The organism is Aeromonas sp. 2692-1 (assembly GCF_013085505.1).
GTDB classification, from domain to species: domain Bacteria; phylum Pseudomonadota; class Gammaproteobacteria; order Enterobacterales; family Aeromonadaceae; genus Aeromonas; species Aeromonas hydrophila.
Genome location: NZ_CP038513.1, coordinates 222,811 through 334,948, shown reverse-complemented (window position 1 = coordinate 334,948; position 112,138 = coordinate 222,811). Strand labels below are relative to the sequence as shown.

The window sequence follows — 112,138 nt, the reverse complement described above, 5'->3', positions numbered from 1 at the left end:
CTTCGATCACCGGGATGCGGTTCACCGCCTTGCCGAGATAGGCGAGGGTGATGGTCACGATGATGCAGGTGAAGCTGAGCCACATGTAGGGCAGGTAGTCGAGGGTCGCCACCCCCAGTACCCCGGCCATGAAGATGCCGTTGTCGCTCCAGGGCACCATGCCGCAGGTGAGGGTGCCGCCGAACTCGGCGTTGCGGGAGAGGTTCTTGCGCGCCAGTCCCAGCCGGTCGTAGTTCTTGGCCATGATCTTGGGGGTCAGGATCAGCGACACATACATGGCCGAGCCGAACACGTTGGCCAGGAAGGCGGTGCCTATGGTGTGGGTAGTCAGGCTGCCGGCACCGTTGATGCGCTTTTCGAAGGCGCTGGCGATCACTTCCAGGATGCCGACCTTCTCCAGCAGACCGCCGAAGCCCAAGCCGAAGATGATGACGGCCACCGAGCCCAGCATGGACTCCATGCCACCGCGGCCCAGGATGTTGTCGATGAAGTCGACGCCGGAGGTGATGGCAAACGGGCTGTAGGCGGAGTGCATCGCCTTGACCGGGTCCATGTCCTGGAACAGGATGGCCCAGACAAGGCCCAGCAGGGCACCGAAGCTGATCACCGGGAAGGCGGGTTTGCGGTTGGCCAACAGGCCCAGCACCAGCACCACCGGGACTATGGCCAGCGGGGTGATGTTGAACTGCTTGTCGAGCGCTTCCATCACCAGGTTGACCTGCTCCAGGCTGACGTTGCCGGAGTACTGCATGCCGACCACGGTGAACAGGGCGGCGGTGATGACATAGGAGAACAGGCTGATGGGCAGCATCCCCTTGATGTGTTCCATCACGTCGACGTTGGACATGGTCGAGGCCAGTACCACGGAGTCGGAGAGCGGGGAGAGCTTGTCACCGAAGTAGACGCCGGAGAGCACGGCTCCCGCCACCAGCGGCGCGGGCACACCGAGGCTGTGGCCGATCCCCATCATGGCGATGCCGGCAGTGGCGGCCGAGCCCCAGGAGGTGCCGGTGGCCAGCGAGGTCAGCGAGCAGATGATCAGGGTCGCCAGCAGGAAGATGGACGGGTGAATCACCTTGAGGCCGAAGTAGATGATGCTGGGGACGATGCCGCCGGCAATCCAGGTGCCGACCAGCGCCCCGACGGAGACCAGGATCAGGATGGCCCCCATCCCCTTGGCGACGCCATCGACGGCGGCTTGTTCCAGGGATTTGTAATCATGGCCGAGCTTGATGCCGAGTCCCATGATGACGAACCAGGCGATGAACAGTGCCAACTGGATTGGCAGGTCGAGCACGCTGGTGAAGGAGAAGGCCAGGGCCAGAAAAATGGCCAGGCAGGCAAACACCTGTGACATGCCCGGCAATCGGATGTGGTTTTGTTGGTTTTGCATAGATACTTCCTAAACTCTTGCTCGCCAAGGTCAGTCCCTCTCGTCCTGTGGATACACGTATCCCGAGGGGCCCACCCAAAAAGAGGCCGCAATCTACCACAAACCTGGGGGGGCAAATCCCAACTGATTTAGCAAAAATGCAGTTTTGATTGAAAAACTTACAAATTAGTTGATCTCATAACCCGTTTTTGAGTGCTCTGTTTGCCCCGATGGGACATTCGACTCCGATAGAAAAGTCCGATTGCATACTTCTAAAATACAAATGATAATTGTTATCAATTGTTGAAGGGGAGTGTGTCATGAGATGGATAGTGAGAGCCATGCTGCTGATCGGGCTGCTGGCGATCCTGATCTGGGGTCAGGACAAGGCGTACGGTATGTGGAGCCTGGGCTTCTTGCTGGCCGCCTGGGTCATGCTGGAACCCAGGCTGAGGCCTGCGCTGATCCTGCTGCCGGTGGCCGGTATGACGGGAGTCGCGGCCCTGATCTGGCAACAGCCCTGGTTATGACGAGGTAGCCGGGGCGCTTTGCACCTTTTCTTGCGCCAGCTTGAGCGACTCGATGACGTTTTTCTCCATCTCGGTACGCTTGGCATCGGTCAGGAAGTAGATCATGTCGACGTCGTGACGAATGTAGTGGGAGGGCAGCTGGTTCAGGGTCAGGCAGCAGAGATCGGCCATCTGGTTGGCGCTCAGCTTCTGGTTGAGCCCCTGTCTCTCAATCTCCTTGAGCACCAGATGCTCGTAGAAGTTGTGAATGTCGGTATCCAGTATCATATGCGTTCCTTGGCATGACGATGGGCGGTGAGTCGTCAAAAGCATAGTCATAACAAGGGCTAAAAACAAAAGGCCCATCACTTTCGTGATGGGCCTTTTGCATAATGAATGGTGCGAAGAGAGGGACTCGAACCCTCACATCCGTGGGACACTAACACCTGAAGCTAGCGCGTCTACCAATTCCGCCACCTTCGCACACTGATTTTCTCCAGCTGGTTTTTAAATGCGGTTGGAGCGCATTTTCTGCGTTTTACATGCCAGAAGCATGGTGCGAAGAGAGGGACTCGAACCCTCACACCCGGGGGGCACTAACACCTGAAGCTAGCGCGTCTACCAATTCCGCCACCTTCGCACATCGGGTTTCCAGTCTGGTTTTACATGCTGTCTGGATAAAGCATGGTGCGAAGAGAGGGACTCGAACCCTCACATCCGTGGGACACTAACACCTGAAGCTAGCGCGTCTACCAATTCCGCCACCTTCGCACATTGTGTTACCAGTTTTGATTTACATGCTGTCTGGAGAAGCATGGTGCGAAGAGAGGGACTCGAACCCTCACACCCGGGGGGCACTAACACCTGAAGCTAGCGCGTCTACCAATTCCGCCACCTTCGCACATTCGGGTTATCAGTCTGGATTGACATGCTGTCTGATAAAGCATGTTGCAGTATGGTGCGAAGAGAGGGACTCGAACCCTCACATCCGTGGGACACTAACACCTGAAGCTAGCGCGTCTACCAATTCCGCCACCTTCGCATCACTGCGGTGGGGGATTCTATAGAGTTTTGAAGGAGCGTCAACAGCCAAAGGGGACTTTTTTCGCTGTTGACGTTCAAAGCAGCATCAAGGGGACAAAACTTCAGCAATCTGCCTCAGTGGCGGGCCAGTGCGTCCTGATACATCTGCTCGTACTGAGTGACCGAATCCGGCCAGTTGAAGCGGGTGTTCATGGCATTGCGCTGCACCAGGGCAAACTGTTCGGGATCCTGCAGGTAGTAGAGCAGGCTGCGGCGCATGGCATCGAGCAAGATGTTGGCGGTCGGATCGTTGAAGCAGAAGCCGGTTGCGTGCTCCGGGTCGGCATCCCAGTCCACCACCGTATCTTTCAGGCCACCGACGGCCCGCACCAGCGGCAGGGTGCCATAGGCCAGGCTGTACATCTGGTTGAGTCCGCACGGTTCGAACAGGGAGGGCATCAGGAAGAAGTCGGCACCCGCTTCCACCAGATGAGCGAGCCGGTCGTCATAGGTGTTGATGAAGGCGAGCCGGTCCGGGAATTGCTGCGCCAGGGTCTGCAACTGGGCTGCGAGGGAGGGATCTCCCGAGCCGACGATCACCACCTGCACCTTGTGATGCAGAAACTTGTCCAGCACCGGCAGCAGCAGGTGAACGCCCTTCTGCTCGGTCAGCCGGCACACCATGCCATAGATGGGCAGATCCGCCACCGGCAGGCCGGTCTCCTGTTGCAGGCTCTGCTTGCAGATGCGCTTGCCGGCCAGGTTGTCGACGTCATAGGTGGCCGGCAGGAAGTCGTCAAACGCCGGATCCCAGTCCTGATAGTCACAGCCGTTGAGGATGCCGCGCAGATCCGCCGCCCGTTGCTGGAAGATGCTGGCCATGCCGTGGGCACCAAGGTGGGTCAGCAATTCGCTGGCATAGTTGGGGCTGACCGCGTTGATCTTGTCGGCATAGAGCACGCCGCACTTGAGCAAGTTGACGTGGCCGTAGTCGTAGCTGATGCGCTGTTCGTAGTCGGCAATCTCGGGCACCGCCCAGAACTGCTGGCGCTCGAATACCCCCTGAAAGGCCGCGTTATGAATGCTGATCACGCTGCGGGTGTGCTGGAAGAAGGGGTTGTGGGCGTGACGGGTTTTCAGCAGCAGTGGCAGCAGGCCGGTGTGCCAGTCATTGCAGTGCACTATGTCGGGTGCAAAGGCGAGCTGTTCACTGGCGTGCAGCGCAGCCGCGGCCAGAAAGGCGAAGCGCTCGCCGTTGTCCGGATAGGCCTGGTTGTTCTCGGCGTAGAGCTGAGGGCGGTCGAAGTACTGCGGGCAGTCGAGCAGGTAGACGCAGACTCCCTCCAGATCCATCTGATAGATGCGATAGCCGATATCCGGCAGGCCCGGGTGGGTTGGCAGCCAGCGCGAGACCAGCAGTTTGGCCTCATCCCGTCGCTTTATCGTCTTGTAGAAGGGCAGCATGATCCTGACATCATGCCCCTTCTGGGCCAGGTACAGCGGCAGGGCTCTGGCCACGTCAGCCAGACCCCCGGTCTTCACAAGCCCCTCAACTTCCGAGGCAACGAACAGGATTTTCAGTGGGTTAATAGCCAACTCTTGCTCCCTTAGGTACCACGACGATACCGCCTTCGGACACGGTAAATCGTTCTCTGTCATGGTCCAGATTTTCACCGATCACGGTGCCGGGCGCAATTTCAACATTCTTGTCGATGATGGCGCGGCGAATGGAGCAGCCCTCGCCGATCTTCACGTCCCCGAGCAGGACCGACTCGCTGATGTGGCTGCAAGGCCCCACGTTGCAGCGAAAACCCAGGATGGAACGCTGGATCTGGCTGCCCTGGATAAAGCAGCCGCCGGAGATCAGCGAGTTGGCAATCTTCACCTTGCAGTCGTCGGTGTCGACAAAGGTGGCGGGCGGCAGCGGCGGGTAGTGGGTATGCAGCGGCCACTTGCGGTTGTAGAGAGAGAAGGGAGCATCGTCGGCCACCAGGTCCATGTGCGCCTGCCAGTAGGAGTCCAGCGTCCCCACATCGCGCCAGTAGACGTTGGGCTTCTCGCCCGGAATGACGTTGGTGCTGTAGTCATAGACATAGACGGGGGCGCGCGGGAACAGGCTGGGGATGATGTCCTTGCCGAAATCGTGGCTGGAGTTCTCCTCGGCGGCATCGCGCTTGAGTTCGCGATAGAGCGCCTCGGTCTCGAAGATGTAGTTGCCCATGGAGACCAGCGCCTGGGTGGGATCGCCGGGGATGTGCTTGGGTCGCTTGGGCTTCTCTTCGAAACCGATCATCCGGCCCTCCTGATCCACCTCGATCACCCCGAAGGCGCTCGCCTCCTCGATAGGCATGCGCAGGGCGGCGACGGTCAGGGCGGCGGCCTTCTGCTTGTGGAAGGTCACCATCTGGCTCACGTCCATCTTGTAGATGTGGTCGGAGCCGAAGATGCAGACGTGCTCGGGATCGGAGATCTCGATGAAGCGCAAGTTCTGATAGATGGCGTCGGCGGTGCCGTCATACCAGCGTTTGCCCATCCGCATCTGGGCCGGAATCGGGTCGATGAAGCGATCCGTGATGCCGACGATGTTCCACCCCTTCTTCATGTGCAGATAGAGGGACTGGGACTTGAACTGGGTCAATACGTAGATGCGCAGGAAGTCGGCGTTGACGAAGTTGTTGAGGACGAAGTCGATCAGTCGGTAGCTGCCGCCGAAGGGAACCGAGGGCTTGCTGCGGGTGGTGGTGAGTGGCTGGAGGCGAGTACCTTCGCCGCCGGCCAGGATCATGGTGAGTATGCCTGCCATCGTATTTCTCTCCCTGAATTCATACTATGAAAAGGTTTTCAGCTTGATGCAAAAAAACACCCCTAAAGGGGTGGTTTGAGGTGTGACAATTACCTTATCAGATCCCGTATGGGGCTCTCTACCTGTTTCCGGTGACTGGTTACACTTATTTACACTTTGCTCAGATAGACCTTGAATTTGGCATCGCTGCTGATCACTTCAGTCCGTTTGAAGTGCGTCTCCAGTATAGGCTGATATCGCAGGAAGGCGTTGGCAACTATCGTCAGCGAGCCCTGGGACTGCAGATGATCCGGTGCCTTGGCCAGGAAGGTCTCGGTGGCCGCGTAGAAGGTCTTGAGACCGGCGTGGAACGGCGGGTTGGAGACGATCCGGTCAAATTTCCCCTGAATGTCGGAATAGACGTCGGATGCCCGCACCTCGCCCTGCAGGCCGTTGATGGCCAGAGTGCGGCGGCTGGACTCCAGCGCCAGCGCGTTGATATCCACCATGGTGACCTTGAGTTCGGGATTGCGCTTGGCCAGCACCGAGCCAATCACCCCGGCGCCGCAACCGAAATCGAGCAGCGAGCCCTGCATGGCCGGTAGGCTGGCCAGCAGCATCTGGCTGCCGAGATCCAGTTCGGATGCACTGAACACGCCGGGCAGCGCCAGCACGGTCAGTTCGGTCTCGCCAGCCTTGCATTGATAGCGACCAAACCAGCTATCCAGCTCGAACGGGGCGACCGGTTTGCTCAGCTCGCCATGATAGAGCGAGCAGCGGCGGGCCGAGTCGCGCTTGACTGGCTTGTCGCCATAGGGGGCCAGCAGCTTGTCGGCCCCATTGATGCCACCGCGGTTTTCACCGGCGAGGAACAGCTCGGCACCGGCTTCCAGCAGCGGGGTCATCATGGCCAGCAGATACTGGGCCTCGGCCTTGGCCTTGGGCATCAGCAGCAGCAGGGCATCGAAACGGGGGGCGCCGCCGAGCTGATGGTCGAATAGGATGGTATCCCCCAGCGCGGCCTGCTGGCTGCGGTAGTAGCAGTAATCCGTGGTAAAGACGGTGAGGGAGTGGGTCAGGGTCGCCAGCTGGCGCGGATAGTCATCCTCCAGCGCGCCGCACACCAGCAGCCGCTTGCCGACAAAGAGGGCTTGGTTTCGTTCCAGCATCTGGCTGACGGCACTGATCGGGCTGCTCATCGGGTCTCTCCACGCAATTTTGGGCGGCCATTATACATAGCCGCTTTCGCCTTGACATTTATGCCGTGTTCCCGAAATATGCCCAGACACCATTTTTTGAGCAGAGATGACGCAATGCGGTTCAACGGGTTGAAACGAAAGCATAAAAAAAGCCTGATATTCGGGCCTGCCGACGTTCGCGCGTAACCTCTCATCCCTGAGCAGATTCAAACCCCGGTTGCGCACATCGTACCGGGGTTTTTTATTGCCACATTCATGAGTCAACGGAGAAGGAAATTCCATGTTCAAAGGTTCAATCGTCGCCCTGATCACCCCCTTTCGACAGGGCAAGCTGGATGAAGAGGCGCTGGCACGTCTGGTGGAGTGGCATATCGAGCAGGGTACCCACGGCATAGTGCCGGTGGGCACCACGGGCGAGAGCCCGACCCTGACCCATGACGAACACTGCCGAGTGGTGGAGCTGGTGGTCAAGCTGGTGGCGGGCCGCATTCCGGTGATCGCCGGGGCCGGCTCCAACAACCCGGTCGAGGCGATCGAGTACACCCGTCATGCCGAGCAGGCGGGGGCCGATGCCACCCTGCACGTGGCCGGTTACTACAACCGCCCCAATCAGGAGGGGCTCTACCACCACTTCAAGGCGGTGCACGACGCCACCAGCAAGCCGATCATCGTCTACAACATCCCGCCGCGCGCCATTGTCGACGTGCAGCCGGCCACCCTGGCCCGACTGGCCGAGCTGCCACGCATTGCCGGGGTGAAAGACGCCACCGGCGATCTGGCCCGCCCCTGGACCGAACGCCAGCTGATCAAGAAGCCGTTTGCCTGGCTGTCCGGTGAAGATGCCACCGCCGTGGCCTACAACATCGGCGGCGGTCAGGGCTGTATCTCGGTGACCGCCAACGTGGCTCCCAAGCTGGTGGCTGAAGTGCAGAACCTCACGCTGGCCGGCCAGTGGCAAGCCGCGCGTGAACTGCAAGACAAGCTGATTCCGCTCCATCAGGCGATGTTTGCCGAGCCGAGCCCCGCCGGTGCCAAGTATGCGGTCTCCCTGCTGGGCTTTTGCAGCGAGGAGTGCCGCCTGCCGGTGATGCCGCTGTCCGAGGCGACGCGCACCCGCATTCGTGACGCGATGCAGGCGTTGAATCTGTTATAAAAAGTGGGCTCTGGATCGCGCTTTTGACTGGCTAGTCAATTAAAGTGCAATGTTTGCCGATATACTCGCTTGGATACAACCAAGGATGGCAGGCATGCAGGAATGGGATCCAGAGCACTTCACCAGTTTTGAACATCTCTGTGAAGTGACGCTGGCGGCAGTCAGGGAAAAAACCGAAGCCGAACAGATCTACTTGTGGCTGCGGGCGCCCGAGTCCCAGCTATACAGCTTTCAGCTCGAACAGGGGCTGGTCTGCCTGACTGCCGACGCCCTTGCTACGCTCCAGCTGCCAATCGTTTTCATCGAACATGCCCTCGACAAGGGACAGCTGGTGGTGGAGCAGCTAGCCCACCCTCACGACATCTGGGAGACGGTTGAACCGCAGACGACACGCCTGCGCGCCTGTTTCCCGCTCAAGCGCCACAAGGGGCTGGAGGCGGTGGTCTATCTGGAGACCCGCCGTCGCCTCGATCGCCTCTCCCGTCGCCAGCAACAGAGCATTCAGCTGCTGATGCACTATCTTGCCGCCGAGCTGGAGAGCCGGTTGCTCGCCAGCCAGATCGATCTGGAGCGGGATCAACGACTGCATACCCAGGCCGACCTCATCCGCAGCCAGGCGCTGCAAGGCTCCTTCCTCAGCATGTTGCAGGCGCTGCATCAGGTGGGGGTTCAGCTCTCCCGCTGCGACAGCGAGCATCAACTGCTGCGCGAGGCCGTGGTGCTGGCCCGCCAGGAGCTGCAATTCGATCGCATCGCCATCTTCCTGGTCGACGCCGAGTTCAAGACCATGCACGGCACCTGGGGTACCAACGAGGCGGGCGAGCTGATCGACGAGCACCACTTCATCAGTCCCATTCCCGATCACCCCACGGTGCAGGAGGCGCTGCGCCGCAAGGATTATGTGCTGGTACTGGAGGATGCGCCGCTCTACTACGAAAAGCAGGAGGTGGGTCGCGGCTGGAACGCCATGGTGTCGCTGTGGGATGGCGCCACTCCGATCGGCTGGATTGCGGCCGACAACCTGCTGTGGCGTCGACCGCTCAAGGCCTATCAGAGTGAGATCTTCAAGCAGTATGCGGCCATGCTCTCCCAGTTGCTGATCCGCCAGCGTACCCAGGAGGCGCTTGAGCGTTTCAATCGTGAACTGGAGCAGCGGGTCAGCGAGCGCACCATGCAGCTGGCGGAGACCAACCGGGCGCTGGAGGAGGCCAACAAGCGCCTGTCGCTGCTGTCGCTGGAGGACCCGCTGACCGGCATCGCCAACCGCCGCCACTGGGATCTCACCATGCAGCGGGAGTGGGAGTGGGCGCGTCGCCATCAGAACCTGCTGGCGGTGCTGATGATCGATGTGGATGAGTTCAAGTCCTACAACGACCACTTCGGTCACGCCAAGGGGGACCAATGTCTGCAACAGGTGGCCGGTCTGCTGCAGGAGGCGGAGCGGCGGCGCACCAACCTGGTGGCACGCTACGGCGGCGAGGAGTTCGTGATCCTGTTGTGCGGTCCGCAACCCGGCGAGGCGGAGCGATTGGCGGAACAGATTCACCAGGGACTCAGCGAATTAAAGATCCCGCATCCGGCCTCCCGAGTTGCTGATTTCATTACGGTTAGCATAGGCTTTAGCTATCTGGTTCCCTCGCTGGATGGAACATGGCAGAGCTTGACCGAACAGGCTGATCAGGCGCTCTATCATGCCAAATCGCAGGGGAGGGCGTGTACGCTAGCCTATCGGTGAGCCCATGTTGTTACGTCGCTATCCCATCTTCAACCGCCGCCTCGCCCTCGTCGCCTATGGCATCGACTATCAGCTTGCCGACCCGTCCGAATGGACGCTGCTGGCGGCCCAGTGCCGGTTGCTGGCACAGGGGCGGCAATACCTGCTGCCCTTCACCCACGAGCAGCTCGATGAATTGCGTCCCCTGCTGTTCGATCAGGACACCATACCGCTGGTCGAGGCCTCGGCCGATCGGCTGCCCGCCTCCTTCCCCGTGCTGGAGCAGTGGCGCGACTACCGGCGCCGGCTGGCGGTGCACGGTGCCCAGCGCGAGCCGCGCTGGTTCAACGCCTCCCGGCTGCTGGTGTTCTGGATGGGCGAAGAGGGGATCCGCCAGCCGACCGAACACAAGCGGATGGCCCTCGACATCGAGACCTGGGGAGACTTCCTGCCGCTCAAGGAGGCGGGAGTCGACTTCTTCGCCGGCGGTTTTCTCGCCCGCCCCGAGCTGGTCAACCAGCGCGCCGCCCAGCCGGACATGAAGCTGGTGCAGGAGATACTGCAACTGATCTGCCGCGAGGAGTTCTCTTTTGCCCGGGTGGCTACCCTGCTGGAGCAGGATGCCTGGTTGCCGGGGCAGTTGCTGAGCTATGTCAACGCCCCCGGTTTCGATCACGCCAGCCCCATCGTCTCGGTCACCCGGGCGCTCTCCTATCTGGGGGAGCAGGAGATCCGCAAGTTCGTGCTCATCTACGGGCTGGCCAGGGTCAGCCAGCACATGCCGGAGGCCTGCACCCGCATGGCCATCGCCCGCGGCCGCTTCTGCGAGCTGATAGCACTCAATGCGCTCGGCAAGGCGGCTGCCAGCTGGGCCTTTCTGGTGGGGTTGGTTCTAGATGGCTCGCTGCTCTCCGAGCAGCTCAAGGCCCACCTGCCCAAGGACGTGAGGCGGGCGCTGGAGTCTCGCGAGGGGCCGCTGTTTCATCTGTTCCAGCTGGTGAAGAGCTATGAGCAGGGGGATTGGCCCTTGCTGGCCCAGCTGGCGCCCACTTATCAGCTGGAGCCCGCCAGGCTGACGCCCATCTATTTTCAGGCACAAATGTGGGGGCAAGCGTTTCTCGCCACCTAGGTCGTGGCGAGCGGGGATGGCTCTGGCTAGAATGGGGCCCCTTTGTTCAGAGACAGACTCCGCACATGACCCTATCCGGATTTCAAGGCCTGGTATTTGACCTCGACGGCACCCTGGTGGACTCCATGCCGCTGCACCTCGCCGCCTGGGCGCACACGGCCCGCGTATTTGGCTTTCACTTCGATGCCGACTGGTTCTATGAGCTGGGCGGCATGCCGAGCAGCAAAATCGCCCTGCTGGTGGCCGAGCAGCAGAAGATCGCCCTGGATCCGCTCATCGTGACCCGCTGCAAGACCGAACACTACGTGGCCAACCTGCACAAGGCGACTGTCTTCCCGGCCATGCTGGAACTGGTTGAGCGCTATCATGGCCGCATCCCGATGGGGATCGGTACCGGCTCGCCCCGCATCAATGCCGATGCCGTGCTGCGCAACACCGGGCTGGATCGCTACTTCCCCGTGGTGGTGACCGCCGACGATGTGGATCTGCACAAACCCCATCCCGATACGTTTCTGCAGGTCGCACGTCGGCTAGGGGTCGAGCCGGCAGGCTGTCTGGTATTCGAGGATACGGGGATCGGCGTGCAGGCCGGTCAGGCTGCGGGGATGCAGACCTGCATGGTCAGGGATGGCAGACCGGTCGACTTGCAGTATTGAAGGAAAGAGAGAGAAAACGGATGGGTCCACTCGGAGGAAGAGTGGAGTCCATTCTCATACGGGACAGACATGATACATGAGAATGGACTCGGTCACCCTTTGACGCAGCAATGGCGTCGAGGTGACTCAGGCAAGTGCATTACTGCTCGCTGCTACCGCCGCCCTGGTTGTCGTCGTAACGACCGGGCGCGCCGTGGGGGCGCGGCGCCATGGAGACGCGGGGTTTGCGGGCACGCTGGATGCTGACCTGCGGCCGGCCGGAGTGCATGGCGATGGTGGAAATCTTGGCCTTGTAGACCAGCTGCTGGTTGCCGTGGGCATCGGTCAACAGCACGCTGTACTGGTCGAAACCGCTGATGGTCCCCTCCAGCTTGATGCCGCTCACCAGGAAGATCGCGACCTGACTGCGATTCTTGCGCAACCAGTTGAGGGCAGAATCTTGCCCGTTCCCGAGGGAGAAGGCTTGCTCAATCGTGGAGTAGCTTGGGGATTCAGTTGTCATAAATTATTGTCCCGCGGAAAAAAAGTGGCGTTTGATTGTGCTAAATGGTCACTTGCTTGTCAAAGTCATTCTCACACCTGACCCGGATGGTGCAACGACAGGGCTGGTCGGCGCGGGCCGCTGCTGTAATAATTGGCGGCTCTGGCCCCGTGGCGGGCCTCATGCTGGGGTTTCATCTTGCATCCGGTTTCACACCAACACCAACACCAACACCAACCCACCTATACCCATGACGCCACCGCGTGCGAAGAGTGCGACCTGCTGGTGCCGGCCACCACGCTGGCCGTGGGGGAGGCGAGCAGCTGCCCGCGTTGCGGTCACACCCTGAGCCGCCATCTGCCGGAGCAGGAGCGCAGGCCCATCGCCTACGGCTTTGCGGCCATCATCATGTTCGTGCTCTCCAACTCCTTTACCTTCATGTCCTTCTCCGCCAAAGGGGTGGGGCAGGAGATGACCTTTCTGCAGTGCATCACCACCCTGGTGGATCAGGGCTATCTGTTCCTCGGGGCTGTGCTGAGCCTGACCCTGATCGGCCTGCCGCTGGTCTATATCGGTTCCATCATGCTGGTGCTGTGGCGGGTCGACAAGGATCTGCACAGCAACGCTTTGCGCTCCCTCGGCCGGCTGCTGTGCCGGATCAAGCCCTGGCTGATGGTGGATGTGTTCCTCATCGGGGTGCTCATCTCGCTGGTCAAGCTGATGGGGATGGCCGACATCAAGATGGGCCTGTCGTTCTGGGCGTTTGTCGGTTACACGGTGCTGCTGATCAAGATGATCTCGTCGCTGGACCGGATGTGGCTGTGGCAACGATTGTTCGGACCGAGCGAGCTGCACGGGCTGACGGTGGAGGATGATGAAACCAGCGCCATGACCTCCGGGCTGGTGGGCTGTCACATCTGCGGCGCTCTGAGCGAGGCCGGGGCCGACAGTTGCAAACGGTGCGGCGATCATCTGCACAGCCGCAAACCGGGTGGGCTGAACCGGACCTGGGCGCTGCTCTTCACCTCGGTGATCCTCTACATCCCGGCCAACCTCTATCCCATCATGGACACCGTTTTCCTCGGGGATGACAGCCCCTCCACCATTCTCGGCGGGGTGGTGCTGCTGTGGGCCATGGGCTCCTATCCCATTGCCGCGGTGATTTTTTTCGCCAGCGTGGTGGTGCCGCTGGTGAAGATCCTGGCACTGCTGTGGCTCTGCTACATGGTACAGCGCGGCCAGGGGGCGTCGCCCCTTGGCAAGCTCAAGCTTTATCGCATGACTGAATTTGTGGGACGCTGGTCGATGATCGACGTCTTCGTGGTGGCCATCCTGGCGGGCCTGATCCGGCTCGACAACCTGATGACCATCTATCCGGGCCCTGCGGCCGTCGCTTTTGCGGGTGTGGTGCTGATCACCATGGTGGCAGCCATGAGCTTCGATTCCCGCCTGATCTGGGATTTACAACAAGGAGAACGCGAACGTGAGTGAGCGTAAGAAAAGGTGGAAACCCGGCTCTGATTTTCTGAGCTCGGCCGCCGCTATCTGGATGGTGCCGCTGCTGGCGTTGTTCATCGGGATCTGGATGCTGTTCCAGCACTGGTATTCACAAGGTCCCAGCTTCACCCTGACGGTGGCGACGGCCGAAGGCATAGTGGCGGGCAAGACGGTGATCCGCTCCCGCGAGGTGGAAGTAGGCCGCATCGAGGCGGTGGAGCTCAGCGAGGACTACAGCCATGCGGTGCTGAAGGCCCGTTTGACCAATGCCGCCGCCGGCATGCTCAAGAAGGACAGCCAGTTCTGGGTGGTCAAGCCCAGGGTCGGTCGGGAGGGGGTCTCTGGCCTCGGCACCCTGCTCTCCGGTGCCTATATCGAACTGGCGCCCGGCAAGAAGGGCAAGGCGCGCGATGAGTACGCCATGCTGGACAAGCCGCCACTGGCCTCGCAGGACGCCAAGGGGCTGCGGTTATCGCTGAGCAGCCGCGACACCCGGGCACTCGGGGTCGGCTCGCCCATCAACTACCAGGGCTTCACCATAGGCCAGGTGGAAGAGGCGAAGTTCCTGCCCGAGAAGAGCGAGATGCAGTATCAGATCTTCATCAACGCCCCCTATGACGTGCTGGTGAGCAGCAACTCCCGCTTCTGGATGACCCCGGGTTTCGAGGTATCCATGAGCAGCGAGGGGATGAAGGTGAAGATGGATTCGCTGGAGAGCCTACTGGACGGCGGCATCACCATGGGGCTGCCGCCCGGCTGGGCACCCGGCGAGCCGGTCAAGCAGATGGATGACTTCACCCTGTTCCAGGATCAGGCCAGCGTACTGGCCGGTAGCCTGGATCAGTTCATCGACTATGTGTTCCTGTTCGAGGACAGCGTCGGCGGCCTGCACCCGGGCGCGGCGGTGGAGTATCGCGGCATCCGGGTCGGTACCGTCATCTCGGCCCCCTATCTCATCGACGAGAAAGGGGTGCAGATGTTCCAGAGCCGGCAGATCCCGGTACTGGCGCGGATCGAGGTGCAGCGCCTCTCCCACCGCTATGCCAATGCGGAGAAGGAGCAGTGGCGGGCGCTGTTCGGCCGGCAGTTCAAGGAGGGGTTGCGGGCGACGCTCAAGACCTCCAGCCTGCTGACCGGGGGCAAGGTGGTGGATCTGAACTTCTATCCGGATGCGCCCAGGTTCCAGCCCACCAAGCTGGCGGGCTATCAGGTGTTCCCGACCGTGCAGGCCGGGCTGGATCAGATTGAGCGCAAGGTGAACCAGATCCTCGACAAGTTCGTCGACATGGACACCGCCAAGACGCTGAATCAGGTCAACCACACCCTGGTGACCCTGGAGCAGACCCTGAAGAACGTCAGCGCGGTGAGCGCCAACCTGGACAAGTTCACCGGCCAGAGTGCGACCCAGCAGTTGCCAGCGTCTCTCAACGACAGCCTGAAGCAGTTGCAGAGCACGCTGCAGGAGTATGACGCCAACTCCCAGACCAATCAGGATCTGCGGCAGTCGGTGCAGTCGCTCAACCAGCTGATGCGCGAGTTGCAGCCGCTGGTGCATTCGCTCAACGAGCAGCCGAGCTCGTTGATTTTCGATCGGGCTCGTCCCCGTGATCCCGAGCCCAAGCGAGGTCAATGATGAAGAAACAGATGATGGCGCTGGCCTTGCTGGGCCTGCTGGCGGGTTGCAGTTCTGCGCCGACGCAGCTGCACTACTACTCCCTCGACGCCGAGGCGCAGCAAGCGGCCGCAGTGGTGGCTCAGCCGCAGCACCAGCTGGTGCTCAAGCCGGTGTCCCTCTCTGGCCAGCTGGATCGGATGAGCCTGGTCTATCAGCTGGAGGGCAAGGAGTTGCACTTCGCCGAGTATCACCGCTGGGCGGGGTCGCTGGATGCCCAGCTCGATCAGCTGACTCTGAACGGCCTCTCCAGTCGCTTGCCGGGTTGGGTGGTGCGGCAGGATGGTGCCCGCAAGGGGCCGGTGCTGACCATTTCGGTGGAGCGCTTCCAGGGCCGCCACGACGGGCGCGCCGTGCTGAGCGGCCGCTGGCGCCTGCTGACCGAAGAGGGCACGGTACTGCGTGACGTCCCCTTCCAGCAGGTGCGGGTGCTGCCGGCCGATGGCTACGGCACTCTGGTGAGCGAGCTGGGGGCTGGCTGGCAGCAGCTGCTCGATCAGATTGCGGCAGAGGTGCGCAAGGGCGCCTGACGCTGTACCTATGCAGCGACCCAAAATGAAACGGGAGGCCTTGGCCTCCCGTTTTTTCATTCGTGGCCGTCAGCCACGCTTGAGGATCACTGCTGAACTTCCGAGATCCCTTCGACCTTGACCTCAACCCGGCGATCCGGGGCCAGGCAGACGATCAGCTCTTTCTTGGACTTGCTGGTGCAGCTGTCGCCGGTGACCGGATTGCCCTTGCCGCGACCTTCCACGTTGACCTTGCCTGCCGGCAGGCCCTTGCCGACCAGATAGTCTGCGACGGTCCGGGCGCGCTGCTCGGAGAGCTTCTGGTTGTAGGCATCGGAGCCGATGCGGTCGGTATAGCCGATCACGGTGGCGACGCCATCCTTGGGTCTGGCCTGCTCAATCTGGCTGTAGAGGTTATCCAGCGCCTGGCCGGCGGCCGGCTTGAGGGTGGCCTTGTTGAAGTCGAACAGCACGTCCGAGCTCAGGGTGAACTGCTTGTCGACCACTACCGGCTCGGGCGCCGGGGCCGGCACCGGCGCGGCCACCACGGGGGCTACTTGGCCGAAGCGATAGACCACGCCGACCGCCAGCAGGCCGTTGTCGAGTTCGGCCCCGGTCTTGTCGAGCGCCTTGTCACCGAGCGGGGTGGTGTACTGGTATTCGAGACGGGCAGCCCAGTCGCGGTTGAAGGCGTATTCGGCGCCCAGGGCACCGACGAAGGCGGCGCCGTTGTCATTGTCCAGCTGCTTGCTGTCGGTCCAGGCGTAGGCGCCACCGAGGCGGGTATAGAGATCCAGGCTCTCGCTGACCGGCAGGCCGATCTTCAGGGTGAGCTGGGCCAGCTGGGCTTTGATCTCGTCCCGGCTGATGTCGGTGGGGACCAGCTTGTCGGTCGCCGTGTACTTGTATTTGCCGAGCCAGTCATAACCGAGCTCGACACCGAGGTTCTGGTTGATTTGATAGCCGAGGAAGGCGCCGGCACCGACGTCATTCTTGTCCTCTTCGCTGATGGCGTAGTTGTCCTTGATGTCCTGGTTGTGATCGACGCCATAGAAGTTGGACCAACCCAGCTTGGCACCGCCATACCAGGTGTTGTCTTGTCCGGCTGCCTGGGCGTTGGCCGCAAGCAAGCCTGAAACCAGCAAGGTAATCAGTGTTTTATTCATGTTGAGCCTCTGCAATTTCATATTGTTGGGGGGAGGTGGATAGGGTCGCCTCTCCTTATGGGTCGGGGCTTATAGCACAGCCACAACAGATTAAGGGTAGTCGCTTTACGCAGGTTCTCAACCAACTGATATAAAACATAATGTGATTACCATTGCCGCAATTTGCCGCGGGGATTTGCGCTCTGGCGAGGGAGCGCAATAGTTAACCGAGGCGGATTTGCTGCGAGGTGGGCATGAACATCAGATGGATAGGGCTGTGCTGGGCATTGTGGCTGGCGCCTGGCTGGGCGGCCGAGACCCTGCAGGTGGTGACCGAGGACTATGCCCCCTACAACTATCTGGAGGAGGCCGACGTCAAAGGGCTCGGTACCGAGGTGGTGGAGGCCATGCTGGAGCAGGCCGGCTTCGAATATACGCTGGACATCTACCCCTGGGCGCGGGCCATCTCGCTGGCGCGCAGCCGCCCCAACGTGCTCATCTACAGCATCAGCCGCTTCCCCGAGCGCGAGGCGCAGTTCCAGTGGATCGGGGCGATAGCGCAGATCAATTTTCACGTCTTCGCCCTGGCCAAGCGGGATGACATCAAGCCGTTCAGCCAGCTGTCGCAGGCACGGGCCTGGTCCATCGGTACGGTGCGCAACGACGCGCTGGAGCAGTACCTGATCGGTCGCAAGTTCTCCAACCTGCAACGCAACAACAACCACGAGGCCAACATGCTCAAACTGCTGATGGGGCGCATCGATCTCTGGCCGGTCTCGCAGGAGACGGCCAACTACTACGCGCGCCAGGCGGGCTATGGACCGGAGGCCCTCAAGATAGTGCACGACATCGAGGATTTTACCGGGGGCGATCTGTACGTGGCGGCGAGTCTGAAGACGCCGCCCGAGGTGATCAAGCGGCTGCAGGAGGCGCTGGCCACCATCAAGCAGAACGGCATCTACGACGGCATCGTCAAGCGCTACCGCTGAGCGGTGGGGCCGCCGGGGCCGCACAACAAAAAGGGCCGACTGTCGTCGGCCCTTTTTCATCAGTGGGCGAGGAACTCGTATTGAGCCTCGATGAAGGCGCCGGCCCGCTCGCTCAGGGCGGCGTGCACGACGGTGGTGGGGTGCACCTGATCCCAGAACATCTTGCCTTCACAGTCGAGGGAGCTGGCGCTGCGCCGCACCATGGGGCTGGCAACGGCCTGGGCCAGCAGCGGGTTGCCGGCGATGGCGAGCCGCTCCTGCGGGTTGAAGGCGGAGAGGCTGCTGTCGCTGGCGACGCTGGCTGCACTGCGGGAGGCAAACGGCTTCCACACATAGCCGCCGCCGTAGCAGGCGTTTTCGGTGTCGCTCAGGCCGAAGTTCTGCGGTTCGCGCAGCATCTCGGCGAACTGCTTGTCGATCTCGAACAGCTTGACGATGCCGGTGGGGGCCAGCTGGCGTGCCAGGTTCAGCAGCAGCTGGTTGTGGTAGGCGGAGACATGGCTGGCCGCCTCGACCACCTTCTGGCTGCGGGCCGAGGGGTTCTGGCCCAGATCCGGCAGGTTGAACAACAGAATCTGCTTGGCGCCGTTCAATACCATGCGGTTGGCCGCATCGCTGATGGCGTCGCGCACCCGCTTGGCATCCTGTTCGGTGTTCCAGCCATAAGCCAGGTAATCGTTGGCACCGACCCAGAGGATCACTAGATCATCGGGCTTGAAGCTGTCCTTTTGCAGGAACTGGGTCACCTCGTAATCCAGGTTGTTGATGACCTGATACTTGGGATTCCAGGAGATCTTGTTGTAGGCCACCGCGGTGGCGCCCCCTTCCGCCTCGTTGGCGATGGTCAGCCCCGGGAACTGCTGGGTCAGCTGCTCCAGCCAGACCGGCCCGTTGGAGAAGCGGCCCTGATAGTAGGGAGGGCTGGAGGGGAGATAACCGCGCATCTTGCTGTACATCTTGCCGGTATCGGAGAGGCTGTCGCCAAACATCACGATCCGGGAGAAGGCGGGGCGACTGTCGGCTGCCTGAACTGTCAGCGCGAAGAGTCCCAATAAACACACAAACCATTTCTTCATCTTGTTGTTCTCATTGGTTGGAAGCAGGTGGTGCCTGCAGGCTGTTCCTCGATAGGCAAAGGTGCTGGGAAGCTGTTTTGCCATCTTGCAGGGTATCTAGCCGAATTTAATTTCGCAGTATGCGGTATGGATTAAATCGATTACGGTCACACCGCTGTCCCCCAGATGGGGAGGCTTCACGTTTGTTTCACGCACCGGCCGGCACACTGCTCCCGTACCCAATGACAGGAGCATGAAATGAACAAGGCAAGCGTAATCGGTCTGTTGACCCTGATGTCCATCTCTTCTTTCGCCATGGCGGCCTATACCGGCCCGCAGGAGCAGAACAAGGTGTCCGTCGCGCAGTTGAAGGATCTGGCCGATGACAGCTGGGCCACCCTGGAAGGGAAGCTGGTCAAGCACCTGGGCGGCGAGAACTACATGTTCCGCGACGCCAGTGGCGAGGTGGAAGTGGAAGTGGATCAGGATGTGTGGCGCGGCACCGAGGTGGGCCCGGACGATCTGATCCGCATCCGTGGCGAGGTGGACCACAGCTGGAACAAGACCGAAGTGGAGGTGGAGAGCCTGGAGAAGGTGGGCGCCGCCCCGCAAAGCAAGGGCGGTTTCATCGCCAAGTAAGGCCTGAATCCCTACGCCAGATGTAACAAGGGCGCCTCCATGGAGGCGCCCTTTTGCTGTTGGTCTGCTTAGCCGGTGCGGGCCAGCGTGCGCTTGAAGCCCTTCTCGGCCTGATTGACCTTGTAGAGATAGCGTCTGGCTTCCGCCTTGGGGTGCTGCTCGGTCAGGATCTGGTACACCGCCTCGGGCGAGAGCTGGTTGATCATGCCGGGCGCCGCCTTGCGGTCGCTGGAGAAGGTGTTGAGCACCCCGCCGGCGCCGCCGTTGTAGGCGGAGATGACGGCGTAGCGGCGCGAGCGCGGATCCTGGATATCCACCAGATAGACAGTCTGCAGCAGGTGCAGGTAGGCGGTCCCGACGTCGATGTTGTAGGCCGGGTTGAACAGGTCCTCCCGGGTCGGCTGGCCGCTCTTGCCCTTGACCCGCACGTAGACGTCCCGCCCGGCGGTGGCCGGGATCACCTGCATCAGGCCGTAGGCGTTGGCATGACTGACCGCATAGGGGTTGAAGCTGCTCTCGGTCTTGATCACCGCGTAGATCAGGCTCTCGGCCACCCCGTACTTGCGGGAGGCTTCCCGGATCAGGCTGGCGTACTTGTAGCCCCGTCGATCCTCGTGGTTGGCCACCATGGGGATGTCGACGAAGAAGATGGTGCGAATGCCGAGGGTGCGCTTCTTCATCGCCGTGTTGAGCAGGTAGTCGGCATAGCGCTCGGCGCGCCAGTCGAAGCGGATCGGCTGGCCCTGGTTGTCCAGCACCTGGCCGTAAAGGAAAGGCTCGCCGCCGGGCAGGATCTCGGCGTCGGAGTAAAGATCCACTTCCGCCGGATCATCCGGGGTAAGCAGGGTCTCGATGATGGCGCGGCGCAGGTGGGAGCGCGGGTCGATGCCGGAGACGGTCTCGACCATGATGTGGCCGCTGGAGAAGTCGATGTGGGCCCGGCTCTTGTACTGATCCGTGTATTTGACGTAGTCAAACTTGCCCGCAAACAGCGCCTCACGCCCCCATATCTCGTTCACGTTGTGGGAGAGTGCGCTGATCATGTGTTCGAAACCGCGGATGTCCTTGCCGTTGACGAGATCGTCATCCTCGTTGCCATTGGGCTTGGGGGAGGATGAGCAGGCAGAGAGAAACAGCAGGGTGCACAGCAGCCAGAAAATTCGGCCCATAGAGTCCTCAAACTGGGCGGCGGGCCGCCCGTCACTTCCGTCGTTGCCGTGAGTCGGCGGGGCCGGCCTGCGCAGGCCGGCCCCGTTCACGGATTATTTGCTGGGCGGGGTATAACCGTCGATGGCCACTTCACCCGCTTCGAACAGGTAGTTCACCATCTCTTTCTCCAGCAGTTGGCGATGCTCGAGGTTCATCATGTTCAACTTCTTCTCGTTGATCAGCATCACCTGCTTCTTCTGCCACTCGGTCCAGGCTTCCTTGCTGATGTTGTCAAAAATGCGCTTGCCGAGTTCACCGGGGTAGAGCTGGAAATCGAGACCCGGGCCCTCTTTTTTCAGGCGCTGGCAAAATACGGTACGGCTCATGTTGACCTCTATGGTTGTAAGTCCGGATAGGCGAGCAGACGGGCCGTGGCGGCCGCCAGACCCACCTCTGCAGGATGGCGTAAGTTATACCAGAGTCGGTTATCCGCTTCCATGAGCAGGGGGGCCGGCGGTGCGTCGGTTTCGACCAGCATGGGCCGGATATCGAGGTGAAAGTGGCTGAAAGTATGGCGAAAACCGGCCAGTTCACGGGGTTCGCTGCCGGTCAGGCCGAGCCGCTGCAACAGCCCCGCCACCTCGGCGTCTGACTCCACCTGGGGGAAGCAGTAGAGCCCGCCCCAGATCCCTTGCGGCGGCCGTTTCTCCAGCAGCAGCTGATCGCCGTGGCGGATGAGCAGCATGATGCCGGTACGAGCCGGGATGCTCTTCTTGGGCTTGCTGTTGGGGTAGGCGGTGGGGTTGCCCTGCGACAGCCCCTGGCAATCCTCCCGCACCGGGCAGCGCTCGCAAGCGGGCTTGCTGCGGGTGCAGACGGTGGCCCCCATGTCCATCATGGCCTGGTTGTAGTGGGCCACCCCGAGCTTGGGGGTGAGGCGGGTGGCCAGCTCCCACAGATCGTTCTCCACCTGCTTCTGGCCGGGCCAGCCGGGCAGGGCCAGCCAGCGGGTGAGTACCCGCTTCACGTTGCCATCCAGAATGGCGTGGGGCTGGCCAAGGGAGAGGGAGAGGACGGCGCCCGCAGTGGAGCGGCCGATCCCCGGCAGCGCCATCACCTCCTCCAGCCGCTCCGGGAAGAGGCCGCCATGGAGGTCGCGGATCTGCTGGGCCGCCTTGTGCAGGTTGCGGGCGCGGGCGTAATAGCCGAGCCCGGTCCAGTGGTGCAGCACCTCGTCGATGGGGGCGTCGGCCAGTGCCAGCACGTCGGGAAAGCGGGCCATAAAGCGCTGGTAGTAGGGAATGACCGTAGCGACCTGGGTCTGCTGCAGCATGATTTCCGAGACCCAGACCCGGTAGGGGGTCTTCTCCTGTTGCCAGGGCAGGGTCTTGCGGCCGTGGAGCTGATACCAGTCCAGGATCCTGGTGGCGAAGGTCGCGTTATCTGAGTTGTTCACATTATGCTCATGTTATTGATTTAAAACTAAATTGACAAACGTGTAGCGGTCTTGGCGCTGACACCAGTGCAACGCCCGGTTGGCGAAGGTGGTGTGGTTCGGATTGCTCACGTTGTTCTCATGTTATTGATTAAAAAGGGGAGCTCTCAGGCTCCCTCTTGAAATGGTGGCCAGCTTCGGGCTGGCAGGGGCGCGCTTCAGCCGCGCCAGTCCTGCAGCGCCTTGAGGCTGACGTTCTGGCCGCCCACCTGCAGGATGATGTAATCCTGGGCGATGGCGAGCAGGGTGACGCCAGGGGCGACCTCGCTGCCTTCCCGGTAGGTGCGCCCGTTCAGGGTCACGGCCCGGTTGGCCGGGTTGGAGGAGAAGACGTGGGCACCGTAGGCCAGCGGCGGCACCTGCTGGCGGAGTGCCTGCGGCAGGGCGCTGAGCGGCGTGGCCTGCAGTTCTTCCGGCACCTGTGGTGGCGCGCTCTGCTGCAACGGGGTGTTGTTGAGTGCATTGAGGATGCGCTCGGCCAGCCCCTGGCTACTGTCGGCGGGCGCTGGTGCGGGCTGGGCATCGGCTTTGGGGATGATCACGGGTTCGGGCGGCGGCGGTGGCAGCGGACGGGTGATCATCGGCTTGGGCTCGACCCGCACAAAGGGCGGCGTCACCACCTCCTTCACCTCCACCGTCTTCTCGATGGGGCGGTTGTTGAGCAGGTGCCAGCCGTAGTTGGCGGCGGCCCCCATCACCAGCGCCAGCGGGGCCAGCAGCCACCAGATCCAGCGCCTGGGTTGTTCCTCTTCCTGGCTGACCGGCAGCCCCATCGCCGGGATGTGCGGGGTGAACTGGGGCTGGTCGGCCCGCCGCAGCGCCTTGAGCAGGGTGGACATCAGGAAGCCTCCTCCGACAGTGTGTTGATAGCCTCGTCATCCTCTGCCGGATCCAGCCTGGCCGGCTTGCTGGCCCGCTGGGCAGGGTCTTCCAGCTTCGGCATGGGTTCACCAGCCATCACGTTGAGGCGCAGCAGGGTGTTGCTGCCGGCGATGCCGTCCGGGTTCAGCCCCTGGGCGCGCTGGAACTGCTGCAGCTTGGTCTTGAGCTCGGCATCGAAGCGGCGGACCTTGCGATCCGGCTGCTGCAGGGCCCGGCTGAGGGCATTGTCGAGCCACTGCACCTGGCTGGGGCCGGCGTTGTTGCCGATCAGGGTGACGCCACCCTTGGGCATGCGCCACAGCAGGGTATAGCTGCCACCCCAGTAATCGCTCAGCCACTGCCTGTCCACCTGCCAGCTCTGGTTGCCGATGAGCAGGTTGGCCTTGTCGGGCCCGAGGTTGACCAGGGTGGCGTAATAGGTGCCGCCGGTCTCGTCGGTCAGGCTGACGAGGGCGGGATACTGCAGTGCCTGCAGCTCGGCCAGGGAGGCCTCGCCCTCCTGGCAGCGCAGGCCGGCGCGCGGCGCGTTGTCGCAGGTCGCCTCTTCCAGCTCGGTCTGGTAGCCCCACACCTTGTAGAGATTCTGCATGGCGCTGTCCGGTTCCAGCGCCTGATTGATGGCGCGGGTCAGCTGCTCCTGCTGCTCCGGGGTATCGTCCACCTTGACCGGCACCTCCACCGTGACCACCGGGCGGGTCGGGAAGAAACCGAAGAACTGCCAGCCCCACCAGCCGGTGGCCACCAGCAAGGCGCCGACCAGCGCCACCATCAAGCCGGACTGCCAGGTGCCCTCGTCACGGATGCCGCTCACCTCGAAGGCCGCCAGGCTGATGTCGCCGTGGACTATCTTGTGGCTGCCGCGGGCGAAAGCGGCGATCAGGGCGCGGTCGCAGATGAGGTTGATGAGGCGCGGGATGCCGCCGGAGAGGCGGTGCAGGGTCTGGATTGCTTTGGGGGTGAAGATGGGTTGCACGCAGCCGGCCACCTGCAGACGAAAGCGGACATAGGCATCCACGTCCTGGCAGGAGAGCGGCAGCAGGTGGTAGCGGGCGGTGATGCGCTGGGCCAGTTGGCGCAGCAGGGGCTGGCGCAGCATCTGCTGCAGCTCGGGCTGGCCGATGAGCACCACCTGCAGCAGCTTCTTCTCGTCGGTCTCCAGGTTGGTGAGCAGGCGCAGCTGTTCCAGCACGCCGGGTAGCAGGTGCTGGGCTTCGTCCACCAGCACTACGCTGCGCTTGCCCGCCGCCAGATTGGCCAGCAGGTGATCGCGAATGAGGTCGAACAGCTGCTTGAGACCGGCATCCTGGCCATAGGCCAGCTGGAACTCGTCGCAGATGGCCGCCAGCAGATCTCGTTCGGTCAGGGATGGATTGAGGATGTAGGCAATCTCGGTCTCGGCCGGCAACTGCTGCAACAGGCAGCGGGAGACGGTGGTCTTGCCGGTGCCCACTTCCCCGGTCAGCAGCACGAAGCCGCCCCCATCCTGCAACCCGTAGTTGAGGTGGGCGAGGGCTTCCCCGTGGCGTTCACTCATGTAGAGGTATTTGGGATTGGGAGAGATGGAGAACGGGTGCTCCGACAGACCGAAGAACTGTGTGTACATAAGGATCCATTCCGTTGTTATGGGCGGCAGGTTAAAGCCTCCCCAGAGGGATGTCAAAGACCCGGATGCCATAAGGGGGGCCAGCGCGCACCCTGATTTGCCGGCGGGAGAAAGGGCGCCGCCGGGTTGGCTGGCGAGGCGGGTGGCGAGGGGCGTTTTGCCTCTCATTGGGCCATCGTCGGCTCGTCCCGCCGACGGGGGATGGGGCAGCCATAGTCTCCACCGGCCAAACCGGTATAATCGGGACAGGTTTATCAAGGGAGACACAGCTTGCAGACTTATCTGGTTGGGGGCGCGGTGCGGGATCGCCTGCTGGGATTGCCGCAGGGCGACAGGGATCACCTGGTGGTCGGGGCGACCGTGGAACAGATGCTGGCGCTGGGCTTTACCCAGGTGGGCCGCGATTTCCCCGTGTTTCTGCACCCCAAGACCCAGCAGGAGTACGCGCTGGCCCGCACCGAGCGCAAGCAGGGGCGGGGTTATACCGGCTTCGTCTGCCACGCCTCGCCGGAGGTGACGCTGGAGCAGGATCTGCTGCGCCGGGATCTCACCGTCAACGCCATCGCCGAGGATGAGGCGGGGCAACTGCACGATCCCTATGGCGGCATCGAGGATCTGAAACAACGGCTGCTGCGCCATGTCTCCCCCGCCTTTGCCGAAGATCCGCTGCGCATTTTGCGGGTGGCCCGCTTCGCCGCCCGCTTCCACGCCCAGGGCTTCGTGGTGGCCCCCGAGACGCTGGCGCTGATGCGCGAGATGACCGAGGCCGGCGAGCTGGCTCACCTGACCCCGGAGCGGGTGTGGAAGGAGCTGGAGAAGGTGCTGCTGGGGCCGACCCCGCAGGTGTTCTTCGAGGTGCTGCGCGAGTGCGGCGCCCTGGCGGCCCTGTTCCCCGAGCTGGATGCCCTGTTCGGGGTGCCTGCCCCCGCCAAGTGGCACCCGGAGATCGATACCGGTATCCACACCATGATGGTGCTGGCACAGGCCTGCCGGCTTTCGCCCGAACTGGCGGTGCGCTTCGCGGCGCTGTGCCACGACTTTGGCAAGGGGCTGACCCCGCCGGAGTTCTGGCCGAGCCACCACGGCCACGGCCAGAAGGGCTTGCCGCTGATCCGCTATTTCTGCGAGCGGTTCCGGGTACCGAACGAGTGCCGCGATCTGGCGCTGCTGGTGAGCGATCTGCACACCCATATCCATATCGCCTTCGAGCTCAAGCCGGCGACCCTGCTCAAGGTGTTCGACAAGGCCGATGCCTGGCGCAGGCCGGAGCGCTTCGCCCAGCTGCTGGACGCCTGCCGGGCCGACTTCCACGGCCGCACCGGCTTCGAGGAGCGGGTCTATGCCGAGCCCGACTATGTGGCGCAAGCGCTGGCGGCGGCCCAGGCCGTGCCGGTGAAGGAGATAGTGGCAGCTGGATTCAAGGGGGAGGCTATTCGCGAGCAGCTGGCCAAGCGGCGGCTCGACGCCATCAGCCGGGTGCGCGACGAGTGGACCTTCCTCGAGGATTGACGAGGCAGGATACGAAGCATGGACAAAAAAGCCCAGGTCACTGACCCGGGCTTTTTCATTGCTGCGCTTGCACGGCAAGCGAGTGGTTATTCACCGGGGCCGAAGCGCCCCTGCACGGGGTCGTAGAAGTAGGCCTGATAGTTGAAGTCGATCCCCTCGATATAGGGGTTCTCCAGCCGGAACAGCCGGCGGGTATGGAGGTGGGCGAAGCTCAGGGAGGGTTTGAAGGTCTTCAGCCAGAGCGCCAGCAGGGAGCCGTCGCGCCAGGCGGCCTTGAGCCCCTGCAGCACCCGTTCGATGGCCTGTTGGTTGCTGTTGTGGGTGAAGAAGACCCTGGGCAGCGGATAGTAGAGCGCCACGTTCTCATCCATCACCAGTCCGGGTACGTCACTGTGATTCAGTTTCTCCTGGGGCAACTCGTTGATCCCGCGGCAGAAGAGTGCGAAACGGCCGCGCGCCACCATCTTGAACAACTGCTCGTAGCCTTCCACCTCCTGCACCTTGAAACCGGCCCGCTGCAGGATCTGCACGTCGAGCCAGCCCTTGCCCTGACCGATGTCGAAGCGCTTGAGTCCCTCCAGGCTGGTCACTCCGGCGACGGCGCTCTGCTGCTCGGGGCTGACGAAGCAGATGCGGTAGCTGACGATGCCGAGGTGGATGGGAAAGCGCACGTAGTCGATGCCGCTCATGTCCCGATCGGAGCGGTAACTGTCCATGGCGAACAGGTTGGGGTAGTCATTGAAGCGCAGGCTGACCCACATCCGGGCCAGGGTCATGGGGGGCGCGGCCTGCATCTTGTAGTCGCCATGGCTGGCGCGGGTCTTCTCCAGCGCCAGGCGCAGCAGCTCGCGATCATAGGTGCTTCTGGGATCGTGCTCGCTCTCCGGACTCATGTAGGTGAACAGGGTCGGGCTGGCCAGCACGGGCAGGGCCAGCAGCAGGGCAAGCAGCGGGGTCCAGTGCATCATGAGCTCCTGTGAAAGGCTGAGACTCCTCTGAGTGTAGTGGCTCTCCCCGGCGGCGAGCGGGGAGCCGCTAGGGTCACTGCTTGCCGCTGGCCGACTCGCCGGGCCCGAAGCGCTGGGTGAGGGGATCGTAAAGGTAGGGCTGGTAATCGAAGTCGAGCCCTTGCAGCAAGGGGTTGTCCAGCCTGAACAGCAGCCGCTGGTCCAGCCTGGCGAAATCCAGCGCCGGCTTGAAGGTCTTGAGCCAGAGCGCCTGCAGGGATCCGTCCTGCCAGGCCAGTTGCAGGCCGGCCCGAACCCGGCGCAGGGCGTGCTGGTTGTCCTTGTGGCTGTAGAAGAGGTGGATGAAGGGGTAGTAGAGCGCCAGATGCTGGTCGACCGTCAATTGCCCCAGATCCCGGTGCGTATCCAGTTCGGTCAGCAGCTCGTTGGCCCCCCGGCAGAACAGATCCACCCGGCCGCGCACCACCAGCTTGAACAGCCGCTCGTAGCCCTCCACCTCCTGCACCTTGAAGCCGGCCCTGCGCAGTATCTCGGCATCCTGCCAGCCGCGGCCCTGGCCATGGCTGAACTGCTGCAACTCGTGCAGGGTGCGCACCCGGGCCACGGCCTGCTGCTGTTTGGGGCTGACGAAGCAGATGCGATAGCCGAGGATGCCGAGATCCACCGGAAAGCGGACATAGTCGAGATCGTGGCTGCCCTCCGGGCGCGGGAAGCTGTCGATGGCCAGCAGGTTGGGGTAGAGGTTGTACTGCAGCACCTGACGCAGCCGGGTTCGGCTCATAGGCGGGGCCGGTCGCAGCTCGTAGTCGCCGAAGCTGTCGCGGGTCTTCTCCAGCGCCAGTTGCAGCAGCTGCTGGCCGTAGAGGGTGCGCAGGTCCCGCTCACTCTCGGGGCTGACGTGGGTCACTATGTCCAGGGCCGGCAGAAGGGGGGAGAAGAACAGGCTGCCGGCCAGCAGCCCGAGGATCATCACTCTGTGGTTCATCATACCGCTCACTGCTGTCACATTGAGTTGAGTGTAGCGGCTGTGGCGCCAAGGCTGGGGGCCTGGGCCCGGGAAACGCGGCTTTTACCGACGCGCAGGTTACCAGAACAGTTGGCCGAGCAGGGGGGCCAGCAGCACGGTCACCATGCCGGCGATCATCATCACCATGCTGGAGACCACCCCCTCTTCATTACCCATCTGATAGGCCTTGGCGGTGCCGGCGCCGTGGGCCGAGGCACCAAACCCGGCGCCCTTGCCAAGGCGGCTGCGAATGGCCAGCAGGGTGAGCACGCTTTCGCCGACCGCCATGCCGATGACGCCGGTCAGCACCACGAACAGGGCGGTGAGATCGGTCTGGCCGCCGATGGCGCGGGTCGCCTCCACCGCAAACGGGGTGGTAATGGAGCGCATCGCCAGACTGCGCTGCAGCATGTCGGAGAGATCGAGCCAGCGGGCCAGCAGCACGGTACTGCCCACAGCCATCACCACCGAGGCGACCACTCCCACCGACAGCGACAACCAGTGGCGGCGAATGAGCTGGCGGTTCTCGTAGACCGGCACCGCGAAGGCGACGGTGGCCGGCCCCAGCAGCCACAGCAGCCAGTGGGATTCGGCCATGTAGTCCTGATAGGGGATGTGGAACAGCATCACCACCGCCACCAGCAGGGTGGGGGCCAGCAGCAGCGGCATCAGGGGCAGGATGCGTTTCTTGCCGTAGAGCCACTTGCTGGCGTAGTAGAACAGCAGGGTGAGGGCGAAGCAGAGCAGGCCGAGCAGGGTATCAGACATGACGACGACTCCGGCGGGCCAGTTTCAACTCGAGGCGATAGACCCGGTCCACCACCAGCGCCGTGGTGCCGAGCACCAGTATGGTGCTGAGCAGCAGCACCACAATGATGCGCCACCCCTCCTGCAGCAGCAGATCCTGATAGTTGACCACCGCCACCACCGCCGGCACGAAGAACAGCAGCATCTCGGCCAGCAACCAGCGGGCGCCGGCGCTGAACCAGTGGGTCTTGACCACGCCGAGCAGGATCAAGGCCAGCAGGGCCAGCATGCCGGTGAGGTTGGCTGGCAGCGGCAGGTGGAAGGTACGTACCGCCAGATCCGCCAGCAACCAGATGGCGGCCAGCAGGGCGATTTGGAAGGGGGTCTGGAACCAGCGAATGCAGAGGGCTTTCATGATCTAGGTCTTTCTGTGAACTTGCTCACAGTATAGAGAGAGGCCAAACCTGCAAAAAATGAATTTAAATTATCAAAATCATGCCAAAGAGGCATGATCAGGTTTTGCCGTCCGCCAGGAGAGAGCCATGGACATCCGCGCCCTGCGTTACTTTGTCGAACTGGTGCGGGAACAGAGCTTCACCCGCGCCTCCGAGAAACTGTTCGTCACCCAGCCCACCATCAGCAAGATGATCCGCAACATGGAGGAGGAGCTGGGTCAGCCGCTGCTGAGCCGCGCGGGGCGCCGCTTCACCCTGACCGACAGCGGTCGGGTGCTGTTCAACCGGGCCCAGACCATCTTGGCCGAGATGCAGCAGCTGGAGGCGGAGCTCGCCGATCTGCAGAGCCTGCAATTCGGCCGGCTGGCGCTCGGCATTCCGCCCATGGTGGGCCACGTCTATGCCGATCTGATCCGCGCCTACCGCAGTCGCTACCCCAAGGTCGAGCTCTCCATCGTCGAGTACGGCGGCCGGCGCATCGAGCAGGCGGTGCTGGAAGGGGAGCTGGATCTCGCCATTACCATGCTGCCGACCAAGGAGGGGGGCGCCCTCAGTGCGCTGGAGCTGGACCAGTACCCGATCCAGGTGGTGCTGCCCGACCTGCCGCGCTGGCGCGATAGCCCTGAAATCCGGCTGGAGGCGCTCTGCGACGAGCCCTTCTTGCTCTACACCCAGGCCTTCACCCTGAGCGAGCGGCTGGAGCAGGCGTGCCGAGTGGCCGGCTTCGAGCCCCAGGTGGCGGCGCGCAGCAGCCAGTGGGACTTTCTCACCGCCATGGTGCGCAGCGGCATGGGGGTCGCCTTTCTGCCCGAGCCCATCTGCCGGCGGCTGGCGCCGGACGGGCTGGTGCTGCGACCGCTGGTGCCCGAGCTGAGCTGGCGGCTCGGGGTGATCTGGCCGAGCGAACGCTATCTCTCCCGCACCGCTGAGGCCTGGCTGGCGCTCTGCCGCGAGCAGGGGCAAACCGGCTCCCAAGGCTGAGCAGACGGGCCCCCTTCAGCGGGTGGCCAGCAGGCTGCCCAGCTGGCGGCAGAGACGGCGCAGGGCCTGGTTGTCGAGGGAGGCAAAGCCGAGCAGCCACCCCTCCTGCGTCGGCGGGCCCAGGTAGAACTGGCCGAGGGGGCGCAGCCCCAGCCCCTGTGCGTTGGCGGTCTCTGTCCAGCGCGCCTCGCCGCCGGGGGGCAGCAGCACGGCGCACTGCAGGCCGGCCCCGCTGTGGATGGGGGTGAGGGCGGGGCAGTGGCTGGCCAGCTCGGCCAGCAGCAGGTCGCGGCGGCTCTGGTAGACCAGCCGGCTCTGGCGCAGGTGGGTGGCGAAGTGACCGGCACGGATGAAGTCGGCGGTGACCGCCTGCAGCAGCTGGTTGCTGTGGCCATCGACCGCGGCCCTGGCCCGACAGAAGGACTCCATCAGTGGCCTGGGCAGCACCAGGTAGGCGAGGCGCAGCGAACCGAACAATACCTTGCTGAAGGTGCCCACGTAGAGCACTCGTCCCTGGCCATCCAGCCCCTGTAGGGCGGGGAGCGGCCGCTGATCGTACTGGTACTCGCCGTCGTAGTCGTCTTCCAGGATCCAGGCGCCGTGCCGCTCGGCCTCGGCCAGCAGCGCCATCCGCCGCGGCAGGCTCATGGGCACGCCGAGCGGATATTGGTGGGCGGGCGTGGTGTAGATGAGCCGCGGCGCCGGGTGTTCCCCTTGTGGGTTGAGCCCCTCTTCATCCACCGGCACCGGGTGCACCCGGGCGCCGGCACTCTCCATGGCGGTGCGGGCCCCGGGGTAGCCGGGATCCTCCACCCAGACGGTATCGCCGGCATCGATCAGCAGCTGGGTCGCCAGCAGGATCCCCTGCTGGGAGCTGGTGAGGATCAGGATCTGGTCCGGCTCGCACACCACGCCGCGCGATTGCACCAGATAGCTGCTGATGGCGCCGCGCAGCGCCTCCAGCCCCTGCGGCTCCCCGTAATTCATCCAGTCGCCGGCGTGCCGGCGCCACTGCTGCTGCATCAACCGGCCCCACAGGGCCTGCGGGAAGAGGCGGGGATCCGGCTGGCTGGAGGCAAAGGAGCGGCCCACCTCGGGCACGTCGTGACAGGCACCGCTGTCGGCCATCTCCTGGCCTCGGCGCGACAGACCGGCTGCCGACTGGGGCGGGCGCGGAGTCGGGGAGACCGCGGCCAGTGCCACGAAGCTGCCGGCCCCCACCTTGCGCACCAGATAGCCCTCCGCCTCCAGCCGGCCATAGGCCAGCTCCACCGTGCTGCGGGAGACCCCCAGATCGGCGGCCAGCATGCGGCTGGCGGGCAGCCGGCTGTGCTGGGGCAGGTGGCCGGCCAGCATGGCCGAGCGCAGGGTGCGGACCAGCTGTTCGTGCAGCGGCAGATCGCTGGCTTGCTGGGTGGCAAACAGGGTGGGCAGGGCAGGCATGGGGATCTCCCGGGCGCTAATTGGTCTGCTCATATTGGCAAAATTGGTCGGCGTGGCAAGGCCATTATGTCGCTACATTGAGGCTCAAGGTTCGGGATTCACAACTATTGGCAATGAAAGGAGTCTGCATGTCGCAATACGGCGCCACCATCAGCTGGCAGCGCGGGGCCAGCGAGCCCTTCGTCGATCAAGGTTACAGCCGGGCCCACTGGTGGGAGTTCGACGGCGGCGTCAGGGTGCCCGCCTCCTCGTCTCCCCACGTGGTGCCGCTGCCCTGGTCAGTGGCCGAGAACGTCGACCCGGAAGAGGCCTTCGTCGCGGCGATCTCCAGCTGCCACATGCTCACCTTCCTCTGGCTGGCCGCCAGGGCGGGCTACCTGGTGGAGAGCTACCGGGACGAGGCGGTGGGCATCATGGAAGCCAATGCCCGTGGTCGTCAGGCCATCACCCGGGTCACCCTGCAGCCGCTGGTGCAGTTCGGCGGTGAACGTCAGCCGGATCTGGCCGCGCTGGAGCAGTTGCACCACCAGGCACACGAGGAGTGTTTCATCGCCAACTCGGTCACCACCGACATCACCACCCGGATCCGGGTTTGAGTACAAGGAACGTCACTATGAGTCATGTATTGAGCAGCGGGTTGGCCAGTGCCGAACAAGCCCGCCTCTTCTTCGAGGCCCAGCTGGCCTTGCGCACCGATCCGGCGGATCTGGCCGCCGATCTGCTGGCCGGCGAAGAGCGGATCGTCGTCATCGACACCCGCTCTGCCGGTCACTATGCCGAGGGACACATCCCCGGCGCCATCAGCTTTCCCCACGCTACCATGACCCCGGCCACCACGGCCGCGCTGGCGCGGGACAAGGTCTATGTCTGCTATTGCGACGGCATCGGCTGCAACGGCTCGACCCGGGGTGCCTACAGGCTGGCGGCGCTCGGTTTTCAGGTCAAGGAGCTGATCGGCGGGCTGCACTGGTGGCGGCAGGACGGCTTTGCCGTCGCCACCGGTAGCGAAGCGGGGGTGCTGCAAACGGGAGGGATTGCCTGTGGCTGCTGATATCCATCTGAACGAGTTCGGCCAGCCGGTCGGTGCGCCGCTGCCCGATTGGCGGGGCGCCGAGTTCCCGCCCCGTCGCCCCCTCAACGGCTGGGGTTGCCGGCTGGAGCCGCTGGATCCTGAGCGTCACGGCCCCGGCCTGTGGCAGGCCTTCAGCGCCGACAGCGGGGCCATGTGGACCTACCTGACCACAGGCCCTTACGCAACAGAGGCTGACATGCTGGTCTGGCTGCGAGAGTGCGCCGCCAAGCAAGATCCCCAGTTCTACACCATCTTCGACGAGGATGGCGAACAGCCGCTCGGGCTGGCGAGCTACCTGCGCATCGACCCCCTGGCCGGCAGCATCGAGGTGGGCTGGCTGCACTTTTCCCCTGCCTTGCAGCGCTCGCGGCTGGCGACGGCGGCCATGGCGCTGATGATGGCCAATGCTTTTGCCCTCGGCTATCGGCGTTACGAATGGAAGTGCAATGCCTTCAACCAGCCCTCCTGGCAGGCGGCGCTGCGCCTTGGTTTCCGCTACGAGGGGACCTTTCGCCAGAGCCGGGTGGACAAGGGGCGCACACGCGATACCGCCTGGTTCTCGGTGATCGACAGTGAGTGGCCAGCGCTGCAGGCTTGCTTTGCGCGCTGGCTGGCGCCTGACAACTTCGATGCGCAGGGGCACCAGCACCTGCGCCTCTCGACCCTCACGGCCGCCATGCGCGGTGCTTGAATAAACAGGGCGGCCATGGCCGCCCTGTTGCTTTTGCCGTCTTGTCTGCTCGCTGCTGATCTCCCTTCTCTTCCTGCACTGCTTCTTGGCTGCGTCTTCACTGCCCGAGTGCGGAGAGGATTGTATTAACATTTTTTTAATGTATCTTGTTTTTGAAATTAAATTCTATTTCGAACGAAAGTTTTTGCTGGCTTTCGTCCATTATCCAGGAGGCAAGATGAGCGTCACCCATACCCAGTTGCCCGCCGATCACAAGGCGGCCATCCGTCAGATGAAACAAGCCCTGCGCGCACAACTCGGCGACGTGGAGGCGGTCTTTGCCGAGGTCAGCCGCCGCATCGAGGCGCGGGTGGCCGAGGTGGAAGCGCTGCGAGCCCGTGGTGAGCCGGTGTGGCCAGAACTGGATTACCAGGCGCTGGCGGCGGGCCAGGTGGGCGAGGCCGAGCGTGCAGCCATACGGCGGCGCGGCTGTCTGGTGATCCGCGGGCACTTTGCTCGCGAACGGGCGCTGGCCTGGGATCGCGACATGCTCGACTACCTGGATCTCAACCGTTTTGATGAGCTGTATCGCGGTCCCGGCGACAGTTTTTTCGGCTCCCTTGCCGCGTCGCGCCCCGAGATTTATCCCATCTACTGGTCACGGGCCCAGATGGAGGCGCGCCAGAGCGACGAGATGGCGACCGTGCAGTCGTTCCTGAACCGCCTGTGGCAGTTCGAGCGGCCGGATGGGACACCCTGGTTCGACCCGGACGTGAGCATTATCTATCCCGATCGCATTCGCCGCCGTCCGCCCGGTACCTGTTCTCGCGGGCTGGGTGCCCATACCGACTCGGGGGCCCTTGAACGCTGGTTGCTGCCGGCCTACCAGCAGGTGTTTGCGTCGATTTTTCGGGGGGAGATAGCCGCCTACGATCCCTGGGATGCGGCCCATCGCACCGAGGTCGAGGAGTACAGTGTGGAGAACACCACCAAGTGCTCGGTATTTCGTACCTTCCAGGGGTGGACGGCGCTCTCCGACATGTTGCCGGGGCAGGGATTGCTGCACGTGGTGCCGATCCCCGAGGCGATGGCCTACGTGCTGCTGCGGCCGCTGCAGCCGGACGTACCGGAGGATGAGTTGTGCGGTGTCGCACCGGGCAAGGTGCTGCCGGTCTCCGAGACCTGGCACCCGCTGTTGCTGCGGGCGATGAGCTCGATCCCGGCGGTGACGGCAGGGGATTCGGTCTGGTGGCACTGCGACCTGATCCACGGCGTGGCAGCGGTGGAGCAGCAGCAGGGGTGGGGCAACGTCATGTATATTCCGGCGGCGCCCCGTTGCGAGAAGAACATGGCCTATGCGCGCCTGGTGCGCCAAGCGCTGGAGCAGGGAACTTCGCCTGGCGACTTCCCCCGCGAAGATTACGAGGCCGACTGGCAGGGGCGCTTCACCCTGGCCGATCTGAACGACCATGGCCGCCGCGCACTGGGCATGCTCCCGTAAACGAGAGTGGCCGGGCGGGCCTGCGCAGTGGCAGGCCCGCTCACGTTTTTATTCCCCGATGGGGGCGGCGATCCACTTCATCAGGCGCAGCATGTCAGCGGGTGCCACCCCCACCGAGAGGCCGCGCTTGCCACCGCTCACCAGGATCTCGTCAAACTGCATGGCCGAGTCGTCGAGCACGGTGGGCAAGAGCTTCTTCTGGGCCAGCGGACTGATGCCACCGACCTTGTAGCCGGTCAGCTTCTCCGCCTCCGCGGGCTTCATCATCTCCACCTTCTTGAGGCCGGTGGCCTTGGCCAGCTGCTTGAGGCTGCACAGGCCGGACGAGGGGACGATGGCCACCACCGCCTGCTTGTCGTGATGGGCGATCAGGGTCTTGAACACCTGGGCTTCCGGCAGGCCGAGCTGGGTCGCGGCATGCTTGCCGAAGTCGTCGTGGGCTTCGCACTCGTAGGGGTAGAGCTTGTGAGGGATCTTGAGCTTCTTCAGCAGGTTGATGGCTGGCGTCATGATGGGTGCCTTGAGTCGAAACAAGGCCAAACAGTCTGCGCCTGTGGGGCGGGTGATGCAAGTTGCTCGCGTCCCCAAGGGGTGGATGAGCGCGCCGAGATAAAAAAAGCCCGGGTCAATGACCCGGGCTTTTCACTGCAGCGCGCCTCAGGAGAAGCAGATCTGCAGCACGTAGAAGATGGCGATGGCCAGGATGGCGCCCGCCGGCAGGGTGATGACCCAGGAGACCACGATGTTGCGCAGCACACCCAGGTTCAGCGCCGCGATGCCGCGCGCCAGACCCACGCCCATGACCGCACCGACCAGGGTCTGGGTGGTGGAGATGGGCAGACCGGTGCCGGAGGCGATCACCACGGTGGCGGCGGTGGCCAGCTGGGCGGCGAAGCCGCGGCTCGGGGTCAGGTGAGTGATGCCGGTACCGACGGTGGCCATCACCTTCTCGCCCATGGTGGCCAGACCGATGACGATGCCGATGCCGCCGAGCGGCAGGATCCACCAGGCGATGTGGGAGTTGCCGCCGATCTCGCCGCCGGCCGCCACGATGGAGGCGACCGCGGAGAGCGGACCTATGGCGTTGGCCACGTCGTTGGAGCCGTGGGCGAAAGCCATGGCACAGGCGGTGATGATCATCAGGATGCCGAACACCTTCTCCACGTTGGCGAAGTGCATCTTGCTGTCATCCTGCGGGTTGTACTGCTGGCCACGAATGTAGAGCCAGCCGGCAAACGCCACCGCGATGGAGATGGCGATGGAGAGCAGGATGCCCTCGCCGTCGGTCAGGTGCAGACCGACGTGGGTCAGTCCCTTCTTGATGGTCACCAGGCAGATCACCAGCGCGGTCAGGAACATGTAGAAGGGCACGTAGCGCTTGGCGTTGTTGAGGGGATCATCGGTGTTGAAGATGAGCTTCTGCACGCTGATGAACATGAAGTAGGCGATGACGCCCGAGATGGCCGGAGTGACTACCCAGGAGCCGACGATGCCGCCGAACTTGCTCCACTGCACCGCTTCCGGGCCAATGCTCACCACGGCGAAACCGACGATGGCACCGATGATGGAGTGGGTGGTGGAGACGGGCCAGCCGAAGTAGGAGGCCAGGATCAACCAGGCGCCCGCAGCCAGCAGGGAGGCTATCATGCCGAGCACCAGCAGATCCGGCGTATCGGCAAAGGCGTTGCTGTCGATGATGCCGTTGCGGATGGTAGCGGTCACTTCGCCGCCTGCCAGATAGGCACCGGCAAACTCGAAGATCATGGCGATGATGATGGCCTGACGGATGGTCAGGGATTTGGTGCCGACCGACGTGCCCATGGCGTTGGCGACGTCATTCGCGCCTATGCCCCAGGCCATCAAAAAGCCGAACAAGGCCGCCACGAGCACCAGGGTGGTGCCGTAATTCGCGATAATGTCCATTCAGTGTTTACCCAGTCAGTCGATTACGAACGAGCCAGCATCAGTTCCAGACGGGCGCCAACGCGCTCGGCCTGATCTGCCAGGTCACCTACCCATTCGAGGATCTTGTAGAGGAACATAACGTCGATCGGATTGTATTTCTGCTCAACGGCTTGCAGCTGTTGGCGCAGCCCGATCTGCATGGTGTCAGTATCGTCCTCGATAAGATCCAGCTGGTGGATCATCTCGGCAACCATTTCAACTTCACGTCCTTTAAAGCCGGTTTCGAGCAGCTCATCGAGTTCTCCGATGGCTTTCTCGGCTTGGGCGGTCGCATCGATACAGCGTTTGAGATAGGCCATGAAATCGGCACGCATCTCGGAGGGGAATTCCATTTTACGGCCAAGCATGCGGCCGGAAATATCCTTGGCACGGTTGGCAATCTTGTCCTGCTGGGTCAGCAGTTCGAGCAGGTCGGTACGGGCAACCGGCAGGAACAGGCCGCGAGGCAGCTTCAGACGAATTTCACGTTTGAGGATGTCCGCTTCTTTTTCCAGCTGGGCAATCTGCTGCCGGATCTTCTCGGCATCTTCCCAACGGTCTTCGGCAACGGCATCAAAGAAGGGAACCAACTGCTGGGAGCACTGGTGAACCTTGACGATATGCTTCTGCAGCGGCTTGATGGGGGACTTGGCAAAAAGCCCCAAAATAGTATTTACTGGCATGGCCAAACCTGTGTCGGTGAAAAAACACTCGATACGATTTTATGAGGGGCGCATGGTAACCGAACTGCGCCATCAATAAAACCGTGAATTAATCCTGATGTATCGCAGGCATTATATCCTCGCGCTTAGCATCACGCCCCCCAAAGTTGCCTGCCAGCCCGGAATGACTATGCAAACTGAGATCGAGATAAAGTTTTTTGTCTCCCGAGATATTCGACAGCCTTTTTTCAACCTTCTGAATTCACTTGAAATTATATCCAACTCCCAAGCTGAGCTCGGCAATATCTATTTTGATACGCCAACTCTGGATTTGCGCCGCCTGGAGATGGGATTGCGGATCCGTCGCAGCGATGATTTCGCCGAACAGACGATTAAATGTCGGGGCCAGGCGGTGGGCGGATTGCATGCCAGACCCGAATACAATGCCCCGGTCGCTGGCGATATGCCTGTACTTGACGCTTTTCCTGACGAGATTTGGCCGAGTCTTTCCACACGGGATGCAATCCAGGGCGCTCTGGTTGCCCAGTTTCGTACCGACTTCCTGCGCCGCCACTGGTTGATCGCCTTCGAGGGGGCCGAGATCGAGCTGGCCTGGGATCAGGGGGAGATCGTCGGCGTGCTCGGCAAGAGCCGCATCGACGAGCTGGAGCTTGAGCTGAAATCCGGCGAGGCGAGCGCCCTGTTTGGCTTGGCAGAGCAGCTGGCCGGGCTTGGCGGCCTGCGGCTCGGGGCTCAGTCCAAGGCCCAGCGTGGTTATCGGCTGGCTGGGCTCGGCAAGCCGCTGGCGCTGCAAGCCTTGCCGGCATTGACCGACCTGAGTGCGGCCGAGCGTATCGCCCTCGGCCTGCAGCACTGGCAGCACCACGAGCAGTACTGGCTGGAACAGATGGACGCCGAGGCGCAGGGGCTGGCGTTGCAGCAGCTGCGCCTGGGCATGGACCTGATTGCCGAAGCGGCCGGCAGGTTGCCGGCAGCGGACTGGCTCGACGACCTGACCCGGCTCGAGCCGCGGCTGGCCTCGGTCGCCGGACAGGCCGACTGGCAGCAGGCGTTGCCGGCACTGTTCCTTCAGGTCGACTATGTGCGCCTGCAACTGGCCATCGCCGCCTGGCTGCACCGGCAAGGGGAATGAGCTGCGCCGCAGCGCTTGCAATGTAAAAAGGTGAGCCTGGCTCACCTTTTTCTTTCGCTGTCGATAGGGCTTGCGGGCTGACAATGGAGGCCTACGCGGCTGATTCAGACCTGGGTGTAGATCAGCCCGGTGCTGCGCACCACGTCTTCCCCCTGGCAGCGCAGTTCCAGTTCGCTGGTGTCGCAGGGCTGGCCGTTGTGCTCGATGCAGAATTCGAAGCGGGTACGGGACTTTACCGGAATGTGCTGCGAGTTGGTGGGGGTGGCCTGCCATTGCCACTGATGCAACACAGCGATGGCGGCGTCGCTGAACTGCGGGTCGCTGCTGTCCAGCACCCGGATCTGTTCGGCCCGTCCCGCCGGGTTGATCACGTATTCTAGCGAGCTGCAACCGGTCTGCCCGGCCAGGATGGCTTCTTTGGGGTAGCGGGACTCCATCCGGGTGAGCGGGCTCCACTGGGCGCTCACTTCCTTGAGATCGCTTAAGGGGAGGGAGGTCAGATGGACGCTGTGGGTCTGCTGGCTGCAGCCGGTCAATGCGCACAGGGCGCCCAGCAAAAGAGTGGCTTTCATGTTCGCTTCCCTTCGTTATTGGTATTGCTGGCGGGCCGGGGCCCGCCGCTCGGCAGGGCCATTAATAAAATATTCAGCCACGAATGAAAACCCTTTACCGGCAACAGGCCAGAAAAAACCGCCTTTCGGCGGCTTTTTCGGTTTTTTCCGACTCAGTAATAGCCCGCATCGTCCGGGTTGGGCCTGGTCTTGAAGCGGCGGTGCAGCCACATGTACTGCTCCGGCGCCTTGCGCACGGCGGCTTCAATCTCTCGGTTGGCACGGGCCGCATCGACCAGGTCGTCGCCGCTCGGATAGTCGGCGAGCGGCGCCCCGATATGCAGGGTGTAACCCTCGCTGGTACGGATGTTGTAGCAGGGCAGGGTGACGGTGTTCTTCACCCGCGCCAGGGTGGCTGTGCCGGTGATGGTGGCGGCCTGCTCCACCGCGAAGTAGGGCACGAACACGCTGGCATGGCTGCCGTAGTCATGATCCGGCGCATACCAGAGCGCATCCCCGTTGCGCAGCGCCTTGATCATCCCCTTCACGTCCATCCGGTCCACCAGGTATTTGTTGGAGGCGCAGCGGCCGTGGTATTGGGCATACTCCAGCACCGGGTTGGTGTTGGGACGGTAGACGCCGACCCCGGGCCGTACCAGGCCGAAGCAGCGGGCGTTGAGCTCCAGCGTGAGGAAATGGCAGGAGAGCAGCAGCATGCCCTGACCCTTCTCCATGGCGGCGATGACGTGCTCTTCCCCTTCCACCTTCATCAGGTTGCGTATCCGCCAATCCGGCCAGAACCAGGCCATGCCGACTTCGAAGATGGCGCAGCCCACGCTCTCGAAATTCTGCTTGAGCAGTTTCTCGCGTTCATCCTTGGTCAGCTCGGGCATCGCCAGTTCCAAATTGCGGCGGGCAATCTTGACGCGGGATTTCAGCAGCTTGCGGGCCAGGCTACCCAACTGGCGTCCCAGCCACATCTGGCTGCGCCAAGGCAGCAGCACCAGCAGCCAGAGCAGGCTGAGGCCGAACCAGCTGGCCCAGTAGCGGGGATGAAACAGGCGGGGTTCGAGGCGGGGAGCATTGTCGTGGGCCATGAAAAGTCTCTTGTTCGCAATCGCCATGCACCGGGCAAGCCCGGTCGAATAAGGGGAGGCGATAAAGGCACGTGGGGATCCTGAACGGATCGTTTTATTCGCAAGCGGGGATTCTAGCCGAAAAGCGGGGTCGGGGGCGAATGGCTATGTGCTGGTCAGAGGGGCTGATGGTGGTTCACTGGCGTGACGGGAATCGTTACTACCGGTTTCTTTAAATGGAAACCGCAGGTTTGCTTTTTCTCCCTCAAATAAAAGAGTGTGATAAAATCGGCGACTGATTTTTCAGGTTTTGAGAGTCGATACAGATGAAGATCACCCTGCCCGAGTTTGAAAAAGCCCGCGTTCTGGTCGTTGGCGATGTCATGTTGGACCGTTATTGGCATGGCCCCACCGGCCGGATCTCGCCCGAGGCACCGGTGCCCGTGGTCAAGGTCGAACACATTGAGGAGCGCCCAGGTGGCGCCGCCAACGTGGCGCTCAACTCCGCCGCGCTGGGCGCCCACGCCGTGCTGCTGGGTCTGACCGGTCAGGATGAGGCCGCCGATGCCCTGGCTGGCCAGATGGCCGGCGTCAAGGTCGCCTGTGACTTCGTTCGTCTGGCCGACTACCCGACCATCACCAAGCTGCGCGTGCTGTCGCGCAACCAGCAGCTGCTGCGTCTGGACTTTGAAGAGGCCTTCCACGATGTGGACTCCACCCTGCTGATGGGCAAGGTTGAGCAGGCACTGCCGCACAGCGACGTGATGATCCTCTCCGACTACGGCAAGGGCGCCCTCAACGATGTGCCCGGCATGATCCAGCGCGCTCGCGCCGCCGGCATCCCGGTGCTGGTCGATCCCAAGGGGACCGATTTCGAGAAGTACCGCGGCGCCACCCTGCTGACCCCCAACATGTCCGAGTTCGAGGCCGTGGTGGGCAAGGTGAAGAGCGAAGAGGAGCTGGTTGCCAAGGGGTTGGAGCTGGTCAAGCGCTTCGAGCTGGAGGCCCTGCTGGTCACCCGTTCCGAGAACGGCATGACCCTGATCCGCGAAGGCCAACCCGAGCTGCACCTGCCGGCCCAGGCCCACGAGGTGTATGACGTGACCGGTGCCGGTGATACCGTCATCTCCACCCTGGCCACCTCGCTGGCCGCCGGCAAGAGCCTGGACGAAGCCTGTGCCCTGGCCAACACCGCCGCCGGCATCGTGGTCGGCAAGCTGGGGACCTCCACCGTCAGCCCGGTGGAGCTGGCCAACGCCCTCTACACCGAGCAGGAGACCGGCTTTGGCGTCATGTCTGAAGCCCAGCTCAAGATTGCCGTGCAGGCCGCCCGTCTGCGTGGCGAGAAGGTGGTGATGACCAACGGCTGCTTCGACATCCTGCATGCTGGTCACGTCTCCTACCTGGCCAATGCCGGCAAGCTGGGGGATCGCCTGATTGTCGCGGTCAACACCGACGAGTCGGTGCGTCGCCTCAAGGGGCCGGGTCGTCCGGTCAATCCGACCGAGCGCCGGATGGCCGTGCTGGCCGCGCTGGGTGCAGTGGACTGGGTGGTGCCCTTCTCCGAGGACACTCCGCAGCGGCTGATCGCCGAGGTGCTGCCGGACCTGCTGGTCAAGGGCGGCGACTACAAGCCGGAAGAGATTGCCGGCTACGCCGAGGTGACCGCCAACGGCGGCGAGGTGCGGGTCCTCAACTTCGAGGATGGCTGCTCCACCAGCGACATCATCAAGACCATCCGCGAACGCGGCTAATACTGCCGGCCCCGTTTATCCGGGGCCATCGCCAGCAAGCGACGACACCCGGATAACAAAAAGGCGACCTGATGGTCGCCTTTTTCATTGCCGATAACGACTATCAGACTTTGGTCTTGGCTTTTGCAGTGGCAGGCATCAGACCCTGGTTTACTTCCACCAGATCCTGCGCTTCCAGCACTCCGGCAGCCTGTTTCAGGCTCAGGATATTGAGGATGTAGTTGTAACGGGCTTCGGAGAGCTTCTGCTTGGCCTCGTACAGCTTGCGGGTGGAGTCCAGCACGTCGACGATGGTACGGGTACCCACTTCGTAACCCGCTTCGGTCGCCTTCAGGGCGCTGTCGGCGGAGATGACGGACTGGCTGTAGGCGCGTACCGAACCGATGCTGGCGTTCACGTTGTTGTAGGAGGAACGCACCGTGCTCTGCACCGAGCGGAAGTTCTTCTCCAGCAGTTCGCTGGCTGCCACGTAGTTGTACTGAGCCTGCTTCACTTTGGAGCTAGTGGCGCCACCGCTGTAGAGCGGCAGCTTGAAGGTCAGGCCGATGTTGGCCTGATTGTCATTGCCGCCCGGCATGCTATCAAGCTTGTAATCGGTATTGCTGGTTTGCAGTCCGGCACCCAGATCCAGAGTCGGCTCATGGCCGGTCTTGGCCAGGTCAATCTGCTCCTTGGCGATGTCCTTGCCGATGCGGGCACTGTGCAGTTGCAGGTTCTTGTCCAGCGCCAGCTCCAGCCACTTGTCGGAGCCGAAGGCGGTCTTCTGCGGGCTGAAGCGATCGGTGTTGAGCACGTCCAGCTGACGGTGATCGATACCGGTCAGCTCGCGCAGGGTCTCGTAGCTGTTGTCCAGTGAGTTCTCGGCGTTGATCTCATCCGCCAGCGCCTGGTCACGAGAGGCCTCGGCTTCGTGGACGTCGGTGATGGCGGTCAGGCCCACTTCGAAACGCTGCTGGGTCTGTTCCAGCTGACGCTCTACCGCAACCTTGTTGGCGCGCACGAACTCCAGGGTGTCCATCGCCTTGAGCACGTTGAAATAGGCCTGGGCAGTACGCAGCATCAGGCTCTGGATCTCGAGGTTGTAGGCGACATCAGACTGGGTAGCCTGCTTCTCGCTGATATCCAGATTGACCCAGTTACTGCGACGATAGAGGGACTGCGACAGCGTCACTTCACCCTTGGCGTTGTTGTTGCTCTGGGTATCGTTCTTGTTTTTCAGATAATTGAGTCCGGCACCCAGATCGATCTGGGGCAGCAGAGGGGCACGGGTTTCGTTGATCTTCTCGAAGGCCTGATCGCGAACGGCTTTGGACTGCAGCAACTGCGGGTCTTTGATCTGGGCTTGCTGGTAGATGTCGAGCAGGTTTTCGGCATGGGCACCGGCACTGACGCCCAGCAACACCATGACGGACAAAAGTGTTCTTTTCATAGATCGATTTAACCTTATGTAGTAACCCAAACTGGTTGCTGGAGAGGGCAAATATTGTCACCGACCAAGCTTGATTGCAGCTTAATCACTCTACTATAAGCAAAATTTTATGATAACTGTCTCTTTTCCAGCGACAGGAACGTCAAGAACGAGGGTGAGTTTTCTCCCCCTCGTGCCTAGCCAAATGTCCTGTGGCTGCTAAAATCCGTCCCTCATCTCCGACGGGAGCGAGTGAATGAATGTTCATTCATGTTCCCGGATTTTATGGCCTAACCGAGCCAAGTCAAGCTGGCGGGAGTCTCGTATGTCGCAGCAAGCCTTGCCCCAAACCCGTCACTACTCTGCCGATGACGTGAAAATTATCGATAAATCAGCAGGATATAACGGGTTCTTCAAAGTGAACGTCTATCGTCTGCAGCACAGGTTATTTGCAGGGGGCTGGAACGAGCCCATCGTCCGCGAGCTGTTCGAGCGCGGCCATGCCGCCGCCCTGTTGCCTTACGACCCGGTGCGCGACCAGATCGTGCTGGTGGAGCAGTTTCGCATCGGCGCCATCGAGACCAGTGCCACCCCCTGGCTGCTGGAGCTGGTGGCCGGCATCATAGACCCGGGCGAAGGCGCTGAAGAAGTGGTGCGGCGCGAAGCGGTGGAAGAGGCGGGCATCGAGGTCGGCCGCTGCGAACACGCCATCAGCTATCTGGTGAGCCCGGGCGGCAGCACCGAGCGTATCGAGGTCTACGTGGGCGAGGTGGATGCCAGCAAGGCCGAGGGGATCCACGGGCTGGCGGAAGAGGGGGAAGACATCCGGGTCCACGTGGTGAGCCGCGAGCAGGCCTATGCCTGGCTCAAAGAGGGGCGCATCGACAACGCCGCCTCCGTCATCGCCCTGCAGTGGCTGGCTCTCAATCACGGCGAGCTGCGTGCCCGCTGGCTGGCGGGGCGCTAAGGTGGCGCTCGTTCATACCCAGGCCAAGCGTTATGTGCCTGATTTGATGTCCTTGCAGCGTACCTGCGAGGTCAACTACATGACTCTGATGAAACTGCTGCCCCCGGGCGGCAGTGTCGGCGCCGAACGCCGCTATCAGGTGGGCAACGGCCTGCAGTTTCAGCTCACGGTGAGCGAGGAGAGTCGCTTCACCAGCCAGGTGATCCTGGCCCAGCACAACCCGGAATTGCCGAGTTATTTGCAGGCCCGGATAGAGATTCGTTTGTATCATGACGTGCGGATGGCGGAAGTGTGTGCGGCGCAACAGATTTCAAGGTTGCAACCACGTTATGATTATCCCAATAAAAATATGCACCAGCGGGATGAAAAGGAGCAGGTAAACCTGTTTCTGGCCGATTGGCTAAAATTTTGTCTCAGACATGGTACCAGCCTGATAAACATCCTCTAGTTGAACTCATAAAAAGAAGCGTGATTTTGGAAACAGAGCTACCCCAGGCGCAGGACGGCAGTGTGCGCCTGTTGCAAATTACCGACACCCACCTCTTCGCGAGTGCCGAGGGGCGGCTATTGGCCGTGCGCACTGCCGAGAGCCTGGCTGCCGTGCTGGAACGGGTGCGGGCCAATGACCATCCGTTCGATCTGATCCTCGCCACCGGGGATCTCTCCCAGGATCACAGTCCGGAGTCCTACCAGCGCTTCGCCTCCATGATGGCACCGCTGGCGCGCCCTATCTACTGGTTGCCCGGCAACCACGACGACGGCCCCCTGATGACCGAATACCTGCACGCGGCCGGCATCAGCGAGGCCAAGCAGCTGGTGGGCGAGCACTGGCAGGTGATCCTGCTGGATACCCAGGTGCGCGGCAAACCCCACGGGGTGCTGGGGGATCACCAGCTGGCGGCGCTGGATCAGGCGCTGCGCCAGCATCCCGAGCGCCATGCCCTGATCGCCCTGCATCATCAGGCGGTGCCGGTGGGCTGCGCCTGGCTCGATCAGCACAACCTCAAGAATGCCGACGACCTGTTTGCCGTGCTGGCCCGCCACCCGCAGCAGAAGACCATTCTGTTCGGCCACGTCCACCAGGAGTTTGACGAGGTGCACCGCGGGGTGCGGCTGATCGCCAGCCCCTCCACCTGCATCCAGTTCAAACCGCTCTCTGATGGCTTCGCGCTGGACGAATCCGGCCCGGGCTGGCGCTACCTCACCCTCTACCCGGATGGCCGCATCGCCAGCCAGGTGTGGCGTCTGCCGGTGGGGCAGTTTGTGCCCGACCCCAATGCCACCGGTTATTGAGGAGTTGAGATGAAGCCCGTTCTCCTCTACCTGCACGGTTTCAACTCCTCGCCCGGTTCTGCCAAGGCGCAGCAGATGGCTGCCTGGGTGGCTGAACACAGACCCGATATCGAGGTGGTGATCCCGGCCCAGCCCAACACGCCGGCGGCGGCCTGGGCGGCCATCGAGCAGACCATTGCCGATCTGCAGAGCCGTTATGGCAACGAATTCAAGCTTGGCGCCGTGGGCAGCTCCCTCGGCGGCTTTATGGCGACCCGGGTCAGCGAGCGCTACGGCTGCCACGCCGCCCTGATCAACCCGGCGGTACGCCCGCACGAGCTGCTCTGCGACTACCTCGGCCCCCAGACCAACCCCTACACGGGGGAGCAGTATCAACTGCTGCCTGAACACATGAATGAGCTGCGGGCGCTGGCGGTGCCGGTGAGCGCCCCCGAGCGACTCTGGGTGCTGCAACAGCAGGAAGACGAGGTGCTCGACTATCGCAAGGCGCTGGACGAATACCGCTTTGCCCGTCTCTCGCTGGAGTGCGGTGGCGATCACGCCTTCGTGGCGTTCGAACGCTACCCCGCCCAGATCGTCCGCTTCCTCGGGCTCTAGCCATGCAGCCGCCGTTGGCCACCTTTCTGGAACAGGTGCTGGCCACGGCGCAGGCTGGGCTCACCTACTCCAAAGATCCCTTCGACATCGGCCGCTTCGAGGCGCTGCGAGCGGCCACGGTGGCGCTCATCGCCAGCCAGAGCGAGCTGGCACCGGAAGCCATCAGCGACTGGATCGCCCTCGACAGCGGTTATCCCACCCCCAAGCTGGATGTGCGGGCCTTCATTCAGAACGATGCGGGCCATATCCTGCTGGTGCAGGAGCGCAGCGACGGCTGCTGGACCCTGCCGGGGGGCTGGTGCGACATCGGTGACTCGCCAGCGGATGCCGTGGTGCGCGAAGTGGTGGAGGAGACCGGCCTGGCGTGTCGGGCCGTGCAGCTGCTGGCGCTGTTCGACAAGCTAAAACACCCTCATCCGCCCCAGCTGCCCCACGCTCACAAGGCGTTCTTCCTGTGCGAGGTGACCGGCGGCCAGCTGCTGGGCGAAACCGATGAAACCAAAGGGGCGGGGTTCTTTCCCATCGACGACTTGCCCCCGCTCTCCCGCCATCGGGTGGTGGAATCCCAGCTGCGTACCCTGTACGACCATCTTTTGCAGGGGCGGCAGGATACCCTGTTCGATTGATTGGCTCGGAACCTGAACCCGTCTGCAAGGAGGCAGCATGATCAAGCGCATCGGCAATACCCCCATTCAGGAGCGACACAAGGCCAGCTGCCACTGCGGCGCCGTGGTGCTGGAGCTGACCCTGCCGGACGGCGTGGTGGATCCGCGCCGCTGCGACTGCTCGTTATGCCGACGCCGGGGCGCCATCGTCGCCTCGGTGCCGCTGTCCGGCATCCGCATCCTGCAAGGGGAGGGGGTGCTGAGCTGCTACCAGTTCAATACCCGCACCGCCAAACACTACTTCTGCAGCATCTGCGGCATCTATACCCACCATCAGCGTCGCTCCAATCCGGCCCAGTATGGTTACAACCTCGCCTGCCTCGAAGGCGTCAATCCGTTCGAGCTGGGCGAGGTGCCGCTGCTCGATGGTATCAATCATCCGGCGGACCGGCTGGTCTGACCGGCAGGGTCTTATCTGCCCCTGTAACACCCTGCGGGGCTGTGATAGTCTTGCCAGACCCGCCGCACGGCGGGTCGTGAGTCCGCATTATCTCGCTTGCCAACAGGAAGCCCGCTTGTGACAACTTCAGCACTGCCGGATCTGATCCTGGGCGCCTCTCTCTACTTTCCGCCCCTGTTCAAGGCGGTTCTGCTCGGCCTGCTGGGCTGGCTGCCGGTGCACCACCTGCTGCGTGACTGGCTCTACGGCGGGGATGTCTGGCATCCCCTGCTGATGGATCTCTCCCTGTTTATCCTCGCCGTCAGCGGCGCCCTATGGATATTGCTACATGGCTAAATCACCCCTTGCGACCCTCAAATACTTCTCCACCCTGCTGGTCTGCGCGCTGGCGCTGGCGGCGGGCTGGTGGCTGTGGAACTACTACATGCAGGGGCCCTGGACCCGGGATGGCAAGGTGCGGGCCGAGCTGGTCAGCATCACCCCCGAGGTGTCGGGCAAGATCATCAAGATAGCGGTGAAGGACAACCAGCTGGTCAAGGCGGGGGAGGAGATCTTTACCCTGGATCCCGAGCCCTACCGGATTGCGCTGGGCAACGCCCAGGCGGCGCTGGCCAAGGCCAAATCGGATCTCGACAAGGCGGAACACGAGGCGAGCCGGCGCAGCGGCCTGTCGCGCAGCGTCATCTCCGCCGAGGCGGTGGACGAGGCCCGGCTCAATGCCCAGGCGATGAAGGCGGCCTACCAGGTGGCCCAGGCCAATCTGGAGCAGGCCAGATGGTCGCTGGCCAAGACCCGGGTGCATGCCGCGAGCGACGGCTACATCACCAACCTGCAGACCCGGGTCGGCAACTATGCCAGCGCCGGCGTGCCGCTGGTGGCGCTGGTGGACATTCACTCCTTCTACGTGCAGGGCTACTTCGAGGAGACCAAGCTCAGGCACATAGCGCCGGGCAAACCGGCCGAGGTGGTGCTCTACAGCGGGGAGCAGCGGCTGCGCGGCGAAGTGGAGAGCATAGGGCGCGCCATCCACGATCAGAGCGTGGAGGGAGCCGACAACCTGCTGCTGGACGTCAAACCCAATGTGCCCTGGGTGCGACTGGCCCAGCGGGTGCCGGTGCGGATCAAGCTGCTGGAGGTACCGCCCGAGCTGACGCTGATTGCAGGCACCACCTGCACCATCACCATAGGGGAGTAAGGTGGCCGCCTCGCTCTGGCGCCAGACCCCCTGGGGCAAGGCCAATGGCGGGCAGTGGCGTTACGCCCTGCGCAACAGCCTGGCGATGTGCCTGTCGCTCTGGCTGGCCTTCGTGCTGGAGCTGGACTCCCCCTACTGGGCGATGACCTCGGCCGCGGTGGTGAGCTTTCCCACCGTGGGCGGGGTCATCAGCAAGAGTCTGGGGCGGGTGGTGGGCAGCTTGATTGGCGCGATGGCGGCGGTGGTGATCACCGGCCTGGGCATCAGCGATCCCTGGCTGTTCAGCTTCCTCATCGCGCTCTGGCTGGCGCTCTGCACCTACATCTCCAACCACCATCAGAACAACGTCTCCTACGCCTTTGCGCTGGCGGGCTACACCGCCGCCATCATCGCCTTCTCCTGCGTCAACGTGACCGACCCGCAGCACATCTTCGACATCGCCCAGGCCCGGGTGAGCGAGGTGATCATCGGCATCCTCTGCGGCGGCCTGCTGATGATGATCCTGCCCAGCACCTCGGATGGCGAGACCCTGTTGCAGTCGCTGCACAAGACCCAGGCCCGCCTGCTGGAGCATGCCCAGCTGCTCTGGCTGGGGGAGGCGAGCCCGGAGGTGCGCACCGCCCACGAGGGGTTGATCGGCCAGATCCTCACCATGAACGTGCTGCGCATCCAGGCGGTCTGGAGCCACCATCGGCTGCGTCGCCACAACCGGCTGCTCAACTTCCTGCTGCACCGCCAGCTGCGGCTCATCAGCCTCATCTCCAGCCAGCGCCGCATGCTGCACAACTGGCCGGCGCAACCGGAGGGGCTGCAGGCGTTGCTGGAGCGGTTGCTGGTCGAGCTGGGCCAGCCCGGCTGTGACAAGTACCGCATCGCCCGGCTGCTGGCCCCCTTGGTGCCGACGGCGGCCAGCGACTACCGGCTGCACACCTTCTGGCGACGGCTGCGCCACTTCTGCTGGAGCTATCTGGAGTGTCAGCGCTGGCTGGAGCGGCTGGCCCGCTACGACGATCAGGAGTGGCCGGCACCGCCGCGCCACTCTTCGCTCACCAGCCACACCGACACGCTGGAGGCGGCCTACAACGGCGGGCGCACCTTCCTCTGCGTGCTGCTCGGCTGCGCCTTCTGGATCCACAGCCAGTGGGATGCGGGCAGCTCGGCGCTGACCCTGCTCTCCATCTGCTGCGTGCTCTACTCGGCCACCCCGGCACCCGCCAAGGGGGCCAACACCATGCTCAAGGCGATCCTGCTGCTGAGCCTCATCTGCTTCGCGGTCAAGTTCGGCCTGATGATCCGCCTCGACGACTTCTGGCTCTTCTGCGCCCTGCTGTTCCCCGTGCTCATCACCATGCAGCTGTTCAAGCAGCAACAGCCCAGGCAGGCGGTGCTGTGGGGCCAGCTCATCGTGCTGCTCGGCTCCTTTCTCGCCATCACCAATCCGCCGAGCTACGACTACCTGCAGTACATCAACGGCAGCCTGGGACAGGCGCTGGGGGTGATGAGCGCCGGACTGGCGTTCCAGCTGCTGCGACCGAGCTCGGATCGGCGCAAGAGCCGCCGCCTCATCCGCTCTCTGCGCCGCCACTTCATGGATCAGCTGGAGCCGGCCCCGCGCCAGAGCGAGAGCCAGTTCGAATCGCTCATCTATCACTGCATCAGCCAGCTCAGCCAGAGTCAGGATCAGACCGCCCGTCTCTGGGTGCTGCGCTGGGGCGTGGTGCTGCTCAACTGCAGCCACATCGTCTGGCAGCTGCGTCAGTGGCGCGGCGAGGATCAACCTCTCTACCTGGTGCGCGACAACTGCATCCGCTCTCTGCAGGGGATCCTCACCGAGCAGGGAGTGCAGCACGCCTCCCTGGATCGCACCCTGGCCGAGCTGCAGCGGATCAGCGCGGCCCTGGCCAACCACAGGGAGCCGACGGCGCGGGAGCTGGCCGGCATGGTGTGGCGGCTGCACAGCTCGCTCTCCCAGTTGCAGCAGGCGCTGCCGGTGGCGGCCGAGGCGCGCTGAACGGGCCGGCGGGGCGACTTACCCCGTCCGGATCAAGCTTTGCCGCCGCCGGGTTTGTCCAATACCCTCCCAACGAGTAAGATTCTCCCCAAACGTCAATTCGCAAGGCCCTCCATGTCTACTCAATACAATGCGGATGCCATTGAGGTCCTCAATGGCCTTGAACCGGTGCGTCGCCGCCCCGGCATGTATACCGACACCACCCGGCCCAATCACCTCGGCCAGGAAGTCATCGACAACAGCGTCGACGAGGCGCTGGCGGGTCATGCCCGTACCCTGGAGGTGACCCTGTATGAAGATCAGTCCCTCGAGGTGATCGACGACGGTCGCGGCATGCCGGTCGACATCCACCCGGAAGAAGGGGTGTGCGGGGTGGAGCTGATCCTCTGCAAGCTGCACGCGGGCGGCAAGTTCTCCAACAAGAACTACCAGTTCTCCGGTGGTCTGCACGGGGTGGGCATCTCGGTGGTGAACGCCCTCTCCGAGCGGGTCGAGGTGACGGTGCGCCGCGACGGCCAGGTCTACGACATCGCCTTCGAGAAGGGCGAGAAGGTGCAGGAGCTGACCATCACCGGCACCTGCGGGCGCCGCAACACCGGCACCCGGGTGCGCTTCTGGCCGGAAGCCCACTACTTCGATTCACCCCGTTTCTCGGTCTCCAAGCTGGAGCACCTGCTCAAGGCCAAGGCGGTGCTCTGCCCGGGCCTCACCATCAAGTTCCTCGACAAGAACACCGGCATCAAGCTGGAGTGGTGCTATGAAGACGGCCTCAAAGATTACCTGGTCGATGCGGTCAAGCAGTTCACCTGCCTGCCGGAGCAGCCCTTTGTCGGCGCCTTCAGCACCGAGCAGTCGGCGGTGGACTGGGCCCTCTGCTGGTTGCCGGAAGGGGGCGAATGCCTCGCCGAATCCTATGTAAACCTCATTCCCACCGCCCAGGGCGGTACCCACGTCAACGGTTTGCGCCAGGGCCTGCTCGACGCCATGCGCGAGTTCTGCGAGTTCCGCAACCTGCTGCCGCGCGGGGTCAAGCTGACCCCGGAAGATATCTGGGATCGCTGCGCCTACATCCTCTCCATCAAGATGCAGGATCCGCAGTTTGCCGGTCAGACCAAGGAGCGACTCTCCTCCCGTCAGAGTTCGGCGTTTGTCTCCGGTGTGGTGAAGGATGCCTTCAGCCTTTACTTGAACAGCAACACCGAGCTCGCGGAACAGCTGGCGGAGCTCTGCATCAGCAGCGCCCAGCGCCGGATGCGCGCCGCCAAGACGGTGGTGCGCAAGAAGATAACCCAGGGCCCGGCGCTGCCTGGCAAGCTCACCGACTGCGGCTGCGCCGACCCCATGCAAGGCGAATTGTTCCTGGTGGAGGGTGACTCCGCGGGCGGCAGTGCCAAGCAGGCGCGGGATCGGGAGTTTCAGGCCATCATGCCGCTGCGCGGCAAGATCCTGAACACCTGGGAGGTGGAGGCCGGTCAGGTGCTCGCCTCGCAAGAAGTGCACGACATCTCGGTGGCCATCGGGCTCGACCCGGACTCGGACGATCTCTCCGGCCTGCGTTACGGCAAGGTGTGCATCCTGGCGGATGCGGACTCAGACGGTCTGCACATCGCCACCCTGCTCTGCGCCCTGTTCGTGAAACACTTCCGCGCGCTGGTCAATCAGGGCCACGTCTATGTGGCCATGCCGCCCCTCTACCGGATCGATATCGGCAAGGAGGTCTACTACGCCCTCGACGAGGACGAGAAGAACGGCGTGCTGCAGCGGGTAGAAGCCGAGAAGAAGAAGGGCAAGGTGATGGTGACCCGATTCAAGGGCCTGGGTGAGATGAACCCGAAACAGCTGCGGGAAACCACCATGGATCCCAACACCCGCCGTCTGGTGCAGCTCACCATGGGGCCAGAGGCCGAGGGGGATGAGACCCTGCAGCTGATGGACATGCTGCTGGCCAAGAAGCGGGCGAGCGATCGCCGTGAATGGTTAGAGGAGAAGGGGAACCTTGCCATCATCTAGATCACTCCCCTGTGCTATGAGGAGTTGCTGGAAGAGAAGGGCAACCTCGCCATCATCTAAGCCGTCGGCCGGCCCTGTCGGGGCCGGCAAGCATTTAGCCGGAGTCGCCCTGTGGCGGCTCCCGAACCGAAAGAGAAAATCACATGAGTGATGCTATCGAGCTCAGTCTGGACGGGGTAGAGCGCCAGCCAATGCGCACCTTCACCGAGCAGGCTTACTTGAACTACTCCATGTACGTCATCATGGATCGGGCCCTGCCGCATATCGGCGACGGCCTCAAGCCCGTGCAGCGGCGCATCATCTACGCCATGAGCGAGCTGGGCCTGTCGGCCCTCTCCAAGCACAAGAAATCCGCCCGTACCGTGGGTGACGTGCTGGGTAAGTACCACCCCCACGGCGACAGCGCCTGTTACGAAGCCATGGTGCTGATGGCCCAGCCCTTCTCCTACCGCTACCCGCTGGTGGACGGTCAGGGCAACTGGGGTGCGCCGGACGATCCCAAATCCTTTGCCGCGATGCGTTATACCGAGGCGCGCCTGTCGCGCTTCTCCGAGCTGCTGCTCTCCGAGCTCGGCCAGGGCACGGTGGAGTGGACGCCGAACTTCGACGGCACCATGAAAGAGCCGGTGGTGCTGCCCGCCCGCCTGCCGCACATCCTGCTCAACGGGGTGACCGGCATCGCGGTGGGCATGGCGACCGATATCCCGCCCCACAACGCGCGGGAAGTAGCCCACGCCTGCGTGGAGCTCTTGGACAACCCCAATGCCGGCCTGGATGCCCTGATGGCCCATGTGCAGGGGCCGGACTACCCGACCAACGCCGAGATCATCACGCCCCGCGACGACATCCGCAAAATCTACGAGACCGGCAAGGGCTCCATCAAGCAGCGAGCGGTGTGGAGTGAAGAGGATGGCGACATCGTCATCACGGCGCTGCCCCATCAGGCCTCAGGCGCCAAGATCATGGAGCAGATTGCCGCCCAGATGGTGGCCAAGAAGCTGCCCATGGTCACCGATCTGCGCGATGAGTCGGACCACGAGAACCCGACCCGTCTGGTCATAGTGCCGCGCTCCAACCGGGTGGATGTGGAGGGGCTGATGGCCCACCTGTTCGCCACCACGGACTTGGAGAAGAACTACCGGGTCAACCTCAACATCCTGGGTCTGGACAACCGGCCTCAGGTGAAAGACCTCAAGACCATCCTTACCGAGTGGCTGAGCTTCCGCCGTGAGACGGTGCGCCGCCGCCTGCAGTATCGCCTCGACAAAGTGTTGGCCCGCCTGCACATCCTCGAAGGCTTGCTGATCGCCTACCTCAACATCGACGAGGTGATCGAGATCATCCGTACCGAGGAGGAGCCGGGCAGGGTGATGATGGAGCGCTTCAACATCAGCGAGACCCAGGCCGAGGCGATCCTCGAGCTGAAACTGCGCCATCTGGCCAAGCTCGAAGAGTTCAAACTGCGCGCCGAACAGAACGAACTGGCGGAAGAGCGCGACAAGCTGGAACTGATCCTGGGTTCCGAGCGCCGTCTCAGCACATTGCTCAAGAAAGAGATCCTGGCGGATGCCGAGAAGTACGGCGACGATCGCCGCACCCCGCTGGTGGAGCGTGCCACCGCCGTGGCCCTGACCGAGAAGGAGCTCACCCCGAGTGAGCCGGTGACCGTGATCCTCTCTGACAAGGGCTGGGTGCGCGCCGCCAAGGGCCACGACGTCGATGTGGAGGGCCTCTCCTACAAGGCGGGGGACAACTACCTCGCCCACGCTCATGGCCGCAGCAACCAGCAGGCGGTGTTCCTCTCCACCCTGGGGAGAACCTACTCGCTGGAGGCCCATACCCTGCCCTCCGCCCGCAGTCAGGGCGAGCCGCTCACCGGCCGCTTCGCTCTGGGCGCTGGCGAAGAGGTGCGTCATCTGGTGATGGGCAACGAAGGCGAGCCGTATCTGATCTGTTCCGACGCCGGTTACGGCTTCGTCTGCAAATACGACGACCTCATTGGCAAGAACAAGAACGGCAAGGCGCTGCTCACAGTGCCGGAAGGGGGCCTGGTGATGGCACCCCAGAAGATTGGCTCGCCGGAGACCGACCTCTGCATGGCCATCTCCAACGAGGGGCGCATGCTGCTGTTCCCGATGAACACCTTGCCGGTGCTCGGCAAGGGCAAGGGCAACAAGCTCATCAGCATCCCTTCGGCACGGGTGAAGGCGCGGGAGGAGTTTGTGGTGATGGCGGCCGTCATCCCGCAGGGCCAGTCCGTCACCCTGTTTGCCGGCAAGCGCAAGCTCACCCTCAAGCCATCCGATCTCGACTACTACCGTGGCGAGCGCGGCCGCCGCGGCGCCAAACTGCCCCGCGGTCTGCAGCGGGTCGATCGTATCGAGATTGAATCCGCCGCCGGCGCCGAGCCGGTAGCCGGGGAAAATCAGGAAGGGTAATTAATAAAGAAGGGCGCGAAAGCGCCCTTATTACTTATTTGTGTAAGATGTAGATATGTTTATAGCGTGTTATAGGGCTTTTTTAATGCTGTCTATGATTGACTTGTATTCAGATATATTATGTGGTGTGTCACCATTATCAAAACTGGAGAGGTAATTCAAGTATCCATATAAACGGGGTAAAGAGCTTTTATCATTATTTAATTTTGCATTATTAAAAGCTGCACGAACTTCTTTTTTAAACTTTCTGCTAGGCCGTAGTCGTTCATTGTTTATGCAAACTCCGGTGACAATTTGTGCATTATTATTGCTTATGATTCTAGTTTTTCTTTCATTTATTTTCAATTCGAACTTTGCTAGCTGTTTAGATATAAGGGGGATGCAGGATTTTAATTGGGTGTAGTCTGTTGAACCAATAGTTAAATCATCAGCATATCTGCTATAAGTCATCCCGTTTTGACCGCAAAAATCTGATATTACTTTGTCAAAGTTATAGAGATAAGAATTGGATATAATCGGACTTGTTGGCGCACCTTGGGGTAGGCATCCATCTAATGTAACAACTCTAGATATGAATGATGATATATCTTCTGAAAAGCCATTTTCAATTAAGCAAGAATGTACATGCTCAGTTTTGATGTTGTCAAAAAAAGAGTCTATATCTAAACAAAGGATGTATCTGCTTCCCAAATGTATTCTGGCATTATCTTTAATCGATAGGTTCTTCCTAAAAGAAAAGCAAAGCTCATGCTGATTTAGTTTATAAAGAAAATAATCGCAGATCCAATATTGAACTGTTTTTATAAAAACTCTAGGTGAATTTATTGTCCTATGACCACGGCCTGACTTTTTTTGAAGGGTGAATGTTCTATAATGGCGTGAGGGAGCCTTAATAAAGCTACTTAGCAACCTAGGGCTAATGCCTATTAGCTCTGAAAATAAGTCTACTGCGCTGAAATCATCATTTATATTTGGGAGTTTGTTTTTGGAATAATAATTTAAATTTAAAAAGGACCCCCCTGCATTAGAACCAATTCTTAATTGCTCTGAGACCCGTGGCCAGAAAACTCTCTGGTTTTGGGGGAGGGGCCCCGAGACCAGAGAGTTTTCTGGCCACGGAGCTACTTTTACAGTAGACCTAAACATAGTGGCTGACGAAACGCTAGCCTTATTCTGTTCAGGGGAGTCCTTGATTTTCAAACTAGCATCTTTGACAGTTTTCAGCAAGAACAATCTATTTTTGTCTCGTAACAACCGTAATTTCTTTCCTAGAAAATCACCACCTTTAATAGTTAATGTATAGATGTTATGTTTCTTAGATACGCATTCAATAAGTTCTAATTTCATGGACCTGTTAATTGCATCGTTGAGATCTTCTTCTGTATATATATCAGGTTCGATATTAGTTACTATTTTTAGAAAGGCGTGAGCTTCTTGTGGTGATGCTGGTTGGATTGTTGCCAGCGCCCACAAATATGTTTTTAAATTTACTAGATTAGCCATTTTTAGTTTCTTCGCTGTGTTTTCCAAAAAATCTTGTGTCTAGTAATGTTTTTAACAATATCTGATATCTTATTGTCATCACATTCACTGAAAATGACTAAGCTACCTTTAAGAATTTCTTTGAAAAAACTAATGGGGCCTGTCTGGAGGAATGGTTGATGTGCAATTACTTCATCTTTACATATTGCAAACATTTCTAATGATTGTCTGTCCAATTGAAACTTAATATGAGATAAGAGAGAGAGTTGAGAGAAGGTAGAATGATCGTCTGCAATAATTATAATTGAATTACATTGCTGTTCTTTAATAATGTTGCATTCATTCAAGTGTGGATATGGTCCTTCAGCAGCCACAAAAAACTTCCCGCCACCGACAATAAACTCTATACCATTCTCGGTTAGTTCATTGGTCAATCTTGTGTATATATCTCTAGATTTTTCAGTTGAGACGTCATCGTTAGGGGCGCAGATAAATGAAATATATTTGTCTGCTGATGTGGCAACAGTAAGGGCTTCGAGAAGTTGCTTTGATACGTCTTTATTTATTAAAGGTGAGTTAGCGTTTAAATTTACATTTGTTATGTTTATAGTATTTCCTACGCCACCTTGTTCAACGTTGATGAGGTCATTTTCTGCGTGTGCCTTAGTTCGGTCAAACATAACTTATTTTTTGCTTTTATTGTTGAGGTTGATGGTGTTAAAGAAGCCTCGCTGTTTGACATTAAATGAGTCGCCATGTATGTGTTTTTTATCGCTCCGTTTCTTTTTTATAAATATGAAAACAAACAAGAAACATAAAAAACCTATGATTAATTGAACGAAATATGTGCCAATCCCAGAAAAAAACCACTCGATCCACTTGTGCTCTAATATCATCATGCTATCTCGAAGTTATATTTCGCCTAATAATTTTATATTTTCACAAAAGATTGTGAAATACAATCTAAAGCGGATTGATAAAGAGACATATCTCACAATATGGGGCTGTAGGTCTGATTAGCGAAGCGTAATCAGACGATCGCGCAAACCAGTTGCCGTCATACTGCAGAAAGTCCAGCTGCTCTCTATGTCCATAACCACCGAGATTGCGGTGCGGACGATTACGTTTCGCTAATCGACCCTACGTGCCCTGCTTGATTCAACGCTCTGCTGCTTGTCGATGGCTTCGATTGGGATGGTTTGTTCCCCCTCATCCCCGACCCTTCTCCCGCAAGGGGAGAAGGGAGCTCTGCTCGTAGCTATATCGGATGACGGTGGCATTAGGGGGCTTAGAGGTGTGCGGCTTGGGTAAAGGCAACCAGAGGGCACCATGGTGGTGCGATATATTCCCTCTCCCCTTGGGAGAGGGTCAGGGTGAGGGGAAGTCGCAGTTGGCAACAACAAGCCAGGGGAATAGCAGCGCCGCAAATTAGTTATCGAAATTCCACTGTATGGGCAGCTCAAGATCGAATATCAGCTGATCTCCGTCGAGACGAAAGGCCACGCTGGTCTGGTGCTGGTCATATTCATCGATCAGCCGGCAGCTCTCGGTGAAGTTGGATTCGTAGCTGAGGCGCGCACTGCCGCCGGTGTTAGCCTCGTCGAGTTCCACCCCCAGCACTCGCAGTGGCTCTTTCTGACTGAGCTTGACCCGACTGTCACCTACATCCACCAGCCGCTCCAGCAGGGGGAAGAAGTCTTGCTTGTGGGCCTCTATCGCCCGGGCGATGGCCTGTTCCAGCTCAGCGTGGTTGGTAAGGGGGCCATTCAGGGTGTAGCGGGTCTGTATCCTTTCCTGGGTCATAAACTGTTCCTCTCGGGGGGGCTTCTCCCGTGGCTGCGACGTGGCGCTCAGGCGGGGATGCGGCCATTGCGCACCAAGGCCCGGCGGATGTTCTTGCACATCTTGCCGAAGCGCTGGATTTCGTCGAAGGAGGGCGGAATGCCGCGATCGATCTGATATTGCCAGTAGCAGAGGTCCGTATCCACCAGCTCCATCAGCTTCTTGGGGCAGCCGATGCAGGTGTTGTCCGGCCCGCATTTGAAGGTATCCGGTTGATAGAGCGGAAATTCCGCCTTCACGGCATCGATGATCTGCTGCATCGCGGTAATGCGGTCCGGCTTTCTGTTCACGGCTCGTTCCCTGGCTCTGGTATGGGGGAGTCATTATATCCTTGCCAAAAATGGGGCCAATGACGCTTACGGGGTAGTCTGGCCTGATGGCCGCCGGGCAGATAGCATAACACCCGGCTTGCCGGGTGTTATGCTAGGTTACTATATCCAAAGTATTCTATGAAATTCTGTACCAGGCTTGTTTTATTAGAAGGGCAGACCACCATTTACCGGAATGCTGGACCATGCATTGTAGCTACCAGATGGAGATAAATTTCTTACGTCTGCTTGTGCAATAACCAATGCCGGTTCAGTTTGGCCATCAAGGGGCGTTGCTGTTATAACTCCTGCTCCCCACATATTTGTACCTGGAGCTATTTGTTTGGAATCTGTGCACCAGTAAACCGTTTGACGAGAAGTTAATGTTGCTTTTGGAGTGACCGTTGAACCAGTCAAAGGTGGGGATGCGATGTCACCAGTACTGTTGTAGTAACTGATGGACACTTCTACTGAGCCTGAAGATATGTTTACAATGCTAACGCAGCTGTACCAAGTTCCAATAGTTTGCCAATTTGTCGGTTTATATGCCTGCCATCCTGAAAACCAAGCTGTATTGGCCTCTGCATTTATTGATGACATTAGAATGAATAAAATAGATAGTTTTTTGAACATTTTGTACTCCCTCCACTATTAGACCGAATAATTTTATCGCTATTCATTCTTCGCAGACTACACCATATCTTATGGACATTAATTGTGTAGTACCTATATAGGGGGGGATGTATATATTTCGGTGTCAGTTTGTTTTTACTATTAGCCCGCTATTTATTACATGATAGTTTTTATGATTTATTGGAGAGCTCCTCATAGATATGAAGAAATCTATGATTCGGTACCTGTTGGCCATCAACAATATATTTTACATGTTTTAGATAGCACAACGCCCGGCAAGCCGGGCGTTGTGGGGAGGAGAGGCAAGTGCCGCCCTGCAAGGGGGCATGGCCCCTTAGAAGTCGTGATAGAGCGGCCAGCCGAGCAGCGGGTGCTTGAGCCCGGCGCGCATCTCCATGTTGTCGAGCTTCTCCGGAGAGGCGTTCTCTTTTTGCAGCAGCTGGTACTGGCGCACAAAGCCGAGGGTGTGCAGCAGGTTGGGCACAAAGCCCGGGCTCAGCTCCTGACGCAGGGCGGCGGCCATGTCGGCGGGCAGCGCGCCCAGCATCAGGGTGAGCTGGGCGGCGAGGTAGTCGGTGTCATACCAGCCCTCGTCGAGTTCAATCTCCCGCGCCAGTTTGCGCTTGAGATCCTGCTTCACCTTGAGGGGGGCGGCGCCACTGCCCTTGCCGCAGAGGATGCGGTAGAGCAGCGCTTCGGCCAGCTTGTCCTCCATGGTGGGGTGGTCGCTCTCGCAGGCGAAGAAGTGCTGGTCGATGAGCGCCATCAGGCGGCTCTTGTTGTGCTCGGTCAGCGCCTTCTCGTACTCCTGCCACCCTTGCCACTCCTCCACATCGGGCGGGCTCGAGATCTTGTCCAGCAGGCGGGCATCCACGTCACCGTAGAGGCTGTTGCCAACCTGCTTGGGGCTGACGGTGATGAGCATCGACCAGCCCTTCTGGAACGGCTTGATGGGGCCTTCCGGCGCCTGCAGCAGCGCCAGCGCCTTGGCCGGATCCCGCGCCGAGAGCTCCTGCAGGCCGAGGCTCACCACGCCGATGACGTCGTGGGCGGCCTGCTCCAGCAGGTGCATCTTGTACTTGTTGTAGTACTTGTCGGCGAATTTGAGGCTCATCAGCACCGCCTTGCCCTTGATGGCGGCCAGCTGTTGCTCGGTCAAACGTTCATTGTCGCGGCCAAAGCGCAGCACCTGGGTCAGAAAGGGACCCTGGTTGGCATCGCGAATGACTAACTGCATGAATGGGCTCCTTAATCCAGAAAGCTGAACATGTCGTCGACGTCGCCGTACTCGTCTTCCTCGACCTTGTTCTTCTCTTTGGCCTGCATCACCAGCTCGGCGGCAAACTTGTTGATGATGCCGTCCCAGCTGGAGTGCTCATTGCGCAGCAGCGCCTTGATGGCTTTCTCCACCTCGGGGGCCAGCTCGCGAATGAGCATCAACAGGCTTCTCGGGTCATCCAGCGCATAGTCGTGGACATCCTCGCTCTGCTGGCGCTCGCTGTAGCGCAGGGACTCTTCGAGATCCTCCTCTTCGGCGTGCAGCACGTCGCGATAGCCTTCGTCCTCTTCATAGCGATCGCCGCGATAGAACTCGATAAAGGGGATGGCGAGGTAGAAGAGACCGGCCGGATCTTCGGCCACGCACTCGAGGATCTCGCGCTGCTTGGCTTCGCTGTCCTGGGTGCGGATCAGGTAGTTGAGGAAGTCGAAGGTGTGCTGTTGCAGCTCGTCGGCGTTGTTCTTGATCGCCTCTTCCCAGTAGAGCGGCTGCTGGCAGACGATGTCGCGGATCCGCTCCGGGGTCATCAGCTCGGAGATGATGGAGGGGAAGGAGATGTCGTGCTGGCCGTTGATCTGGGTCAGGGTAACGATATCAATGTTTTCAATTACTTCTGCCAGCTGGTCGTCAGACATGGTCTTGGCGATCAGCTCGAACTTCTCGCTGGCCTGCTTCGGCTCGATGACGGCCAGCTCTTTGATCTCGATGGCGGTAATTTCTATCAGACTGTTGCTCATGCCTTGCCCCAATTAGAAACGGACTTCGTCGTACATATCCTGATCGCCGTCGTCATCACCATAGCGGTCACTGCCGCCATGGTAGTCGGCGTCGGCATCTTCCCCGTCTTCATCTTCTTCGTCGCGCAGCTCATAGTCGTCATCGCCGCGGTGGCTGCCGCGCGGCAGCGGGTTGTCGAGCAGGAACAGCACGGCGCAGGCTTCCATCAGCTGATCTTCGCTCTGGGCCCGCACCGCCTTGACCAGCGGCAGGACGGCGTTGTTGAAGCCGACGCTCACCTTGAACTCGTCCCAGGAAGGCTGCTCGCCGCTGGCGAGCCACTTGTTCCACTGCGACTTGGCCTTGGGCGGGAACTGCACCCGGCCATAGAGGGCGAGCGGCAGGTATTCGGGCATAAACTCCAGCATGCTCATGTCGGCCAGCAGCAGGGCCTTCATCTGGTCGGTGAACTGCTCGAGCCCCTTGGGGTCGTCCTGATCCCGGTAGGATTCGATGTTTTCACTGGCATCGCTTTGCAGGGCCTTGAGCCGTGCCTGGTCCCATTTATTTTGCATAGTCGCTCTTCTTGCCTGGTGGCTCAGGGGTAGAACTGGTCCCACATCTCCTGCATGGCAGCAGCGGGATCGGTCACGATGACGTTGTTGAAATCCTTGATAAAGGCGGCCCGCTGTTTCGGATCGGACAGCACTTCATAAGCCTGCTTTACCTGGTGCAGCTTGAGGGCTGCCTGTTCTTTCTCTTCTTCGCTCGCCCCGTGCAGCTTGTCGGGGTGGTACTGGTTCGACAGCCGTCGATAGGCTTTTTTGATGTCGTTTTCACTGGCGTTGGACTTGACGCCCAACACCCGGAAGTAGTTGTTCATGACGGATCCTGCCTCACTGGCATCGTGGAATTGACCCTGCGCTGGCCTGGCGGCGGGGCTCTTGGCAAACCAGGCTCGGCAAAAACCCGACATTTTAACGCAAACAGGCCGCCATCGCCATGGATAGGAAGCGAACAGATGGGCGTGCGGGTAGCGTCGTGCGGGACCTCATCAGGGGAGGGTTGGGGCCGTTTGTGACTATTTTGTCAGTTCCATGGCGACCCATGTGTGACAGGGGTTGAAAAAACGCCCGGACTGGCCGGGCGTCGAGGTCAGGGGTCAGCGCAGGCTGGCCCACAGCAGGCGGGCCTTGAGCCCGAGCCATGAGCTCCAGCCGGTGGTGCTGCTCACCAGCTTCCCATCCTTGATGATGAGGAAGGTGGGGGTGACCCCCACCTGCCAGCGAGCAGCCAGCTCCCCCCGCTCATCGTTGTGGGTGGGAAAGGCGAGCCCCTTCTTCGCCATCCCGGCGCGCAACTGGTCATCGCTGCCGGAGCGTAGCGCCACCGTCAGCACGTTTTCACCCTGTTGCCAGAGCTGCTCCACCGTGGGGGTGGTGAAGCGGCAAACGCCACACCAACTGGCCCAGTAGTAGACCAGCAGCGGCTTGCCGCGGCTCTGCTCGGCCAGGCTGGTGGTGGTGCCATCCTGCAGGGTGAAGGGGGCCTCCATGGCCCCCGCCGGCAGGGTGGGGCTGCGCCACAGATCCAGCAGGGTCGAGATGACCAGCGCCATCAGCAGCAGCCAGAGCGCCTCCTTGCCCCAGCGGTGCCAGCGGGGGGCCTTTATGAGTGCATCCTCCGCCATGGTTTAGCTCCGCTTGGCCAGCTCGGCCTTTACCAGCGGCTCCAGCTCGTCATAGGGCACGGCGCCCGGCACCAGCTGGTTGCCGATCAGCGTTGCCGGGGTGCCCTGCACGCCAAGAAGGGGGCCGATGCGCAGTCGGTGTGGTCGCAGATCCATCACTGGCCTCCTCATGCCCGCTTGGCCAGCTCGGCTTTGACCAGCTGCTCCAGCTCGTCATAGGGCACGGCACCCGGTACCAGCTGGTTGCCGATGAGCGTTGCCGGGGTGCCCTGCACGCCAAGAAGAGTGCCGATACGAAGGCTGTTGCGCAGCTCCTCGGTGGCCTTGGCATCGGGCTTGAGGGCCGTGTTGCCGGTGGCCGCCAGCGCCTTGTTGATGTCCGCCTCGGTCAGCATCCCCTGCTTGCTCATCAGCTTGTCGTGCAGGGCGAGGAAGCGGGCCGGCTCCTGCTGCCACAGGGTCAGGCTGTACTGGGCCGCCTTGGCGGAGCTCTGCCCCTTGAACGGCAGCAGCTTGATCACCAGCCCCAGATCGTCGGGATAGGCCTTGAGCAGCTTGGTCAGCTGAGGATCGAACTGCTTGCAGTAGGGGCAGTTGTAGTCGGTGAACAGCACCAGGGTCAGCTTGGGGTGCTTGGCGCCGAGGCGCGGGCTGGTTGTGCTGTTGAACAGCACGTCCTGATTGCCCTTGATGAAGTCGCCGAGCTGGGCCTCCTGGGCGGCGGCGTTCTGCTTCTCCCAGGATTCGGCCGCCTCGTCGAGGATCTTGGGGTTGGCAACCAGGGTCTCGCGAATGAGCTCCTTGATGCGTGCCTCCTGCTCCGGGGTGAAGGGTGCCGCCTGCAGCAAGGGGGCGCAGAAGGTGCCGGCAACGAGGGCGGTGCAGAGGGTCAGGGTGCGCAGTTTCAGGGTACGCAGGGTCATGGGATTCTCCTTAAAAATGGGGGGCATCGGCCTGGACGAGGCCGGCCTGGTGCAACACGTCGAGCAAGTCGGCCTTGTCCAGCAGGGGCGAGAGGCTCTCCCCCTCTGGCAGGCCGGGCCCGTAGATCTGGTTGAAAGGGACGGCGGCAGCGCCGCGCTGGCGCAGGAAGGCGGAGATGGCATCGCTCGGCCGGCTCCAGTCGCCGCGCAGGGCCACCACGTCCGGGGCCGACAGGGCGCTCTGCACCTCGTCACGCAGCAGCACGTTGTACTTGTTGGCCTTGCAGGTGACGCACCAGTCGGCGGTGACGTCGACGAAGACCCGCTTGCGCTGGGCCAGCGCATCGACGATGGCCTGTTCGGAGAGCGGCTGCCAGGCAATGCGATCGACGCTGCCCGACCCCTGCGCCGTGAGGGCGCCACCCAGCAGCAGGGCGCCGCCGATGAGTGCCGAGAGGGAGAGGGCCAGCGTGAAACCGCGCATGCCATAACGCCAGAGGATGCCAATCAGCAGCGCCAGCAGCATGGCGGCCATCAGCCAGCCGGTGGCCGTGCTGCCCAGATGGTTGCCAAGCAGGCTCGCCAGCCAGAGGCTGGAGCCCAGCATCATCAACCCGAGCAGGATGCGCAGTCGCCCCATCCAGCGGCCCGGTTTGGGCAGCCAGAGGGCGAGGCGCGGCAGGGCCGCCACCAGCAGCCAGGGCAGGCTCATGCCAAGGCCGAGCGCCGTGAAAATGAGCCAGAGCTGGCCGAGCGGCGCCGCCAGTGCAAAGGCCACCGCGGTGCCGAGGAAGGGGGCCGAGCAGGGGGTGGCCAACAGGGTGGCGAAACTCCCCTGCAGGAAGTGGCCACCGAGCCCCTTGCCGCCGCTGGTGGCGAGGCGAGTGCTGAGATTGCTGGGCAGACGGATTTCGAACAACCCCAGCAGGTTGGCGCAAAACAGCAGGGTCACCGCCACCATGAAGCCGATGAAACCGGCGCTCTGGAACTGGATCCCCCAGCCGACTGCCCCCTGGGTGGCGCGCAGCAGGCTGCTCATGGCCGCCAGCACCCAGAAGGAGGCAATGATCCCGGCACTGGCGGCGAGGAACTGCTTGCGCACCTGTCGCTGTTCGCTCGCCTGCTGCTGCAGCACGGTACCCAGTTTCAGGGCCAGCACCGGCAGCACGCAAGGCATCAGGTTGAGGATGAGGCCGCCGAGCAGCGCCGCCCCCAGCAGCCAGATGAGAGGCTGACCTGGGGCCGGCAGGGCGAGAGGCTCGGCGATGGTGGCGCGGGTCTGCCAGGCCTCATCGCCGCTGCCGAGCAACAGGCTGAGGGATTGGCCGCGCAAGTCAGGGGCATCCCCCTGCCAGCCATCGCTGACCGGGACCCGGGCGATCAGGGTGTTGCCACTCACCTCGAGCGCGGGCTTGCCGAACTCGGCCCCTTCCAGCGCATCGATGAAGAGCGCTGGCGCCTGCCATCCCTCCGCCCGCTCGGCGCGCAGTTGCAGCTGGTTGTGCTGGTAGCCGAGCTCGACCCGGGTGTCGGCAGGCAGCGTCTGCGGCAGGGTGCTCATGGTTTGGGCCCAGGCGAAGTCAAAACCGGCCGGTGCCTGCCCATCCACCGCCAGGGTGAAGGGGTAGTCGGTCAGGATGCAGACGTTGCTGCAGGTAGAGAGGCGCAAGGTGCCCTTGAGCGGCTGCCCGGCCGGGTAGTCGAGGCTCAGGGGGAAGCGCACTTGTTGCTGATAACCCTGGGTGCTGAGTCCGGCCACCTCGAAGGGGCGCGGCGTGGGCCAGTGCCACTGGAAGTCGCCGACCGGCTGATCCCACAGGATCTGGGGCGCTATGCCCCCTTCACCCGGGCTGCGCCAGTAGGTTTTCCAGCCGGACTCGAGGGCCACCTCGAGCAGGATGCGGGTGTGGTCAGGGGCGCTGCGGTCGGCTTGCAGCCTGACCTTGGCGTGATCGTTCTGGGGGCTGGTGAGCCAGCCCGTATCGCTGGCCAATCCGCTGGATTGCCACAGCAGGGAGCCCAGCAGCAGGCTCGCCTTGAAGAGAGTTGACATAAACGTTGTCTCGCAAAAAATGAATGACAGCAGGCTGAAAAAGCGCGGCTGAACTCATTCCCGCCAGACACAGAGGGTGAGGTGAAGTCGTCGTTCGGGGGGCGACACGGCCCGTGGCGGTGGCAGTGGCGGCGTGTAGCGCCAGAGCGGGGCCAGCAGCGCGATGAGCAGGGCCACCGCAAAGAACAGCTGCTCGAGGCAGAGCAGGGTGGTGGCGCTCAGCCACTTGCCGTTGAGCTGGCAGCTGTTGGGCTGTGGGCTGGCGGGCGTGCCCTTGTCGGCCTGGTCGTCGGCCGTGACGAAGGAGGGTAGGACCTGACAGCTGAGAGCGTGATCGAGCAGGGCCAGCCGGGCCAGCGGCTGGGCAGCGCAATTGAGCACCAGCAGGCAGACCAGCAGCAGGAGTCGTTTCGCCACGCGTTGTTGGTGAATCATGCTCGCCCCGTTCATCAAGATGGCCACATCCTAACGGCCAACGCCGGGTGGGGCAAGCCGCCGTCCGTTTTAAGGCAGAGGGGCGGGCGGCAGGGGTGGTCGGTTCTGTTTGGCGAACGCTTGTTCGCTAAAAGGGGGACCAGTATACTGCGCCGAGTCAAAATCCGAGGTGTTCGATGCTCAAACTTGCCCGTGTGCTGCTGCTTGGTCTGCTGCTCATCTTCTGGTTCCTGTTCGGTCTGCTGCTTTGCCTGGTGCGTCCGCGCCATCCCAACAACGTCTATGTCTTCGCCTGCATGTACCATGCTGTCTGCCCGCTGATCGGCCTCAAGGTCCGGGTGACGGTGGCCGACGAGGTCAAATCGGTGGGGCCGGCGGTCTACGTCTGCAACCACCAGAGCAACTACGACATCTTCACCGTGACCGGCGCGGTGCAGCCCGGCGTGGTGGCGGTGGGCAAGAAGAGCCTGTTGTGGCTGCCCTTCTTCGGTCTCATCTTCTGGCTTTCCGGCAACGTGCTGATCGACCGCTCCAACCGTTCCCGCGCCATCGGCACCATCGGCCAGGTGGTGGAGCGCATCAAGCATCGCGGCACCTCCATCTGGATGTTCCCGGAGGGGACCCGCTCCAAGGGGCGTGGCCTGCTACCGTTCAAGGCAGGCGCCTTCCACACCGCGGTACAGGCAGAGGTGCCGGTGGTGCCCATCGTCTGCTCCAGCTACTTCGGCCAGATCGATCTCAACCGCTGGGACAACGGCGAGGTGCTGCTGGAGGTGATGGCCCCGGTCTGCAGCAAGGAGCACGGTGCCGCCGGCATTCGCGACCTCTCCGACAACTGCCGCGCCCGGATGGAGGCCAAGCTGGCGGAGCTGGACAGCAAGCTCGGTCATCCCCGGGCCGCCTGAGTACACCGCAGATTGCATGAGGGAGCCGCTGGCTCCCTTTTTTATTGGTGAAAATCACCACTAGATCGGTATTTTTCGCCACCAAGACGATATTGAAAATACCTGATAAAACCCCATCTATATGTAAGTAAAGGAAAAATTATCTTGGCACGGCTCTTGTAAAGTTATGGGAAGAGATAGCCATCCCATCAACAAGGAGCCAGACCATGAGCGTATTTAGCCGCCTGACCGACGTGATCAATGCCAACCTGCACAGCCTGCTCGACAAGAGCGAAGAGCCGGAGAAGATGCTGCGGCTGATGATCGAAGAGATGGAGCAGGTCCAGGTCGAGATGAGAACCCAGGCCGCCCGCGTCATTGCCGAACAGAAGCAGCTGGAGCGTCATCAGCAGGCGTTGCAACACCAGATCCTGGAGTGGTCGGCCAAGGCCGAACTCGCCATCCAGAAGGGGCGTGAGGACCTGGCCCGGGCCGCGCTGACCGAGAAGCTGGCCGAGGTCAAAAAATGTGAGCAACTGGAGCAGGACAAGGCGCGGGTCGCCGAGGTGCTGGCTCAGCTCACCGCCGACAGCGAGCGACTGGCCGCCAAGCTGACCGAGGCACGCGAGAAGCAGAAGCTGCTGACCCTGCGTGAACAAACCGCTCACAGCCGGCTGCGGGCCCGTGCCCAGGTAGACAACCAGCGCATGCACGAGCTGATGGCCCGTTTTGACGGCTTTCAGGGCCGGGTCGATCAGCTGGAAGCCCAGCTGGAGGCGGCAACCCTGGGGCAGAACCCTTCGCTGGAGGCCCAGTTCCGCGAGCTGGAGCTGAACGACGAGATTGAACGGGAGCTGGCCCGCCTCAAGGGTCAAAAAGTGGAGGCATAACCATGACGCCCTGGCCGAAGGATCTTGCCCATCGCAAGCTGACCGGGGTCTGTGCCGGCATCGCCAACGGGCTGGGGCTCTCCAGGGTGACGGTGCGGGTTGCGGCCCTGATGGCGCTGATCCTGATGCCGCCCCTGGCGCTGGCCGCCTATCTGCTGGCGGTGCTGATCATGCCGCCCCGTCGTGAATTGAAGCGCTGGCTGGATTGACCCCGGGTCACTCAGCGGCATTAACCCAGTGAGGAGCAAAACATGCTGGAATTTATCGTCTTGATGCTGGTTCTGGTCGGCATGGCGCTGGCCGGGTTCACCGTGCTGGCCATGCTGCTGGTGAGCGGCGTCTTCGTGCTGTTTGGCGCCCTGGCCGGCATGTTTGCCCTCATCATCAAGCTGGCGCCCTGGTTGCTGGTGCTGTTGGTGGTGTGCTGGTTCATCAGCAGCCGGCGCAAGCAGGCCAATACCTACCGTTGACACTCCCTGTTACCGGATCCTTCCTTGGCCGCTGCGTACCGCGGCCTTTTTTGTGTCTGCTGGTGGTGTGCTGGTTTCAGCAGCCGGCGCAAGCAGGTTAATCAACCTACCGTTGACACTCCCTGTTATCGGATCCTTCCTTGGCCGCTGCGTACCGCGGCCTTTTTTGTGTCTGGGTGGTGGAGTACTGGTTTCAGCAGCCGGCGCAAGCAGGTTAATCAACCTGCCGTTGACCCTCCCTGTTATCGGAGCCTTCCTTGGCCGCTGCATACCGCGGCCTTTTTTGTATCTGGGCGGTGGCCAGCCAGGACTGGCTGCAGGCGAGCCAGCGCTCCGGCTGGGTGATCAGTTGCTCCTTGAAGGCCTTGCTCTGCTGCTTGAGCCGGTATTCGAGGCGCAGCGCCACCCCTTTCTCGCCGACGGCCTGCTGCCAAGCCAGGGTCAGCGGCCCCTTGCCACGCAGGGCGCGGGATCCCTTGCCGCTTTGATGCTGGCGCAGACGGCGGAGCGGGTCCGTGCTGATCCCGGTATAGAGCAGGCCGCTGGCGGTGCGTACCATGTAGATGAACCAGTGGCTGGCGGGCGGACTGGTAGCCGGTTCGGCGCCGGGAGCGGGTTCTCTCATTCGATCTCTCTGTGCCACACTCAAGAGCAGCTCAAGGAGGTGCGATGCGAGCGTGGTGGTGGTTGTGGTGTTTGCTGTCGATATCGGCTCATGGCGAGACGCTGCGTCTCTACGACTATCATCAGCACCCCCCCTTCATGACCGGGGAGCAGACTGGTCTGAGCCGGGATCTGGTCAAGTATCTCAATGAAAAGCTTGGCGGAGAACCCAGGCTGGAACTTTGGCTGGTGAATCGGGCCAGACTGGCGCTGGAGATGTCGGACCCCGGCTTCGATGGCCTGGTGGCCTGGGTCAATCCCGCCTGGGTGGGGGATCCCCAGCGCGAGCTCTACCTCTGGACCTTTCCCATCATGCGCGATACCAACGAGCTTATCTCCAGCGTCGCCAGGCCGGTCATCTATCACGGGCCCGACTCACTGAAGGGGATGAGCTTCGGCGGCATCGAGGGCTATCGCTATCAGGGCATCGACGAGGCGGCGGCCAGGGGCGATCTGGTGCGGGTCGATGCCAAGAAGGTCAAGACCAACTTCAGCCTGCTGGTGCGCGGTCGCATCGACGTGACCCTGGTGCCGGGCTCGGCACTCACCTTCTTCACCCATGACCCGGCCTTCGAGGGCAAGCTGTTCGTCTCGCCCTTTGCCCAGTCCAGCTATACCCGCCATATCCTGTTGCCAAAATCCCGCAGCGCACTGCACAGCCGGCTGAACGACATCGCCGAGCAGATGGACCGGGATCCCAAGTGGCACGCCATCCTGGAATCCTACCGCGGCAGACCCTGAGCGTCGGCGCTGCGGCGCAGATGGCGCCCAAGCTTGTGCAGCGGCAGCAGGCTCACCAGCAGGCCGGCCCAGACGAAGGCAAACCCCACCGATTTCACCGGATCCGGCGTCTCGCCAAACCAGAAGATGGCGAGCAGGAAGGCGAGGCTGGGCTCTATGTACTGCAGCAGACCCACCGTGCTCATGCGGGTACGCATCATGCCGTAGCAGAACAGCCCCACCGGCAGCAGGGTGGCGGGGGCACTGCCCATCAGCAACAGTCGCTCGGTCCAGTCACCGGTCACGAACTGGCTGGCACCGCTCACCGCCAGAGCGCCGATGATCAGCAGGGCGACGGGCAACTGCACCAGCGCCTCGAGGTAGAGGCTGACGCCGGCGTTATAGTGGACTTTCTTCTTGAGCAGACCGTAGAGGGCGAAGTTGGCTCCCATGATGAGGGAGAACCAGGGCAGCTGGCCGTAAGAAAACAGCATGTAGGCCAGCCCCGCCAGCGCCAGTGCCACCGCCAGGTGTTTTTGCGGGGTGAGCTTCTCTTTGAGGAACAACACGGCAAACACGATGTTGAACAGCGGCGTCATGAAGAAGGCGAGGCTGGTGGCCAGCACCTGGCCTGTGGTGAGGCACCAGGTGAACATGCACCAGCTGATGGACATGACGGGGCCGGCCAGCAGGATGAGACCGAGCTGGCACGGTTCGCTGCGCAGCCGCGCCCAGGGCACCCGGTAGCCGATGAGGAGGAACAGAAGGCCCAGCAGCACCGCCGACCAGAGTACCCGGTGGGAAAGCAGCTCCCACATGTTGACCGCGGGCATGAACTGGTAATAGAGGGGCAGCATGCCCCACAGCACGAATGAGAGGGCCGCGCTGCCGGTGCCCATCCAGTTCTTCATCTCGCTCCGTTTATTAAATTAAACAAGTGTGGCTGCATGATAAGTATCTGCTGAATCTTTCACAAGCAGGATCCGGCGGAAAACTCTGCTACTATCGGGCCCATGAACCGACTCGACAGTTTGTTTGAACAGATCCGCGCCTGCCGCCTGTGCGAGGCACACTTGCCGCTCGGGCCCAGACCGGTGATCCGTGGCAGCGAGCGCGCCCGTCTGCTGATCATCGGCCAGGCGCCAGGCACCCGGGTGCATGCCAGCGGCATCCCCTGGGACGATCCCTCCGGCGATCGCCTGCGCCAGTGGCTCGGGGTGGACAAGGCCACCTTTTACGATGAATCCCGTATCGCCATCATGCCGATGGGGCTCTGTTACCCTGGCAAGGGCAAGTCAGGAGATCTGCCGCCGCGCCCCGAATGTGCGCCCACCTGGCACGACAAGGTGCTGATGCTGCTGCCCAACATCGAGCTGACCCTGCTGATCGGCCAGTATGCGCAAGCCTACTACCTGCGGGAGGCGGCGAAAGGGTCGCTGACCGAGACGGTACGCAGCTGGGCTGACTACGGCCCGGCCTGGTTGCCGCTGCCGCACCCGTCACCGCGCAACACCTTCTGGCTCAAGAAGAACCCCTGGTTCGAGCAGGATGTGATCCCCCATCTGCAACAAAGGGTCGCCCCACAGCTGGGGTGACCCTCGTTGGCTAGAGTGCCGGTTCGACCTGCGGTTTGGGCTTGCTGCGGGCCATGGCGATGAGCGGCAGTATGATGCACAGGCACCCCAGCAGCAGCGGCAGGCCCGGCTGCTCATCGAACAGCCATACCCCGATGGCGACCGCCATCAGCAGGCCGGTGTACTCCGCAGAGGCTATTTTGCTCGCCTCGGCCTTGCGATAGGCCACCACGCACAATCCCGCATAGACCATGATCAGCGCCGAAGAGCCGAAGGCGGGCCACCACATCTGCCACTGCCAGTCGCCCCCTTCCCACCAGGCCAGCGCCATGATGAAGGGCATGCTCAACACGTTGGTAAAGAACAGGGTCTGGGCGATGGGCTGCTGGAGCGGGATCCGCTTGATCAGCAGATTGTTGAGCGCCATGGAGAGCGCCACCCCGAGCGCTGCCAATGCCGCCCAGTTCACCTCGGTGGGGCGCAGCACGATCAGCACCCCGACAAAGCCGATGAAGGCGGTCAGCACCTTCTGGCGCGAGATCGCTTCCCCCGCCAGCCACACCGCCAGCGGCACCATCATCAGCGGCGCCGCATAGAAGAGGGCGTTGGCGGTGGCCAGCGGCAGCCGGGTGAGGGCGATCACCATCAGGCAGACGCCGACCGCCCAGATATGGGCCCGCAGCAGATGCCACTTGAGCGCTACCGGCGGATTGCGACGCCATGACCAGAGCAGCCAGGGGGCCAGCAGGATGGCGGCGGAGAGCTGGCGGAAGAAGACGAACTGGAACACCGGCTGGTCCGGCTCCAGCACCTTGACCAGCGCGTCGGAAAAGACCGCCACCATATTGCCCAGCACCAGATAAAGGATGCCGATCCCTACTGCATTCATACCACCTCCCATGTTTGATGAGGGAAGGGTAGCCCGCGTGCTGTTATCCAGTAAAATGATAAAAAATCACCATGCATGAGAATTTTGGATAATGAAGCTGCCCCCCCTGCGTGCCGTTCAATACTTCGAAGTGGTTGCCCGCCTGCTCAGCTTTTCTCGCGCCGCGATTGAGCTCAACGTCAGCCAGAGTGCGGTCAGCCACCAGATCCGTCTACTGGAGGATTTTCTGGGAGAGCGGTTGCTGCTGCGCCAGGGCCGGCTGCTGTCGCTGACGGCGCAGGGGGAGGTCTATTTCGAGGGGATCTCCGCCGGGCTCGGCCAGATTGCCCAGAGCAGCGAGCAGCTGCGCGGCGGCGGCGAAATGCGGATCCGGCTCGCGGTCTACAGCTCGTTTGCGGTGAAGTGGCTGATCCCGCGCCTGGCTGGGCTGCGCCAGCTCTATCCCGAGCTGGATCTCAGCCTGGAGATGGTGGCGGAGGATCCCGAGCTCTCCGATCGGGTGGCGGACTGCTTCATCACCGTCTCCCCCAAGGGGCCCGGCTATATGCATGATCTGCTCTACCGGGAGCGGCTGATGCCGGTATGCAGCCGGCGACTGTGGCAGCAGGTGGAGGGGGAGTGGCCTGCGGCCCTGTGGCAACTGCCGCTGCTCTCCATCCAGGCGATCTACAAGGAGAAGGGGGAGGATTGGCGGCGCTGGGCCGACGTGGGCGGGCTGACGATCGCCCCCGAGGCGAGGATGCATCATTTCAGCCACATTCTGCTGGCACTGGAGGCGGCCAACTGGGATCAGGGGGTGGCGCTCATCAACGACTATATGCTGCAGCCGGAGGATCCCGGTCTGGTGCGACTGCCGCTGCATGCACTCGAGACCGGGGACAACTTCTATTTTGTCTGCAAGCGCTCGCGTGTCCATGAACCCGCCATCAGCCGGCTGCGCCAGTGGCTTTGGCAGGAGGCGCAAGCGAGCCTGCGCCCCGGTGAGAATGAACCGCTCAGGCGTGTTTGAATAGGCGCAGCACGAGCAGGGCTGGTGGCGGAGATCCTGCGAAGGGCCGAGAGATGGAGTGGCCTGACAGCAAGGCTCAGGCCACTTGGGTTCAGGCTTTCTTGAACTGGCTCAGAATAAACAGGCTGGTGGCGCAGACCACTACCGAAGGGCCGGCCGGTGTGTCCTGATACCAGGAGAGCAGCAGTCCGCCGAGCACGGCAAGGCAGCCGATGAGGGCGGCAAAGCCGGCCATCTGTTCCGGTGTTCGGCTGAAGCGGCGGGCCGTTGCCGCAGGGATGATCAGCAAGGAAGTGATGATCAGCGCCCCGACGAACTTCATCGCCACGGCGATCACCAGCCCGATCAGCAGCATCAGCACGCAGCGCAGCACATCGACCCTGACCCCTTCCACCCGGGCAAGCTCTTCGGAGATGGTCATGGAGAGCAGGGGATCCCACAGCCGCCACAGGGTGAGCAGCACCAGGGCGCCGCCGCCATAGATCCAGAGCAAGTCCATCGGTTGTACCGAGAGCAGGTCGCCGAACAGGTAGGCCATCAGATCCACCCGCACGTTGTCCATGAAACTCAAGGTGACCAGACCCAGCGACAGGGCGCTGTGGGCCAGGATGCCGAGCAGGGTATCGGTGGCGACCTGCTGGTTGCGGCTCATGATCACCAGCAGCATGGCCATGGCGAGACAGCAGACCACCACCGCCAGGGTGAGATCCACCTGCAGCAGGATGCCGAGCGCGATGCCGAACAGGCAGGCGTGGGAGAGGGTGTCGCCAAAATAGGCCATCTTGCGCCATACCACGAAGCTGCCGAGGGGGCCGGCCAGCATGGCGATGCCGAGGCCGGCCGCGAGGGCGTATAACAGAAAGCTGTCCACTTGATGATCCTGTCGGGTACGTTATTGATTGCGGGAGGGCAGGCGAATGACGGGGGCCTGCGGTTCATGATGATGGTGTTCGCCGTCGCAGTGGTGATGGTGGGTGTAGACCGCCAGCACCTCCTGTTCCGGTCGGCCGAACAGACGGGCAAATTCGGGGTGGCGGGCCACGCTCTCCGGTTCGCCGTGACAGCAGACGTGGCGGTTGAGGCAGATCACCTCGTGGGTGCTGGCCATCACCAGGTGCAGGTCGTGGGAGACCATCAGCACGGCGCAGTTGAACTCGGCGGCCAGCTGGCTGATGAGGGCGTAGAGCTCGATCTGGCCGTTGATGTCCACCCCTTGCACTGGCTCGTCCAGCACCAGTAGCTCGGGTTTGACCAGCAGGGCACGGGCCAGCAGCACCCGCTGCATCTCGCCGCCAGAGAGTTTCTGCATCCGGTTGTCCAAAAGATCTTCCGCACCGACCCGGTTCAGCGCCTCCTCGATGGAGAGGCGGCCGTTCTTGCCAAGCTGCAGAAAACGGCGCACCGTCAGCGGCAGGGTGGGATCCAGATAGAGGCGCTGGGGCACATAACCGACCCGCAGGTCACGGCTGCGGGCGATGTGGCCTGAATCCGGCGTGAGCAGGCCCAGTACCAGCTTGCTCAGGGTACTTTTGCCCGCTCCGTTGGGACCGACCAGGGTCGTGATTTTGCCTTTGTTCAGGGTAAAGGAGACCTTGTCGAGCACGGATCGTCCATCAAATGAAAGACAGACCTCTTTCAGCTCCACCAGTTGGGTCATGACAGCTCCGGGGTTTACAGCCTGTGAGAGTTATAATATAACAATAACGTTGGTTTGTTATATTATCACACACACACTTCCTGACGAGACCTCTATGCGAATTCTTGCCCTGATCACTGCCCTGCTGGCGGTGAGTCTGCCTGTCCGTGCCCTCGAGGTGCTGACCACCATCAAGCCGCTGGGTTTCATCGCGGCCGCCATCACCGACGGCGTGAGCGAGCCCAAGGTGCTGCTGCCGACCGGCGCCTCGCCCCATGATTTCTCCCTGCGCCCATCTGACATTCGCAGCATCAATGAGGCCGACCTGGTGGTCTGGATCGGTCCTGAGCTGGAAGGCTTCATGGCCAAGCCGCTGGCCAAGCATCCCCATGTGTTGACCCTGACCCGGGTCGAAGGGATGCCGCTGTTCGATTACAGCAAGCAGGCCGGCCACGAAGAACACGCCGACGAGGGGCATGAAGGTCATGATCACGACGGTCATGAGGGGCACCACCACGAGGGCGTCGACCCCCACATCTGGCTGGGACCGACTCAGGCGCTGGTCATCGCCAATGCCCTGAGCGAAACCCTGAGCGCTCAGGATCCGGCCAACGCCGAGCGTTATCGCGCCAACCTGCTGGCGTTCAAGGCCAAGGTAGAGGCCAAGGACAAGGTAATTGCCGAGCAGATGAAGGCGGTGAACCAGAAGGGCTATTTCGTGTTCCACGAGGCCTATGGCTACTGGGAGCGCCACTACGGCATGAGCTCCAAGGGCCACTTTACCGTGAGCCCGGAGCGACGCCCCGGCGCCAAGACCCTGGTGGAGATCCGCAAGGCACTGGAAGAGAAAAAGGCGAGCTGCATCTATGCCGAGCCGCAATTCTCGCCAGCGGTGATCGAGTCGGTGGCCCGCAATACCGGTGCCAAGGTGCTGCTGCTGGATGAAGTGGGTGAGCAGGTACCGCTCGGCCCGGATGGCTATCCCCGGTTCATGCAGCAACTGGCGGACGCTTTCGCCGAGTGCCGCTGACAGACCCGCCGAGCCGTGGTGCTCATGATGGAGCGTGCGCAGCCAACTATACTGACTCCCAGCATCTGACAGGGAGTGTCTTGTATGAAATGGCTGCTCGTTCCCACCTGCACGTTGGCACTATGCTGCGCCAGCGTGCAGGCATCCCGCCTCTCCGAATACATCGCCAGCCCCGAGCTGCGGGCAAAACTACAGGAAGTATATGGTGGTCGTGCTATTCAGCGGGCCGAGGCATTTTCGCGCCTGCTCACGCCCAGGGCCGGTACCACGGATCAGCAGAAGATCGAGCTGGTGAACAACTACTTCAACAACCTGACCTACAGCGATGATCCCAGGTTGTGGGGAGAAGCGGATTACTGGGCCAATCCGCTGGAGTTTATCGGCGCCCGCGGTGGCGACTGCGAGGATTACAGCATCTCCAAGTACTACACCCTGATGGAGCTGGGGGTGGAGGAGAAGAAGCTGCGGCTGGCCTACGTCAAGGCGGTGCGTTACAACCAGTTCCACATGGTGACGCTCTACTTCGCGACCCCCAAGTCGGATCCAATGGTGCTCGACAACATCAACAGCCGGATCCTGCCCGGCAGCAAGCGAACCGACCTGATCCCCGTCTACAGCTTTGATGCCAAAAGCATCTGGATCATGAAGTCCCGCCGTGAAGGGACGCTGGCAGGTAGTGCCGACAGGTTGGCGCAGTGGACGTCGATGAAGACCCGGTTCTCCAGCGAGCAACTGCGCTCCCCCCGCCGCGAGCTATAGCTTGCCCGCGGTTTTCAACTCCTCGAAATATTTGGCCGCGCCCGGATGCTGGTCGATGCTCAGCACCGGGCCGGTCTTATTGCGTGCCTGGTGGAACAGGTTGGCGTAGCCGTAGGTCTGCTCATTGAACTTGGTTTGCTGGGCCAGCATGGCCTTGGTCAGGCGGTACACATCGGCTTCCGGCGTGCTGGCGGTGGTCACCAGGGTGGCCGCGATGGCAAAGGTCGGCGTCGCCTTGAGGTTGCCCGGGTAGATGCGCGCAGGCACCTGGCTGCGCTGGTAATACTTCACCCCCTTGAGCAGCTGATCCCGGGTTGCTCCCTCGATCGGCAGAAAACGCACGGCACAGCGTTTGGCGGTATCCAGCACGATGCGATTGGGGTGACCCATCACCAGGCCATAGGCATCGATCTGCTTGCTGCACAGCGACTCGGCCAGATTGGCCACGCTCTTGAGATCGAGATCCTGCTCCTTGGTGCCCAGCACGTTGAACAGGGCGAGCGCCGTCTGGCGGGTGCCTGAGCTCTTGAGCCCCATGTCGATGGGGGCCAGCTTGAGCTGCTCCAGGCTGGTGATATCGCCGTCGGCCCGCACCACTATGGTGAAAGGCTCGGCGTGGGTAGCGAAGATGGCTCTGAGCTCTGGCTGAGGCTGACTGGCATACGGACCCAGGCCGTGACTGGCTTGGTAAAGCCAGTCCGACTGCACCAGCGCATAGCGGGTCTCGCCACTTTTCAGCTGGCGCAGATTTTCGATGGAGCCCGAGGTCGCCTGCAGCTTGCACTGCAATCCGGCATCGCTCTTGTTGGCCAGCCGACAGAACTCTTTGGCGATCTGGTGATAGATCCCCTGCTCACCGCCGGTGGCGATGGTCATGGTGTCGGCCAGCAGAGGCAGTGGGCACAGCAGGGCGAGCAACAATCCGGTCTTGTTCATCATGCCTCCTTGCTGGCATAGCCATCGATGCCCCAGTTGCGCAGGGTATCGATATCCTGAATGTCGCCGGCCTCCGCCAGCAGGGTGTAGCCCGCGCTGTGCAGGCACTGGGCCACCAGATTCCAGTAGAGCGGGGCCTGGGTCGGCTGGCAGCTGATGAAGACAGGGTTGATGGGGTCGAGCTGATTGAAGGTCTCGTTGGTCATCGGGATGGCGCTGAAAGCCATCTCCACGCCCTGTTCCTGCAAGGCGGCCAGCCGCTCCTGGGCAAGGGGCGGCACATGTTCCTGATCCCAGCGCCAGTCGAGGGTCTTGCCTCTGCCCTTGGCAAGCAGGGCAGAAAATTGCGTCCAGTCAGCATGGCCGAGCAGGCTGAGCGGCAGTTGCAGTCCCTCGACCGTGTGGTGCAACCAGAGATCGAGCAGGTGCCGGATCTCGTCCGGCGAGCTGTCCAGCGAGGGGGTGACCTCCGGAATGAGGCGGCTGTAGAGGCGAATGCTGCCCTGGGTCGAGAAGAAATGTTGTTGCAGCAGGCCTTCTCCCGCCTCCGCCAAGGTTTGCAGCGGCTGATTTGATATGGCGACCTGTTTGCTGAGCTGGCTGATCTTGAGCCGCTGTTGCAGCAGATCCCGTTTTCGTTCGGACACCAGCTGGTTGACCGAGGCCACCAGCTCCTTGAGATCCTGCAGCCAGGGGGAGGCCAGATTGCCGCTGAACTGGCGCTTGCGGATCTTCACCAACTGCTGGTTGATCTGCTCGAGTGGGCGCAGCAGCCGGTTGCAGACCCAGGAGATCACCAGGGTGAATACCAGCAGACCGGCTAGCAGCGCCGTGCCGGTACGGCTGATGGCATTCCACAGGTGCTGGTAGGCATAACCCGTGTGCCCTTCCAAGGTGAGGGTGCCCAGCATGCGCCAGCCATCGGTCAGCTCCTGCTCAATTTTTACCGGTGGCATGTCGATAACAGAGGGGAGCCAGGTCGGCACGTTTTGCTGCGCCGTGTGGAAGACCTTCTGAAACAACACCTGGCCATCGGGATCCAGCAGGGTGACCGCACTGACGAAGCCGCCGTCGAACATGGCGTTGACGATGGTTTCGGCCAGTACCTTGTCATCGTTGAGCAGGGTGCCCTGCAGCACCAGGCCGAGGGCCGTGATGGCGGTTTCCAGATTGGCAGACATCTGATCGAGGATGGACTGGCGTACCGTGGTGACCTCCAGCATGAACAGCAGGATGGCCCCGGCCAGGAACAAGATCAGGATGATTCGATTTAACAGTTTCGCTAACGACATATCCACTCCATGGAAAAATTATCGCAACATGCTGAAACCTTGGGTCTGATGCGAGCGGACCCGGCTCTTAAAAATAGGAAAAAAATGGTTAAAAAAGACGATCATTTCTGCCCATAAAGGAATGTTATGCATAAAATGTGAGGTTCATGCAGATTGCTATGAACTAATTGTGAGTATTTAGGTCAAACAATCAGTTTTATACGGTTTCATAACAAACAAACTGACCACTAACACCCTTAGATCTAATGACAGGATAGCGGATGAAACGTCTCCGTCCCTTGGTAGCGCAGGCTGCCAATTGGGAACCCCCGGTTCCCCGCAAACACTTTTACGCCATGCTATTGCTGACCGCGATGACGCTGTCTGCGGTAGCCATATTGCCAGCGCCGGGTGACATCCTGGAGCGGCCATTGCGTCTGGAGTTGCCGATTGCCACCAGCGGCACCGCAACCAACGAAGACAATACGGACTTCAACGACATCCCGGATCACGAGCTGGTGGAAGCCGCGACCCCGGAAGATGACATCCCGACCGATGCCACCCCCCAGTGGCAGGATTATCGGGTACGAAACGGCGAAAACCTGACCACCATCTTCAACAACCTGGGTCTCTCCACCACCACCCTCTACAAGGTGCTGGATGCCGATACCAAGAACAATCTGGCACGTCTCAAGCCCGGTCAAACCATCGAGCTGCTGATCGATCAGGACAACATACTGCAGCAGATGAAGATTCGTCTGAACATCAAGCAGACCCTGATCCTGGAGCGCACCGACGACACCTACAGCGCCAACATGCTCAATGAAGAGGTGGAGTGGCAGAAGAAGGGGTATGACGGGGTCATCAACGGCAGCTTCTACGTCAGTGCCCGCAATGCGGGGATCCCGGCCAACCACATCCAGAAGATTGCCAACCTGTTCCAGTGGCGGCTCAACTTCGCCAAGGATCTGAAAAAGGGCGACAAGTTCAAGGTGCTGGTGCGCCAGGAGACGGTCGAGGGCAAGAGCACCGGCAATACCCAGTTGCTGGGGGTGGAAGTGTTCAGCCAGGGCCAGAGCGTGTCTGCCTGGTTGTCTGAAGATGGCAACTACTACGATGGCCAGGGCAACAGCCTGGAGCGCGGCTTCCGCCGTTATCCGACTCACAGCCGCTACCGGGTCAGCTCCAGTTTCAACCCGAACCGTCGCCATCCGATCACCGGCCAGGTACGCCCCCACGAGGGCACCGACTTTGCCCTGCCGGTCGGCACCCCCGTGATGGCAACCGGCGACGGTGTCGTGCTGAAGGCGACCAGCCACCCGCTGGCCGGCACCTATGTGGTGATCAAGCACGGTCGTACCCTGATGACCCGCTACCTGCACCTGAGCAAGCTGCTGGTCAAGCCGGGCCAGAAGGTGAAGATGGGTGACAAGATTGCGCTCTCCGGCAACACCGGTCGTTCCACCGGTGCCCACCTGCACTACGAGGTGCGGATCAACAACCGTCCGGTCGATGCCATGAAGGTCAAGCTGCCGATGGCGGAACCGCTCTCCGGCAAGGAGAAGCGCCAGTTCCTCGCCAAAGTGAAGAGCTATCGCAAGGAGATGGAGGCCGGTTGATGCCTCTCTCGCCGAAACAAAAAGGCCCCGCCACTCTGGCGGGGCCTTTTTATTGGCTGATGGCCATCAATAGCCCTTGTCGAAGTCTATCTTGCCGTCCAGCGGCTGGCCGTCGATGAAGCGGATGTAGTTGCGCACGAAGATCTGGGCCACATCCTCGGGGAAGCTGTAGGCGCTGTTGTGCGGCGTGATGATGAGATTGGGCTGGCCCCAGAGCGGGCTGTCGGCGGGCAGCGGCTCCTGTGCGAACACATCCAGCACTGCCATGCCCAGCTTGCCGGTGCGCAGCGCCGTGAGCAGGTCACCTTCGTGGATGGCATTGCCGCGCCCGACGTTGAACAGGATGGCGCCCGCTTTGCAGTGTTCGAAACGGGGAGCGGTGAAGAGGTGGTGCGTCTCGCGGGTGGCGGGCAGGACGCTGACGATGACGTCAGCCTGCGCCAGCACCTTGTTGAGGGCCGGCAGTTGATACACCTGATCGAAGCCGGCCCGCTCGCGGCCGCTGCGGCTGATGCCAAGCACCTTCATGCCGAAGTGCTTGCCGGTGTGGGCAATGTGCTGGCCTATGCTGCCGGTGCCCAAGATAAGCAGGGTGCGTCCCTTGAGGCCGTGATAGGGGTGGCTTTGCCACAGTCGCTGCTTCTGCTGCTCCCGATAGAGCGGCAGCTGGCGCATCAGGCTGAGCAGATGGCCAAACACGTATTCGCTCATCAGCGGGCCGAAGATGCCGCGCACGTTGGTGAGCTGATAGTCGCGGCGGCAGCTGGCATCCAGCAGCACGTCGACTCCGGCGTAGGTGGACTGCAGCCAGCTGAGCTTGCCGGCCTTGGCCAGCAGCGGTTTGGCCCGCGCCGGCTCTGCCATCAGGATGTGGGCTTCGCCGATCAATTTCTCGGCCTCGCCCTGGTTGTCGGCCCGCAGAATGCGCAAATGGGGGAGGTGGGCCGCCTTGAGCAGGCGCTCGTAGTGAGCATTGTCCTGGCTGAGCAAAAGAAGGGTACGTTGACTCATACTCTTGTTCCTTATCAGATTTGCGGCGCGGGAGAGAGGCCGCTCTGTCCTCATCTTACCCGAGTTGACCGGCCAACATAGCCGACCAGGCCGCTTTTTCGTTTTCGCGCGGCCCCTCGTGGGCTACAATCTGCCCCACATTTTGCAAAGGATCCGACTCCAGTGTTTGGTGACAAGTTTTATAAGCGACTGGCCGAGCTACAGCCTTGGCAACAGACCGTCTACACCCTGGCGCTGGCAGAGCGCATGTACCCCAACTATGCGCTGTTTTCCCAGGCCTCCGGTTTCGGGGATGCGAAGGCATTTCGCCACGCCCTGGATCAGATGTGGAATTACCTGACGGTGAAGGGTTCCCGCGTCAATCTGGGGGCGATCCTGGAGGCGTTTGAAGTCTATATTCCCGAGCCTGGCAAATTCGAGTCCTACGGTGCCTATCCGGCGCTGGATGCCTGCGTGGCGCTGGGCTGTGCCTACAACTCGGTGATCTGCCGGGTGGGTGAAGAGGCCAACGATGCCAGCCATGCGTCGGTGGGTACCGTGGCCGGTTTCATCGAGATGCTGGAAGAGCGCGACCTCACCGACGAGGAGCTCTACGAGCACGAGTACATGGAAGCCGAGCTGGAGTTCCAGGTCGAGCTGCTCAAGCGGGTTGCCCATGAGCGCGACAGCGACCGTATTCTGGCGATCCGCACCTTTGCGGCCCAGGATGGCGTCTCCAATATCGGCATCAGCCTGGAAGAGTGATCGCACTCTTCCCGGCCCATAAAAAAAGCTCCCAAATGGGAGCTTTTTTTATGCCCGCTCCTCGGTGAGGGGCCGGACACTCAGCACCGGGGCCGCGTCTATCTCGTCGGCATTCATCATGGCCGAGATGCGCTGCAGGGAAGAGAGCAACAGGGTCTGCTCCCAGACCTCAAGTGCCTGAAAGCGCTGGATGAAGCGCTCCTGCAGCGGGGTGGGTGCCTGGGCCAGCAGGGCGCGGCCTGCGTCAGTCAGCGTCGCATGCACCTTGCGCTTGTCGGTTTCGCTGCGGATGCGCTGCACCAGCTGGCGGCTCTCGAGGCGGTCCATGATGGTGGTGGCGGTGGCCTGACTCATGTTGGTGTGATCCGCCAGCTGGCGCATGGAAATCTGGCCCAGCTCGTCGATCCCCTTGAGCAGCAAGAGCTGGGGCGAGGTCAGGCCGGCCTCCTTGATCAAGCGCTTGGAGTGCATGTCGATGGCACGAATTATCTGGCGCAGGGCGACCAGCACTTCATCATGTTTTTCCATGGGGAACGAATCGTCGAGGGGCTGTTGAGAGGCGCAAAATTCTCCGCCTAATTCGTCACAAGGTCAATATGGTTTTTACTGTAATGATTTCTGCTCTAATTATTTTTGTGTTAGGTTAGCGGGCATTTTCCGAATTTTGACCCGACTTTTGAGGAGCAAGATGATGAGTGACGAACTGGACATCAAGTCGCTGGCGGCCGACCTTCGGGTGGTCAGAGTGCGTTATGAACTGCCTGATACCTCGGCTTTCGTGCGTTACCAGCCTGCCTATGACGAAGACCCCAACAACCTCAAGGTGCACCACTACGATGGTGAGCTGCCTCTCTCCTGCAGTGAGACAGGTTCTTTCAACCTAAAGGAGTTGGTGAATGAATTGCGTTACGCCTATGTGCTGGTGCACCTCTTCCCGGACGAGAGCGCGATGAACTTCTATCTGACCGGCCTTGATACCGGTCTGGCCCAGCTGGAGTTCATCGGCGGCTCTTACGACTTCAACCGGCTCTGGATCACCAGCGGCATCTCCAACCTGGGCGTGCCCATGGCCATCTTCCTCGGCAAGCGTCATGCGGTGAATGGCCAGCCTTCGGTCAGCCTGGTGGACCACCGGGTGCAGACGGCCGGCAAGCTGGTCTACCGCGCCATCGGCGGTGCCGGCGATCACGTGGGTGAAGACTTTTTCAACAACGACTAAGGAGGCCAGATGAGAGCAAGCAAAGGGCTATTCAAAGGCCTCAACCCGACCATGGCCATGACGGCGCTCACCGTCATCACCCTGTTCCTGCTGTTCGGGGTGTTCGTCCCCGAAACGGCCGCCAGCTGGTTTGTCGGCGCCAAGGATCAGATCATTGCCGGGTTCAAGTGGTACTACATTCTGGTGGTCGCCCTGTTCCTGTTCTTCGCTGTCTACTTGATGTTCAGCCGCTTTGGCAGCATCCGGCTGGGTGACGACGACCAGGTACCGGAGTTCGGCTACTTCGCCTGGTTTGCCATGCTGTTCAGCGCCGGCATGGGCATAGGGCTGGTGTTCTGGAGCATCGCCGAGCCGATGAACCACCTGCAGGGCAACCCCTTCATCACCGAAGGGATGACCCCGGAGGCGGCCCAGATCGCCATGCGCCTCACCTTCTTCCACTGGGGCCTGCACCCCTGGGCCATCTACGTGATCGTCGGCCTGTCGCTCGCCTTCTTCAGTTATCGGCGCAAGCTGCCGCTGGCCATCCGCTCCGTGCTCTATCCGCTGCTCGGCGATCGCATCTACGGCTTCTGGGGCCACGCCGCCGACGTGCTGGCGGTGTTCGGTACCGTGTTCGGGGTGGCCACCTCCCTTGGCCTGGGTGTCTCCCAGATGAACACAGGTCTCAACCAGATGTTCGGCATGGAAGTATCGCAAGCGAACCAGCTCTGGCTCATCGGCGGCATCAGCCTGATCGCCACCCTGTCGGCGGTCTCCGGGGTCGGGCGGGGGGTCAAGCTGCTCTCCGAGCTCAATATCTGGTTGAGCGTGTTCGTGCTGAGCCTCTTTCTGGTGCTGGGGCCGACCACCTACATCCTCAACGCCTATGTGCAGAACATCGGTGACTACCTGCAAAACATCGTCAAGCTGAGCTTCTGGACCAACACCGAGGCCAACGGCACCTCGGCCTGGCAGTCGAGCTGGACCGCCTTCTACTGGGGCTGGTGGATTGCGTGGGCGCCTTTTGTCGGCATGTTCATCGCCCGTATCTCCAAGGGGCGTACCATCCGCGAATTCGTGCTCGGTGTGCTGCTGGTGCCCTCGCTGCTCGGCATGTTCTGGCTCACCGTGTTCGGCGGTACCGCCATGAATCTGGAGCTGTTCGGCGGTGGCGGCGTGGTGGCCGCGGTCAATCAGGACGTGACCCTGGCGCTCTACCAGACGGTGGAACTGCTGCACTGGGAGACCTTCGGCTGGATCGCCAAGGGGGTGCTGACCCTGCTGATCTGTACCTACTTCATCACCTCCAGCGACTCGGGTACCCTGGTGATTACGACCCTGCTCTCCATCGGCGATCAGGATCCTCCCGTGCTGCACCGCGCCATCTGGGGGCTGGGTCAGGGGCTGGTGGCCGCCATCCTGCTGGTCTCCGGCGGGCTGGCCGCCCTGCAAGCCGCCAGCATCATAGCGGCGCTGCCCTTCTCGGTGATCATGCTGGCCATGTGCTACTCGCTGATGCTGGGGCTCAAGCAGGAGAGCCAGCACCAGTTCGAATACCGGCAAAAGCTCAAGCGCCACGACGGTTCAACCCACATGAGCCTGCTGGAGCGGATCGGGCCAGCCTGACGTTGCTTCATCCTGTTCAGGCTGCCATCAAACAGCCAAACAAAAGGGGAACCTCGCGGTTCCCCTTTTTCATGGCTGATCAGCTGCCGCTGGTCACAGCATCTGTTTGAGGCGATAGAGCAGATCCAGCGCCTGCCGCGGAGTGAGCTCGTCCGGGCGCACTGCTTCCAGCTCATCGACCACCGGATGGCTCTGGGGCGCCATGGCCACCGGGGCTGGGCGGCTTTCACCAGCGGCCACCGGGGTGGCGCTTTCCAGTTCGTGCAGTTTGTGACGGGCCTGCTGGATCACCGATTTGGGCACCCCCGCCAGCGCAGCTACCTGCAGCCCGTAGGAGCGGCTGGCCGCCCCTTCCTGCACCGCGTGCATAAAGGCGATGGTGTCACCGTGTTCCACCGCATCGAGGTGGACGTTGGCCAGCCCTTCCATCAGCTCCGGCAGACGGGTCAGCTCGAAGTAGTGGGTGGCGAACAGGGTGTAGGCGCCAATCTTGCTTGCCAGCTGCTCGGCGCAGGCCCACGCCAGCGAGAGGCCGTCATAGGTACTGGTGCCGCGGCCGATCTCGTCCATCAGCACCAGGCTGCGGGCGGTGGCGTTGTTGAGGATGTTGGCGGTCTCGGTCATCTCCACCATAAAGGTGGATCTTCCCGATGCCAGATCATCCGACGCCCCGATACGGGTGAAGATGCGGTCGATGGGGCCGATACGGGCGCTGTCGGCCGGTACGAAGGCACCGATGTGGGCCAGCAGCACGATCAGCGCGGTCTGGCGCATGTAGGTGGATTTACCGCCCATGTTGGGGCCGGTGATGATCAGCATCCGCCGCTCCCGCTCCAGCCGAATGGGGTTGGCGATGAAGGGGTCGGTCATCACCTGCTCCACCACCGGATGGCGGCCCGCTTCGATGATGATCTGATCCTCGTTGATGAGCGTCGGGCAGCGGTAGTCCAGGGTTTCGGCCCGCTCGGCCAGGTTGGCCAGCACGTCCAGCTCCGCCAGCGCGGCGGCGGACTCCTGCAGATCGCCCAGATGCGGCAGCAGAGCATCGAGCAGCTCCTCGTAGAGGCGTTTCTCCAGCGCCAGCGCCTGGGCCTGGGCGGTGAGCACCTTGTCCTCGTACTTTTTAAGCTCGTCGATGATGTAGCGTTCGTTGTTTTTCAGTGTCTGACGGCGGATGTAGTGGGCCGGCACCAGATGGCTGTTGGCGCGGCTCACCTCGATGTAAAAGCCGTGCACCTTGTTGTAGCCCACCTTGAGGGTGTTGATGCCGGTCAGCAGCCGCTCACGCTCCTCGATGCGGGCCAGGCTGGCGGTGGCGCCGTTGGCCAGATCCCGCAGCTCGTCCAGCTCCTGGTTGAAGCCGTCACGGATGACGCCGCCATCGCGGATCAGCACCGGCGGCACCTCCATCACGGCGCGCTCCAGCAGATCCAGCAGCTCGGGGAAGGTGCTGGCGCGTTCGCGCAGCTGCTGCACCGCCTCATGCTCGCTCTCCGCCAGCAGGCGCTGTAGCTCAGGCAGCTGGGCGAAGGCCTGCCGCAGCCGGGTGAGATCGCGCGGACGGGCCGAGCGCAGGGCCAGGCGCGCCAGCACCCGCTCCACATCGCCGACCTGGCGCAACAGGCCGCCCAGCTCGTCATAGAGGTTCTGCTCGATGAGCTCCTTGATGGTGCTCTGGCGACCTTTCAGGATCACCCGGTCGCGGATCGGCTGGTGGATCCAGCGCTTGAGCAAGCGGCTGCCCATGGGGGTGGCGGTGCAGTCCAGCACGGCGGAGAGGGTGTTGTCGTGGCCGCCGGCCAGATTCTGGGTCAGCTCCAGATTGCGGCGGGTGGCGGCATCCATGATGACCGCGTGATCCGGCTGCTCGAGGCGCACGCTGCGAATGTGGGGCAGGGCGGTGCGCTGGGTGTCTTTCACGTATTGCATCAGGCAGCCGGCGGCGCACAGGGCGGTCTCGCTCTGCTCGACGCCGAAGCCCACCAGATCCTGGGTACCGAACTGCTGGCACAAGAGCTTGCGGGCGGTGCCCAGCTCGAACTCCCACTCCGGGCGGCGGCGCAGACCGCGGCGACCCTCGACATGGTGCAGGAAGGCGAAGGATTCGGGGTAGAGCAGCTCGGCCGGATTGGTGCGCTGCAGCTCCGCCAGCAGGGTCTCTTCTTTCTCGAACTGGTTGATGAAGAAGCGGCCGGAGCCGATGTCCATGGTGCCGTAGCCGAAGCGGCGGCCATCGTGGTAGACGGCGGCGATCAGGTTGTCCTGTCGCTCGCTGAGCAGCGCTTCGTCGGAGACGGTACCCGGGGTGATGATGCGGATCACCTTGCGCTCCACCGGCCCCTTGCTGGTGGCGGGATCCCCCACCTGCTCGCAGATGGCAGCCGATTCGCCGAGCTGTACCAGCTTGGCCAGATAACCTTCGATGGCATGATAGGGGACGCCCGCCATCGGGATGGGGCTGCCGGCCGACTGGCCGCGCTTGGTCAGGGAGATGTCGAGCAGCTGGGAGGCCTTGCGGGCATCGTCATAGAACAGCTCGTAGAAGTCGCCCATCCGATAGAACAGCAGGATCTCCGGGTTCTCGGCCTTGAGGGTCAGATACTGCTGCATCATGGGCGTGTGGGCGCTGAGATTGGCGCCAGGCGCGGTGCCGGTAGCTAGGTGTTGTGCGGTCATGTGCGATTCCAGAAGGGGCCTCTGCGGGCCAGTGTCTGCGGTGATGAGCCTTGAACTTGATGGTGCCATTCTACACATAAGCAGGGCGGCGGGGGAGGTCGGGTTCCGGGGTTGTCTCTGGCTGAGCGGGTCTTGGTGCTGCACATCGATGTCGGTGGGGGTCTGCCCGGCGGTTGCGGGCGGCAGTGACGGGATCGCATAATGTGCCTCTTCAACGAATCAGCAGGAGCCGTGATGAAACTGGATGCAGAGATAGAGCACCTTGCCATCGAGCTGGGTCGGGCCCTCGGTCAGCGCGGTTGGCTGGCGGCGACCGCCGAATCCTGCACCGGTGGCGGGGTGGCGACGGCCATCACCGACATCGCGGGCAGCTCAGGCTGGTTCGACCGCGGTTTTGTCACCTACACCAACGAAGCCAAGCAGCAGATGCTGGGGGTGAGCGGCGAGAGCCTTGAGCAACACGGCGCGGTGAGCGAAGCCGTGGTGCTGGAGATGGCCCGTGGTGCGCTGGCACACTCCTCTGCCGCCATCAGTGTCGCCATCAGCGGCATCGCCGGCCCTGGCGGCGCGACACCGGGCAAGCCGGTCGGCACCGTCTGGTTCGCCTGGGCTGATCGATCCGGCCGTCATCACTCCCTGCTGGCCCGTTTCGACGGGGATCGCCGGCAGGTGCGCCAGCAGGCGGTGAGACAGGCCTTGTCGGGTCTGTTGGCCCTGCTCAGATAAATTGGGCTTGATACTGTATGAATAGACAGTATACTTAGCCCAACTTCATTTTTACTCACGATTTCCAGCGGAGATTGGCATGGATCAGAACAAACAGAAGGCACTGGCGGCTGCGCTGGGTCAAATCGAAAAGCAGTTTGGCAAAGGCTCCATCATGCGTCTGGGCGACAGCAAGACCATGGATATCGAAGCCATCTCCACCGGCTCCCTCTCCCTGGACGTGGCGCTGGGCATCGGTGGCCTGCCGTGCGGTCGTATCGTCGAGATCTATGGCCCGGAATCTTCCGGTAAAACCACGCTGACCCTGCAGGTGATCGCCGAAGCGCAGAAGAAGGGCAAGACCTGCGCCTTCGTCGATGCGGAGCACGCGCTGGATCCCATCTATGCCGCCAAGCTGGGCGTCAACGTCGACGACCTGCTGATCTCCCAGCCGGATACCGGTGAACAGGCGCTGGAAATCTGCGACATGCTGGTGCGCTCCAACGCCGTTGACGTCATCATCGTCGACTCCGTGGCAGCCCTGACCCCGAAAGCGGAAATCGAAGGCGAGATGGGTGATTCCCACGTCGGCCTGCAGGCCCGTCTGATGTCCCAGGCGCTGCGCAAACTGACCGCAAACATCAAGAACGCCAACTGCCTGTGCATCTTCATCAACCAGATCCGGATGAAGATTGGCGTCATGTTCGGCAGCCCGGAGACCACCACGGGTGGTAACGCCCTCAAGTTCTACGCCTCCGTCCGTCTGGATATCCGTCGCATCGGCGCCATCAAGGAAGGCGACGAAGTGGTCGGTAACGAGACCCGCGTCAAAGTGGTCAAGAACAAGGTGGCCCCGCCCTTCAAGCAGGCCGAGTTCCAGATTTTCTATGGCGCCGGCATCTCCAAAGAGGGAGAGCTGGTGGATCTGGGCGTCAAGCACAAGCTGATCGACAAGGCTGGTGCCTGGTACAGCTACAACGGTGAGAAGATCGGTCAGGGCAAGGCCAACGTCATGAAGCTGTTCGCCGAGAACAAGGCGATGGCTGGCGAAGTGGAAGCCCGCCTGCGCGAGCTGCTGCTCTCTGGTGCCGTACCTGTCGATGACAAGGCTGCGCCGGTTGAGGCAGAAGAGTTCGATGCCGAAAGCGAACAAGAGTTCGAATAAGGAACAAAGGAAGGCCGGGTAGATACCCGGCCTTGTTATTTATGGTTGATGAATCTGCTGACAAACCGGTCGAACTCACTTTTGAAGAGCAACTGGCGGCGGCCCGCGCCTTTGCCATGCGCAGTCTTGCTCGCCGCGAAAGCGCCGAGTCCGAGCTGGCCAGACGGCTGCGCCAGCAGGGCTATCAGGAAGAGGTGATCGAGGCGGTTGTCGATTATTGCCGGGGTTATAACTGGGTCAACGACGAGCGCTATGGCGCCATGGCGGTAAGAGCCGGAGCGGCCAAGGGGCACGGTCCCATCAAGATCCGTTTCGAGCTGCGCCGCAAGGGGCTGGATGACAACCAGATTGACGCCGCCTTCGAGCAGCCGGAGCTGGACTGGTTTGAACTGGCCTTGGATCTGTTGGCGCGGCGAGCCAACGTGGCCGACCTTGCCGATTTCAAGCTGCGGATGAAGTGGCTCAAATACCTGCTGGGACGCGGCTTTACCCAGGAGCAGGGACGCTATGCGTTGAGCGCCTTGCAGGAGCGCGAGCTGTAACCACTCCGTTTCTGCTTTCCTGCAAGCAGCCTCAGCCTGTTGATGGCCTGCAGGGTTGATGGTGGCGCGCTTGCCACCTAACCCCAACACCCAGCTCCCAAGATTGTCATTATGCGGTTCTGCATTTCACAGGATGCCTGTTGCTCGGGTTGTCCGTATCGCCTATCCCGCCGCTATGGACATGGTGGCATGCCCTTTGCCGCTGGTGTCTGTGGATTCAACAACTTGCGTCCTGGTGGCGGACGCGGTGGAAGGCTCCTCGGCGGCAGGCCGATTTTCCGCTGCCATCGGCCAGAACCGTGGCTGAAAACGTCCCGGTTTGTCTCCCTTTTCTCCCAGCCCCCATTTATGCGCGCTTTTTCACCCGTGGCGGCCCTGTCCGTTTTACTTTACCCCGCAGAAAACTTACATTAATGCGGTTAAAAGTCCGTATTCGAATCAAGCAGGATTTTCCATGTATATGTCCACGTCAGAGATTCGCACCGCGTTTCTCGAGTATTTCCGTTCCCAGGGGCACCAGGTTGTCTCCTCCAGTTCGCTGGTACCGCATAACGACCCGACCCTGTTGTTTACCAACGCGGGTATGAACCAGTTCAAGGACGTGTTCCTTGGCGCAGACAAGCGTGCCTACAATCGCGCGACGACTTCCCAGCGTTGCGTGCGTGCCGGTGGTAAGCACAACGATCTGGAAAACGTCGGCTATACCGCTCGTCACCACACCTTCTTCGAAATGCTGGGCAACTTCAGCTTCGGCGACTACTTCAAGCAGGATGCCATCAAGTTTGCATGGGGCTTCCTGACCGAGGTGCTGCAGCTGCCGAAAGAGCGCCTGCTGGTGACCGTCTACGCGACTGACGATGAAGCTTTCGACATCTGGGAAAAAGAGGTCGGAGTGCCGGCCGACCGCATCGTGCGCATCGGTGACAACAAGGGCGCTCCGTACGCCTCCGACAACTTCTGGGCGATGGGCGATACCGGTCCGTGCGGTCCCTGCACCGAGATCTTCTACGACCACGGCGATCACATCTGGGGTGGCCGTCCCGGCTCACCGGAAGAAGATGGCGACCGTTTCATCGAGATCTGGAACGTGGTGTTCATGCAGTTCAACCGTCAGGCTGACGGTACCATGGAGCCGCTGCCCCGTCCGTCCGTGGATACCGGCATGGGTCTGGAGCGTATCTCCGCCATCATGCAGGGTGTGCACTCCAACTACGAAATCGACATCTTCCAGGCGCTGATCAAGAAAGCGGCCGAGATTGTCGGCACAACTGATCTGAGCAACCAGTCCCTGCGCGTCATCGCCGACCACATCCGCTCCTGCGCCTTCCTGGTGGCAGATGGCGTGATGCCGTCCAATGAAGGTCGCGGCTACGTGCTGCGTCGCATCATCCGCCGCGCCGTGCGTCACGGTCGCAAGCTGGGTGCCACCGAGGTGTTCTTCTACAAACTGGCTGCCGAGCTGGCGGCACAGATGAAGGATGTCGCTGCCGAGCTGATCGCCCAGCTGCCGCTGGTCGAGCGCGTGCTGCGCATCGAAGAGGAGCAGTTCGTCCGCACTCTGGACAGAGGCCTGCTGCTGCTGGAAGACGTGCTGGCCAACCTGGGCGACGCCAAGGTCATTCCGGGCGAGGTGGTATTCAAGCTGTATGACACTTACGGCTTCCCGGCCGACCTGACTGCCGACGTAGTGCGCGAGCGCGAGATCGGCATCGACGAAGAGGGCTTCAAGGCCGAGATGGAGAAGCAGCGTGCTCGTGCCAAAGAGGCTTCCAGCTTCGGCGTGAACTACAACGAGATGCTCAAGCTCGACTTCGAGACCCCCTTCACCGGTTACAAGACCCTGACCGAGCGCACCCGTGTGGTCGGCATCTACAAGGGCGTGGACGAGGTGAGCGGTCTCATCGCTGGTGACGAAGCTGTCATCGTGCTGGAGCAGACCCCCTTCTACGCCGAGTCCGGCGGCCAGATCGGCGACAGCGGTACCCTGAAAGTGGACGACGGCATCTTTGCGGTGACCGATACCGTCAAAGCGGGCAAGGCGATCATCCACAAGGGCTACATGGAGCTGGGCACCCTGGAGAAAGGGGCCGAGGTCGAAGCCGTGGTCGATGGCGAGCGTCGCCAGGCCATCGCCCTGAACCACTCCGTGACCCACCTGCTGCACGCTGCCCTGCGTCAGGCGCTGGGTGAGCACGTGACCCAGAAAGGCTCTCTGGTGGGCGCCGAGCGCATGCGCTTTGACTTCTCCCACTTCGAGGGGATGACCATGGCGACCATTCGCCGGGTCGAGGAGCTGGTCAACAACCAGATCCGCGCCAACCACGAAATCACTACCCAGCTGATGGACCTGGAAGCCGCCAAGTCGGCCGGCGCCATGGCGCTGTTTGGTGAGAAATACGAAGACGACGTGCGCGTGGTGCGCATGGGCGACTACTCCACCGAGCTGTGCGGCGGTACTCACGCCAAGCGCACCGGTGACATCGGCTTCTTCAAGATCATCGCCGAGAGCGGCATCGCCGCTGGTGTGCGCCGTATCGAAGCGGTGACCGGCAAGGCTGCCATCGATTTTATGCATCAGGTCGGCGAGCAGATCGAAGAGGCTGCCGCACTGGTGAAAGGGGACCAGTTCTGCATCGCCGACAAGGTACGTCAGGTACTGGACAAGGCCAAGATGATGGAACGCGAGCTGGAGCAGCTGAAGGCCAAGCTGGCCGCTCAGGCCGGTAACGACCTGCTGGGTCAGGTCATCGAGATCAAGGGTCAGAAGGTGCTGGTTGCAGCGCTGGAAGGGGCCGATCCGAAATCCCTGCGCGGCATGCTGGACGAACTGAAGAACCAGATGAAGTCCGGTGTCGTGCTGCTGGCCACCAGTGGTGAGGGCAAGGTCAACCTGATCGCGGGCGTCACCAACGACCTGACCGGCAAGGTCAAGGCCGGTGAGCTGGTCAATCTGGTCGCCCAGCAGGTGGGTGGCAAGGGCGGCGGTCGTCCCGACATGGCCCAGGCGGGTGGTACCCAGCCCGAGGCAGTGCCGGCAGCCCTGCAATCCGTACACTCCTGGCTGGAAGAGCGCCTGTAATCGGGCGAGGTGATCTGTGGCACTCTATGTACAGAAGTACGGCGGCACCTCGGTCGGCACGCTGGAGCGGATCGAGGCGGTAGCTGAGCGGGTCGAGCAGACCCGCGCCCAGGGACATGACGTGGTGGTGGTTGTCTCCGCCATGTCGGGCGAAACCAACCGGTTGCTGGGCATGGCCCAGCAGCTGGATCCTGATGCCAACCGGCGCGAGATGGATGTGCTGGTCTCCACCGGTGAACAGGTCACCATAGCGCTGCTGGCGATCGCGTTGAACAAACGCGGTTGTCCTGCGGTCTCAATGACCGGCGATCAGGTTCGCATTCATACCGATTCCGCTTATGGCAAGGCGCGTATCACCCACATCGACACCGAGCAGGTTCAGGCTGAATTGGGCGCGGGCAAGGTGGTGGTGATCGCCGGCTTCCAGGGCCGTGACGAGCACAATGCCATCACGACGCTGGGCCGCGGTGGTTCTGACACCACGGCGGTGGCCGTGGCGGCGGCCATCAAGGCCGATGAATGCCAGATCTTTACCGATGTGGATGGGGTCTATACCACGGATCCGCGCATCGAGCCCAAGGCACGCCGTCTCGATACCATCACCTTCGAGGAGATGCTGGAGATGGCCAGTCTCGGTGCCAAGGTGCTGCAGATCCGTTCGGTGGAGTTCGCGGGCAAGTACCGCGTACCGCTGCGGGTGCTGTCGAGCTTTGTCGATGGAGAGGGAACCTTAATCACATATGGAGGTGAGAGGATGGAAGCTCCCCTGGTATCCGGGATAGCGTTCAATCGCAATGAGGCGAGCCTGACCATTCTGGGTGTGCCGGACAGGCCCACCGTGGCTGCGCAGATCCTGAATCCGATCAGCGACGCCAACATTGATGTCGACATGATAGTGCAGAACACGCTGGGCGATGGGACCGCCGACTTCACCTTCACGGTGAATCGCGATGACTATCGCCGGGCGCGCGCCCTGCTGGAGGAGACCGCCAGCGAGCTGGGGGCCGCCTGCGTGCAGGGCAACGGTGAGATCGCCAAGGTTTCCATCGTCGGAGTCGGGATGTGGAACCATCCTGGCGTCGCCCGCACCATGTTCAAGGTATTGGGCGAGGAGGGGATCAACATGCAGTTGATTTCCACCTCTGAAATCAAGATATCCGTGGTGATTGACGAGAAGTACCTGGAGCTGGCAGTGCGTGCCTTGCACTCCGCTTTTGGGCTGGATCAGGAGCCTCATGAGCAGCCCTTGGGAAACAATCCCTGATTGATTTAGTTTCAACCATTTACCATATCGGTATCTTTGTAAGATAATGTCGCATATCGATATAAATACAAAACAGGATACAGGAGCAAGCGAATGCTTATTTTGACTCGTCGTGTAGGGGAAACCCTGATGATTGGTGACGAAGTGACTGTCACCGTACTGGGCGTAAAAGGCAATCAGGTTCGTATCGGTGTGAACGCACCGAAAGAGGTCTCCGTACACCGCGAAGAGATCTACCAGCGTATCCAGGCCGAGAAAGTTCCGGGCCAATCCGGCTTCTAAGCGGCGTTAATGGCTGTGACAAGGCGACACCTCATGTGTCGCCTTTTGTTTTTCCGGGGTGCTGAAAATCGTGCTGCAGGGAGCAAAAGAGCGGGATAAGTGTCGATATTGCTTGAATATTCCACGCTTTGACCAAATGCTGAGCGAACGCGCTTTTTTCTCCAAAAAAGTGTTTGACTAAAAATCCCTGTGAAGTATTATCAGCCCCGCAAACGGAGAGGTGGCCGAGAGGCTGAAGGCGCTCCCCTGCTAAGGGAGTATGCGGCTTATACCCGCATCGGGGGTTCGAATCCCCCCTTCTCCGCCATTTGCGCCCGTAGCTCAGCTGGATAGAGTACCTGGCTACGAACCAGGTGGTCAGAGGTTCGAATCCTCTCGGGCGCACCATATTAGACTCACGATGAGTCATGTACTGGCAATCAGCAAGCCGGTACACCTGAAAAAGGCTTACTGTTGAGTAAGCTTTTTTTATCGCTTTAAATCAGGGCGCCCGTAGCTCAGCTGGATAGAGTACCTGGCTACGAACCAGGTGGTCAGAGGTTCGAATCCTCTCGGGCGCACCATTTAAAGCAAAATCAAAAGTTTATGAGCGCCCGTAGCTCAGCTGGATAGAGTACCTGGCTACGAACCAGGTGGTCAGAGGTTCGAATCCTCTCGGGCGCACCATTTTGAAAGCAGTACCAAAAGTTTGTGAGCGCCCGTAGCTCAGCTGGATAGAGTACCTGGCTACGAACCAGGTGGTCAGAGGTTCGAATCCTCTCGGGCGCACCATATTGAAAGCAGTACCAAAAGTTGATGAGCGCCCGTAGCTCAGCTGGATAGAGTACCTGGCTACGAACCAGGTGGTCAGAGGTTCGAATCCTCTCGGGCGCACCATATAGAAGACAGCCTCGACCTCGGTCGGGGCTGTTTTTTTATATGACTATGCCACCAGGAGAGCTAACACGGCTCAGCTCGCGGTCTCCTCCCGTTTGGCTCAACAGCCCTCATCCGTCTTGCCCTCAGCCCAACAACAGCGTGACGTAGGCTCCTATGCCTGCAAGACGCGCTACCCTATCGCGCCCCCTTGCCATCTTCTCCCTCACGCTCACGGTATCGCGTCGTATGGCTGTCTCCTTGCCTGAGGCAACCCTTTATCCTCCTTTGTGATTACTGTCCCCAGATGGGCGCAGAGGCGGTTTGCGGGCAATAAAAAAGGATGCCGCAGCATCCTTTTTCATCCCCGTGGTACGGGATCAGCTTTTCAGCCACTTGCGAATGCGGTTGGCATCGCCGACCGGGGTGCGTTTACCCACCGAGTTGAGCAGCACGATGGCCAGCTCGCGGTTGTCCGGCTTGGCGCGCATCAGCAGGCAGCGGCCCGCCTCGTCGGTAAAGCCGGTCTTGGAGAGGCGCACATCCCAGTCCGGGTTCTTCACCAGCGGGTTGGTGTTGTTGAACATCAGGCTGTAGGCGGGGGTGCGAAAGCGCATGTCCTTGCTGGTGTCCTGGGTGAACTCGCGGATCAACGGCTGGCGATAGGCGGCGGCGATGAGCTTGGCCAGATCCTGGGCGGTGGAGACGTTGCGAGTCGACAGGCCGGTGGAGTCATAGAAGCGGCTGTTGCGCATGCCCAGCTGCTTGGCCTTGTTGTTCATGGCCCGCACGAAGGCAGGGCGCCCCCCCGGATAGTGACGGGCCAGCGCCGAGGCCATGCGGTTCTCCGACGACATCAGTGCCAGGTGCAGGGCATCGCGGCGTGATACCTGGGTGCCCATGCGCACCCGTGAATAGGTGTGCTTGATGGCGTCTCTGTCGTTCTGATCGATGGTCAGGGTCTGGCCGAGATCCTGGCGGGCATCCAGCACCACCAGTGCCGTCATCAGCTTGGTGATCGAGGCGATGGGGCGCACCCGGGTGGCATTTTTCTGGTACAGGGTCTTGCCCGTACCGACATCCATCACCAGCGCGCTGCTCGATTGCAGCTGCAGTTTGGCCGGGTTGGGGGCAGCCAATGCTGCTGGCAATCCCAGCAGTCCAACCAATGCATAAACCAGCGCCATAGCGCTAACCCGACACCGCATACTACCGACTCCATTCACGTCGAAAAAAAAGGCGCTAGATTCACTCATTTTTACCCTCACTTGACAAGAGTGCCAGCGGGTAAATCGCCATTATTTAGCTAAAAAAAGGGCCATCTTGCGATGGCCCTGTGTATTTGTCTCAATCCCGTGGCGCACTGGCTTTGCGTTTGCTCAGCCAGCGCCAGATCAGCGCGATGAGACCGCCGACTAGCAGCACGATCGGCAGGCAGAGAATGATGCTGAGGAACTGGGACTGATACTCGGACGCCAGCTTGGTGTGGCTCAGGAAGTAGCCAAAGCCGACCAGCGGGCAGATCCACATGATGGAGCTGACCAGATTGACGATGAGAAAGCGCCCCTGCGGCAGCTCGGTCGCGCCGACGATATAGGGGTAGGCGGTGCGCACGAAGGCGATGTAGCGGGCGGTGATCAGGGTCACGATGCCGTATTTGTCCAGCAGGTAGTACACCTTCTGCTGGTGCTTCTCTTCCACATGGGACAGCAGCCGGTGGTAGAGCTGGGTATGACCCAGGAAACGCCCCTGCATGTAGCCGAGCCAGGTGCCGACGAAGGTGGCTAGGATCAGCAGCGGGATCACCCCAAGGGAGAGCACGTCCTGATAGATGAGCACGCCGGTCAGGATCAACAGGCTGTCGCCGGGCAGAAAGGCGGTGGGGATGAAGCCGTTCTCCAGCACCAGAAACGTCAATAACACGCCGCAGACCATGAAGGCCATCTTGGGATCGGATAGCGTCACCAGATCCTGATGCATAAAGGCGTGAGCCAGTTGGTAAAACTGCTCCATAGTTGCAAACTCCGCAGGTTAGCTGGGTTGATCAAGCAAGGGCATGGCCAGCACCTTGTCGATGCGCAGACCATCCATGTCAACAATTTCCAGTTGCCACTGTTCCAGCGTGACCAGATCTCCGGTCTGGGGAACGCGGCCAAGGAGCAGCATGATAAGCCCTCCGAGGGTGTGATAGTGATGTTTTTCTTCTTCCGGTAGCCGAACCAGTCCCAGACAGTCCTTCAGCTCAGGCAGCGGAATGAGGCCGTCGAGCAGCCAACTGCCGTCGGTACGCTGGAATGCCCAGTTGTCGTCGCCGTCCTCCTGCTGGAAGTCGCCGGCCAGGGTCTCCAGCAGATCCTGCTGGGTGACCAGCCCCTGCAGCTCGCCATATTCGTCCACCACCAGCACCATATGTTCGGAGTGGGTTCGGAAGTGGTTGAGCAGCTCGAGGCCGTTGAGGGTCTCCGGCAGCAGGCTGCCATCCTGGGTCAGCGCCGCCAGATCGATGGGCTCTCCCTTGATGTAGGCGTGCAGCACCTTGCTGACGTTGATGATGCCCACCAGTTCCGATAGGCTGCCGTCACAGACCGGGAAGAAGCTGTGACGATACTCCACCAGTCGCTGCAGGTTCAGCTCCAGCGGCAGGGCGAGGTCGAGATAGCGAATGTCGCTGCGCGGCACCATCAGTGACGAGAGGCTGCGCTCGTCGAGGCGGAACACATTGCGCAGCATGGTGTGCTCATGATCCTCGATGATCCCGGCCTCCGAGCCTTCCACCAGCATGGCGTGGATCTCCTCCTGGGTCACGTTGGCACCACCGTCCTGGCTGACGCGCAGGATGCGCAGGCTGGCCTTGGTGGAGGCCGACAGCAGCCAGACGAAGGGGCGGGTAAGGGCCGCCAGCCACATCATGGGGCGGGCCACCAGGCAGGCGATGCGTTCGGCGCTGAGCTGGCCGAGCCGCTTGGGTACCAGCTCGCCGATGACGATGGATAGATAGGTGACCACCACGATGACCAGCACGGTGGCAAGCAGGCTGCTGCTCTTGGGGGCCATGCCCCACTCCTGCAGCCAGAGCGCCAGTGGCTGGGCCAGCAGGGATTCGCCGTAGATACCGTTGAGCAGGCCGATACTGGTGATGCCGATCTGCACCGCGGAGAGAAAATGGGTCGGATCTTCACTCAGTTTGAGGGCGATGGCGGCAGAGCGGCTCCCTTCGCTGACCATCTTGCTGAGGCGGGCCTTGCGCGCGGTGACGATGGCGATTTCCGACATGGCGAAGACGCCATTAAGCAAAATCAATCCAAACAGGATCAATATTTCCATACAGCAACAGCACTCCGAGTAGAAAAGATCGCTGGCAGTGTAATGAATTTGGGGGCGATGCGCTTGTGAAAGCGGGTGATTTGGCTCGCTAATTTTGCATGAAGAAGCGCAAAAAGCGCGGGGTGGCGGCGGGCGGGCAATAAAAAGCCCCCTGCAGGAGGGGGCTTCTACCAAGTCAAATCCGGCTTACAGCGCGGCGATCTCGGCCTGCTGGGCTTCCAGCTTGGTCAGCTGGAGACGGTAATCTTCCAGCTTCTCGCGCTCCTTGATGATGACCGCTTCCGGCGCCTTGGCGACGAAGGCTTCGTTGCCGAGCTTGCCTTCGATCCGGCCGCACTCGCCCACCAGACGGGCCACCTCTTTGGCCAGACGGGCCAGCTCGGCATCCTTGTCGATGAGACCGGCCATCGGGATCATCAGCTCGGTAGCACCGATCAGCTTCTTCACTGACAGCGGGGCGGTTTCACCGTCCGCCAGTACGCGGATGGACTCCAGACGAGCCAGGGACTTGAGGAAGGCCTCGTTGTCAGCGGCGCGCTGGGCATCCTTGGCATCGCACTGGAGCAGCACGTTGAGCGGCACGCTCGGCGCCACGTTCATCTCGGCGCGGATGTTGCGGATGCTGACGATGAACTCCTTCACCCACTCCTGATCCGCCATCGCGGCTTCGTCCACCTTGGCGGCGTCGAACTCAGGGAAGGCCTGAATCATGATGGTGTCGGCGTGTACGCCAGCCAGCGGAGCGACCGATTTCCAGATGGTCTCGGTGATGAACGGGATGATCGGGTGCGCCAGACGCAGCAGGGTTTCCAGCACGGTCACCAAGGTATGGCGGGCAGCGCGCTGCTCGGCCTCGGAACCCTTGGTCAGCACCGGCTTGGTCAGCTCCAGATACCAGTCACAGAACTGGTTCCAGATAAATTCGTACAGCACGCCAGCCGCGATGTCGAAGCGGTAGGTATCGAGGGCGGTACGGAAGTCACGGATGGCCACTTGCAGCTGGGACTGGATCCAGCGATCCGCCAGACTGAACTGCATTTCGCCACCGGCAAAACCGCAGTCCTGATCTTCGGTGTTCATCAGCACATAGCGGGAGGCGTTCCACAGCTTGTTGCAGAAGTTGTTGTAGCCGTCCAGGCGCTTCATGTCCCAGTTGATGTCGCGACCGGTAGAGGCCAGCGCTGCCAGAGTGAAGCGCAGGGCGTCGGTACCGTGAGCATCGATCCCTTCCGGGAACTGCTTGGCGGTACGTTTGGCGATCTTCTCGGCCATCTGCGGCTGCATCATGTTGCCGGTGCGCTTCTCCAGCAGATCTTCCAGCGAGATGCCGTCGATCATGTCGAGCGGGTCCAGCACGTTGCCCTTGGACTTGGACATCTTCTGGCCCTCTTCGTCACGGATCAGACCAGTGATGTAGACGGTCTTGAACGGGACTTGCGGCTGGCCGTTTTCGTCCTTGATGAAGTGCATGGTCATCATGATCATCCGGGCAATCCAGAAGAAGATGATGTCGAAGCCGCTCATCAGCACGTCGGTCGGGTGGAAGGTCTTGAGTGCCTCGGTGTTGTTTGGCCAGCCCAGAGTGGAGAAGGTCCACAGAGCGGAGCTGAACCAAGTGTCGAGCACGTCTTCGTCCTGACGCAGGGTAGTCACGGACGGGATGCTGTGCTTGGCGCGCACTTCATCTTCGCTGCGGCCAACGTAGACGTTGCCGGCGTCGTCATACCATGCCGGGATGCGGTGACCCCACCACAGCTGACGGGAGACGCACCAGTCCTGAATGTCGCGCATCCAGGAGAAGTACATGTTTTCGTACTGTTTCGGCACGAACTGGATGCGGCCATCTTCCACCGCCTCGATGGCGGTCTTGGCCATCGGTGCCACGCGCACGTACCACTGGTCGGTCAGCATCGGCTCGATGGGCACGCCACCGCGATCGCCGTAAGGCTGTTGCAGCACGTGATCCTTGATCTCGTCCAGCAGACCCAGCTCTTCCAGCTTGGCCAGAATCGCCTTACGGGCGGCGAAGCGCTCCAGACCGGCGAACTCGGCCGGCAGGGCGGCGTCGTAGGCAGTGCTCGGGTTGCCGTTGGTATCGACCACTTCGGCCTCGGCACGCACGTGGGCATCCAGAGTGAAGATGTTGATCATCGGCAGGCTGTGGCGCTTGCCCACTTCGTTATCGTTGAAGTCGTGGGCCGGGGTGATCTTCACGCAACCGGTGCCCTTCTCCATGTCGGCGTGTTCATCGGCGACGATGGGGATCAGACGGTTCACCAGCGGCAGCCGGATGTGCTGGCCGATCAGCGCCTTGTAGCGCGGGTCTTCCGGGTTCACGGCCACGGCAGTATCGCCCAGCATGGTCTCCGGACGGGTGGTGGCGACGATCAGGTAATCCTTGCCTTCGGCGGTCTTGGCGCCGTTGGCCAGCGGGTAGCGCAGGTGCCACATGTGGCCCTTGATCTCGCGGTTTTCCACTTCCAGATCGGAGATGGCGGTGTTGAGTTTGGGATCCCAGTTCACCAGACGCTTGCCGCGGTACATCAGGCCATCTTCGTAAAGACGTACAAACACTTCCTGCACGGCGGCGGAGAGACCCTCATCCATGGTGAAGCGCTCGCGCTCCCAATCCACGGAGTCGCCCAGACGACGCATCTGGCGGGTGATGGTACCGCCGGACTCTTCCTTCCACTGCCAAATCTTGTCGATGAAGGCATCACGGCCGTAATCGTGGCGAGTTTTGCCCTCTTCTGCGGCGATCTTGCGCTCAACTACCATCTGGGTGGCGATACCGGCGTGGTCGGTACCCGCCTGCCACAGGGTGTTCTTGCCCTGCATGCGGTTGTAGCGGATCAGAGTGTCCATCAGGGTCTGCTGGAAGGCATGACCCATGTGCAGGCTGCCGGTGACGTTCGGCGGCGGGATCATGATGCAGAAGGAGTCTTTGCTGGTGTCGCCGTGGGGCTTGAAGTAGCCCTGAGCTTCCCAGTGCTGGTAGAGCGCCTGTTCGATGGCGTTGTGATTAAAAGTCTTTTCCATGGTCTCGCCGTAATCTGGATGGATGGAGTCTGGTGTTGATTCGTCGTGGATCACAGGCGGCGCAGTCAGGGCTGCGCCAGATCCGGTGCGGCAAGGACGGGCTGATCCCTCATCTCGAGGGCATGGCCTGCCTGGCGATAGTGCTTGTAGCGCTCGCGGGCTTGCTGCTTTTGTGTTTCGTCAGTGGGGACAAAATCTACCACTTGAGCGAAGTGTCCTGCAAACAAAGGTGTCTGTTTGGCCAGATTGATGAGGCGGGCATAGCGCCGGCGTGGCGGCTGGTGGCCGATCTCCACCGGTGCCTGACCGCTTTCGCCCTGCAGCTGGTGCGGCACGAAGCGCTCCGGCGGCAGCTGCCACAGCAGCTCGTCGAGGCGCAGAGCCTGCGCTTCGTCGTCGCACAGCAGGTAGAGATGGCCCGCCCCCCAGCTATCGGCTACGAGCTGGCAGGCGAGGAGTTCGACGGCCGAAGCCTGCGCGTCATCCTGCTCGCTCATCAGGTAAAAGGTCACTTGGCTCATCAGGTTGATCCCGTTTGCGGTGACGGACTATTGACCGCCGGTAAGGACGGGCAGGGGATATTCCTGCCAACCCTCAATGAAACAAGGAAGAGGCGGGCCTCTTCCTTGTGATTCAGGGTAACGCCATCCCGTTTGATGCACGTATCGAACGGGATAAAAGGGTTACTCCTTCTCTTCGATGACCACCCCTGACCGGTTCAGCAGGAACTGGGTCAGCAGGGGCACCGGACGCCCGGTGGAGCCTTTCTCCTTGCCACTCTTCCAGGCGGTCCCGGCGATATCCAGGTGGGCCCAGTTGTACTTCTTGGTGAAGCGTGACAGGAAGGCGGCGGCGGTGATGGTACCGGCCGGGCGGCCGCCTATGTTGGCCATGTCGGCAAACGGACTCTCCAGCTGTTCCTGATACTCGTCGAACAGCGGCAGACGCCAGGCGCGATCACCCGCCTGCTCGGAGGCATTGAGCAGCTCGTGGGCCAGCGGGTTGTGGTTGGCCAAGAGCCCCGTGGTGTGGTGACCCAGCGCAATGATGCAGGCACCGGTCAGGGTGGCCACGTCGATCACGGTTTCCGGATCAAAACGATCCACGTAGGTCAGCGCATCGCACAGCACCAGGCGGCCTTCCGCATCGGTGTTGAGCACTTCGATGGTCTGGCCGGACATGGAGGTGAGGATGTCACCCGGGCGATAGGCGTTGCCACCTGGCATGTTCTCGCAGCCCGCCAGCACGCCGATGACGTTGATGGGCAGCTGCAGCTGGGCCAGGGCGTGCATGGTACCGAGCACGGAGGCGGCGCCACCCATGTCGTACTTCATCTCGTCCATGCCCTCGGCCGGCTTGATGGAGATGCCGCCGGAGTCGAAGGTCAGTCCCTTGCCGACCAGCACGATGGGCTTGGCATCCGGATGACCCTTGTACTCGATGATGGCCATCATAGCTTCGTTGTCGGAGCCGCGGGCCACCGCCAGATAGGAGTTCATGCCGAGCTCGGCCATCTCCTGCTCGCCGATCACCTTGGTGGTGATGTTGTCGAAGGCATCGGCCAGACGACGGGCCTGGGAGGCGAGATAGGCCGGATTGCAGACATTGGGCGGCATGTTGGCCACGTCGCGACAGACGCGCACCCCTTTCGCCACGGCCAGACCGTGGGCGATGGCTTTTTCACCAATGGTCAGTTCCCGACGCGTCGGCACGTTGAATACCAGCTTGCGCAGCGGACGGCGCGGCTCGGCCTTGTTGGTCTTGAACTGGTCGAAACTGTAGAGGCCCGCCTTGGTGGTTTCCACCGCCTGGCGCACCTTCCAATAGGTATCCCGTCCCTTGACGTGCAGCTCGGTCAGGAAGCAGACCGCCTCCATGGAGCCGGTTTCGTTGAGGGTGGTGATGGTCTTGTTGATGATCTGCTTGTACTGGCGTTCGTCGAGTTCCCGCTCCTTGCCGCAACCGACCAGCAGCACGCGCTCGCTGAGCACGCCCGGTACTTGATGCAGCAACAGCATCTGGCCTGGTTTCCCTTCCAGGTCGCCACGGCGCAGCAGCGAACTGATGTAGCCATCGCTGATCTTGTCCAGTTGTTCGGCAACCGGAGAGAGGCGACGCGGCTCGAATACGCCGACCACGACGCAGGCACTGCGTTGCTTCTCAGGACTGCCACTCTTTACACTGAACTCCATGGAATCTCCTACATCCTAAAGACAAAAGGCACCTTTTATTGAATAATGCGGTGCTTGTTGGGGTATCAGAGGCGGAGCGAACAGGCACTGGCTCCGCAGTTCAAACTGGTAAAAATCCAATATACGGCCCTATTTTTCAGGCATTCGACTAAAAACACAAGTTTACTTGGGAATGACTGTGATCGTTTTCCGATATTTGTTCAGGGAAACCCTGAAAACCCAGCTGGCGGTATTATTCGTGCTGCTGCTCATCTTCGTCAGCCAGCAATTCATCCAGATCATCGGCGATGCCGCCGATGGTGAGGTGCCGACGCGCCTGGTCTCCACCCTGCTGCTGCTCAACCTGCCCAACATGGCTCTGTTGATGCTGCCCATCAGCCTGTTTTTGGCCATCTTGTTCGCTCACGGGCGCCTCTACGCCGAAAGCGAAATGACGGTGATGCATGCGGTGGGCTTCAGCCACCGTTTCGTGATGCGCAGCGCCATGGTGCTGGCCTTGCTGACGGCGGCCGTTGCCGCCTTCAACACCGGCTGGGTGGCCCCGCAGGCCAAGGAGCGCGAGTACCAGGTGATCGACGAGTTCAAGGCCGATCCGGGTATCTCTTTCCTGCAGGCCGGCCGCTTCATGGAGCTCGACAAGGGGCGCCTGGTGGCTTACATCCAGGACCTCAACGACAAGGGCTCCAAACTGCAGAAAATCTTCGTGTTGCAGCGCTCCCAGGACGGCAAGCCGCCGTCGGTGGTGGTGGCGACCGAAGGGGTGGTCACGGTCGACAGCAACGGTCTGCAGTGGCTGACCCTGAAGGATGGCTCCCGCTACGAGGGGCACTTCAATACCCGCCAGTTCCAGATCTCCGAGTTCGACGAGTACAGCCTGGTGATCCGCCAGCAGGAGATGGAGCGCTCCAACCGCAAGGCGGCGGCCAAGCCGACCATGGAGCTGCTGGGTACCCAGGACAACCAGCTGATGGCCGAATTGCAGTGGCGCCTGTCGCTGCCGCTCTCCATTCTGGTGCTGACCTTCCTGGTGGTGCCGCTGGCGCGGGTCAACCCCCGTCAGGGCCGCTATGCCAAGCTGTTGCCGGCCATCCTGCTCTATCTCTCCTACTTCCTGCTGCTCAGTGCCGCCCGCTCTGCCATCGACAGCGGCCGGCTGCCGCACTGGCCCGGCATGTTCCTGGTGCCGCTGGTCTATCTGCTGCTGATCGGGTTGCCGCTCAACCTGCAGGGCACCAGCTGGTGGAACGGGGTCAAGACCCTCTATTTCAAGAGAAAATCGGCATGATGTTGCCATCTGGGAGTCTCTACTGATGTTTGGCATTCTCGATAGGTATATCGGCCGGGTTATTTTCATGTCGGTCCTGCTGTGCGAACTGACCCTGGTCGGGTTGGCGGCGCTCATCAAGTACGTGGAGCAGCTGAAGTCGGTGGGAGAAGGCAACTACGACATGCTCAGTGCCCTCTACTATGTGCTGCTCTCCATGCCGAAAGAGGCGGTGCTCTTCTTCCCGCTGGCGGCCCTGCTGGGTGGCCTCATCGGTCTGGGCCAGCTGGCGACCAGCTCCGAGCTGGTGGTGATGCAGGCGGCGGGCCGCTCCAAGATCAGCATAGTGATGGCGGCGCTCAAGACCGCCATCCCGTTGATGATCCTGGTGGGGCTGATGGGGGAGTACGTGGCCCCCATCGCCAAGCGGATGGCGGACGACATCAAGGCGGGTGCCCTGTCTGAGGGGCGGCTGACCGTATCGGCTTACGGGGTGTGGGCCCGCGATGGCAACAACTTCGTCAATATCAACGGGGTGCGCAACGATGGCGCGCTGACTGGCATCACCCTTTACCGTTTCACCCCGGAGCGCAAGCTGATCGATATCCTGCAGGCGCAGGAAGGGGTGTTCGAGCAGCATCACTGGCTGCTCAAGCAGGTACAGGTGACCCGCTTCGATGACCCCAGGCAGATCATGAGCGAAACTCAGCCCCAGATGGAGTGGAGCTCAGAGCTCACGCCCAAACAGCTGGGGGTGGTGAGCATCGATCCCGAAAACCTGCCGGTGGCGGGACTGCTGGATTACATCGGCTATCTGGATGCCAACAAGCAGGATGCCGGGCGCTACAAGCTGGAGATGTGGCGCAAGCTGCTGTCACCGCTCTCGGTGGTGGCCATGATCCTGCTGGCCTCCTCCTTCATCTTCGGCCCGCTGCGCTCGGTCAGCATGGGGGCGCGGATGCTGATGGGGATCATGACCGGCTTTGCCGTCTACGTCAGCGATCGGGTGTTCGGCCCCATCAGCCTGGTGTATGCGGTACCGCCGATCCTGGCGGCCATCGCGCCGAGCCTGCTGTTTGGCGGTATCTCCTTCTATATCCTGAGCCGCAAGCAGTAGCGGCCTGAAGGGCAGTGGCGCTGCTGACAAAAGGCGCGGCCATCGCTCCTGCATCACTGCTGTTTGGCGGTATTTCCTTCTATATCCTGAGCCGCAAGCAGTAAGCGTGTCGGCCAGCAAAAAGGGCACCCTCGGGGTGCCCTTTTTCGTTGCTGCCACAGGATCAGCGATTGAGCTGTTCAAGGTTCTCCTGTTTGCCGAGCACCACCACTTCGCATTCGGACCAGATGTCCTGAAATGCACGGGGTGACTTGTGGTTGAACAGGCAGAGCAGGTTGCCGAGACCGAAGGCCGCCGTGGCCAGCCGGATCAGGGCCTGGGTGATGCGAATGTTGCTGCCGTCGGCATTCTGAATGCGCAGACGCCAGGCCCGCATGCCGATGGTCTGACCGGCACGGGTCCAGAACCAGGTGTAGAAACCGCAGATGACGAAGGCGAGCCAGGCGCTGTAGATGGGGCTGGTCAGCAGCCAGGCGGCGTCCTTGCCTTCGGGCACGGTCGCCATGCCGGTTGCCAGCAGCAAGTGTGCCACCCCCATCCCGATAAAGCCGGCGATGATCAGCAATGAGATGACCACCAGATAGTCATAGAGCAGGGCGCCGAGCCGGCGCAGCAGGCCGGCAGAAGGGTAGCGCGCAGTCGCGGGAGGGGTCGGTGTCGGTTGGACGGATTTACGCTTGGCCATCGTTTTTATTCCATTAATATGATGCGGGCATTCTATGTAACTGACCCAGCCTCGGCAAGGCGTTGAATAAATGAGCAAACGACTGTGAGAGCAAGAAAAACACCTTGCATGCCCAAGCGCCATTCGTATAATCCCTCGCAGTTGCCCGGGTGGCGAAATCGGTAGACGCAGCGGATTCAAAATCCGCCGATGAATAATCGTGTCGGTTCGAGTCCGACCCCGGGCACCATTTAGAATTCAATGACTTAAGGCCACCCAAGCGGGTGGCCTTAAGCTTTTCTGGCTCCCCAAAATGGCCATGTGTCCATATCGTGTCCACCGAGGTTTAGATGATCGGTGTCTTGGTGTGTCCACATCGATAGCCGCTCCGGCAAGCGTGACCGGACACAAACAATAAAAAACCTCTTTTCCGTGGCGCACTCGCCGCAGCTTCCGCCCCGCTCAGTGCCGCTTCAAAATTTCAGTTTCCATAATCCCTCGAATTGAACCTAACCAACTGAAACAAAAGATATTTAGCGAACCAGACCGCGCACTACGAGCTCCCCCGAGATCGTCCCAATCCCCACGGAAAACACGCACACCACAGCAAAATCAACAACTTACATTTTTTCGCCTGCTGAAATCCGGTGGCGATAACTGCAAAACAGTGAAAAAAAGATCCTTCTTTGCAGATCCTCAGCGCGACCCAGATCCTTTGTCTGGCGCGGCCTGGGCATATGGTTTTGCGGTAATCCACTTTTGCAAAAAATTTATTTGATGAGCCGCGCAGGCGGGAGCGGAAGAGCGCGGATTCCGTGACGCAGACGCCGCCGTGGGCTTCTCCGCCACGCGCTGGCGGCTGTGCGCGGCCCTGTGCTTCACGTATGCTGTGCGCCTGCCTGATGGTGCCCCTAACATGCGGCGCCCTTCCCTGGCCATGCTCAGGCGCTGTCAGGCAGATAGAAGAAGGCCCCGCAGATGCGGGGCCTTCTTTGCTTGGTTGCTTGGTGGGTTACTCGATGATGGCGGCGAGGGTTCCGGCCAGTTGCCCAGCCTGCTGGCTCTGGCCGGTGAATGTCTCGGCATTGGTTGGCCCTGGCCCGCCGTGGTTGTGGCTCGCGGCTGTGGCGGCCAGCTGCTCCACTACTGTCATCAGTTGGTTTAGCAGGCGGAATATGTTGGTTCCCTCGGTACCCATCCACGACTTTGGCGCCTCGAAGTGCTGGAGCTCACCTGCCAGTGCCCGGCGAACCAGCGCGATATCCTCTTCCAGATTGCCGCCGGTGGTGGTGCTCATGTTGCCAGCGCTGCCCAGGATCATATCCTCAGCTGTCAGCAGCTCGATATCCCCGAGCGCCTCAATGCGCTTCATGGCCCCAATCTCTTCCACGCTGTTGGCCAAGACAGTCATCTGGTGCTGGCCGAACTCGCCCAGGTACTCGTCTGCCTCGCGGATCATCCGCAGCGCCTTGTCGTGCTGTCGGCGGTCAGTGTGTCTGGTTTGGTTGCCCACAGTATCGGTGCGGCTGAACACTTCGGCTCGTTGCTGTTGCAGCTGCTCGCCCGGCTCGATATCCGGCAGCGCCCAACCAGTGCCCAGGATAGTACGGATAAAGGGTCGATCGGCGCGACCGAAGGCAAACCCCAGCTCGACCAGCGTTCCTTCGACAGGGAACTGCAGCAGCCCCTGCTCAGGCCCGCCGAACATCACCGGCAGCGGCACGGCGCGATAGAGCGGCGCCTGTTCATCCGGCTTGCCATCCTCGCCCAGCAGCTGCACATCCACCGCATAGCGCGGGCGGAATGGATCATTGAGCTGGCCAGCGGCCGCCCTGTCGCTGATTGCCTCGACCCGGCCGAACTTGGGCAGGTGCATCTTGTCGGCCAGCTCGGGGAACTCCCCCTCCATCTTGCGGCGCTCTGGCGACTTGACCGGTTTATCCGGGGTGGCGGTGGTGAGCGTCATCTCATCACCCTTGAGGCGCACCCGCACCACCCGCTGACCGTTGACGATGGCCCCCGGGCGCATGGCCGGGATCGGCGCGGTGGTGATGGTGTTGCCAGCCTGACGTGCAGAGAAGGCCGGATCAAGCTCGACCGGCCGACCCGCCCAACGGCTATGGGCATGACTGCCCACGAAGATGGCGCCATCCGGCTGTTGATACCAGATGAAATCCGGTACCGAGAATGCGCGGCCCGCGTTGTTCAGCAACTGATAACCGGTTCCCGCGCTGGTGAAGTTGGGGATCTGGGTGTCGGTGTAGTCCACCCCATCAGGCAGCAGGAAGGTGAGGCTGGTTTGTTCAGACAACCACGCCAGCACGCTGCGCAAGGTGGGGTGCTGGATGCTGATAGGGAACCGGCTACCCAATACCCCCGCCAGTTCACGACACATCAGCTTGCTGGCCCCGTTGGCGGCTGGTTGCACATCATAGACATAGCCGGTGAACCAGCGGCGCAGCTGGCTGTTATAGCCAATGTCCACGGTCATCACCTGCCCCTTGCTCGCGGCCCCCTCAATGGTCATCGAGGCGCGGCCACCGACTGACAAGTCCAGCACCATGTCATGGTCTACCAGGTGACGCTGCTCGCCACCTACCGTCATATTGGTCGCAAGTTTCACGCCATTACATCTCCCAGCTTGTCATCCAGCCCCTTGACCATCCTTTCCCATGAGCTCAACTGCTCTTGCTCGGTAGTGGCTGTGGTGCTGGGGGTATTGGCTGTCGATGCGTTCTCGGCTCCCTGCCCGACAGTCACTTTTGGCTTGGGCTGGCGCTGCTCGCGCTTCTCCGGTACCGAGTTATGTTCGCGCAAGGTGAATTGCACCTGCCACGCCAACAGACCCTCCTGCTCGCTGGCGGTGATGCGCCCCGCGAACTTGGCCTGGCGCACCTTCACGCCTTTGGCCAGCAGCGAACCGACCCGATAGATATGGCGCTGTCCGCCGTCTTGCTTGGCTGCGGCCAGCTCAAACAGCCGGTTCAGGGTCTGCTCATCGTTGAACGGCACCAAACCAGATACATCGAGCTCCTTGGCCTTCTCCCCCTGCTCCGAGCTGCTGGTCGAGCTGGTTTGGCCGCTGTTGTCCTTGTCCTGAAACTGCATCGATGCCGAGATCCGCATCGACTTCATCACAATGGGCTCACCGTCCAGGGTGAGCATGGCTGTCCGGCTCATTGGGTTAACTCCTGCCAGTAGGTGAGCGGCTCTGTTGAGAGCAGCATGGCGCCAACGGCATGGCTGTGATCCGGGTGATCGCTCCCCTGCAACTGGGCGGCAAGGCTCGCCGGATCGCCATAACCGTGCCAGCTCCACAGCTTTCCGGACAAGCTCGGCTTGGTGGCCAGCTCTGCGTCCAGTTCTGCGATGCGGGCGGTGCGCTTGTTGGTCAGCGCTGCCAGCTTGGCGCGGGTGCTGTCCGGTGATGGCGTATTGTCCTCGCTCTGCTGCATGGCATCGCGAGCGGCAGAGACCTGCATGTGACGACGCAGCGGATCCCAGATCAGCGTGTCGTCCGCCTTCCAGCGAGGCACCATGGCCGCAGCTGGTTGTGCCATCAGGTCGTTCTCTGCGGTGAGGCGGCGTAGGGTGGCGCACCACTCAGGCAGTGGCAGTACGGCGCAGACCTCGGCTAACTTGGCGGCCAGTTCCTGTTCGCTGGTTGCTGTCACCATCCAAGCGACGGCATGGAGCTGGCCTGCAGGAAGATGGGGATCAGCCCCATCCTGAAGTTTGGCGACTATTATTTTTATGGTGTTCTGCTGTTGCCCGACTCTATTTTGATATGGTGCAACTGTTAAACAGCTGCCTAATGGCAAACTTTCATTTACCAGCATCAATATTTCCCAGCCTCTTTTCGATTAAATCCAATCTATCCAATATCACGCCAACAGCTGTCGATATCATTGGAATAGACTGTTCATAAGCAAGCGACTGAACGTCACATCCACCATTTACTAAGTGGTCCTGGTAAATACCAAAATCAATACCGAGTTCATCCATCAACCGCTTTACTTGTTGTGTCAGATACCCTGCATGGTCACGCTTACGGGTCTTACTTCCATCTTTTGGGATTGGCTTTAAGCGAGCTTCAAAAATCGGCATAGCTTTTTCGTCAATGCCTACTTGTACAAACTCCTCTTCGAAGTAGTCATCACGTAGGTCCATTTTGTAGAACCACGCCTCCAATCCTCTTACAAACTTAACTGCCAACTCTCCCGGTATTCTACGCTGCAGGCTCTTGTCTCTCTCATCGGATCGGATTTGCAGCGGGGCGAAAGCGTAAGGGGTGGTAGCCGAGTCACCGAGCTGGAGCTGGTTATCGCCAGAAACCTTGGAGTTGGCGCCAAGCCCCGTAACGTTGGTCAGGTTAGTGGCTGGCGTTCCGTCCTGCATAAATCGCAACGACATATGCCCATACCCTGATATTTTCGTTCCCGATTCCAGGAAAAAGCCGGATCCCCAACCATGTAACGTGGCTGCCGTACCGTTAAATACCTTTCCTGTGCTGTATCCATTAAAAGCGCACTCCTGCATGGATGTGG

108 protein-coding genes, 12 tRNA genes and 1 pseudogene (2 of these 121 running past the window's edge) are annotated in these 112,138 nt (G+C 61.4%); 57 read left to right on the top strand and 64 right to left on the bottom strand.

Features of this window, described 5'->3' with window-relative positions; genetic code table 11:
• On the bottom strand, positions 1–1,393 hold the 5' portion of the coding sequence (nhaC, locus tag E5E97_RS01795; RefSeq protein WP_029302109.1) for a Na+/H+ antiporter NhaC. Its footprint begins 17 nt before the window's first position; only the first 1,393 of its 1,410 coding nucleotides appear in the window; the start codon lies at positions 1,391–1,393; its stop codon lies off the left edge, out of view.
• Between the two features lie 299 nt (positions 1,394–1,692).
• Here nhaC and E5E97_RS01790 point away from each other — a divergent pair, with 299 nt between their 5' ends.
• A complete protein-coding gene (locus E5E97_RS01790) occupies positions 1,693–1,902 on the top strand; it encodes a hypothetical protein (protein ID WP_011707516.1) in 210 nt (69 codons plus the stop codon).
• On the opposite strand, the gene E5E97_RS01785 is transcribed toward E5E97_RS01790, so the two are convergent.
• The 9 genes from E5E97_RS01785 to rsmC all read right to left on the bottom strand — a co-directional run bounded on the left by E5E97_RS01785 (position 1,897) and on the right by rsmC (position 6,885).
• Positions 1,897–2,169: a late competence development ComFB family protein gene (locus E5E97_RS01785; RefSeq protein WP_016352123.1), complete on the bottom strand. Its 273-nt coding sequence runs from the start codon at positions 2,167–2,169 to the stop codon at positions 1,897–1,899. The two genes, E5E97_RS01790 and E5E97_RS01785, sit on opposite strands and share 6 nt — an antisense overlap.
• Positions 2,170–2,278: 109 nt before the next feature.
• A tRNA-Leu gene (locus E5E97_RS01780) sits at positions 2,279–2,364 on the bottom strand.
• A 71-nt stretch (positions 2,365–2,435) separates the two neighbouring features.
• Positions 2,436–2,521 (bottom strand) — tRNA-Leu (locus tag E5E97_RS01775).
• A 45-nt stretch (positions 2,522–2,566) separates the two neighbouring features.
• Positions 2,567–2,652 (bottom strand) — tRNA-Leu (locus tag E5E97_RS01770).
• A gap of 44 nt (positions 2,653–2,696) precedes the next feature.
• Positions 2,697–2,782: transfer RNA gene (locus E5E97_RS01765), tRNA-Leu, on the bottom strand.
• Positions 2,783–2,837: 55 nt separating this feature from the next.
• A tRNA-Leu gene (locus E5E97_RS01760) sits at positions 2,838–2,923 on the bottom strand.
• A 116-nt stretch (positions 2,924–3,039) separates the two neighbouring features.
• A complete protein-coding gene (glgA, locus tag E5E97_RS01755) occupies positions 3,040–4,500 on the bottom strand; it encodes a glycogen synthase GlgA (protein ID WP_171279807.1) in 1,461 nt (486 codons plus the stop codon).
• Entirely contained in the window at positions 4,490–5,707 is a 1,218-nt protein-coding gene (gene glgC / locus E5E97_RS01750; protein ID WP_011707513.1) for a glucose-1-phosphate adenylyltransferase, read from the bottom strand. The genes glgA and glgC overlap by 11 nt, the downstream gene beginning before the upstream one ends.
• Positions 5,708–5,856: 149 nt before the next feature.
• Complete coding sequence (gene rsmC / locus E5E97_RS01745; RefSeq protein ID WP_171279806.1) at positions 5,857–6,885, bottom strand: 16S rRNA (guanine(1207)-N(2))-methyltransferase RsmC; 1,029 nt, start codon at positions 6,883–6,885, stop codon at positions 5,857–5,859.
• A 280-nt stretch (positions 6,886–7,165) separates the two neighbouring features.
• Here rsmC and dapA point away from each other — a divergent pair, with 280 nt between their 5' ends.
• The 4 genes from dapA to E5E97_RS01725 all read left to right on the top strand — a co-directional run bounded on the left by dapA (position 7,166) and on the right by E5E97_RS01725 (position 11,537).
• Positions 7,166–8,038, top strand: coding sequence for a 4-hydroxy-tetrahydrodipicolinate synthase (dapA, locus tag E5E97_RS01740; RefSeq protein ID WP_011707511.1), 873 nt, complete (start codon positions 7,166–7,168; stop codon positions 8,036–8,038).
• A 94-nt stretch (positions 8,039–8,132) separates the two neighbouring features.
• A complete protein-coding gene (locus E5E97_RS01735) occupies positions 8,133–9,773 on the top strand; it encodes a diguanylate cyclase (RefSeq protein WP_065475442.1) in 1,641 nt (546 codons plus the stop codon).
• A 4-nt stretch (positions 9,774–9,777) separates the two neighbouring features.
• Positions 9,778–10,881, top strand: a complete 1,104-nt coding sequence (locus E5E97_RS01730) for an EAL and HDOD domain-containing protein (protein ID WP_011707509.1) — start codon at positions 9,778–9,780, stop codon at positions 10,879–10,881.
• A gap of 65 nt (positions 10,882–10,946) precedes the next feature.
• Complete coding sequence (locus tag E5E97_RS01725; RefSeq protein WP_171279805.1) at positions 10,947–11,537, top strand: HAD family phosphatase; 591 nt, start codon at positions 10,947–10,949, stop codon at positions 11,535–11,537.
• A 139-nt stretch (positions 11,538–11,676) separates the two neighbouring features.
• Here E5E97_RS01725 and hfq read toward each other — a convergent pair whose 3' ends face one another.
• Positions 11,677–12,039, bottom strand: a complete 363-nt coding sequence (hfq, locus tag E5E97_RS01720; RefSeq protein WP_011707507.1) for an RNA chaperone Hfq — start codon at positions 12,037–12,039, stop codon at positions 11,677–11,679.
• 177 nt (positions 12,040–12,216) lie between these two features.
• Here hfq and E5E97_RS01715 point away from each other — a divergent pair, with 177 nt between their 5' ends.
• The 3 genes from E5E97_RS01715 to E5E97_RS01705 are packed head-to-tail and all read left to right on the top strand — an operon-like array spanning position 12,217 to position 15,717.
• On the top strand, positions 12,217–13,509 hold the full coding sequence (locus E5E97_RS01715; RefSeq protein WP_171279804.1) for a paraquat-inducible protein A: 1,293 nt from the start codon (positions 12,217–12,219) through the stop codon (positions 13,507–13,509).
• The gene (gene pqiB / locus E5E97_RS01710) at positions 13,502–15,148 is read left to right on the top strand and encodes an intermembrane transport protein PqiB (RefSeq protein ID WP_011707505.1); all 1,647 of its coding nucleotides are present in this window, start codon (positions 13,502–13,504) and stop codon (positions 15,146–15,148) included. Before E5E97_RS01715 ends, pqiB begins: the two co-directional genes overlap by 8 nt.
• Positions 15,148–15,717 (top strand): membrane integrity-associated transporter subunit PqiC, encoded by a 570-nt coding sequence (locus E5E97_RS01705; protein WP_016352114.1) that lies wholly within the window; start codon positions 15,148–15,150, stop codon positions 15,715–15,717. Before pqiB ends, E5E97_RS01705 begins: the two co-directional genes overlap by 1 nt.
• An 86-nt stretch (positions 15,718–15,803) precedes the next feature.
• On the opposite strand, the gene ompA is transcribed toward E5E97_RS01705, so the two are convergent.
• Complete coding sequence (gene ompA, locus E5E97_RS01700; protein WP_171279803.1) at positions 15,804–16,862, bottom strand: porin OmpA; 1,059 nt, start codon at positions 16,860–16,862, stop codon at positions 15,804–15,806.
• A 233-nt stretch (positions 16,863–17,095) separates the two neighbouring features.
• Between ompA and E5E97_RS01695 the strand changes: the two genes are divergently transcribed.
• Entirely contained in the window at positions 17,096–17,830 is a 735-nt protein-coding gene (locus E5E97_RS01695) for an ABC transporter substrate-binding protein (protein ID WP_171279802.1), read from the top strand.
• A 59-nt stretch (positions 17,831–17,889) separates the two neighbouring features.
• Here the strand turns inward: E5E97_RS01695 and E5E97_RS01690 are convergent, their stop codons facing one another.
• On the bottom strand, positions 17,890–18,906 hold the full coding sequence (locus tag E5E97_RS01690) for an SGNH/GDSL hydrolase family protein (protein WP_171279801.1): 1,017 nt from the start codon (positions 18,904–18,906) through the stop codon (positions 17,890–17,892).
• 237 nt (positions 18,907–19,143) lie between these two features.
• On the opposite strand from E5E97_RS01690, the gene E5E97_RS01685 reads away from it, so the two are divergent.
• A complete protein-coding gene (locus E5E97_RS01685; protein WP_011707500.1) occupies positions 19,144–19,524 on the top strand; it encodes a YgiW/YdeI family stress tolerance OB fold protein in 381 nt (126 codons plus the stop codon).
• A gap of 68 nt (positions 19,525–19,592) precedes the next feature.
• Here the strand turns inward: E5E97_RS01685 and mltC are convergent, their stop codons facing one another.
• The 5 genes from mltC to exeA form a co-directional block, all read right to left on the bottom strand.
• Positions 19,593–20,693, bottom strand: a complete 1,101-nt coding sequence (mltC, locus tag E5E97_RS01680) for a membrane-bound lytic murein transglycosylase MltC (RefSeq protein ID WP_005305423.1) — start codon at positions 20,691–20,693, stop codon at positions 19,593–19,595.
• Positions 20,694–20,786: 93 nt separating this feature from the next.
• On the bottom strand, positions 20,787–21,059 hold the full coding sequence (locus tag E5E97_RS01675) for an oxidative damage protection protein (RefSeq protein ID WP_005305420.1): 273 nt from the start codon (positions 21,057–21,059) through the stop codon (positions 20,787–20,789).
• Positions 21,060–21,067: 8 nt separating this feature from the next.
• On the bottom strand, positions 21,068–22,129 hold the full coding sequence (gene mutY, locus E5E97_RS01670) for an A/G-specific adenine glycosylase (RefSeq protein WP_171279800.1): 1,062 nt from the start codon (positions 22,127–22,129) through the stop codon (positions 21,068–21,070).
• Between the two features lie 197 nt (positions 22,130–22,326).
• Positions 22,327–23,007 carry a GspB family T2SS assembly factor variant ExeB gene (exeB, locus tag E5E97_RS01665; protein WP_171279799.1) on the bottom strand — a complete coding sequence of 227 codons (681 nt, stop codon included), beginning with the start codon at positions 23,005–23,007 and terminating at the stop codon, positions 22,327–22,329.
• Positions 23,007–24,653: a type II secretion system protein ExeA gene (gene exeA, locus E5E97_RS01660; protein ID WP_171279798.1), complete on the bottom strand. Its 1,647-nt coding sequence runs from the start codon at positions 24,651–24,653 to the stop codon at positions 23,007–23,009. Before exeA ends, exeB begins: the two co-directional genes overlap by 1 nt.
• A gap of 270 nt (positions 24,654–24,923) precedes the next feature.
• Here exeA and E5E97_RS01655 point away from each other — a divergent pair, with 270 nt between their 5' ends.
• Positions 24,924–26,162, top strand: a complete 1,239-nt coding sequence (locus E5E97_RS01655; protein WP_171279797.1) for a multifunctional CCA addition/repair protein — start codon at positions 24,924–24,926, stop codon at positions 26,160–26,162.
• 86 nt (positions 26,163–26,248) lie between these two features.
• On the opposite strand, the gene E5E97_RS01650 is transcribed toward E5E97_RS01655, so the two are convergent.
• The 4 genes from E5E97_RS01650 to E5E97_RS01635 all read right to left on the bottom strand — a co-directional run bounded on the left by E5E97_RS01650 (position 26,249) and on the right by E5E97_RS01635 (position 29,298).
• Positions 26,249–27,127 (bottom strand): hypothetical protein, encoded by an 879-nt coding sequence (locus tag E5E97_RS01650; protein WP_171279796.1) that lies wholly within the window; start codon positions 27,125–27,127, stop codon positions 26,249–26,251.
• A 76-nt stretch (positions 27,128–27,203) separates the two neighbouring features.
• Complete coding sequence (locus E5E97_RS01645; RefSeq protein ID WP_171279795.1) at positions 27,204–28,118, bottom strand: hypothetical protein; 915 nt, start codon at positions 28,116–28,118, stop codon at positions 27,204–27,206.
• Between the two features lie 96 nt (positions 28,119–28,214).
• The gene (locus tag E5E97_RS01640) at positions 28,215–28,904 is read right to left on the bottom strand and encodes an LrgB family protein (protein ID WP_011707492.1); all 690 of its coding nucleotides are present in this window, start codon (positions 28,902–28,904) and stop codon (positions 28,215–28,217) included.
• On the bottom strand, positions 28,897–29,298 hold the full coding sequence (locus tag E5E97_RS01635) for a CidA/LrgA family protein (RefSeq protein ID WP_171279794.1): 402 nt from the start codon (positions 29,296–29,298) through the stop codon (positions 28,897–28,899). The genes E5E97_RS01640 and E5E97_RS01635 overlap by 8 nt, the downstream gene beginning before the upstream one ends.
• A gap of 127 nt (positions 29,299–29,425) precedes the next feature.
• On the opposite strand from E5E97_RS01635, the gene E5E97_RS01630 reads away from it, so the two are divergent.
• Positions 29,426–30,319, top strand: a complete 894-nt coding sequence (locus E5E97_RS01630; RefSeq protein WP_171279793.1) for a LysR family transcriptional regulator — start codon at positions 29,426–29,428, stop codon at positions 30,317–30,319.
• 15 nt (positions 30,320–30,334) lie between these two features.
• Here the strand turns inward: E5E97_RS01630 and E5E97_RS01625 are convergent, their stop codons facing one another.
• The gene (locus E5E97_RS01625; RefSeq protein ID WP_118880345.1) at positions 30,335–31,762 is read right to left on the bottom strand and encodes a PLP-dependent aminotransferase family protein; all 1,428 of its coding nucleotides are present in this window, start codon (positions 31,760–31,762) and stop codon (positions 30,335–30,337) included.
• A gap of 128 nt (positions 31,763–31,890) precedes the next feature.
• On the opposite strand from E5E97_RS01625, the gene E5E97_RS01620 reads away from it, so the two are divergent.
• The 4 genes from E5E97_RS01620 (at position 31,891) to E5E97_RS01605 (ending at position 35,005) form a co-directional block, all read left to right on the top strand.
• A complete protein-coding gene (locus E5E97_RS01620; RefSeq protein ID WP_106551703.1) occupies positions 31,891–32,358 on the top strand; it encodes an OsmC family protein in 468 nt (155 codons plus the stop codon).
• Between the two features lie 17 nt (positions 32,359–32,375).
• Positions 32,376–32,813 carry a rhodanese-like domain-containing protein gene (locus E5E97_RS01615; protein ID WP_171279792.1) on the top strand — a complete coding sequence of 146 codons (438 nt, stop codon included), beginning with the start codon at positions 32,376–32,378 and terminating at the stop codon, positions 32,811–32,813.
• Complete coding sequence (locus tag E5E97_RS01610) at positions 32,803–33,525, top strand: GNAT family N-acetyltransferase (protein WP_171279791.1); 723 nt, start codon at positions 32,803–32,805, stop codon at positions 33,523–33,525. Before E5E97_RS01615 ends, E5E97_RS01610 begins: the two co-directional genes overlap by 11 nt.
• Positions 33,526–33,742: 217 nt before the next feature.
• The gene (locus E5E97_RS01605) at positions 33,743–35,005 is read left to right on the top strand and encodes a DUF1479 domain-containing protein (protein ID WP_171279790.1); all 1,263 of its coding nucleotides are present in this window, start codon (positions 33,743–33,745) and stop codon (positions 35,003–35,005) included.
• A gap of 48 nt (positions 35,006–35,053) precedes the next feature.
• Here E5E97_RS01605 and ybaK read toward each other — a convergent pair whose 3' ends face one another.
• From ybaK to E5E97_RS01590, 3 genes are all read right to left on the bottom strand, one after another.
• Positions 35,054–35,515 (bottom strand): Cys-tRNA(Pro) deacylase, encoded by a 462-nt coding sequence (gene ybaK / locus E5E97_RS01600; RefSeq protein WP_029302130.1) that lies wholly within the window; start codon positions 35,513–35,515, stop codon positions 35,054–35,056.
• A 147-nt stretch (positions 35,516–35,662) separates the two neighbouring features.
• Positions 35,663–36,928, bottom strand: a complete 1,266-nt coding sequence (locus E5E97_RS01595) for an inorganic phosphate transporter (RefSeq protein ID WP_011707483.1) — start codon at positions 36,926–36,928, stop codon at positions 35,663–35,665.
• 23 nt (positions 36,929–36,951) lie between these two features.
• Entirely contained in the window at positions 36,952–37,632 is a 681-nt protein-coding gene (locus tag E5E97_RS01590) for a TIGR00153 family protein (protein ID WP_005305357.1), read from the bottom strand.
• 169 nt (positions 37,633–37,801) lie between these two features.
• Here E5E97_RS01590 and E5E97_RS01585 point away from each other — a divergent pair, with 169 nt between their 5' ends.
• Positions 37,802–38,764 carry an inorganic triphosphatase gene (locus E5E97_RS01585; protein WP_171279789.1) on the top strand — a complete coding sequence of 321 codons (963 nt, stop codon included), beginning with the start codon at positions 37,802–37,804 and terminating at the stop codon, positions 38,762–38,764.
• A 104-nt stretch (positions 38,765–38,868) separates the two neighbouring features.
• Here E5E97_RS01585 and E5E97_RS01580 read toward each other — a convergent pair whose 3' ends face one another.
• Positions 38,869–39,336: an energy transducer TonB gene (locus tag E5E97_RS01580; protein ID WP_171279788.1), complete on the bottom strand. Its 468-nt coding sequence runs from the start codon at positions 39,334–39,336 to the stop codon at positions 38,869–38,871.
• 152 nt (positions 39,337–39,488) lie between these two features.
• Positions 39,489–40,412, bottom strand: coding sequence for an LpxL/LpxP family Kdo(2)-lipid IV(A) lauroyl/palmitoleoyl acyltransferase (lpxL, locus tag E5E97_RS01575; protein WP_171279787.1), 924 nt, complete (start codon positions 40,410–40,412; stop codon positions 39,489–39,491).
• Positions 40,413–40,717: 305 nt separating this feature from the next.
• Between lpxL and hldE the strand changes: the two genes are divergently transcribed.
• A complete protein-coding gene (gene hldE / locus E5E97_RS01570) occupies positions 40,718–42,145 on the top strand; it encodes a bifunctional D-glycero-beta-D-manno-heptose-7-phosphate kinase/D-glycero-beta-D-manno-heptose 1-phosphate adenylyltransferase HldE (protein ID WP_024943164.1) in 1,428 nt (475 codons plus the stop codon).
• Positions 42,146–42,248: 103 nt separating this feature from the next.
• Here hldE and tolC read toward each other — a convergent pair whose 3' ends face one another.
• Positions 42,249–43,574, bottom strand: a complete 1,326-nt coding sequence (tolC, locus tag E5E97_RS01565) for an outer membrane channel protein TolC (RefSeq protein ID WP_024944694.1) — start codon at positions 43,572–43,574, stop codon at positions 42,249–42,251.
• Between the two features lie 304 nt (positions 43,575–43,878).
• Here tolC and nudF point away from each other — a divergent pair, with 304 nt between their 5' ends.
• From nudF to parC, 11 genes are all read left to right on the top strand, one after another.
• The gene (gene nudF, locus E5E97_RS01560; RefSeq protein WP_043127114.1) at positions 43,879–44,520 is read left to right on the top strand and encodes an ADP-ribose diphosphatase; all 642 of its coding nucleotides are present in this window, start codon (positions 43,879–43,881) and stop codon (positions 44,518–44,520) included.
• Position 44,521: 1 nt separating this feature from the next.
• Positions 44,522–44,968: a DUF1249 domain-containing protein gene (locus E5E97_RS01555; RefSeq protein ID WP_005305333.1), complete on the top strand. Its 447-nt coding sequence runs from the start codon at positions 44,522–44,524 to the stop codon at positions 44,966–44,968.
• A 26-nt stretch (positions 44,969–44,994) separates the two neighbouring features.
• Positions 44,995–45,813 carry a 3',5'-cyclic-AMP phosphodiesterase gene (gene cpdA / locus E5E97_RS01550; RefSeq protein WP_171279786.1) on the top strand — a complete coding sequence of 273 codons (819 nt, stop codon included), beginning with the start codon at positions 44,995–44,997 and terminating at the stop codon, positions 45,811–45,813.
• A gap of 9 nt (positions 45,814–45,822) precedes the next feature.
• Positions 45,823–46,410, top strand: a complete 588-nt coding sequence (locus E5E97_RS01545; RefSeq protein ID WP_011707474.1) for a YqiA/YcfP family alpha/beta fold hydrolase — start codon at positions 45,823–45,825, stop codon at positions 46,408–46,410.
• 2 nt (positions 46,411–46,412) lie between these two features.
• On the top strand, positions 46,413–47,036 hold the full coding sequence (locus E5E97_RS01540) for an NUDIX hydrolase (RefSeq protein WP_171279785.1): 624 nt from the start codon (positions 46,413–46,415) through the stop codon (positions 47,034–47,036).
• A gap of 37 nt (positions 47,037–47,073) precedes the next feature.
• The gene (locus E5E97_RS01535) at positions 47,074–47,475 is read left to right on the top strand and encodes a GFA family protein (RefSeq protein ID WP_168754683.1); all 402 of its coding nucleotides are present in this window, start codon (positions 47,074–47,076) and stop codon (positions 47,473–47,475) included.
• 117 nt (positions 47,476–47,592) lie between these two features.
• Positions 47,593–47,811 carry a DUF1656 domain-containing protein gene (locus tag E5E97_RS01530; RefSeq protein ID WP_005305321.1) on the top strand — a complete coding sequence of 73 codons (219 nt, stop codon included), beginning with the start codon at positions 47,593–47,595 and terminating at the stop codon, positions 47,809–47,811.
• Complete coding sequence (locus tag E5E97_RS01525; protein WP_171279784.1) at positions 47,804–48,670, top strand: HlyD family secretion protein; 867 nt, start codon at positions 47,804–47,806, stop codon at positions 48,668–48,670. The genes E5E97_RS01530 and E5E97_RS01525 overlap by 8 nt, the downstream gene beginning before the upstream one ends.
• A 1-nt stretch (position 48,671) precedes the next feature.
• The gene (locus tag E5E97_RS01520) at positions 48,672–50,681 is read left to right on the top strand and encodes an FUSC family protein (RefSeq protein WP_171279783.1); all 2,010 of its coding nucleotides are present in this window, start codon (positions 48,672–48,674) and stop codon (positions 50,679–50,681) included.
• 114 nt (positions 50,682–50,795) lie between these two features.
• On the top strand, positions 50,796–52,691 hold the full coding sequence (gene parE, locus E5E97_RS01515; protein ID WP_005305312.1) for a DNA topoisomerase IV subunit B: 1,896 nt from the start codon (positions 50,796–50,798) through the stop codon (positions 52,689–52,691).
• 143 nt (positions 52,692–52,834) lie between these two features.
• Positions 52,835–55,129: a DNA topoisomerase IV subunit A gene (gene parC, locus E5E97_RS01510; RefSeq protein WP_171279782.1), complete on the top strand. Its 2,295-nt coding sequence runs from the start codon at positions 52,835–52,837 to the stop codon at positions 55,127–55,129.
• Between the two features lie 69 nt (positions 55,130–55,198).
• On the opposite strand, the gene E5E97_RS01505 is transcribed toward parC, so the two are convergent.
• The 14 genes and pseudogenes from E5E97_RS01505 to E5E97_RS01440 form a co-directional block, all read right to left on the bottom strand.
• Positions 55,199–56,632: a retron St85 family RNA-directed DNA polymerase gene (locus tag E5E97_RS01505; RefSeq protein WP_171279781.1), complete on the bottom strand. Its 1,434-nt coding sequence runs from the start codon at positions 56,630–56,632 to the stop codon at positions 55,199–55,201.
• 2 nt (positions 56,633–56,634) lie between these two features.
• The gene (locus tag E5E97_RS01500) at positions 56,635–57,291 is read right to left on the bottom strand and encodes a hypothetical protein (protein WP_171279780.1); all 657 of its coding nucleotides are present in this window, start codon (positions 57,289–57,291) and stop codon (positions 56,635–56,637) included.
• Between the two features lie 748 nt (positions 57,292–58,039).
• Positions 58,040–58,414 (bottom strand): hypothetical protein, encoded by a 375-nt coding sequence (locus E5E97_RS01495; RefSeq protein WP_171279779.1) that lies wholly within the window; start codon positions 58,412–58,414, stop codon positions 58,040–58,042.
• A 47-nt stretch (positions 58,415–58,461) separates the two neighbouring features.
• The gene (locus E5E97_RS01490; RefSeq protein WP_026080289.1) at positions 58,462–58,713 is read right to left on the bottom strand and encodes a hypothetical protein; all 252 of its coding nucleotides are present in this window, start codon (positions 58,711–58,713) and stop codon (positions 58,462–58,464) included.
• Between the two features lie 216 nt (positions 58,714–58,929).
• Entirely contained in the window at positions 58,930–59,394 is a 465-nt protein-coding gene (locus tag E5E97_RS01485) for a hypothetical protein (RefSeq protein ID WP_126880563.1), read from the bottom strand.
• A 334-nt stretch (positions 59,395–59,728) separates the two neighbouring features.
• Positions 59,729–60,631, bottom strand: a complete 903-nt coding sequence (locus E5E97_RS01480; RefSeq protein ID WP_171279778.1) for a hypothetical protein — start codon at positions 60,629–60,631, stop codon at positions 59,729–59,731.
• An 11-nt stretch (positions 60,632–60,642) separates the two neighbouring features.
• The gene (locus tag E5E97_RS01475) at positions 60,643–61,410 is read right to left on the bottom strand and encodes a hypothetical protein (protein ID WP_005343119.1); all 768 of its coding nucleotides are present in this window, start codon (positions 61,408–61,410) and stop codon (positions 60,643–60,645) included.
• Positions 61,411–61,422: 12 nt separating this feature from the next.
• Complete coding sequence (locus E5E97_RS01470) at positions 61,423–61,965, bottom strand: hypothetical protein (protein WP_011707461.1); 543 nt, start codon at positions 61,963–61,965, stop codon at positions 61,423–61,425.
• A 23-nt stretch (positions 61,966–61,988) separates the two neighbouring features.
• On the bottom strand, positions 61,989–62,273 hold the full coding sequence (locus tag E5E97_RS01465; RefSeq protein WP_005305278.1) for a DnaJ domain-containing protein: 285 nt from the start codon (positions 62,271–62,273) through the stop codon (positions 61,989–61,991).
• Between the two features lie 279 nt (positions 62,274–62,552).
• Positions 62,553–63,080 (bottom strand): protein disulfide oxidoreductase, encoded by a 528-nt coding sequence (locus E5E97_RS01460; RefSeq protein WP_171279777.1) that lies wholly within the window; start codon positions 63,078–63,080, stop codon positions 62,553–62,555.
• 3 nt (positions 63,081–63,083) lie between these two features.
• A pseudogene (locus E5E97_RS01455) lies at positions 63,084–63,230 on the bottom strand (copper resistance protein); the annotation flags it as partial.
• Positions 63,231–63,247: 17 nt separating this feature from the next.
• Complete coding sequence (locus E5E97_RS01450) at positions 63,248–64,003, bottom strand: DsbA family protein (protein WP_029304782.1); 756 nt, start codon at positions 64,001–64,003, stop codon at positions 63,248–63,250.
• A 10-nt stretch (positions 64,004–64,013) separates the two neighbouring features.
• Positions 64,014–66,056, bottom strand: a complete 2,043-nt coding sequence (locus E5E97_RS01445) for a protein-disulfide reductase DsbD (protein ID WP_171279776.1) — start codon at positions 66,054–66,056, stop codon at positions 64,014–64,016.
• 54 nt (positions 66,057–66,110) lie between these two features.
• Positions 66,111–66,491 (bottom strand): hypothetical protein, encoded by a 381-nt coding sequence (locus E5E97_RS01440; RefSeq protein ID WP_171279775.1) that lies wholly within the window; start codon positions 66,489–66,491, stop codon positions 66,111–66,113.
• 176 nt (positions 66,492–66,667) lie between these two features.
• On the opposite strand from E5E97_RS01440, the gene E5E97_RS01435 reads away from it, so the two are divergent.
• The 4 genes from E5E97_RS01435 (at position 66,668) to pspG (ending at position 68,735) form a co-directional block, all read left to right on the top strand.
• Positions 66,668–67,396: a 1-acylglycerol-3-phosphate O-acyltransferase gene (locus E5E97_RS01435; protein WP_171279774.1), complete on the top strand. Its 729-nt coding sequence runs from the start codon at positions 66,668–66,670 to the stop codon at positions 67,394–67,396.
• Positions 67,397–67,602: 206 nt separating this feature from the next.
• Positions 67,603–68,265 carry a phage shock protein PspA gene (gene pspA, locus E5E97_RS01430; RefSeq protein WP_017782532.1) on the top strand — a complete coding sequence of 221 codons (663 nt, stop codon included), beginning with the start codon at positions 67,603–67,605 and terminating at the stop codon, positions 68,263–68,265.
• A 2-nt stretch (positions 68,266–68,267) separates the two neighbouring features.
• Positions 68,268–68,474, top strand: coding sequence for a PspC domain-containing protein (locus E5E97_RS01425; protein WP_017411260.1), 207 nt, complete (start codon positions 68,268–68,270; stop codon positions 68,472–68,474).
• A gap of 42 nt (positions 68,475–68,516) precedes the next feature.
• Positions 68,517–68,735, top strand: coding sequence for an envelope stress response protein PspG (pspG, locus tag E5E97_RS01420; protein ID WP_010636066.1), 219 nt, complete (start codon positions 68,517–68,519; stop codon positions 68,733–68,735).
• Between the two features lie 214 nt (positions 68,736–68,949).
• Here the strand turns inward: pspG and E5E97_RS01415 are convergent, their stop codons facing one another.
• Positions 68,950–69,360, bottom strand: coding sequence for a GIY-YIG nuclease family protein (locus E5E97_RS01415; protein ID WP_171279773.1), 411 nt, complete (start codon positions 69,358–69,360; stop codon positions 68,950–68,952).
• A gap of 44 nt (positions 69,361–69,404) precedes the next feature.
• Between E5E97_RS01415 and E5E97_RS01410 the strand changes: the two genes are divergently transcribed.
• Complete coding sequence (locus E5E97_RS01410; RefSeq protein ID WP_171279772.1) at positions 69,405–70,139, top strand: ABC transporter substrate-binding protein; 735 nt, start codon at positions 69,405–69,407, stop codon at positions 70,137–70,139.
• Here the strand turns inward: E5E97_RS01410 and rarD are convergent.
• Complete coding sequence (rarD, locus tag E5E97_RS01405) at positions 70,121–71,029, bottom strand: EamA family transporter RarD (RefSeq protein ID WP_171279771.1); 909 nt, start codon at positions 71,027–71,029, stop codon at positions 70,121–70,123. The two genes, E5E97_RS01410 and rarD, sit on opposite strands and share 19 nt — an antisense overlap.
• 102 nt (positions 71,030–71,131) lie before the next feature.
• Here rarD and E5E97_RS01400 point away from each other — a divergent pair, with 102 nt between their 5' ends.
• Positions 71,132–71,713, top strand: coding sequence for a uracil-DNA glycosylase family protein (locus E5E97_RS01400; RefSeq protein ID WP_171279770.1), 582 nt, complete (start codon positions 71,132–71,134; stop codon positions 71,711–71,713).
• Between the two features lie 10 nt (positions 71,714–71,723).
• On the opposite strand, the gene E5E97_RS01395 is transcribed toward E5E97_RS01400, so the two are convergent.
• Positions 71,724–72,581 carry a DMT family transporter gene (locus E5E97_RS01395; protein ID WP_011707447.1) on the bottom strand — a complete coding sequence of 286 codons (858 nt, stop codon included), beginning with the start codon at positions 72,579–72,581 and terminating at the stop codon, positions 71,724–71,726.
• Between the two features lie 91 nt (positions 72,582–72,672).
• Between E5E97_RS01395 and E5E97_RS01390 the strand changes: the two genes are divergently transcribed.
• Entirely contained in the window at positions 72,673–73,590 is a 918-nt protein-coding gene (locus E5E97_RS01390) for a LysR substrate-binding domain-containing protein (protein ID WP_043160693.1), read from the top strand.
• A gap of 91 nt (positions 73,591–73,681) precedes the next feature.
• Here the strand turns inward: E5E97_RS01390 and znuB are convergent, their stop codons facing one another.
• The gene (gene znuB, locus E5E97_RS01385) at positions 73,682–74,461 is read right to left on the bottom strand and encodes a zinc ABC transporter permease subunit ZnuB (protein WP_171279769.1); all 780 of its coding nucleotides are present in this window, start codon (positions 74,459–74,461) and stop codon (positions 73,682–73,684) included.
• 21 nt (positions 74,462–74,482) lie between these two features.
• The gene (gene znuC, locus E5E97_RS01380) at positions 74,483–75,247 is read right to left on the bottom strand and encodes a zinc ABC transporter ATP-binding protein ZnuC (protein ID WP_171279768.1); all 765 of its coding nucleotides are present in this window, start codon (positions 75,245–75,247) and stop codon (positions 74,483–74,485) included.
• Between the two features lie 94 nt (positions 75,248–75,341).
• Between znuC and znuA the strand changes: the two genes are divergently transcribed.
• Positions 75,342–76,256: a zinc ABC transporter substrate-binding protein ZnuA gene (znuA, locus tag E5E97_RS01375; protein WP_171279767.1), complete on the top strand. Its 915-nt coding sequence runs from the start codon at positions 75,342–75,344 to the stop codon at positions 76,254–76,256.
• An 84-nt stretch (positions 76,257–76,340) separates the two neighbouring features.
• On the top strand, positions 76,341–77,015 hold the full coding sequence (locus E5E97_RS01370) for a transglutaminase-like cysteine peptidase (RefSeq protein WP_171279766.1): 675 nt from the start codon (positions 76,341–76,343) through the stop codon (positions 77,013–77,015).
• On the opposite strand, the gene E5E97_RS01365 is transcribed toward E5E97_RS01370, so the two are convergent.
• Positions 77,010–77,951, bottom strand: a complete 942-nt coding sequence (locus tag E5E97_RS01365) for a TAXI family TRAP transporter solute-binding subunit (RefSeq protein WP_045525528.1) — start codon at positions 77,949–77,951, stop codon at positions 77,010–77,012. The genes E5E97_RS01370 and E5E97_RS01365 overlap by 6 nt on opposite strands.
• On the bottom strand, positions 77,951–79,243 hold the full coding sequence (locus E5E97_RS01360; protein ID WP_045525526.1) for a LapD/MoxY N-terminal periplasmic domain-containing protein: 1,293 nt from the start codon (positions 79,241–79,243) through the stop codon (positions 77,951–77,953). The genes E5E97_RS01365 and E5E97_RS01360 overlap by 1 nt, the downstream gene beginning before the upstream one ends.
• Before the next feature lie 260 nt (positions 79,244–79,503).
• Between E5E97_RS01360 and mepM the strand changes: the two genes are divergently transcribed.
• Positions 79,504–80,841: a murein DD-endopeptidase MepM gene (gene mepM, locus E5E97_RS01355; protein ID WP_171279765.1), complete on the top strand. Its 1,338-nt coding sequence runs from the start codon at positions 79,504–79,506 to the stop codon at positions 80,839–80,841.
• 66 nt (positions 80,842–80,907) lie between these two features.
• On the opposite strand, the gene E5E97_RS01350 is transcribed toward mepM, so the two are convergent.
• Positions 80,908–81,852: a D-2-hydroxyacid dehydrogenase gene (locus tag E5E97_RS01350; protein ID WP_011707438.1), complete on the bottom strand. Its 945-nt coding sequence runs from the start codon at positions 81,850–81,852 to the stop codon at positions 80,908–80,910.
• A gap of 162 nt (positions 81,853–82,014) precedes the next feature.
• Here E5E97_RS01350 and E5E97_RS01345 point away from each other — a divergent pair, with 162 nt between their 5' ends.
• Positions 82,015–82,596, top strand: coding sequence for a YjaG family protein (locus tag E5E97_RS01345; RefSeq protein WP_011707437.1), 582 nt, complete (start codon positions 82,015–82,017; stop codon positions 82,594–82,596).
• Between the two features lie 48 nt (positions 82,597–82,644).
• Here the strand turns inward: E5E97_RS01345 and E5E97_RS01340 are convergent, their stop codons facing one another.
• Positions 82,645–83,124, bottom strand: coding sequence for a MarR family winged helix-turn-helix transcriptional regulator (locus E5E97_RS01340; protein ID WP_011707436.1), 480 nt, complete (start codon positions 83,122–83,124; stop codon positions 82,645–82,647).
• A gap of 163 nt (positions 83,125–83,287) precedes the next feature.
• Here E5E97_RS01340 and E5E97_RS01335 point away from each other — a divergent pair, with 163 nt between their 5' ends.
• Positions 83,288–83,815 (top strand): hypothetical protein, encoded by a 528-nt coding sequence (locus tag E5E97_RS01335; protein WP_011707435.1) that lies wholly within the window; start codon positions 83,288–83,290, stop codon positions 83,813–83,815.
• A 9-nt stretch (positions 83,816–83,824) separates the two neighbouring features.
• The gene (locus E5E97_RS01330) at positions 83,825–85,423 is read left to right on the top strand and encodes a BCCT family transporter (RefSeq protein ID WP_077095159.1); all 1,599 of its coding nucleotides are present in this window, start codon (positions 83,825–83,827) and stop codon (positions 85,421–85,423) included.
• Between the two features lie 93 nt (positions 85,424–85,516).
• On the opposite strand, the gene mutS is transcribed toward E5E97_RS01330, so the two are convergent.
• The gene (gene mutS / locus E5E97_RS01325; protein WP_171279764.1) at positions 85,517–88,099 is read right to left on the bottom strand and encodes a DNA mismatch repair protein MutS; all 2,583 of its coding nucleotides are present in this window, start codon (positions 88,097–88,099) and stop codon (positions 85,517–85,519) included.
• Between the two features lie 234 nt (positions 88,100–88,333).
• On the opposite strand from mutS, the gene pncC reads away from it, so the two are divergent.
• From pncC to E5E97_RS01265, 12 genes are all read left to right on the top strand, one after another.
• Positions 88,334–88,825 (top strand): nicotinamide-nucleotide amidase, encoded by a 492-nt coding sequence (gene pncC, locus E5E97_RS01320; RefSeq protein WP_106551743.1) that lies wholly within the window; start codon positions 88,334–88,336, stop codon positions 88,823–88,825.
• Between the two features lie 79 nt (positions 88,826–88,904).
• The gene (gene recA / locus E5E97_RS01315; RefSeq protein WP_011707431.1) at positions 88,905–89,969 is read left to right on the top strand and encodes a recombinase RecA; all 1,065 of its coding nucleotides are present in this window, start codon (positions 88,905–88,907) and stop codon (positions 89,967–89,969) included.
• Positions 89,970–90,010: 41 nt separating this feature from the next.
• Positions 90,011–90,511: a regulatory protein RecX gene (locus tag E5E97_RS01310; protein WP_029304798.1), complete on the top strand. Its 501-nt coding sequence runs from the start codon at positions 90,011–90,013 to the stop codon at positions 90,509–90,511.
• Between the two features lie 454 nt (positions 90,512–90,965).
• A complete protein-coding gene (gene alaS / locus E5E97_RS01305; protein WP_024945613.1) occupies positions 90,966–93,590 on the top strand; it encodes an alanine--tRNA ligase in 2,625 nt (874 codons plus the stop codon).
• Positions 93,591–93,606: 16 nt separating this feature from the next.
• Positions 93,607–94,854, top strand: coding sequence for an aspartate kinase (locus E5E97_RS01300; protein WP_011707428.1), 1,248 nt, complete (start codon positions 93,607–93,609; stop codon positions 94,852–94,854).
• A gap of 93 nt (positions 94,855–94,947) precedes the next feature.
• Positions 94,948–95,136, top strand: coding sequence for a carbon storage regulator CsrA (csrA, locus tag E5E97_RS01295; protein WP_005305164.1), 189 nt, complete (start codon positions 94,948–94,950; stop codon positions 95,134–95,136).
• A 214-nt stretch (positions 95,137–95,350) separates the two neighbouring features.
• Positions 95,351–95,443: transfer RNA gene (locus E5E97_RS01290), tRNA-Ser, on the top strand.
• Between the two features lie 3 nt (positions 95,444–95,446).
• A tRNA-Arg gene (locus E5E97_RS01285) sits at positions 95,447–95,523 on the top strand.
• Positions 95,524–95,622: 99 nt separating this feature from the next.
• Positions 95,623–95,699: transfer RNA gene (locus E5E97_RS01280), tRNA-Arg, on the top strand.
• 26 nt (positions 95,700–95,725) lie between these two features.
• A tRNA-Arg gene (locus E5E97_RS01275) sits at positions 95,726–95,802 on the top strand.
• A gap of 28 nt (positions 95,803–95,830) precedes the next feature.
• A tRNA-Arg gene (locus tag E5E97_RS01270) sits at positions 95,831–95,907 on the top strand.
• Positions 95,908–95,935: 28 nt separating this feature from the next.
• Positions 95,936–96,012: transfer RNA gene (locus tag E5E97_RS01265), tRNA-Arg, on the top strand.
• Between the two features lie 359 nt (positions 96,013–96,371).
• Here the strand turns inward: E5E97_RS01265 and pbpG are convergent.
• From pbpG to pepA, 6 genes are all read right to left on the bottom strand, one after another.
• Positions 96,372–97,199, bottom strand: a complete 828-nt coding sequence (gene pbpG, locus E5E97_RS01260; RefSeq protein ID WP_011707427.1) for a D-alanyl-D-alanine endopeptidase — start codon at positions 97,197–97,199, stop codon at positions 96,372–96,374.
• Positions 97,200–97,338: 139 nt separating this feature from the next.
• Positions 97,339–98,004 (bottom strand): DedA family protein, encoded by a 666-nt coding sequence (locus tag E5E97_RS01255; RefSeq protein ID WP_016352045.1) that lies wholly within the window; start codon positions 98,002–98,004, stop codon positions 97,339–97,341.
• An 18-nt stretch (positions 98,005–98,022) separates the two neighbouring features.
• Positions 98,023–99,315: a hemolysin family protein gene (locus E5E97_RS01250; protein ID WP_171279763.1), complete on the bottom strand. Its 1,293-nt coding sequence runs from the start codon at positions 99,313–99,315 to the stop codon at positions 98,023–98,025.
• Positions 99,316–99,501: 186 nt separating this feature from the next.
• The gene (locus E5E97_RS01245) at positions 99,502–102,354 is read right to left on the bottom strand and encodes a valine--tRNA ligase (protein WP_171279762.1); all 2,853 of its coding nucleotides are present in this window, start codon (positions 102,352–102,354) and stop codon (positions 99,502–99,504) included.
• A 65-nt stretch (positions 102,355–102,419) separates the two neighbouring features.
• Entirely contained in the window at positions 102,420–102,875 is a 456-nt protein-coding gene (locus E5E97_RS01240) for a DNA polymerase III subunit chi (RefSeq protein ID WP_168755755.1), read from the bottom strand.
• Between the two features lie 162 nt (positions 102,876–103,037).
• Entirely contained in the window at positions 103,038–104,546 is a 1,509-nt protein-coding gene (gene pepA / locus E5E97_RS01235; RefSeq protein WP_011707422.1) for a leucyl aminopeptidase, read from the bottom strand.
• Between the two features lie 172 nt (positions 104,547–104,718).
• On the opposite strand from pepA, the gene lptF reads away from it, so the two are divergent.
• Complete coding sequence (lptF, locus tag E5E97_RS01230) at positions 104,719–105,831, top strand: LPS export ABC transporter permease LptF (protein ID WP_005305138.1); 1,113 nt, start codon at positions 104,719–104,721, stop codon at positions 105,829–105,831.
• A 25-nt stretch (positions 105,832–105,856) separates the two neighbouring features.
• Entirely contained in the window at positions 105,857–106,927 is a 1,071-nt protein-coding gene (gene lptG / locus E5E97_RS01225) for an LPS export ABC transporter permease LptG (RefSeq protein ID WP_011707420.1), read from the top strand.
• Between the two features lie 163 nt (positions 106,928–107,090).
• Here lptG and E5E97_RS01220 read toward each other — a convergent pair whose 3' ends face one another.
• Positions 107,091–107,612, bottom strand: coding sequence for an RDD family protein (locus tag E5E97_RS01220; RefSeq protein WP_171279761.1), 522 nt, complete (start codon positions 107,610–107,612; stop codon positions 107,091–107,093).
• 143 nt (positions 107,613–107,755) lie between these two features.
• On the opposite strand from E5E97_RS01220, the gene E5E97_RS01215 reads away from it, so the two are divergent.
• A tRNA-Leu gene (locus E5E97_RS01215) sits at positions 107,756–107,841 on the top strand.
• 762 nt (positions 107,842–108,603) lie between these two features.
• On the opposite strand, the gene E5E97_RS01210 is transcribed toward E5E97_RS01215, so the two are convergent.
• The 4 genes from E5E97_RS01210 to E5E97_RS23455 form a co-directional block, all read right to left on the bottom strand.
• On the bottom strand, positions 108,604–110,214 hold the full coding sequence (locus E5E97_RS01210; RefSeq protein ID WP_171279760.1) for a hypothetical protein: 1,611 nt from the start codon (positions 110,212–110,214) through the stop codon (positions 108,604–108,606).
• Positions 110,211–110,771 (bottom strand): hypothetical protein, encoded by a 561-nt coding sequence (locus E5E97_RS01205; RefSeq protein ID WP_171279759.1) that lies wholly within the window; start codon positions 110,769–110,771, stop codon positions 110,211–110,213. Before E5E97_RS01205 ends, E5E97_RS01210 begins: the two co-directional genes overlap by 4 nt.
• Positions 110,768–111,268 carry a hypothetical protein gene (locus E5E97_RS01200; RefSeq protein ID WP_253265135.1) on the bottom strand — a complete coding sequence of 167 codons (501 nt, stop codon included), beginning with the start codon at positions 111,266–111,268 and terminating at the stop codon, positions 110,768–110,770. The genes E5E97_RS01205 and E5E97_RS01200 overlap by 4 nt, the downstream gene beginning before the upstream one ends.
• Positions 111,269–111,416: 148 nt before the next feature.
• On the bottom strand, positions 111,417–112,138 hold the 3' end of the coding sequence (locus E5E97_RS23455; protein WP_253265134.1) for a phage tail protein. The gene runs 2,347 nt beyond the window's last position; the window shows 722 of its 3,069 coding nt (coding positions 2,348–3,069); its start codon lies off the right edge, out of view; it ends in the stop codon at positions 111,417–111,419.

Bases quoted from the DNA above. Each gene is read 5' to 3' on its own strand.
- E5E97_RS01790 (WP_011707516.1), top strand. From the start codon at position 1,693: ATGAGATGGATAGTGAGAGCCATGCTGCTGATCGGGCTGCTGGCGATC.
- E5E97_RS01785 (WP_016352123.1), bottom strand. From the start codon at position 2,169: ATGATACTGGATACCGACATTCACAACTTCTACGAGCATCTGGTGCTC.
- glgC (WP_011707513.1), bottom strand. From the start codon at position 5,707: ATGGCAGGCATACTCACCATGATCCTGGCCGGCGGCGAAGGTACTCGC.
- rsmC (WP_171279806.1), bottom strand. From the start codon at position 6,885: ATGAGCAGCCCGATCAGTGCCGTCAGCCAGATGCTGGAACGAAACCAA.
- dapA (WP_011707511.1), top strand. From the start codon at position 7,166: ATGTTCAAAGGTTCAATCGTCGCCCTGATCACCCCCTTTCGACAGGGC.
- E5E97_RS01735 (WP_065475442.1), top strand. From the start codon at position 8,133: ATGCAGGAATGGGATCCAGAGCACTTCACCAGTTTTGAACATCTCTGT.
- E5E97_RS01730 (WP_011707509.1), top strand. From the start codon at position 9,778: ATGTTGTTACGTCGCTATCCCATCTTCAACCGCCGCCTCGCCCTCGTC.
- E5E97_RS01725 (WP_171279805.1), top strand. From the start codon at position 10,947: ATGACCCTATCCGGATTTCAAGGCCTGGTATTTGACCTCGACGGCACC.
- hfq (WP_011707507.1), bottom strand. From the start codon at position 12,039: ATGACAACTGAATCCCCAAGCTACTCCACGATTGAGCAAGCCTTCTCC.
- E5E97_RS01705 (WP_016352114.1), top strand. From the start codon at position 15,148: ATGAAGAAACAGATGATGGCGCTGGCCTTGCTGGGCCTGCTGGCGGGT.
- ompA (WP_171279803.1), bottom strand. From the start codon at position 16,862: ATGAATAAAACACTGATTACCTTGCTGGTTTCAGGCTTGCTTGCGGCC.
- E5E97_RS01695 (WP_171279802.1), top strand. From the start codon at position 17,096: ATGAACATCAGATGGATAGGGCTGTGCTGGGCATTGTGGCTGGCGCCT.
- E5E97_RS01690 (WP_171279801.1), bottom strand. From the start codon at position 18,906: ATGAAGAAATGGTTTGTGTGTTTATTGGGACTCTTCGCGCTGACAGTT.
- E5E97_RS01685 (WP_011707500.1), top strand. From the start codon at position 19,144: ATGAACAAGGCAAGCGTAATCGGTCTGTTGACCCTGATGTCCATCTCT.
- mltC (WP_005305423.1), bottom strand. From the start codon at position 20,693: ATGGGCCGAATTTTCTGGCTGCTGTGCACCCTGCTGTTTCTCTCTGCC.
- E5E97_RS01675 (WP_005305420.1), bottom strand. From the start codon at position 21,059: ATGAGCCGTACCGTATTTTGCCAGCGCCTGAAAAAAGAGGGCCCGGGT.
- exeB (WP_171279799.1), bottom strand. From the start codon at position 23,007: ATGTCCACCCTGCTCAAGGCGCTGCGGCGGGCCGACCAGCCCCAGTTC.
- exeA (WP_171279798.1), bottom strand. From the start codon at position 24,653: ATGTACACACAGTTCTTCGGTCTGTCGGAGCACCCGTTCTCCATCTCT.
- E5E97_RS01650 (WP_171279796.1), bottom strand. From the start codon at position 27,127: ATGCACTGGACCCCGCTGCTTGCCCTGCTGCTGGCCCTGCCCGTGCTG.
- E5E97_RS01645 (WP_171279795.1), bottom strand. From the start codon at position 28,118: ATGATGAACCACAGAGTGATGATCCTCGGGCTGCTGGCCGGCAGCCTG.
- E5E97_RS01640 (WP_011707492.1), bottom strand. From the start codon at position 28,904: ATGTCTGATACCCTGCTCGGCCTGCTCTGCTTCGCCCTCACCCTGCTG.
- E5E97_RS01635 (WP_171279794.1), bottom strand. From the start codon at position 29,298: ATGAAAGCCCTCTGCATTCGCTGGTTCCAGACCCCCTTCCAAATCGCC.
- E5E97_RS01630 (WP_171279793.1), top strand. From the start codon at position 29,426: ATGGACATCCGCGCCCTGCGTTACTTTGTCGAACTGGTGCGGGAACAG.
- E5E97_RS01625 (WP_118880345.1), bottom strand. From the start codon at position 31,762: ATGCCTGCCCTGCCCACCCTGTTTGCCACCCAGCAAGCCAGCGATCTG.
- E5E97_RS01620 (WP_106551703.1), top strand. From the start codon at position 31,891: ATGTCGCAATACGGCGCCACCATCAGCTGGCAGCGCGGGGCCAGCGAG.
- E5E97_RS01615 (WP_171279792.1), top strand. From the start codon at position 32,376: ATGAGTCATGTATTGAGCAGCGGGTTGGCCAGTGCCGAACAAGCCCGC.
- E5E97_RS01605 (WP_171279790.1), top strand. From the start codon at position 33,743: ATGAGCGTCACCCATACCCAGTTGCCCGCCGATCACAAGGCGGCCATC.
- ybaK (WP_029302130.1), bottom strand. From the start codon at position 35,515: ATGACGCCAGCCATCAACCTGCTGAAGAAGCTCAAGATCCCTCACAAG.
- E5E97_RS01595 (WP_011707483.1), bottom strand. From the start codon at position 36,928: ATGGACATTATCGCGAATTACGGCACCACCCTGGTGCTCGTGGCGGCC.
- E5E97_RS01590 (WP_005305357.1), bottom strand. From the start codon at position 37,632: ATGCCAGTAAATACTATTTTGGGGCTTTTTGCCAAGTCCCCCATCAAG.
- E5E97_RS01585 (WP_171279789.1), top strand. From the start codon at position 37,802: ATGCAAACTGAGATCGAGATAAAGTTTTTTGTCTCCCGAGATATTCGA.
- E5E97_RS01580 (WP_171279788.1), bottom strand. From the start codon at position 39,336: ATGAAAGCCACTCTTTTGCTGGGCGCCCTGTGCGCATTGACCGGCTGC.
- lpxL (WP_171279787.1), bottom strand. From the start codon at position 40,412: ATGGCCCACGACAATGCTCCCCGCCTCGAACCCCGCCTGTTTCATCCC.
- hldE (WP_024943164.1), top strand. From the start codon at position 40,718: ATGAAGATCACCCTGCCCGAGTTTGAAAAAGCCCGCGTTCTGGTCGTT.
- tolC (WP_024944694.1), bottom strand. From the start codon at position 43,574: ATGAAAAGAACACTTTTGTCCGTCATGGTGTTGCTGGGCGTCAGTGCC.
- nudF (WP_043127114.1), top strand. From the start codon at position 43,879: ATGTCGCAGCAAGCCTTGCCCCAAACCCGTCACTACTCTGCCGATGAC.
- E5E97_RS01545 (WP_011707474.1), top strand. From the start codon at position 45,823: ATGAAGCCCGTTCTCCTCTACCTGCACGGTTTCAACTCCTCGCCCGGT.
- E5E97_RS01540 (WP_171279785.1), top strand. From the start codon at position 46,413: ATGCAGCCGCCGTTGGCCACCTTTCTGGAACAGGTGCTGGCCACGGCG.
- E5E97_RS01535 (WP_168754683.1), top strand. From the start codon at position 47,074: ATGATCAAGCGCATCGGCAATACCCCCATTCAGGAGCGACACAAGGCC.
- E5E97_RS01525 (WP_171279784.1), top strand. From the start codon at position 47,804: ATGGCTAAATCACCCCTTGCGACCCTCAAATACTTCTCCACCCTGCTG.
- parE (WP_005305312.1), top strand. From the start codon at position 50,796: ATGTCTACTCAATACAATGCGGATGCCATTGAGGTCCTCAATGGCCTT.
- parC (WP_171279782.1), top strand. From the start codon at position 52,835: ATGAGTGATGCTATCGAGCTCAGTCTGGACGGGGTAGAGCGCCAGCCA.
- E5E97_RS01505 (WP_171279781.1), bottom strand. From the start codon at position 56,632: ATGGCTAATCTAGTAAATTTAAAAACATATTTGTGGGCGCTGGCAACA.
- E5E97_RS01500 (WP_171279780.1), bottom strand. From the start codon at position 57,291: ATGTTTGACCGAACTAAGGCACACGCAGAAAATGACCTCATCAACGTT.
- E5E97_RS01495 (WP_171279779.1), bottom strand. From the start codon at position 58,414: ATGACCCAGGAAAGGATACAGACCCGCTACACCCTGAATGGCCCCCTT.
- E5E97_RS01490 (WP_026080289.1), bottom strand. From the start codon at position 58,713: ATGCAGCAGATCATCGATGCCGTGAAGGCGGAATTTCCGCTCTATCAA.
- E5E97_RS01485 (WP_126880563.1), bottom strand. From the start codon at position 59,394: ATGTTCAAAAAACTATCTATTTTATTCATTCTAATGTCATCAATAAAT.
- E5E97_RS01480 (WP_171279778.1), bottom strand. From the start codon at position 60,631: ATGCAGTTAGTCATTCGCGATGCCAACCAGGGTCCCTTTCTGACCCAG.
- E5E97_RS01475 (WP_005343119.1), bottom strand. From the start codon at position 61,410: ATGAGCAACAGTCTGATAGAAATTACCGCCATCGAGATCAAAGAGCTG.
- E5E97_RS01470 (WP_011707461.1), bottom strand. From the start codon at position 61,965: ATGCAAAATAAATGGGACCAGGCACGGCTCAAGGCCCTGCAAAGCGAT.
- E5E97_RS01465 (WP_005305278.1), bottom strand. From the start codon at position 62,273: ATGAACAACTACTTCCGGGTGTTGGGCGTCAAGTCCAACGCCAGTGAA.
- E5E97_RS01460 (WP_171279777.1), bottom strand. From the start codon at position 63,080: ATGGCGGAGGATGCACTCATAAAGGCCCCCCGCTGGCACCGCTGGGGC.
- E5E97_RS01450 (WP_029304782.1), bottom strand. From the start codon at position 64,003: ATGACCCTGCGTACCCTGAAACTGCGCACCCTGACCCTCTGCACCGCC.
- E5E97_RS01445 (WP_171279776.1), bottom strand. From the start codon at position 66,056: ATGTCAACTCTCTTCAAGGCGAGCCTGCTGCTGGGCTCCCTGCTGTGG.
- E5E97_RS01440 (WP_171279775.1), bottom strand. From the start codon at position 66,491: ATGATTCACCAACAACGCGTGGCGAAACGACTCCTGCTGCTGGTCTGC.
- E5E97_RS01435 (WP_171279774.1), top strand. From the start codon at position 66,668: ATGCTCAAACTTGCCCGTGTGCTGCTGCTTGGTCTGCTGCTCATCTTC.
- pspA (WP_017782532.1), top strand. From the start codon at position 67,603: ATGAGCGTATTTAGCCGCCTGACCGACGTGATCAATGCCAACCTGCAC.
- E5E97_RS01425 (WP_017411260.1), top strand. From the start codon at position 68,268: ATGACGCCCTGGCCGAAGGATCTTGCCCATCGCAAGCTGACCGGGGTC.
- pspG (WP_010636066.1), top strand. From the start codon at position 68,517: ATGCTGGAATTTATCGTCTTGATGCTGGTTCTGGTCGGCATGGCGCTG.
- E5E97_RS01415 (WP_171279773.1), bottom strand. From the start codon at position 69,360: ATGAGAGAACCCGCTCCCGGCGCCGAACCGGCTACCAGTCCGCCCGCC.
- E5E97_RS01410 (WP_171279772.1), top strand. From the start codon at position 69,405: ATGCGAGCGTGGTGGTGGTTGTGGTGTTTGCTGTCGATATCGGCTCAT.
- rarD (WP_171279771.1), bottom strand. From the start codon at position 71,029: ATGAAGAACTGGATGGGCACCGGCAGCGCGGCCCTCTCATTCGTGCTG.
- E5E97_RS01400 (WP_171279770.1), top strand. From the start codon at position 71,132: ATGAACCGACTCGACAGTTTGTTTGAACAGATCCGCGCCTGCCGCCTG.
- E5E97_RS01395 (WP_011707447.1), bottom strand. From the start codon at position 72,581: ATGAATGCAGTAGGGATCGGCATCCTTTATCTGGTGCTGGGCAATATG.
- E5E97_RS01390 (WP_043160693.1), top strand. From the start codon at position 72,673: ATGAAGCTGCCCCCCCTGCGTGCCGTTCAATACTTCGAAGTGGTTGCC.
- znuC (WP_171279768.1), bottom strand. From the start codon at position 75,247: ATGACCCAACTGGTGGAGCTGAAAGAGGTCTGTCTTTCATTTGATGGA.
- znuA (WP_171279767.1), top strand. From the start codon at position 75,342: ATGCGAATTCTTGCCCTGATCACTGCCCTGCTGGCGGTGAGTCTGCCT.
- E5E97_RS01370 (WP_171279766.1), top strand. From the start codon at position 76,341: ATGAAATGGCTGCTCGTTCCCACCTGCACGTTGGCACTATGCTGCGCC.
- E5E97_RS01365 (WP_045525528.1), bottom strand. From the start codon at position 77,951: ATGAACAAGACCGGATTGTTGCTCGCCCTGCTGTGCCCACTGCCTCTG.
- E5E97_RS01360 (WP_045525526.1), bottom strand. From the start codon at position 79,243: ATGTCGTTAGCGAAACTGTTAAATCGAATCATCCTGATCTTGTTCCTG.
- mepM (WP_171279765.1), top strand. From the start codon at position 79,504: ATGAAACGTCTCCGTCCCTTGGTAGCGCAGGCTGCCAATTGGGAACCC.
- E5E97_RS01350 (WP_011707438.1), bottom strand. From the start codon at position 81,852: ATGAGTCAACGTACCCTTCTTTTGCTCAGCCAGGACAATGCTCACTAC.
- E5E97_RS01340 (WP_011707436.1), bottom strand. From the start codon at position 83,124: ATGGAAAAACATGATGAAGTGCTGGTCGCCCTGCGCCAGATAATTCGT.
- E5E97_RS01335 (WP_011707435.1), top strand. From the start codon at position 83,288: ATGAGTGACGAACTGGACATCAAGTCGCTGGCGGCCGACCTTCGGGTG.
- E5E97_RS01330 (WP_077095159.1), top strand. From the start codon at position 83,825: ATGAGAGCAAGCAAAGGGCTATTCAAAGGCCTCAACCCGACCATGGCC.
- mutS (WP_171279764.1), bottom strand. From the start codon at position 88,099: ATGACCGCACAACACCTAGCTACCGGCACCGCGCCTGGCGCCAATCTC.
- pncC (WP_106551743.1), top strand. From the start codon at position 88,334: ATGAAACTGGATGCAGAGATAGAGCACCTTGCCATCGAGCTGGGTCGG.
- recA (WP_011707431.1), top strand. From the start codon at position 88,905: ATGGATCAGAACAAACAGAAGGCACTGGCGGCTGCGCTGGGTCAAATC.
- E5E97_RS01310 (WP_029304798.1), top strand. From the start codon at position 90,011: ATGGTTGATGAATCTGCTGACAAACCGGTCGAACTCACTTTTGAAGAG.
- alaS (WP_024945613.1), top strand. From the start codon at position 90,966: ATGTATATGTCCACGTCAGAGATTCGCACCGCGTTTCTCGAGTATTTC.
- csrA (WP_005305164.1), top strand. From the start codon at position 94,948: ATGCTTATTTTGACTCGTCGTGTAGGGGAAACCCTGATGATTGGTGAC.
- pbpG (WP_011707427.1), bottom strand. From the start codon at position 97,199: ATGCGGTGTCGGGTTAGCGCTATGGCGCTGGTTTATGCATTGGTTGGA.
- E5E97_RS01255 (WP_016352045.1), bottom strand. From the start codon at position 98,004: ATGGAGCAGTTTTACCAACTGGCTCACGCCTTTATGCATCAGGATCTG.
- E5E97_RS01250 (WP_171279763.1), bottom strand. From the start codon at position 99,315: ATGGAAATATTGATCCTGTTTGGATTGATTTTGCTTAATGGCGTCTTC.
- E5E97_RS01245 (WP_171279762.1), bottom strand. From the start codon at position 102,354: ATGGAAAAGACTTTTAATCACAACGCCATCGAACAGGCGCTCTACCAG.
- E5E97_RS01240 (WP_168755755.1), bottom strand. From the start codon at position 102,875: ATGAGCCAAGTGACCTTTTACCTGATGAGCGAGCAGGATGACGCGCAG.
- pepA (WP_011707422.1), bottom strand. From the start codon at position 104,546: ATGGAGTTCAGTGTAAAGAGTGGCAGTCCTGAGAAGCAACGCAGTGCC.
- lptF (WP_005305138.1), top strand. From the start codon at position 104,719: ATGACTGTGATCGTTTTCCGATATTTGTTCAGGGAAACCCTGAAAACC.
- lptG (WP_011707420.1), top strand. From the start codon at position 105,857: ATGTTTGGCATTCTCGATAGGTATATCGGCCGGGTTATTTTCATGTCG.
- E5E97_RS01220 (WP_171279761.1), bottom strand. From the start codon at position 107,612: ATGGCCAAGCGTAAATCCGTCCAACCGACACCGACCCCTCCCGCGACT.
- E5E97_RS01205 (WP_171279759.1), bottom strand. From the start codon at position 110,771: ATGAGCCGGACAGCCATGCTCACCCTGGACGGTGAGCCCATTGTGATG.
- E5E97_RS01200 (WP_253265135.1), bottom strand. From the start codon at position 111,268: ATGGTGACAGCAACCAGCGAACAGGAACTGGCCGCCAAGTTAGCCGAG.